Raw genomic sequence first — 115,343 nt, 5'->3', positions numbered from 1 at the left:
CCACCCCTCCGGGAAAGAGGCGAGGACATCCTGCTGCTTTTCAGGAAATTTACCAATGACTTTTCAGAAAGGTACCGCACCAAGCCCGTCCGGCTCGACAATGAGGCCCGTGACCTGCTCATGGAATATACATTTCCCGGCAACATCCGCCAGCTGAAAAACATAGCAGAACAGATTACCATTCTCGAAACGGACAAAGAGCTGCCCATTTCTATGGATACCTTGAACACCTACCTGAACCCGGTACAGCCTGCGGGCCGGAGGGGACTGGTAGCAGTGCGCGGAGGCGATGAGCAGGCAAGCTCCTTTTCCGAGAGAGAATTGCTTTACAAGGTATTGTTCGATATGCGGCGCGATATGACCGAGCTGAAAAAGCTTGTTCGGGATGTACTTGAAAATGAAAAATACGGAGGTGATATCCTGAAAGATCACCAGGAGCTTTTCAGCTCGCTCAACAATGCAGAGCCCGTGATTACCACACCTGCCCTGGAACCCGCTCGCCTCCTCTCTCCCCCGCCGGCTCGAACGGTAGATCTGGACAGGTACTCCGACGAACGCAGTGAAATTGAAGACGTGGTACACGTATCCGCTGAGGAAGAGTCCCTTTCTCTGGAAGACAAGGAAAAAGAAATGATTATCAAGGCACTGCGCAAGAACAACAACAAACGAAAGTATGCCGCCAATGCATTGGGCATTTCCGAGCGGACGTTATACAGGAAAATCAAGCAATACGACATTGAGGAATAGCATTATGAAGAAGTGGGCGTTTACGCTTTTTTTCCTTTGCAGCGGCATGTTTATATCCGGCTGCGGCGTGTACTCTTTTACCGGTACCAACCTCAGTCCCGACATCAAGACGTTTTCGGTCCTGAACTTCACGACAGGAACTGCCGGCGGGCCTGCTGACCTGCCCCAGCGCATTACGGAAGATCTGAAAGAATATTTCCAGCGCAATACAAGTCTGAAAAGCCAGCCGGGTGGTGGCGACCTGGTACTGGAAGGCTCCATCACGGGATATGACGTACTCGCGGCCGCTCCGACTGCCAATGATCAGGCAGGCCTGAACCGTTTGAACGTGACAGTACAGGTGCGTTTTACCAACGCAAAAGACGAGACAAAAAACTTTGACCAGTCATTCACGTATTACGCAGACTTCCCTCAGGATCAGACACTCAACCAGAATGAGGCCCGGCTTCTCCCCACCATCCGCGAGAACCTGGTGCAGCAGATTTTTAACAAATCCGCCGCCGACTGGTAGAAGCAGCATTCTTTTTGCTAATTTCATCGCCCGTTTTGGTTAAATAGAATCGTATGTCTGTGATAGAAAAAGAGTTGTTCAGTAAGTTGGTGAAGCGCCCTTCGGCCATCGGTGCCGAGCTGATCCCGCAGCTGGAAGCCACTATCAAGGCTTTTCCTTACTGCCAGATTTCCTATTCGCTGCTGGCAAAGGCATCGAGTATAGCCGGGACGGAAAAGCTGGAAGAGACAAGGCCGCGCGCAGCGGCGTATGCATTGAGCCGGGTTGCCCTGCAGCAATTGGTAGAAGGTGATACGGACAGGTATGAGGAAAATATCGCATTGCCTCCCGCTGCTGAGATAGCCGACGATGTACCGCAAAGTGGCGAGGATATCCTGATCAGCCTGGTGGATCAGGAGCTGGCCAGTGCGCAGTTGATGAAGTCGGAAGAGCAGCGTTTGCAGCAGCAGATCATCCAGGGATTTATGAAGAAAAATCCCCGTATTATCCGTCAGGACAACAATCTTGAACCTGTAACACTTGACCTGAGCGGACGACTGGCCGGCGAAAGCGAGACAAGCATTGAAACCGAGGCATTTGCAAAAATCCTGGTACGGCAGGGCAAAATCGAAAAAGCCATTGACGTTTACCAAAAGCTTATCTTGAAAAAACCGGAAAAAAGGAATTACTTTGCAAAAAAACTGAGTGAATTGTACAACAACCGGAAGTAAAAATTCCATTCACTCATTCACTCATTCTATCATTCAATTATTATTAAGGCATGTATCTGGGTTTGATTATTTTGGTCGCGATCATCGCAGTATTGTTGATTCTGGTCGTGTTGGTGCAGAACTCCAAAGGTGGCGGCTTGTCCAGTGAGTTCAGCGGTGCGGGTACTACCCAGATGTTTGGCGTAAAGAAAACAACAGATCTTCTTGAACAGATCACCTGGGGCCTGGCGGCAACTGTGATCGTGATCTCGCTGGCTTCCTACATTGTAGTAGGCGGAAATGCGAGTGAAGGCGGCGTGAACAGCGTCAATGTTCAGAAAGCACAAAATACGGTCGTTCCCGGTGGCAATATCGCTCCTTCACAGAACGGATCAGCAACCAACCCGGTTGCTCCTGCTCCTGTAGACAGTACCAAAAAATAAAAGTCTGTTATCAGACAAATAAAAAATCGCTCGCGGCTTCTGCTGCGAGCGATTTTTTATTTGCTAAGCTACCGATATTTCCTGCAGCATCAGCTTTTTGGCTACGGGAAGCAGCGCTTCATGCAGCGGATAAGCATATTTGGATTCTACCACATAAGTAGCAGGATTGGGCAAGGCCTTGTTTTTCTTTGTCAGTTCCAGCTTCACCTGCGAAACGGTCCTGGCAATACCAATGCGCAGGGTTTCAACAAAGCGGGTCTTGAGGTACCGCTCCCGCATTTCATTGTAGAGCGCGAGCTGGTACTCAAACACGCTGACATACGGCTGGAAAGTGTGCAGGAACAGCAGGTAGCCTTCTTCCAGCCGCAGCGGCATGATCCCCACGGGCGAGATACGCACATGCTCCCCTATTTCATGAAAACGCTCATTACCTTTCGCTACAGAGCCGGCAAACTTAGGAATAGCATAGTCCAGAATGTAGTTGACTTCTTCCAGGTACGGATCATCCTGGTGTGTTTCCTCATATTCCAGCTTCTGATGGACAAGATCAATGCCTGTTACATTCCTGGGAAAGGAGGTTTTAATGCTGCTCTTATTGTTGCGTAAACGGATGCAGGAGTCAAAATGCCATTGCAGCTCGGGCAGGCAGGGATGCAGCATGTCACGGGAAAACTGCCCCTCAACATGCTGGAAATAAGCCATAGGCACATATTTCTTATACTCAAAATCAAGAAGCCCATCCGTCAGCCAGTCATTATTCAGTGTTGTCATAGTGATTATCTCCCGGTTTAGTGTCGATATAATTTAAAAAATCAATATCTGATAAGCAAAAGTTATACTTTTACTGTCACACTCGTGCCTGGAAAATCATACTCCTGACGGGTTACGTACAATAATGTCACACCCGCCGGAAAAAATGTCAGACACCGGAACATTGGCACAGATTGTGCTGTCGGGAAGCTAGTCAATCAATTACTGACAACTCAAAAAAACAAACGTTTAATATTTATGTCAACTTTAGCAGAAATTCAAGTGAACGTACAACCTCTGGCTGATCGCGTTCTTGTTGAACCAGCCCCAGCCGAAGAAAAAACTGCATTTGGTATCATTATCCCTGATACTGCAAAGGAAAAACCTCAGCGCGGTACCGTACTGGCTGTTGGTCCGGGTAAAAAGGATGAGCCGCTTACTGTGAAAGTAGGTGATACTGTATTGTATGGCAAGTACTCAGGCACTGAACTGGCATATGAAGGCAAAGACGTCCTGATCATGCGCGAATCAGACATTTACGCCATTATTGGTTAATCTGTCTGACATTTTTCATTATAGTTTCTCTTAAAGTTATCTCAAATTATTAATTGTTATGTCTAAGAAAATATTTTTTGACACAGAAGCACGCGACAAGGTAAAACGCGGTGTGGATACACTGGCTGACGCGGTGAAAGTAACATTGGGACCACGTGGCCGCAATGTTGTTATCGACAAAAAGTTCGGTTCTCCAAGCATCACCAAAGATGGTGTAACTGTTGCCAAAGAAATTGACCTGAAAGACCCTATCGAAAATATGGGTGCTCAGCTGGTAAAAGAAGTAGCTTCCAAAACTGCTGATTCAGCTGGTGATGGTACTACTACTGCAACTGTATTGGCACAGGCGATCTATTCTATCGGTGTGAAAAACGTTGCTGCCGGTGCTAACCCGATGGACCTGAAACGCGGTATCGACAAAGCGGTTTCAGCGATCACAAAAGATCTGGAATCACAGAAAAAAAATATCTCTACTTCAAGAGAAATCGCTCAGGTTGCTACCATCTCCGCTAACCACGACGAAGAAATCGGTAACATGATTGCTGAGGCGATGGAGAAAGTAGGTAAAGAAGGTGTAATCACCGTGGAAGAAGCGCGCGGAACCGAAACAGAAGTAAAAACTGTGGAAGGTATGCAGTTCGACCGTGGTTACCTGTCTCCATACTTTGTAACCAACACTGAGAAAATGGAAGCGGAACTGGAACGTCCGTTCATCCTGATCTCTGAGAAGAAAGTATCTTCCATGAAAGAGCTTCTTCCTGTACTGGAAGCAGTTGCTCAAACCGGCCGTCCGCTGCTTATCCTTGCAGAAGATGTTGACGGAGAAGCACTTGCTACATTGGTAGTGAACAAAATCCGCGGTGCATTGAAAGTGGCAGCTGTAAAAGCTCCGGGCTTCGGTGACCGTCGTAAAGCCATGCTGGAAGATATCGCCAAAGTTACCGGCGGAACTGTCATCAGCGAAGAGCAGGGATACAAACTGGAGAATGCTACTCTGGAATACCTGGGTACTGCTGAAAAAGTGATTATCGACAAGGATAACACAACGATCGTAAATGGCAGCGGATCTCCTGAAGAAATCAGCGGCCGTGTTAACCAGATCAAATCGCAGATTGAAAACACTACTTCTGACTACGACCGTGAAAAACTGCAGGAGCGTCTTGCCAAGCTTTCCGGCGGTGTAGCGATCCTTTATATCGGTGCTGCAACAGAAGTTGAAATGAAAGAGAAAAAAGACCGTGTTGATGATGCATTGCATGCAACCCGTGCAGCGGTTGAAGAAGGTATCGTTGCAGGTGGTGGTGTAGCTTACATCCGTGCAACTGCTGCTCTTGAAGATCTGAAAGGAAGCAACGAAGACGAAACAACCGGTATCAATATCATCCGCATGGCGCTTGAAGCTCCTTTGAGAACAATCGTTTCCAATGCAGGTGGCGAGCCTTCAGTTGTGATCAATAAAGTAAAAGACGGTACAGGTGCTTTCGGTTACAACGCGAAAGACAACACCTACCAGGATCTTCTTGAAGCGGGTATCATTGACCCTAAGAAAGTATCCCGTCTGGCGCTTGAAAATGCAGCATCTATCGCAGGTCTGTTGCTGACAACAGAATGTGTGATTGCTGACGAGCCGGAAGAAGCTCCCGCAGCAGGTGGCCACAATCACGGCGGCGGAATGGGTGGCATGATGTAATCATCCTCCGTTCTTCGGATATATATAAAAGGCCTTCCGGATACTTCCGGAAGGCCTTTATGTTTTAATGTAAAAAGAGAAATCAGGAAAGCATAAGTCCGTCCTGCATGACCAGGCGCCTGTCAGCCATCCCGGCCAGATCTTCGTTGTGGGTTACAATCACGAACGTTTGTCCGGTTTCATTCCGGAGCCTGAAAAACAGCTGATGCAGTTCCACGGCATTTTGGGAATCCAGGTTACCGCTCGGCTCGTCGGCCAGTACAATGGACGGTTTGTTGAGCAAAGCTCTGGCTACGGCTACCCGCTGCTGCTCTCCGCCGGAAAGCTGCGACGGCAGGTGATTCATCCGGTGAGCAAGCCCCAGCAGGTCCAGCAACTCCTTCCCGCGCTTCAGGATTTCACGTTCCGGCATGTTTCCATGGATATACCCGGGCATACAGGCATTTTCAAGCGCAGTAAATTCAGCAAGAAGGTTATGAAACTGAAAGATAAAGCCGATTTTCTCATTGCGGAACCGTGCAAGATCTTTGTCTTTCTGCGTGAAAACATTTGTATTTTCTATAAAAACATGACCTTCCTCAGGTCTGTCGAGGGTTCCGAGAATGTGCAGGAAAGTACTTTTTCCGGCACCGGATGCACCCACAATCGCCACCACCTCGCCTTGCGCAACATCCAGGTCAATGCCCTTTAAAACCTGCAAAGAGCCATATTTTCGCCTGATTCCGCTGGCCTGGAGTAAATGCATGAAGAGAAAAGATAATTGAGCAAAAGATTCGCCCGTTTTTATTAATTCCTTAATTTGCCTCGAAAATACCAATTTACTTTTATACTCATGAATATTCACGAATATCAAGGCAAAAGCGTCCTCAAAAAATACGGTGTGCGTATTCAGGAAGGGATCGTAGCCGACACTCCCGATAAGGCTGTTGAAGTTGCGCGTGAGCTGAGCGAGCAAACCGGCACCAAATGGTATGTTGTAAAATCCCAGATACATGCCGGCGGCCGCGGTAAAGGCAGAATTACAGGGACAGACCAACGCGGTGTGGCACTTGCCAAATCTGTTGAAGACGTACGTACGATTTCAAAAAATATTCTGGGTAAGGTGCTGGTTACCCACCAGACCGGTCCTGAGGGAAAAAGAGTAAATAAGGTTCTGATTGCCGAAGACGTATATTATCCGGGCCCAAGCGAGCCAAAAGAATATTACCTGTCTATCCTGCTCGACCGTGCACGTAACTGCAATGTGATCATGGCAAGTACTGAAGGCGGTATGGACATTGAAGAAGTAGCCGAGCACACGCCGGACAAAATCATGAAGGAGTGGATCGACCCCAAAGTAGGTCTGCAGCCTTTCCAGGCGCGTAAAGTAGCCTTTGCTCTGGGTCTTGAAGGAGATGCATTCAAAGAAATGGTGAAATTCATTTCTTCCCTTTACAAGGCTTATGTGGAAAGTGACTCCTCAATGTTCGAGATCAACCCGGTTTTAAAAACATCCGACAATAAAATACTTGCTGTGGATGCGAAGGTGGACCTGGATGACAACGCATTGTACCGCCACCCTGAACTGGCCGAAATGCGTGACACCAATGAGGAAGATCCATTGGAAGTAGAAGCAGGAGCCAACAACCTGAACTATGTGAAGCTGGACGGTAACGTGGGCTGTATGGTTAACGGCGCAGGTCTTGCCATGGCTACCATGGATTTGATCAAGCTGTCGGGTGGTGAGCCCGCCAACTTCCTGGACGTGGGCGGCGGCGCCAATGCACGTACGGTTGAAGCCGGTTTCCGCATTATCCTGAAAGATCCGAATGTAAAAGCAATCCTGATCAACATTTTCGGGGGTATCGTGCGCTGTGACCGTGTTGCTGCTGGTGTTGTGGAAGCTTACAAAGCCATCGGAGAAATTCCTGTACCGATCATTGTTCGTCTGCAGGGTACCAATGCTGAGGAAGGCGCACGGATCATTAATGAGTCGGGCTTAAAGGTTTATTCAGCGATTGAGTTCAAGGAAGCAGCGGCCAAAGTATCCGAAGTACTCTCGGGACTGGGCGTTTAACCCGGATTAGAAATATATTATAAAGGCGGCCTCCGGCCGCCTTTTGTGTTGTAAAACAGGCTGTTAACAGTAACTTCGGGTTCGTACAAACCCCCCGTTACTTATGAAAATACGCTTCTACGCTATCCAGCTGTTCCTTCTATGCATTACTGCAAACTTCGTTTATTCCCAGTCCGGACAGCTTACTAATCTCCCAACCCTCTACATTACGACAGATGAAGGGACGCCCGTTGACAGCAAGACTACCTGGCGGCCCGGGCACCTCAGCGTAGCAGGTTCTCCGGATATGGAGGGACTGTACGACGGTGCGGTAGAAATCCGTGGCCGTGGCAACTCTACCTGGCAAATGGCCAAAAAACCTTACCGCATCCGGCTGGCCTCCAAATACCAGCTGCTGGGCATGCCTGCCAAAGAAAAGAACTGGGTACTACTCGCCAATTATGCCGACAAAACGCTCCTTCGCAATGCACTTACATTTGAACTGAGCAAGTTCATGGGGCTGCCTTACAGTTGTCCCTATCGCTTTGTAGATGTGTACCTTAACAACACCTACATGGGCAACTACACCCTCACGGATCAGATTGAGCGGGCAGACCAGCGTGTTGCAATTGACAAAGTAAATGCTGATGATACCGAGGAGCCAGCGATTACAGGCGGCTACCTGCTGGAAGCAGACGGCTTTGCAGACCAGGAAGTTTCCAAATTCTACACCAGCCGGGGAATGAAGATTACGATTAAATATCCGGACGACGACGAGATCAATGCGGCACAAAGCCAATACATCTCATCTTACGTGCAGGCAATGGAAGACAGGTTGTTTTCTGACGATTTCAGGGATGCCGAGAAGGGCTATATGCCCTACTTTGACCAGGCGTCACTCGTCAACTGGTACATTGCCTGCGAGATCACCGGCAACCCGGATTCCTTCTGGAGTACTTACATGTTCAAGAAACGCAATGATCCTAAGATCTACTTCGGGCCGCTGTGGGACTTTGACATTGCTTACAATAATGATGAGCGCCTGGGTGACGCAACGTTTAAGCGGATGTCGGAAAACGGGCACTATGAGGCTAACCGGGTTTGGATTAAAAGAATGCTTGAAGACCCCGCATTCAGGGAAGCGGTACGGGTTCGCTGGAAACAGCTGAAAGCAGGCGGGCTCCGCAACTTTCTGGATCAGACAATTACGGGAATGAAGACCACCCTGGCCGAGTCGCAAAAGCGGAATTATGAGGTATGGCCTACCCTTGACACCAAAGTTTATCTTGAAAACAAAACCAGCGGCACCTATGAAGAGCATGTTGATTTTGTAAAAGAATACCTTTCCAAACGACTGACGTGGCTTGAAATGCAACTGACGGGAGAGCTGGGCAGCGAGACCTATTATAAAATTGTAAATAAATATACAGGCAGGGTCCTCGCTCCGGGTAGCGAATCAGCAAGCCTTACGCAGCGACCATTTTCCGAAGGCAACCATAACCAGGAGTGGATCATGAACAATACGCAGGTAAACGGAGAAAGGTTTTACACCTTTACCAACCGCGGTACGGGCAGGCGGATCAGCTCGCCCGACGACCAGGCACTCACGCCGCTCAGCCTCAGCGCTGATCAGCCCAATGCCCGCCAGCAATGGAAATTGAGTGTACTGTCAGACCAGACTTCTTTCGGCATTACCAACAGGATCAATGACCTGGCGATCGACAACAACAATCAGTCTCCGGATGAAAATTCTGCCATCATTCAGTTCAATAACAACATCAATGGAAACGAAAACCAGCAGTGGCAGATCGTGGAGACGGAAGTAAATCAAAGCCCGCTCCCGATCTATACCGCCAACTTTACTGCCCGGGTTGCCGACAACAACATTGTACTATCCTGGCAGGTACTGGAAGAGCACGGAGGTGACTACTTTGAAATTCTGCGGTTCAGTGATCCTGCATGGAAGCCGGAGGCTGTGGGCCAGGTATTTCTGACCGACGAAGGTCGTGGCCGCTACACATTTACAGACCAGCATCCCCTGCCCGGCCTGAACTATTACCAACTCAAACAAGTGGATAAGGATGGATTCGTGACATACAGCAGGATTGTTTCGGCACGTAACCCGGTACTTTCGCTTACGACGCTGTGGCCGGTTCCGGCTTTTTCAAAGATCAATGTGTCGTTTTCGTCTGCTGTACAGGGCAATGCAAGTCTGGAAATCATTACTACTGCGGGCGTAACCGTGGACAAGGTACCCGTACAGGTTTTTCCCGGTCAGAATACCTACACGCTGGACATTCACTACCAGCCGGCCGGACTGTACCTGTTAAGGGTAGTGCATGAAGAAGAAACCTCGGTATTGAAGCTTGTGAAGGCCGAGTAACATTTTTAAACGAGCACGATATAAAGCAGCAGCGTTGCCAGGAAACTGGCAACGCCCTGCAATCCCGTCAGCACAGTATGGGTACGGTATGCATCCCGGGCCGTAATACCGGTAAATTGCGATACCACCCAGAACCACGCATCATTGGTATGGGAAACCACCATGGCACCGCTGCCCACGGCCATCACAACCAGGGTTACTTCCATGGGGGTGACAAATCCAAGCGGGCCTATCAGTGGCGCAAGGATGCTGGTCGTCAGCACCATGGAAGACGTGGTGGAGCCTTGGGCAGTTTTGAAAAAAGCAGCGATCAGAAAAGCAATGCCCAGCAGGTAAATTCCTGAAAGCTCATGCTGAACAAGCCAGCTGCTGACAAGCTCTTTGAGGGAAGTTTCTTTTAAAACAGCACCGAAAGCGCCGCCAGCACCTACCAGTACCAGCGTAGTACCGCAATGTTCAATGCCGCTTTTAAAGCAAGACATCATTTTTTCTGCTGCGTTTTCGGGAAAAAGTGAATAGCTGAAAAAGATAGCGCACAGAAAAGAAACCAGCGGGCTGCCAAAGAAACCTAGCCATTTCACAACCTGCTCCGGCCAATGCATGATATGGGCAAACGAAGCCAGTGTAATCAGGATAATGGGTAGCATAATGGGCATGAAGGCTTTCCAGGCGGCAGGAAGCTGTTGTGCAGGAATGATAGCGGGGTCGGTCGCGGCTTCTTCGATGATGGGAATGCGCGCTGCAAAACGCCCCGCAAACCACGTGGCCAGGAAAAGACTGGGTATGGATACAACCAAACCCAGCAGAATCACCAGGCCGACTGATCCGGAAATACCCAGGTTACCTGCCGCAGACAATGGTCCGGGCGTAGGCGGCACGAGGGTGTGCGTGGCAAATAGCCCTCCGGAAAGCGAAAGAGCGATGGTAGCGAGGGGCCTGCCCGTGCGTTTGGCAACGATCTGATTCAGTTTATGTAAAATGATAAACCCCGAATCGCAGAATACCGGGATACCTACAATGCCGCCAATCACCGCCATGGCAAATGCAGGTCTTTTCTCTCCAAAAAGGTCAAGGATTACATCAGCTACCTTCACGGCTGCGCCCGACTGATCCAGGATAGCCCCGATTACGCAACCTAAAATAACCATCAGCCCGATTTTTGACATCAGCTCTCCAAAGCCTTTGCCGATGGTCTCGGCCAGCTTGTCAACCGGGATTCCGGCGAAAATACCAACACCCAATGCAGCGAGCAGCAAGCCAGTCAGCGGGTGCATTTTCAGCACGGTACTACTGAGAATAATAAACAGAATGGCCGCCAGAACGATGAGGATGATCATTTTGGAGGTCTATTGCAGTACTTTGATCAATGCTTCATTGCCTGACAAGGCATTGGCAGGCAGCGGGTGTGCTGCATTGTAAACGGCAAGATCCTTCTGATCCAGGACTTTAATGGAATTTTCGTCGATATTTCCCTGGGCATCGGAAATTGCTTTCAGGTCCAGACCAAGATTTTTGCTCATAAAAGCATACATAGCCTTGCGTTTGGAAGGACCGAAATCATGCTTTTCGTCAGGCAGATGCACATGTTCAACCCGATCCGGTTTTCCGTACAAGGTGTAGATATTCTTAATAAACGGATACTCCACCTGCGGGGTGTTCCTCGTCCAGTCGTCCCCGTCAGAAACCAGCAGCAATGGCCGGGGCACGGCAAGCGCCGCTATCTCGACGTTATTGGTCTGGTAACTTCCTTTTTTATGAATAGGCAGCCCGCTTTCACACACACAGCCTCCAAAAAAATGAGCTGAAACCATCACAACCGGTGCTGCTACCTTGATGCGGTCATCGAGCGCCGTGAGAATAAAAGATTGGGTACCCCCTCCCGATTCGCCTGTGACAGCGATCCGCTCCGGATCAATGCCGGGAAGCGACAACAGAAAGTCCAGGGACCGGATGCTGTTGATGGTTTGCAGTTTCAGTGCCAGCGGCATTTTATGATCACATTGCCGCGAGTCGCCCTGCCCTACCATATCCCAGACAAATACTACCGCACCCATTTTGGCAAGCGCAGCGCAACGTTTTTGTGTCTGTTCACGGAAACGTCCCTCCGGATTATCGCCATGGCCATGCGGACACAAAATGCCCGCGTAAGACGCTTGTTTCTTCAATGGCCGGTACAGGTTTCCCGTGACGTAAATGCCTGGCAAACTTTCAAATACCACACTTTCAATGGAATAACCATCCATTTCATGTTTGCTATGGATCGTTGGCTTGGAAGTGGGACGGGGCGGGAGCCGGGTAAGACCCATGCCTTCGCGGATCTGCTTTCGGATTTCGGCGGCGCGCGCTTCCCATTGAGGGCGTGAGGTTACCTTGTGTTTTTCAAGAAAATCTTTGCCTTCTGCCTCGGTAAAATAAGCACCCTGGCAGAGCTCCGCCTGCTGGGCGAGGGATTGCAAACAAACGGTAATGAAAAGAAACAATAGAGCCGGTAACTTCATGGAGTGCGCAGGATTGATGTTTTTCCAGTAAAAAGAGAAAAACCAAAGCTGCTTACTCAGTCAGACCAATACAGGTGTCAGGGTACGGCCACTTTCACATAGCCCTTTAAGATTTCGGCTTTCAGGTTTTTCACTGTTCCCTTGTACTCTCCGTCAATCTGAAAGTGAGCTTCCGTATCGAGACATTCAATGTCGGCTTGCTGCACGGAAATGACCTGCATGATTTCGGGGTTGAAATCCGTATTGCCCGTAAGGATTTTGGCCGTTTCGATAAAATCGAGCTTTTTGGCAATGACCAGCTCGAAAAATCCGTCGGACATATTCCCGGTGGGGTTAATGCTCACACCTGTGCCGTATTTCTGTGCATTGGCGATGATGACGATCAATGCTTCGGTTTCGATCACCTCGGTGCTGGTGGTAATGCGCACGCGGAAGTTCTGATGTTCGCTCAGGGTTTTCAGCATTTCCCGCGCATAGCCGAGCTTGCCGCGGGTGTCGCTGTTCTCGTAGTTTTTGACGAGCAATGCATTCAGACCAATATCGCTGAGGTGCAGGCTGATATCACCATTGATGCGCACTGCATCCACACCGATGACATTGGCGCCAAAAGCGGTTTCAAGTGCAAAATCAAGCGAGCCCGATACACCGAAATCCACGGCCAGCCCGTTGGCGGAACCTGCCGGGATGATCCCCAGAATGATATCGGTATTGCATATGGACTGGGCTACCATCGAAATGGTACCATCGCCCCCGGCAACCATCACACGCTCGGGATTGATATTTTTAACCATTTCGCGGATGGTTTCGGGATCATTGTCTCCGGTAGTCTGGTAAATACGCAGGTCGTATCCGCCGGCATCGGCTGCTGCAATAACTTTTTCAAAAATCACATCTTTATCGAGATCGCCCGAGATGGGATTAACAACCAGCAAAACCTTTCGTTCCGGAAACATATTGTATAATTTAGAGACTTAAAGTCCAGGGGATAAAGATAATTATGAAACGCTGTGACATAAAACTGTACCGCGGATATGCCAATAAAAAAGAGCTGGTTGTATTCGGGCACGTCGTGAAAAAATACCCATCCGGCGAGAAAAAATATACCCGTCGGGGCTTTCGGTATGCGCGTACGATCATTGAGCTTTTTTCCATTAAAACGATCCCCTATCTCAAAGTCACGCTCCGGGTCGGCAATATGATTGCGCAGGTAACTGCCGAGGAGGACGGGTACTTCCGTTTTCAGGTGCCGCTGCATGAGCAGCTGCCCAGTGGCTGGCATACCTACGAAGTTTTTATTGATGAAGAAGTAGATGGTAAGAAGTACAGGGCATCCGCAACGGAAGAATTTTTCCTCCCCTATAAAAGCTCTTATGGTATCATCTCCGACATTGATGATACATTCCTGATCTCTTACAGCCGCAGGTCGTTCAAAAAGTTATTTGTGCTTTTATCCAAAAATGTACAGGCCAGAAAGCCTTTTGACGACGTAGTAAAGCATTACCAGCTTTTATCGTTCGCCAGCCGCACCCACCCGCACAAAACCAGTAATGTGTTTTTTTATGTATCCAGCAGCGAATGGAACCTGTATGATATGATCGTTCGCTTTGCGGAGCTCAATGGTTTACCGAAAGCTGTTTTGAAACTGAAGAAAATCAAATCGGGACTGGATGATTTCGTCATGACGGGTGCCGGCTCGCACGATCACAAGCTTCGTAAGATCCATAACATTATTGAGTTTTACCCTGAGCTGCAGTTTATCCTACTGGGCGATGATTCCCAGAAAGACCCGGTCATTTACGAGGATATCTGCCGCAACTTTCCAGGCAGCATCCGGGCTGTGTACATCAGGCAGACTAACAAGCGCAGCAAGCCCGAAACCACGCAGCTCATGAAGAATATTCAGGCGCTCGGCATTGACGCGTGTTATTTTTCGCAAAGCAGCAAAGCAATTATCCATTCGCTGGATCACGGGATTGTTTTTCAGTCACCGTCGGATCTGGAAGGGATTCCGGTGGAAAAAATCCCGGAGGAAGTACTTCCCGTCGTGCAGGCGCTCAAAGAAACCAAGTAGCTAGGGCCTGATGACTTCAAAGCTTGTCAATGCGTCGTCAAATGTGGTGAATACAGCAGGATACCCGGCTGCTATGCTGCCTGTACGGTCATGCAGGTTCAATGCTTTTGCGGGACGGCTGGTGGCCATCTCCACAGCCTCCTGCACGGATATACCCAGTTTCTGCACTGCATTCCGTACCGCATCGCCCAGTGAAATAGTGGCTCCGGCCAGGTTACCGTCCGAATTAATGTATTTTCCCTCCACGATCCGCGCATCAAATTCGCCCCATTTAAATTCCTGCACCTGATGGTTCAGGAACAAGGCGTCAGAGATGAGGAACAACTTGTCTTTCTTGATCTTATAAGCAATACTGGCGGCACCATAGTCACAATGCACGCCATCCACAATAATGGGTGCATAAACATCTGAGTCGAAGGTAGCCCCTACCAGCCCGGGAGCCCGGTGGCCGAAAGCCGACATCGCATTATACAAATGGGTGACGAGGTTAATCCCTTTTGAAAACGCCTGCATTGCTTCACTGTAAGTAGCATTGGAATGTCCGGCCGAGATCGTGATTCCGGAATCCAGCAGCATATCAATCTGCGCTGGCTCAAACATTTCAGGCGCGATCGTCATCAGCCGGATCACATCTTTTCCATAACGGATGATCTCTTCGAGCTCTGCGGTCGTCGGCTTGCGGACATAGTCTGCCACATGTGCGCCGCGTTTTACGGGGTTGAGGTAAGGCCCTTCCAGGTGCATACCCAGCACACCCGAGCCGGGATGGCGGTCCATGTAGCTGCGGGTAGCATCTATACCTTTTAAAATATTGTCGTGGGGAGAAGTAATAAGTGTGGGAAGCACATAGGCAGTGCCGGTACTCAGACTTGCCTGATACACATCATCGATCGCCTCTTCGCTGGCTTCCCTGGTAAAGTAATATTTTTCACCTCCATTGATGTGACTGTCGAAAAACCCGGGGGCAAGATTTGCTACTTCGGTTATGCCGGAAGCCTCAGCAGCTGCCTGTATAGCAATAATTTTACCGTTTTCAAACTGTACCAGCTGATTGTGAAGGAGTTCTTTTCCGGTGTAAAGGTTGCGGGCGAAGAGTTGGCCTGACATGTTGGGCAAGTAAAATGTTGAAGCCATCAAGAAACGAAAAATTCATGATGGCTTCGATATTTCCTGCTAAATATACTGCTGTATTACCGACTTCAGCTGCTCCGCCTGTACCACGCCCGACTGTCGCCAGAGCGCCTTGCCGTGCTTGAAAACAATCAGTGTGGGAACACCCGAAATCTTGTAAGCATTGGCAGCAGCCTGATTTTTGTCGACATCCACCTTGATGATCGTAGCCGAATCACCCAGGTCGGACTTGACCTTTTCAAGAATAGGCTTCATCATCTTACAAGGTCCGCACCACTCTGCTGAGAAGTCGACCAATACAGGTTTATCGCTATTGATAAGTTCCGAGAAAGTTGCCATGATCTTCACGTTTATTTCAATGGTATAACCAAGTCCTGCCGCAAAAGGTTTGCAGCAGGACGTACCGGAATATCATGCCACGGTAGAGCGGGAGATCTTTGCATTCAGCAGCCTTGCAGCGCCTTTTTCGATCCAGAGGTAGGTGAAATGCGAGTAGATGATGGTAAGGATGATGGAAGTCAATAAAGAAATGCCGATCATGGGCTCGCTTACGGGTAACTTCATAAGCCGGAACAAAACCACGTTTACAAAGATCAGAACGATTGCGTGATTGAGGTAAATGGAGTAGGAAATGCGTCCCAGATACTGGAAGGGCCTGCTGGCAAGTACCTGTGTAATTCTACCGGAGGAGCTGGCAAAAACCATGATACCGCCTGCAAAAAGAAAGGGGAAAAACATCTTCCAGAGGTTGAGGCCCCAATGATGTACGACAAACATGCCCAGTACGAGGATGATGACAAACGGCCATTCAAAAGCAGTAAGATCGAAATGCCTTTTGGATAGAACCTTGTTGGTGAACACACCCAGTGAAAAGCAAAATACCCCGCGGACAAAACCGAAGTCATAGGCAAGCAGGTACTCGCCCCGGGACAGTATAAATGCACCTGCCAGCAATGTAATCAGACCAAAAATGATGTATTTGTTTCGGGCAGAAAACAAAACGACCAGCCCGAACACCAGGTAAGCGATCATTTCTGCGGAGATGGACCATGCGGGGTAGTTAATGCTCATCCAGCTGCCGAAAACGGGCGTGGACCCCATAAAGGTAAGTGTGTCGAGCGCCGTGGAAAGATAGTAGGAAATGCCCAGGTCCCCCGCATTTTTGAGCGGACTACCCTCCCCGAGCAGATTGGCAAGGATAAAGACAACCTCTGTATAAAACAGTAAGGGATAAAGGCGGATAAACCTTTTCTTCAAAAATGTAAAAAAGTCCCTGGCAGTATGTATCCGGCCCACGTAGTTGCGGGCAATAACAAACCCGCTGAGCACGAAGAAGAAATCGACAAACAGGCTGGCATTGATGACGAAGAAGTTGTTATAAAACAGCGAGTCCTTGAATGCATTGTGATGATGGGCTATTACGAGCACAGCAAAAATTCCTCTCAGCCCGTCCAGTTGTTCTACTCGCTCTTTCATTGTGTGTAAAGCGCATCCGCGCGGTCCTGTTTGCAGGATTAATCAGGTGGTTACAGGACTTAGTGGTGGTTTGACGGCGGGACTTACCAACCGGTAGCTGTCGAGGTACTTAATGCCCAGGAACCGGATCATGACCGTATAAGGAAACCAGAATGCAATATCGTAGGGCCGGCCGCCGGTGATCAGCAGTACCATCATGGACAGGAAAAAATAGGCAAGGAATGTAGCGAGCGGATTGGTATAGCGCCGTACTTCCCGGATGGCATACAGAAACAGGAAGAAGTTGAAACCTGCAAAGAATATGAATCCAAAAATCCCGTGATTGACCCAGGATTCTAGAATAGGCACATCGAGGTAATCCACTTTATAGCCTCTTCCCAGAAAAACATCCCATGAAAACAGCGTTTCCATAAACTCCCCGAACCCGCTTACCCGTCCCATGGCTGAGTAATCGACATCAGCCGTGTCCGAAAGGCGCACGCCGGTGGATGTGAAGATCACATCCATGATCCGGTTTTCGAAAATGTCCCAGTAGCCAAGCAGCAGGTTAAGGATATCGCCGTACCGATTGAGAAAATAGTTAATCCCGATGATCAGTAAAATGATAAAGATGGCATTCCTCATCTTAAACGCACTCGCGACCCCGGTAAGGATGTTTGAAAATTTGAAACGAAAAATGAAGTAGGCAGTGAGCATGATACCTATGCCCAGGTAGCTCGACTTGGCCAGGGAAAGGACCACTACCCCAAGGCTGAACATGACCGAAAAAAGGAGAAACAACCGGCTGAAAATATCGCGGGTCCCATTGAGCATTACCAATGCCGATACCATGCAGATCACACCATTGCGGGCCGTGATGTGCGGGTTACCGCCGGGCTGTGCGCCATCATTGGCAAAACTTACCGCTGCCCGCATACCAGGGGTCCAGTTGGGATCCGTTACGAGGGAGTATACCAGGGTAACGTTGCAAAACAATGAAAACAAGAAAAGAATGAGGATCAGGGTGTCTTTCACCTCGTTGGGCACATGCATCAGCAGCACCAGAAAGGCAAAGAAAAACGCAAAGTTGCCGATATCCGCGACGGATTTCCCTACATTATTCATAAACATGAAATAGTAGAGCGTCAGCAGCATGAAACCCAGGCCCAGGTTCAGCAGGATGATATTGGGCTTATACAGCTTGCTGAAAAGCTGCGTGGGCGTCATGAGTACCAGTGCAAGACTGAAAAACACGGCTGTAAACACACTGCTGGCCGGCCCGATACCCAATGTATCCCGGAAGAAGAATATCAGCGGAAATCCGTTGAACATCATTGCAATGCCCACGGAACATCTCAGATTGGTAAAGTTGTCCTTGAAATTTAACAGGCTCCAATTCATCGGGACAGCCGGAAGAGGATGTATTTAAAGTCAAACCGCACAGCGAAATAGGCTATTTTTCGGATCCGGCACCAAAGATACCGCATTTTCCTGATAGCCCCGGAACCGTTTTCCGAAATGTACTCCTGCTGCACCCGCGCATGCTCTTCTTTACCAATGTCGGCGATATTGGATGATTTGGCATCGGGGTGAACCCGGAGCGCGCCGCCGAGCCCTTCCACTTTGCGGATGGTCGTATCCTTCCCGGCCGTGTAGCGGGTGATGAATTCGTAGTCAAATGCAAAGCGGAAGCTTTCATCGAAAAGTCCGTACTTTTTAACCAGCTCGCGCTTGAAAAACAAGGATTGGTTATGCACCTGCATGCCTTCGAGCAGCTGGCAATGTATATTGTAAGATGTGGTTTTGAGAAGTTCGGTAACCTCGTCATGCTGGGAAACCATGTACAGGTCGCCATAAAGCATATCGTCTCCATGCTGGGTTGCCGCCTGGCCAAAACGCCGGAAGGTACCCGGGAAATAAACATCGTCTGAATTCTGAAACCCGATGTAATCGCCGGTTGCTCTCCCCAGTGCCTTGTTGATCGCATGTACCTGGCCACGGTCTTTTTCCGAAATCCACCACGAAAGGTAAGGCTCGTACTTCCGGATCACCTCCACGCTGTTGTCCGTAGAGCCCCCGTCCACGATCATGTATTCAAGATTGGGATATTGCTGGTTGAGAACGCTCAGAATGGTTCGTTCCAGGTAAGGCCCCTGGTTATACGAAGGGGTGATGATCGTTAGTTTCGGGTACGAGGTATTGCTGAGACTGCCTTTGGTTTTTAGTCCGGAAACAAACTCTCTCAGTTCGCGTGTGCGTTGTTGCAGGTAATCCATAGAAGGTGCTGGGCATGCGGGCCCTTATAATTCATCGATAAAGTCAGTCACTACTTTCAGCTGGCGTACCAGCTTCCTGCGAGTAAGACGGTTGCCGGCAATATGTACCGCTTTCCCGAAACCGGGCTTTTTGTCTCCCGGGAACAGGTGGCCGAGTGCCCCGACTTCTTTCCGGTAAGCTGCAAATAACGATTTGAAATCCGTATTCCGAAATAAAAGCGGCTTGTAATCAGACCAAAGCGGGTCAAAGAAGTCCAGTCCCGCAAAATCAACGGAGATCAGGCGCTCGCCGTCCACGGTCCATTGTTCTCCGTTTTGAGACAAATTTTTATTCAAAACCGCATGCAGCCCATAATGCCAGCCAGGATGCTCAACCTGTGCGGCATCATGGATCCAAACAGGTACATAGTTGAGCCAGAGCTGATCCGTGGCCATTGCATTGCACAGATCATAACTTGCACGATCGGCAGTACGCTCGGCCCACCATTGCAGGGCTGCCAGCGTATTTTCCTGTGGACGCAACGACCAGCTTCCTGCATGAAACATGCCTGTGTTAAGAATACGCTTGTCGTCCAGCAACTGTCCCTCAGGCAGCGGCTTGCTGATATTGGGGGTCAAAACAAATGCGGCATCCGGATTGATAATACCATGCAGCGGCCCGAAAATCCTGACCGTAGGAGCCAGGAATGTCAGCGAGGTGCATTGTGGATTGTTGTTCAGGATATGAAGTGCAAACCATGGGCGGCAGGCAGGCACCAGTTCAAACGGATAGTAATTCTGTTCCATTTGCGGCCAGGCTGCCATCTGCACGTCGGTTACAGCAAGAATATTGATACCAGGCGAAATGCCGGTAAGAACCAGGCTGTCAACCCATCCCAGCCAAAAAACGCGCTCGGGATGGTACTTTCTGACTGATTCGGCAAGTACCAGTGCATGGGCGAGGCTATGCCTGTTACAAACCGTAAAAATAATGTCCATACTTTACTGGTCAGCTTCCGTCATGGATTTGAAAAACGGAATTTGGTTAAAATTGGCGCGGGTAATGCCGGTCAATGCAAAAGGCAGGCGATCCGGTTTCAGCTCCGCCAGATCCGCCACGTTCCTGGCAAAGTGATCTGTGACAATCCGCGACGGTTTACGCAGCCTCGGCCAGAGACGGTTGGCCTCACACTTCCAGAATACCGCATCCGCCTGATGCAGGCTTGTATCATGGCGGTATTGGTAAGCCGTTTTTTTAAGACCGGCAAGGGTACTCAGCATGCGCTCAATGCGGCAAAGGTATAGTCCGTTGTTTTCAAATCCACTTGCAAATGCTTCCTTCTGCGCCGGACTGTACCCTGTCAGCTGCTGAAAAAAGTTGCCGGGTACATGACCCGCTGCACCTGCTTTCATGAAATCATATCCCTGCTTACACCAGTAATAGAGCTCGTCTTTGATAATCCAGCTGTTCAGCTCATGCACCATCAGAAAGTCGCACCAGTTAAAGCGCAGGTAAAAATCCTCCATGAGCAGAAGTCTGGCAAATGCATCACGGGAGCGGAAAAATTCAGCAGGAAAGTGCACAATGTCAATATCCTCGTGATGCTCGCGTACGATCGACAGGTCAGCGCCCTCGTAGGTAACAAAAATCAATGGATAACCTGAAAGCATCTGCAGGCTGTGATGCAGCAGGCGTTCCTCTACCGGGTTGATATCGGGGTTCAAAACAGGAACTATGACTGTCACCAGCTCTTTCATCAGATCGTATCCAGTTGTTCTTTCAGGTAGTTAAAGGGCATTTTCGCCCACTTTCTTATGCGAAGGTAACGTCTTACCTGAGGTGGTTTGATATATGCACATGGAAAACGACGGTAGTAGCTGTTTCCGTTCCGCAGCAAGCTGGTACGGTACAAGTCAAACAGTCCTGTCAGATCAGGCCGCTTACCCAGCTCGAAGCGGTCCTGGTATTTGGAAAGTACCTCCGGCTTTTCGGGATCATACCCGCTGTAGTGAAAGAAAATCAGTGGAAATACCTCATTTACAAAGTACCCCGTATCTTTTTTTGCAAATACACGCTCATGCAGGTTCCAGTATGCCGCATTGTAGCCGGGCTCCCGCTCAATCCAGGTTTCACGGACAAAAACGGGCAGGAAGTTCATCCAGTTCTGATCTACAAACAATCCGTTACAAAGATCGATCAGGCATTCGTACCGCAGCTTTTCTTCCCACCAGCGGATGAAAGTGCTGATCTCCGGATCGCGCCGGAATGCTACAAAACCAAGGTTGTAAATGCCGGTATTCAGGTGGTGCAGCTCGTTCGGAACCAGGCGGTCGCCAATAGGAGTAGTAATATGAGGTGTCAGTACTGCCTTGTAGCGTGACAAAGAACTTAGTAATCCGGTCAAAGGCTGAAAGACAATAATGTCCGGATCAAAGTAAATGACGTTGGTAGCCTTTGTATAGTTTTTAAAAAAATAGGTAAAGTAAAAAGGCTTTACAGCGGTATTGAGTTCGGTTATATTGTAGCGGGTGGCCATCTCCTGGAATCCCTCGATCCCGATATTGTCGATTTCAACCATGGGATAGTCCGGCAGGAACCCTTCTTCAAACGAAACGCCTTTCAGGGCATCGACAAGGCCGATAAAAAACAGGATTTCGGGATTGGTAGCTTTGAGAGAATCGCCGAGTGTTCTTGCCTGCGCGAGGTAGTTGATCGAACAAATCGTAAAGGCAATGGTCATTGATTGTGCTGTTCCGATATCTGCAAAGGTAGGTACTTTTGGACAATGGCTTCAATCCGGGCCACGCTTTTGTCCGCATTGTGACGTTCCAGCACCTTTTTCCTTGCATTGTTTCCCATCGTTTCACGCATCGACTGATCAAGTACGAGGCGGATAATCGCATCCGTAGCAGCCGGGATATCCATGAAAGGCACTACAAATCCTGCGTCCGATTCCACCAGTTCGGGAGCACCTCCCGCATTGTCAAAACATACAACGGGTATTTCCTGCCAAGCAGCTTCGAGTACCACAAGCGGGTAAGGATCTTCGCGGGAGCTGAGCAGCAGCACGTCGAACCGGTTGATATAATCGAGGGCCTGGGAAGTTGGGGGAACGAGAATAATGCGTTCTGTAAGCCCCATTTGCCTGATATCACTCTCGATCAGGTCGTAAATCTCATGCTGGGGACCGGCACCCACCCATACGAAGTACACGGGCAGCGGGCTGGTTTTCTGGATAACGCTCTTGGCGATCCAGTTGAAAAGATCATTGCCTTTTCGCCACTCGGCATTCCCGCACCCGCCGATCACAATGGCATCTTCCGGGACTCTGTATGTTTTTTCAAGAATATCGTGCTGGATGTACTGCAGTTTATGGTCTATATGATGATGGTCAAACAGCGTGAACGTGCTGACACGCTTTTCGGAATAGCCAAACCGGGCTATGTAGTACCTGGCGACTGCCTGGGATACGGCAATCAGGTGATCCGCCTGCTTCAGTAAAAACTGAAGATGCTTTTCGTGCGTGTAAATCTTGACGGACATCCCCAGCTCATGCGCAAATACGACGAGCGGCAGGTGGTGCAGAAATTTGAGTGACTCGTAGTAAACACCTGCATTGGCGATAGAGTTGATAAAAACCAGCCCTATATGCTGCACATCCAGCTCAGCAGCAATCCTGCCGCTTACGCGCTGTGCAGACCGTTCTTCGTAAAGCTTGTGCAGGTTAACCTTGCGGAGCAGACGGCCGGTGATCGGTGACGGGGTTACCCTTACCGAATGGTAAAGCTTGGTTACCCCGCAAACCTGCTCAAACTCGTGTTCAAGTTCGCCTCCGTTGCATAGTAGCAGGTGCATGGGAACACCCCGTGCTTTCAGCAGCCGCAGCAACTGGAGCAGCAGCAGCTGGCTGCCTGCCCGGTTTGCATCATGACTGACGAATAGTATTTTCTTTTGCTCCATTAACCCACTCGGTTGTGCTCGGTACACTCAGGCTCAGTAAGCCTCAAAACTCTTTTTTCCGGGTACTTTCTTGGCCGGATTGCCAATGTAAATGCTCCATTCTTCGGTTTCCCTGGTTATTGCCGAGGCCATCCCCACCAATGTGCCCTGCGCAATTGTCGTATAATCACGAATGGTACTGTTGACACCGAAGAAAGCATGCGACTCCACTACACAATGCCCGGAAAGGACGACGTGGGAAGTAAAGAAAACGTGGTCTTTGATCTGGCCGTGATGGCCGATATGATTGCCGCTCCACATGACCACATTGTTTCCGATGGTCGTAAAGGGCTGAATGGTATTATCTTCCAGGATAAAGCAATTTTCACCAATTTCATTACCGAACAATGTTGCCCGGGAGCTGACATATGAAATGAATCGGTAACCTTTTGCTTTGGCTTCATTGTAAATCTTTTCGCGGTTCCGGTTCATATTGCGGCCGGTCATGGGAGCGAAAAAGACGTGATCAGCGGGAGAAAAGAGTGTTTCAACATCTTCAAAAGCCACTACGGGGAGGTCTTTGAAAGATGGATTGTCAAGGTACTCGCGGTGTATTGTAAACGCAACTACATCGTGTTCCGAATCATTTGTCAGGTAATAGTGTGCTAATTCTGCGGTATCAAGTACTCCAAAAATGATAACTTTTGCCATACTAAAACAATTGGTAAGCTTTAAGGTGTTCCCCGATTTGTTCCGGCGCATTGAACATCAGTACGTCAATCACCGAAAGCCAGGGTACAAAGGCATTTTTTAATTGCGGGTAAGGACTTTCTGTGCTTTTCAGGAAGCTGAGTTGGATGCTTTCCTCTGCAAACCGTTCCTTGTCATACAGCTCTGTACCACCCGCAGGATTAATGTAATGTGTGGCCTGTTCTTGCCGGCAGATGTCCAGGATACGCTCCTGCCCTTTCAGGTGACTGTTCCCGTATATCGTTGTAGAGGGTGTAATTTCCGTACCAATCTGCATATAAGCACAGGTTTTTTTCAATCCCTGAACCGCCATTTCTGAAATGGTAAGCACATCTAAATTTACTATTTCTTCAATCATATCAAAAACGTTTTGAAAATAAGGCGCTTTCTGATAGGACTGTACGAGGGTTTTCAGGAGTTTCTTCTTCCATCCCGGATCTGTGGCCAGTTCCACCTCCCGGATCAATTTATTCTGGCTGGCATCCTTCAATGGAATGGTAAAAAGGTGGGGCTTGCCGCCCACCAGTATGTTGTTGCGATTGATCCATCCTTTGTTGATAAAGTTCACATCGTCATAAACGATAAACTTGTCGGCAGCCTGGATAAGCTGGTAGTACCCTATGTATGGAAACAAATAGGGCTGCATGATGGCGATGGTCATGATCTGCCTATTTAAGCTTTCTGAGATAGTAATCTTCTCCCCTGACAATCAGGTTTGTCATGGTTGTATCGGAGCCAAGGCGGATATCGCCGGGCAAAGGTTTGATGCGGCTGGTATCATTCACTACGCTTTTGGCGTAAAAAAGATATTCCGCTTCTTTCGGGATAGGTTTGAGGCCCTGCTCAAATGGATTAATGGAAATGAGCTTTCTGGATAATTTTGCCCCATATAAAGGATATTCAAAATCATCATTGATCGTCGCCAGCGCTACCGTGGCATCCGGCGGCACAAGCGAATCGAATCGCTGGTAGGCTCTGGTAATATCAGGACGCGCGAAAGTCTGGGAGGCTATACGATCCATGCCCAGTGCAGATTGATGACCATAGGCAGGCAGCGGCAGGCAGCGCACATTCAGGAAAATCGACATCAATGCAGAAATGCACGCCAGAAATACAACCACCAGCACGTATCCTTTCCAGACATTTCTTCTTGGTTTTATAATCGATAAACGATGGTGTGAAAAAAGAAGCAGGAAAAACAACACTCCGAAAAGCCCGGTCTCTATAAAGTAACGTCCTTTAAAAGGATCGTACACGGCGGAAAATGAGATTGCAATGAAGTGCAGGCAGAAGGCAATCGCCAGAAACAAATGGACCCGCGAACGAAAAACACGGATGAGTACCAGCAGTATCAGCGGCAATGCCAGCGCAAACCCGAACACGCCCCAGTACGGATTAGCATTATAAAAGTCAAACCGGCGCTGAAAAACAAAAGGAACAATCGAATAACGTGTTTCTTCATCCAGGCGCAGGTTCAGCTTGTCTTCAAGCACTACAATCGGCTTTCGGATCACTGAATTGAGGTTGTACCCCCACTGCGCATTGCGGATTCCGTCCAGGTTGCAGAAGTCGTAGATATAACGTGCGATATTTCGGGTACCTTCCTTGATCTGCGTCTTGGGACCTCCAAACCGCTCAACAGACTGGTGCTGCAACGCAGTAGGCGGCCCGATGGGGTGACCAAAGACCTGCATATTACGAATATAGCCGGTAGGAAGTGTGTATATCAGCACAGCCAGCAATATAGCCAGGCCGAGCCGTAGCGTACGATTGAAGAAGACTTTTACATTCGGAGCAAGAAAAATGCCGTACAGCATAATCACAAAAACCGAAGGAAGCAGCAATGCAAACGTGACCTTGTGCCCGAACACAATCCCGAACGTCATTCCGGCAAGGTACAGGTAGCGATTGTCGCGCGTATTGTAGTAGGTAAAAATGAAATAGAGCAGGCAGCTCAGGTAGGCAGTGAGTACAATGTCGGTTTCAGTAGTGACTGCCTGCATCAGGAAGTCCAGGAACATCGCATAGGCCAGCGCACAGAAGAAGCTCGCTGAAAGATTTCGGCCGATACGCTGTGCAATCCCGAAGACAGCAACCAGGGTAATGAAGTACGAAAGGTGATGAATGAACTTGAATGCATTCTCGATCCTGCCGCTAATCAGATAAGTGTAAATCTGGATCGTAGTGGGACTTTTCGGATAAGTATCCATGTTCCAGTTGGTCCCGCCGAAATGCGCCATAGTACCGCGCTGAATGTAGCGGACCGCCCGGTTAAGATGTCCCGTCATGCTGTCCCATTCATTCGGAACGGTAAAAACAACCAGGATAAAGTTGGTTATTGCAATAATCACCAGCGTTCCAAACATCAGCCCGAAAACCGTTTTCAGATAGGGCGACAGCTCGCGTACCCAGGCCCGGAAAGTAGCGCCCCGGTTGGCAGCAATGCTTCTTACGGATACATGCCTGGCCGGCACCAGCAGGCTCCACAATGCATAATGCAGCCCGAGCACAATGAAGTTACCGGTGATCCAGCCAAATTCCTGACCGGTAAGATGGAGTGCGGAAAGGATAAAACCCGTAGGGATAACGGATCCTGTAAAGAGAACAAAACTGACAATGATCCATTCTGTCAGTGACGGCTGAGCAATCCTTTTGGCTACAAAGCCAATACAATACAGAAATACCGCAAAGGAAAGCCAGTAAAGTAGTACCATGCCGTTATGGTAGCAAATTTGCATTAATAATCCCTGCTATGCGCTCCACATCTGCTTGCGGAAGGCCCACATACAGCGGCAGGCTCAATACTCTCAGCGCAATATCTTCCGACACCGGACAGGGAATGTAAGCCGGCATGAAAGAAAGCGTATTCAATGATGGATAAAAGTAGCGGCGCGGTACGACATCCTCTGCTTTGAGGGCATCCATGACGCGAAACATCACCTCCTCCGAGGGGAATACGACCGGGTAATATGCATAGTTGTACTCAATATGCGGGTTTATAACCGGCCTGGAAAGGATTTCCCAGTTGAGCAGACGATCATATCCGTCACAAACCTCGCGGCGCGCAGCGATGATTTCCCCTACATGCGGCAGATTCACCAGCCCCATGGCAGCATGCATCTCTGAATTTTTTCCATTGATTCCTGCATACAGGTAATGCTCATCACCCTGGTGCCCGAAAGCGCGCATCAGGTGGAGCTTACGGTCGAGCTCGGGATGATTGGATATAAGCGCCCCGCCTTCAATGGTATGAAAAACCTTGGTAGCATGGAAGCTGCACGTACTGATATCCCCGAAAGAAAGCAGTGACCGGCCTTTGTAGGTTACCCCGAAAGCATGGGCTGCATCGTAAATAACTTTCAGTTTGTGCTTTGCAGCCACTTCTTCAATGCGCTCCACGTCGCACGGATTTCCGTACACGTGCGTGGCAAGGATAGCCGTCGTAGCCGGCGTGATAGCCTGCTCAATAAGCGACGCGTTAATATTAAACGTGTCAGGATCTATGTCTACGAAAACCGGATTACAGTTTTCCCAAAGGATTGCATTGGAAGTAGCGCAGTATGAAAATGGGGTTGTAATTACATCACCCTTGATTTCCAGCGCTTTGATGGCAATCTGTAAAACGATGGTACCATTGGTACAAAAGTACAGATGATCCACACCCAGGTAGCTTTTCAGTTTTTCTTCAAGCTCCTGAAGCAAAGGTCCGTTATTGGTAACATACCCACGATCCCAGATTTCACGGATGTACTGAATGTACTGCTCCTGGTCGGGCAGGAATGTTTTAGTGACGTTAATCATTCACTACATGTTCAGTTTGGCGAATGGAAAAATTAAGTTGCGGACGAATATAACCCGGCCATTTGCCATACCAGGTAACATTTTCCCGGTAGTCCTCGATATCAAACACCAGCGCCTCCTCCATATTGTAAAGTACTGTGCTGGTATCTTTCACGATCATCATGGATACCACGTAGGAGCCGTCGTTCAGGAAATTGCCCGGCAGCTCGCAGGTAGCACTCACCAGCCCCTTGCTGAACGGTTCCGACTGCGTACCTACATTGAAAATGCATTCTCCCGTAAAAGTATACAGGTGCATGCTCAGGTTTAGGTTGGCACCTTCCACCATATTCCAGAATTCAAACCGGAAATTGATCGGTGTCCTGACATCGATATGGTTGAGGTCGTCCTGGTAATCAGGGAACAGCTTGAAACTCTTTACCCTCACCTGGTCATTGCCCGGTGCCTCGTCCACATTGTCCCAGTGCTTTTCAAGGGTCTTGTGCGAAACCTTGCTGAGATAGTTGGTTACAATATGCGTCGTTTCGCCCTGATCAATGAGGCGACCTTTTTCAAAATAGAATGACTTGTTACAAAGTGCCTGGATAGCGGTCAGGTTGTGACTGACAAACAGGAGCGTACGACCGCTTTCGGATACATCCCTCATTTTACCGAGGCACTTTTTCTGAAACTCGGTGTCCCCCACTGCCAGTACTTCATCCACGATCAGGATCTCAGGATTAAGGTGTGCTGCGATGGCAAATCCCAGCCGGACGTACATGCCCGACGAGTATCTTTTTACAGGGGTATCAAGAAATTTTTCAACTCCTGCAAAATCAACGATTGCATCAAAGGACTGACGGATTTCCCGCTTGGACATGCCAAGAATGGCGCCATTGAGAAAGATGTTTTCCCTGCCGGTGAGCTCGGGGTGAAAACCCGTACCTACTTCCAGGAGGCTGGCAATGCGCCCGTCAATGCGGATCTGCCCCGTGGTAGGCTCGGTAATGCGGCTGAGTATTTTAAGCAGGGTCGATTTTCCGGCCCCGTTATGCCCTACAATTCCTATTCTGTCACCCTGGTCAATGCTGAAATTTACATCCTTCAACGCCCAAAACTCCTCCTTCTCGCCCGTATCCTCCTTTCCTGAAAACAATTTGCCTACTGTGTCGGCGACAATGTCTCTCAGGCTGGTCGGGCCATTTTTACGTTGATGGTCGATGATATATTTCTTGCTGATATTTTCAGCGACAATTACAGGCATGCCCAAATGTAATTATTTCAGATATGATCTACGAAAGTATTTTCTCTTCTGCGGAAATAAACCAGCGACAGTATCATTATCAAACACGAGACAATGGCCGTTGAGTACAGGCTTTGAGGGTGGAAGTAAGCTTTATCACCAAACAGGCACCAGCGGAAACCCTCGATGATCCCAACCAGGGGATTAAGATTATAGTACTTTTCGAATGACGTCCCCCGCGCAAGCGAGCTGCTGTAAGCAACCGGGCACACAAACATCCCTACCTGCACCAGAAAAGGAATCAGCTGACCAATGTCACGGAAACGCACATTAAGAACAGCAAAAAACAGGCCGAAGCCCATGGATGTAATAAAAGTAAGCAAAATGAAGCAGGGCAGAAACACAATCTGCCAGCCTATGGGCTCGCGGAAGTAGAGGTTCAGCACCAGGTAAATGCCGAAAGTGATCAGAAAATCAACGAAACCTACCGCAATGGAGCTCAGCGGCATCAGGAGGCGTGGAAAGTATACCTTCGATACCAGGTTGGAGTTGATCAGGATACTGTTGCTGATCTGGGTAAAAGTATTGGAGAAAAAGCTCCATATTGTAATTCCGCTGAGTACGAGCAGCGGATACGGAATGCCCGGCTCACTTTTTACTTTGGCAAGATAGCTGTACACGAACACCATGACGATCATTGTCATCAGGGGCCGCAGCACGCTCCATGCAACACCCAGGAGCGTTTGTTTATACCGGACCGAAATGTCGCGTTTGGACAGGATCCACAGCAACTGCCGGTTCAGCCAGAGGTCTTTCCAGTAATCCTTTTCCGAACCTCCCGCTTTGATTGTGGTGGTGTGTTGTGCCATTTGTAATTTTTACTTCTTGGGAACAGTCGCAAAAACTGTTCTGAAATACGTTAGGATCAGGGCGACCATCAGCCCTGCCAGTGCCCCGATTTTAGCGCGGCGCTTATCTTCAGACTTCCTGTCAAGCGGTACCTTGATACCCTCGATCTCGGTAAACAGCGGTGCCTCGCGGACAAGTGAAAGACGCATTTTCTCCACATTGGCCATAGCCTCGTAATACAGCTGCTGCAGAAATGAAGATTTACGCTCCATGCTGGTCGCTGAAACGCGCGCTTCCGGCATAATGATCTGCTGGCTGTAATCCAGCTGGCGGGCCAGCTTGTGTTCGGCAATGCCCAGCACCTTCGCCAGGGAATCGGTCCGTTGTTCCAGAAGCCTGAGTGTCTTACGCGTTTTCTGTGTCTGATTTTCGGTATACATCTCTTCTACCGTTTTCAGCAGTGTTGTCACCCACAAACCGGCCAGATGCTCATTTTCCATCACAGCAGAAATCGTGATAAAGGACGACTTCCTGTCCAGGGAGGCAATGTCCGTCGCTTCTCCTGCTTTTTTAACGATATTATTGAACACAATCCGGGAATTCAGGTCAAGCTTTTTGACATCATTGGTATCAAAATGGAAGTTCTGCAAATCGGGCCGCTCTTCCCAGTCGGATGTTTTAATGCCGCTGGAATCAATGAAAAAGTTGGCCAGCAGTGTTTTTTGTCCGTTCACTTCCACCTCCTTCATCAGGTTGCGTTCCAGCACAGGGCGTGATTTTACAAAATAGAAAAAGTTTTCTCCTGTAAAGATGTTAGCATCCGGCGCTGATCCCAGCCCCAGCAAGCCCGCCACATCCCCCAGCCCCGAACTCTGGCTTCCGCCACCCAAGTTAAAAACCACATTGGCTTCAAACTTGTCGGGCGTTTTCAGGTAAGTGTCCATCCCATACCCGATACCGAACCCAATGAGCGGAAAAAGTAAAAGCAGCGGCCAGTTACGTACAAGTGCCGTTTTTATAACAAGTACCTTCTCGATGACCTCTTTCGGGCTCAACTCATCTTCTGGCACTTCGGGATGTCTGGTAAGCGTCGCTGACATATTATCTGATGGATCTGAAAGCCAAAATTGTTACAACTAATCCCATTACCGAACCAAGTAAACCTGTGGCTGTTGCGATGGTCTGCTGGGTGTTCAGCGCCGGAAGGGCACGTACCGGCACAAAAATCTCGGAACCCGGTTCCACTTTCGGATATACGTTGAAAAACAGGAACCGCCGCGTTCTGTCCACATTTCCGTTCGGGTATTTGATGTATGCACTTTTTCTCAGCGACTGAGGCGTAAACCCGCCCGATTGGGAAATGTAGTCACTGAAATTCATGCCTTTTCCGTATTTTACAGTAGTAGGGTAAAGTACCGAGCCGGTTACCTGCACCGTTTCCAGACGTTTCGGAATGCGCAGGATATCTCCTTCCTGTACAATCAAATCCTCAAACGATCCCGGGTTTTTCAGGATGTTTTTGAGCTTGATCCCGATAGACTCTTCCTTTACATTGGGCTGATCACCCACAATAAGGCCACTTTTAATGCTTCTTTCCGACAAGGCAGCCTGATCATAGTCCACAGGCTCTTCCAGGTTCCGGATCAGCGTTCTGCGGAGCAGGGTAGCGCCCTCCGGATAAGCCAGTTCGGTAAGCCCGCCCGCACGCTTGATAATGTCACTGATCTTGTCATTTTTATTAATGATCGTGTAAGGACCGGCAATGAGTACTTCCCCTTCCACAAAAACCGTTTGCTGCTCCACGTAGTTGGGTGATTTGCGCACCGTCACCTGGTCAAACGGCATGAGCTGAAAGTTGGTCACCTTGCTGTTCAGCGACAGGTCCCGGTTTACATCAAACTTAAAAACTTCAGAAATCTGCGCATTTGCTGCGCCGGCTATGCTGTTTCGTTTTCTCCTGATTACCTCTACTTCGGTGGTATACGCCGATTCTTTCAGACCTCCTGCCTGTAAAAGCAGGTCTTCCAGCGTCATATCAGCCGTGTATGGAAACCGGCCTTCATTGGCACTGAACCGGGTATTGTTTACCTCTCCTTCCACACTCACATAAGCAGTTTCAGCCATATCGAACTTGGAAGGTATGATCACCTGGTCCAGGCGTGTGAGGATCAGGTCGGGAACTACATTGTTAATCACATCAGAATAGTTCAGGGAAATATTCTGAATAGTAAGGTCCTGACGCGTACGCAGCACATTGATACGTCCTACAAATGCATCCTCCCGCAGGCCTGCTGCATTTTCGATCAGCTTTTTCAAGGAGGGACTGTTATCCAGTGAATAGTCTCCCGGCCGCATGACCGCTCCTTCAATGGTCACGATATTTTCAAAACGATCGAGTACCGTTTCCACATGTACCGAGTCGCCCGTCATCATCTCGAAGGCATTGTACTCTTCCTCGCCTACATCCAGTATTTTGCGTTCCCGCGAGGTAATACGCTGTATTTTAAGACGGCCACGGTAAGCTTTGTCATTAAATCCGCCCGCGTAGCGCAGCATGTCACCCAGCTTTTCCTGTCCGGCAAGCTCGTAAATTCCGGGACGCTTCACCATGCCGGTTACTTCTGCGCGTTTCTGGTAGTATCCTACAATGATGTTGTCATTGTCCTGCACCCGGATATCGCCATCAATTTTTCCGTTGACGAGATAGTCATAAATGTCAAGGTGGGCTACTACTTTTCCCTGCCTTACCACACGCACATCCCGGAACGAGCCGATTTCATTGGGACCGCCTGCCTGGTACAATGCATTGAAAGCCGAGGAAAGCGATGAAAGTTCATAGGTACCGGGATTGATCACTTCGCCCGTCACAAACACGCGGACGGTCCGCACTTCCCCGAGGGCCACAGTCAGTTTGGTACGAGCCGTTTCGCCTCCTGCACCGATCAGACCGGGCATAAATCTTGAAAACTTGTCGATCAGGATCTTGCGTACTTCCTCAATCGTACGGCCTGAAACATACACGTTCCCTGCCCTCGGGATAGAAATAAATCCATCTTTGGTAACTACAACATTAAAGGTGCTTTCAGCGTAATTATAAACGTAGATTTTCAGCTCGTCACCCGGGCCTACTATATAGTTGGTAGGGGTGGCAATCTGAAAATCAGGGATAGGATCAAGTTGTTTATTGGCAAAAACAGAGTACCCGAATATTTTCCTGCGAAAAGCTTCTCTGGCCTGCTCTTCGGGTGTCAGCTGGACCCGGGCACTGTCCGTATTGGTGGTTCTGGTCGTATCGCGGTTTCTGCCATTCAGCTCGGCATTGAGCCTGGCACGCTCCACGCGGCTGTCTGCGGCTTGCTGGGCGCGCTGCTGAGTTCCCTGCTGCTGCTGGTTGTTGTTCCCCGGCTGGTTTCCGGCGGCATTGTTGGCTGCGCCTGCGCCGCTGGCCTGTCCGCCCTGACCAGCTCCCGTGGAAGCAGGTGAAGCAGTGGTAGGTGCGGTTTGGATTGCCTGGGAAAATGCGGGAAGGGAAATGAGTAAACTGAGAAAATAGGGTAGAATGTATTTATAACTTTTTGCCAATTGAAGTAGGTTCATAAGATAGTGTAATTGTACCATTGTGATGCCGTTCCACTCATTAAAACTGCGCTGAGCACGAGTATTTTTGAATGTTGAAAATGAGCATGTTTAAGATCGTGATGTGTATATCATGGCAAAGTAAATTAGATTTTTCCTATTTTTAAAGAATTTCTGTGATTCGGAGCGTGGCGGCAGAAGCAAAAAAACAGTTACAACTGCGTAACGAACGACATACCCCAATTATTAAAAACACAAACCCAAAATCCTGCCTGCAGGATTCTAAAAGATAATGGAGCAACCCACTGCACAGTACAATGAGGACAGTATTAAGTCGCTGGACTGGAAGGAACATATCCGACTCAGACCAGGGATGTATATCGGTAAGCTTGGCGACGGATCGTCTGTGGATGATGGTATTTACGTACTGGTAAAAGAAATCGTCGACAACTCGATTGACGAGCATATGATGGGCAATGGAAAGACCATCGAAATAAAGATTTCGGAGCACCGCGTGGAAGTCCGTGACTATGGCCGGGGTATTCCGCTGGGAAAAGTAGTCGATTGTGTTTCTAAAATTAACACGGGCGGCAAGTACGACTCTGGTGCATTTCAGAAATCCGTCGGGCTGAACGGCGTGGGTACCAAAGCTGTAAATGCACTTTCCAGCTATTTCAAGGTACAATCTTTCCGCGACGGCAAAACTAAAAGTGCAGAATTTCAGCAAGGTACCCTGCTGGGAGAATCTAAAGAAGGTACCAGCTCACAGCGCAATGGCACCCATATCATTTTTGAGCCCGATAATCATATTTTCAAAAACTTCAGGTACATCCCGCAGTACCTCGAAAACATGATCTGGAACTACTGCTATCTCAATGCAGGACTCACGATCAACTTCAACGGGCAAAAGTTTTTCTCCCAAAACGGTCTCCTCGACCTGCTTCAGAGCAAGTCGGATGCTGAAACGCTCCGCTACTCGATCATCCACCTCAAAGGAGAGGATATTGAGTTTGCAATGACCCACGGAAACCAGTACGGGGAAGAGTACTACTCGTTTGTTAACGGTCAGTATACAACGCAGGGCGGAACACACCTGGCTGCTTTCCGCGAAGCTGTTGTAAAAGCAGTGCGTGAACATTTCGGAAAGGACTACGCTCCGGAGGATATCCGCTCATCCATTATTGCAGCAGTCGCCATACGGGTACAGGAGCCTGTTTTTGAATCACAAACCAAAACCAAGCTGGGCTCCAACACCATCACGCCCGACCCGAATAGTACAACCGTCCGGACGTTTGTCAATGACTTTGTGAAGGAACGGCTCGACAATTACCTGCACATGCACCCGGAATCACGGGATGCATTGAAAAAACGTATAGAGCAGTCGGAACGTGAGCGTAAGGAACTGGCTGGAATTAAAAAGCTTGCCAATGACCGCGCCAAAAAGGCCAACCTGCACAACAAAAAGCTGCGCGACTGCCGACTTCACCTCACCGACCTGAAAAATGACTTCCGGTACGAAACTACCCTGTTCATTACCGAGGGCGACTCGGCGAGCGGGTCTATTACCAAGTCGCGCAATATTCAGACGCAGGCTGTTTTCAGCTTGCGTGGTAAGCCGCTGAACTGTTTCGGACTCACCAAGAAGATTGTTTACGAAAACGAAGAGTTCAACCTTCTGCAGCATGCCCTGGACATTGAAAACGGGGTCGAAAACCTCCGCTTCAACCGCATCATCATTGCAACTGACGCCGATGTGGACGGAATGCACATCAGGTTGCTGCTGATGACCTTTTTCCTGCAATTTTTTCCTGACCTGGTTCGAAATGGTCACCTCTTTGTACTCGAAACCCCTTTGTTCAGGGTGAGAAATAAAAAAGAGACAATCTATTGTTACAGCGAAGAGGAAAAGCAGGCAGCAGTCAACAAACTGGGGAGCAAACCGGAAATTACGCGCTTCAAAGGACTGGGTGAAATTTCACCGGAAGAGTTCGGCAAGTTTATCGGCGAGGACATGCGGATTGAGCCGGTAATCCTGCAAAAAGAAACTTCGATCCAGAAGCTGCTTAGCTACTACATGGGTAAAAACACGCCTGAGCGGCAGCGTTTTATTATTGATAACCTGAAAATTGAGAAAAATGTGGACGAGCTTGCGCTGGCAGTTTAGCGAAGGCTTCCAGGTTCGGATGCATACAGTATGATCGTGAAACGAGGCGCTTTATTGATGGCATCAGGCGACCGGCCACGCAATACTCCATTTACTTTTAAGAATAGTCTTTGTGGAATTAACGGATTTAAGGAACAGAATAGACCAACTCGACGATGAGCTGCTGAACATCCTCAATGAGCGTATGGAGCTGGTGAAGCAGGTAGGTGAATTGAAACGATCCTCGCAGGCAATCATTTACCGGCCTGAAAGAGAAAAGCAGATCCTCGACCGGCTCGAAAAACGCAATACAGGACTGCTCACCCGCCAGGCTATTGACGCCATATTCTTCGAAATTTTTGCCGTTTCCCGTAATCTTGAACTGCCTGAGCGCATATCATACCTGGGGCCGGAGGGAAGCTTTACCCACCAGGCTGCGGAGAGCCGGTTTGGCGGGATGAGCGAGTACCTCGTACTGCCGACCATCCATTCAGTCTTTGAGAGCGTGGAAACCGGCCGCGCCAAATTCGGTGTAGTGCCCATTGAAAATAACCAGGAAGGTATCGTCGTGGAGACAGTGGATTATCTCCGGGACAAAAACCTGTCGATTGTCGCAGAGGTACTTTTACAGGTGCATTTCACATTCGCTTCTCAGTCCGACTCGCTCAGAGATATCCGCCGCATTTATTCAAAAGACATTGCATTCCGTCAATGCGGAAAATTCATAGGCGAGTACCTGGAAGGATTAGGTATTGAACTGATAGCGGTGGAATCTACCTCAAAGGCTGCCAAGCTGGCGTCGGAAGAGCCGGATGCTGCGGCCATCTGCTCATCGATTTCGGCCCGGCTTTACGGAGTACCCATCCTGTTTGACAATATCGAGGACAGCGACCAGAACAAAACCAGGTTCCTGATCCTGGCCAAAGACTTTTCCAATGTGAAAAGTACCGATGACAAAACCACGATCATTGCCAACCTTCCCAATACCAACCGGCCAGGGGTACTTTACGAATTCCTGAAAGACTTCAACGACCGCGGTATCAATCTTACCAAAATTGAGAGCCGGCCCATGCGGGGAGAGTCCACTTTCCGGTACTGGTTCCTGGTCGAGTTCCTGGGACACTACGAAGATCCGGCTGCGCAGGAGATCATGCACAAGTACGGTACTCACCTGAAATGGCTCGGCAGCTACGTACGGGTTTCATAACATTACTTAAGTTTTCCTTTGTATAAAGAAGGCCAGTTACCATACAGCTCGATGGACGTCTCTGTTCCATCGGGCAGTTGTATATTCAGCCTGCGGGTTGCATTCGGTGCCTGAAAGGAGTCCACTGCCAGTACCACGATTTTCTTTCCATTTATTACCGAAGTAACAAAAGGCTCCTTACGGTCGATCGCCAGCAACACCTGTTCCTTGCGCGGCTGTATCCAGCTGCCATTCAGCCGAAAAGGCAGATCTTTCACCTGCCCACCCGTCAGTATATCCTCCGTCTGCTTGGCCATCCAGTTGCCGAGTACGTAATAGGATGTAGGAAAATCCCAGTATGGAGGCGCCATATGCCCCGTATGCTGTCGCCCGATCTCTGACTCAGGAGTTTTTCCATCTGCCGGAAACCATTCATACCCCCAGCCGGGCTGATCCTTGCCAACTTTGTAGGCATTGTTGTCTGCACTGTAAGGACCACTGTCATGCCACAGGTAGTACCCGTCAAAAAGTACCAGTGAAAACAGGGAAAGGCTGAGTGCCTGACTGGCCGGCATCATTTCCAGCTGGTTGCTAACCAGCTCTCCGGCTGGCGCGCTCAGCTGAATGTGCCAGGGTACGATCGGGTCGTGGTACAGGGGCATGTAGCGGTTCCAGCCATAAAAAATGAGCTTGTTGCCTTTCTGATAATCAATCAGGCGATTGATGCGATGCGTGTGAATGGCCGACAACAGGACAAAATTGTTAGGTGTATTACCCTGCTCATCCAGGGCGAACATGGGTTTGGGATATACATCCGCCGGTGTGGCATTGAAAATATTCCGGAAACTGCTTCCGTCGGGCAGCGGGTCAAAGTTCGGGTTATTGGCTTTGGGTGCGGTATAGTCGCCGGCCAGGCTCAATGGACTGGTACCTCCGTTTTTGTTGATATGCGGATTCACATATGCTCCCCCACCCCAGTAGTCCATCAGGTACATCTGCGGATGGTCTTTCCTGATTTTTTCCGAAAACCAGATCAGCCGCTGCCTCACTTCGGGCGGGTACTTCTGGTTCCAGAACTCAAAATCAAAAGCATAGGCACCGAAACCCGGAACATTCGCGTATGACTCCACCTGCTCGCGCGTCAACGAAGCAAACCAGGCTGCATCCTTGTCGGCAAAATAGTTGGGCGTGGCTGTCCAGTGCATCCGGGACTCCGGTATTCCTTTTTCACTTCCATTCAAAAACCGCACACCTCGGCGCAGGTAGCTGTCGGGTGCTACGCCGGCATTCAGCCGGTATTGCATGGTCAGCTTACCCTTTATGGGTTCAAATTCGGGGAAAGAAGTATCAAAATCAACCTGGATATTGTTTGAAAGGCGGAACCAGCCAGGTATTTGAATTTTGGTGAGCGGCCCCTGAGATGGTGCATCGGATGCGCCTTTGATCCAGATATTCTGCTGGCGCACTGTCCGGTTCCGGCGCTCATTCCACCAGTCATTATAAGGTGCGTCAATCCAGCGTGCAGTGACCGAGTACAGGTAACCCGGCCGCACTTCTATCCCATTTTCCAATCCATTGACCGCTATGCCGTCGATCATCACCACCTTGGTACGCCCGTCCTGGTAGGCGGCAAAATCGCGCAGGTACAGCTTGCCGTCCTTTTTGACGGGCCGCACATCAAGGAGGTTGTCTTTACTCCCCTGCCGCACCCAGGTGGAAGTGTCGGGTATCTCGGTTTTGAGGCTGGCATCATACCGGAAAGCAGCTTTGGTTGCGCAGCCTTCCTGTCCCAAACTGATTACCTGCACCTGCGCCTCCCCTTCAAGGAGGTCAACATCCGGAATGGTGAGCCATAAGCCGAGGCGGTGGGGTACTTTGTTAAATTTTAACTGCCGCGCCCCCTGGGTAATTTCAACGTAGTAGGGTGCCAGGCCACCAGCATTGGCAGCCAGCTCAAATTGCATTTCACGGCCGATCTGCCGGTAGCGCCGAACAACCAGGTCGCAGGCAGAAGAAGCGGAATCAAGAGTCTGCGCCAGCGGGAAGCCGGTAGTCAATTCAGGCTGGTTTTGAAAATCAGAAGGGCCAAATCTTTTCCAGGCCCAAAAGCCTGAGATAAGAATTAGCCCTACACTGATACTTAGAAATGCGGTTTTTAACAAAATTCTTCTTTTAAAAAACATTACCACCAGCGGTAGAAAAGGCCGATAGACCCATTCACTGACGAAATCCCCTTCGTAATTTCCTCGAACTTGTAAGCTGTACCACTGTATTTGACACGAACATCTGCGCCGAAGGAACCGTCTTTACGGAACAGGAACCTGGAACCCACACCAATGCCGTACCTTGGTGCAACCTTCTGGTTTTGCGACGATAAGCTGCCGTAGTACACCGTATGGTCCAGGATGCTGATACCGCCGCTCACCTGTACATAAGGCTGCACAGACGATGTTTTGGGAAGTAAGAGATAGTTGGCAAACACTTCCACCGGGTATTGTGACAACGTGCGCGTCTGCACCGCGGAGATGGTTTCGTCACCGTTATCGTAGACCGTACGGGGAAGGCGTTTTTCAAAGTAGTACGAACCGATTTCACCCCCTATGGAAACAGGTGCATTGCGAAACACCCATTCCAGTGAGATAGAGGCATTCTGAAAGGATGTTTTATCAATATAATCTTTGGAAAAAGCACCCAGCGGAACTGCTCCGGTGAATCGCCCGGTTACGACGTAATGCGTGTACCGGTCAAAAGGTGATGCGACTGTATATAGCTTGGGAGCGTCCTGGGCAAAAGCCTGACCACCGCCGAGCATCAAAAGAACTGCTGCAATAATCCTCTTCATTTTATTTGATATTTAAATAACCAGACTGCCCGAAGATCCCGTCGACCATATTGTCAATGTACTGGGCGCTTCCGATGCCTGCGCCGCGTATCTGGGCATTCCAGATCACATTAAATGTTTTGTTGGTTGTATTCGGATTTTTGAAATCCAGCATTGTCACCAGCCAGTAGCTTTCGCTGGTTTCGTAATACTGGTAGTAGCTCGGGTAGCCGTAACCATAGCCGCCCCCGCCCCAGTACCCGCCATAGTACGACGAAAACGGGATCGACGCCACATTCAGGTACGTATTAGTAATCCAGGCAGCATTGATCCCTACGTCCGGGTTTTGTTTGGGACTCACGTATTTGTAACCCAGTTGCTGCATGTTGGTCACCAGCCTTTGCAGCAGCGCACGGTCAATGTCGGTGAGCGCGGTACCGGCGCGGTCGTTTTCAACAACAAGTACCGAATCTACAATGCTGAACGTTTTGTAATTCTTATAATTGGCCGTTTTGTCGTGATTGGTAATATACACCAGGGTTTCTTCCGTAGACAGGTCGCTGATGGGGTCCTTGGAACAGGACATCAGCCCTACGAAGGCAAATAATAAAGCGAACGAAGTTTTCCTCAACATATCCTCTCGTAATTTGAAATATGGTAAATAAACGAAAATTGAAATTGAACATTTTATTTTCCGTAATTGTCAGTCCATTTTTTTAGCTTTAAAAAGGCTGCAAACGACACTTGTCAGACCCGTCCAAACTACAAATGGTTGCAATGCAAGCCAGGCGGCGCACAGTTCATTTTTTGTGCCGGGCGGGTATAGGCAGCACCAGAACGGATCTTTACCAAACAAAATTGGAACAGTTTTTATTTAACACAACCAGCACCCGGACACATCATATATGGAAGCAAAAGAAGAAATACTCAGGATCATCGACTTAGTGAATGATACCTATGAAAGTGAAGAGGCCTGGTATGGCCCGTCGGTCGTGGAGGCACTGCGCGGCGTAACTCCCAAAATGGCAGAAGCCAGGATTAGTACCAATACGCACTCCATCGCCGAGATCGTTTACCACATGACAACCTGGCGGATTTTCACGGTCAGGAAAATACAGGGTGATGCCGAATTCGACATCAAAACGCAGGATAAGGACTGGAAGAAATTTCCGGTCGTGGACGAATTTGAATGGGAGGCGATCCAGATGGAGCTGAGCCTTTCGCAGGAGGAACTTGTGTCAGAACTGGAAAAACTTGAAGACGACGGTTTCCTGGAAGAATTTGTACCCGGCCGCGACTACTCGTACTATACGCTCATCCACGGTATTATTCAGCACGATATATACCATGCCGGACAGATCAGCCTGATCAAGAAAGCCGTGAAGGGAATGCACCTGGAAGAAGACGATTTTGGCGCATTTGATGATCGCTCCGACTTTGATAGCGGCACAGATTACTATTAATACATACATGAAATTTGGCTTAAATATTATCACACCTATTTTCAGTAACATATTTTGCCTATTTTGCATAATAATAGAACGTATTACATGCAAAAATGCAAACGTTCTAATGGTGTGGATATAGACATAAAGGCTGCCCGGCGTTCCGGACAGCCTTTTTTTTACCAGGAATTCTGTGCAACATTTGACACTTTTAACCGCCGAAAAAACGAACTATGAAAATTCTAGTGGTCGAAGATGAGCCGAAGCTGGCCGGATTTCTAAAACGCGGCCTGGAAGAACAATCCTGGGAAGTGGAGCTGGCGTACGACGGACAGGTAGGAAAGAAAATGGCGAGCAACTATCGCTTCGATGTCATTATCCTCGACGTAAACCTGCCCCTGCTCAATGGGTACGATCTTGCGCGGCAGCTCCGGAACGATGGCCTCGCTACACCGATCCTCTTCCTCACTGCGCTGGGAACAATCGACGACAAGCTTGATGGCTTTGAATCGGGTGGAGACGATTACCTTGTAAAACCCTTTGAGTTCAGGGAGCTCATTGCACGCCTGAAAGTACTGGCGCAGCGCAACAGCTCGCGGGAACAGTCGAGCCAGGTGCTGACCATTGCGGATCTCGAACTGAACCTGGACGAAAAGGTAGCCCGCCGCGCAGGCAACCGCATTGACCTGACTGCCAAGGAATTTGCATTGCTCGAATACCTGATGCGCAACCGGGGCCGGGTAGTATCCCGGGTGGACATTGCAGAGCAGGTGTGGGATATCCGGTTTGATACGGGTACCAACGTGATTGATGTGTATATTAATTTTTTACGGAAGAAAGTAGATAAGGACTATCCTGCCAAGCTGATTCACACCGTAGTTGGCATGGGCTATATTTTCAAGGAAGAATGAACATCAAGTCCCGCCTGACACTCTTGTTTACCATGCTGGTGGGTTCCATAATGGCCCTCTTCTGCCTGTCCATTTACTTTTTTTATGACCAATACCGCGAAAACCAGTTTTATTCATTCCTGAATGAGCGGGGGCAAACCATAGCCCAGCTTGTCGAGGGCAGTACCGGGCTCAGTACGGACGATATTGAGAAAATTGAGAAGGAAAACAACACGGTCCTGCAGGAAGAAGACATTACCATTTACGACGGAGCCGACTCCGTGATTTTTTCAAGCGGGAGAAAGCATTTCGGACTTTCAAAAACGCTCCTGTCCGAGGCACGGGCCGGGCATGAGGTACGTACCAAGTACCAGCATAAAGAGGCCATCATTATCAGGCATATTCTTCAGGATCACCGCAAGCCCTGGGTGATCATTGCCATTGCGCAGGACCGGCAGGGCATGAACCAGCTCAACCGCCTGCGGGAAATTCTGGTGATCGGCTGGCTGCTTTCGCTCGTGCTGGTAGGTGTAGCGGGATGGCAGTTTGCCAATGATGCCATCAAGCCGGTGGCAGACATTATTGATCAGGTGAATAAAATATCGGCGGGGAACCTGCACGAGAAAGTGACCGTAGGACGTGAAAAGGATGAGCTTGCATTGCTTGCCGAGACCTTCAATCAAATGCTGAACCGGCTCGAAATTGCATTTGTAGCCCAGAAAAATTTCGTTTCACATGCCTCTCACGAGCTGCGTACTCCCCTGGCACTGATCATGAGCGAGGCCGACCTGGGATTGATGAAGGAACGAAATGCCGCCGAATACCAGGATGCACTCAAGGGGATCTGGGCGGAGGCGCGCGAAATGAACGAGCTCGTGAGCCGCCTTCTCGAACTTGCCCGCACGGATGAGCAGGCGTTCCGGGTTACTTTTTCCAAAATACGGGTAGATGAAGTATTGTGGCAGGCCAAAGCATCTATACAGCAGAAAAATCCGGACTATGAAGTTCACATTCACTACAATAAAATTCCGGACGACGAGGAACAGCTGAAACGATACGGAGACGAAAGTCTGCTACGGACTGCATTCATGAACCTGATGGACAATGCGTGCAAATATTCAGGCGACAATACCGTCAACGTTTTTCTTGAAACACAGAACAACCTGATTAAAATATCCTTCAAAGACAACGGTACCGGCATCGCTGCGGCCGAGCTGCCCTACATTTTCGACACATTTTACCGGAGCGAAAAAACCATCACCAAAGCAGGCTACGGAATCGGGCTTTCGCTTACCAAACGCATTATCAACATGCAGGGAGCCAGCATTGAAGTAGAGTCGGTGCCGGGTACCGGAACGACCTTCATTATAAAGTTTCCACCATTTTAATTCACTTTTAATATAGTGTTAATGCATGTTTAACAACGCATTAGCTCCTTTGTGACGCCCGGCAGCCAGTGGGTTGCCGGTTTCGCCACACTATATCATCCTGAATTAAACAGCTATCCCATAGGGCTCTTGCAAGTCATACAGCCACATATTTTCCGATCTCATCGCATGAGGACGAAATCAGCAACCTGGAAACCTGCCACCGGCTTTGCCGGCTTCCGGCAAAACTGGAAGCGCGACCTGCTTTCAGGATTCCTGGTGTCGCTGATTGCCCTGCCGCTGAGCCTTGGCATCGCAGCCGCCAGCAACTTCCCGCCTATGATGGGCGTGATTACAGCGATTGCGGGTGGGATGATTGTGTCTTTTTTTACAAATTCAGAACTCACGATCAAAGGTCCCGCCGCAGGGCTGATCGTGATTGCATCCGGCGCCGTCAGCGAGCTTGGAAGAGGCAATGTGAATGCAGGCTGGCAGCTGGCTTTGGGAACGATCATGATTGCCGGACTTTTCCAAATCCTGCTGGGACTGATGAAGTTGCCCCGCTTGGCCGATTTCTTTCCGCTATCCGTAGTACAAGGGCTGCTTGCAGCGATCGGGATCATGATTATGGCCAGGCAAATTCACCTTGCAGTGGGTACGATCCCTTCGGAACTGGATGGAAAAGAGCCGCTGGAACTGGTGGCTATGCTGCCAAACAGCCTGTTGCACATGGAGTACCATATTGCCATTGTAGGGCTGGTGAGCCTGATGATCATGTTCGGGTGGCGCTATCTTTCTTTTTCATATTTTAAAAAACTGCCACCGGCACTTGTTGTACTGGTAGTGGCCATTGGTCTCGGGCGTTTCTTTCACCTCTTTGATCACCCCTACCATGACTTTAAGCCTCTGATTAATCCCGGCCGGTTTTCATTGGGCTTTCATGTAAGCCTGGCCGGTTTAACGCCCAGCCTGTTGCCTGTGTTTATCAAGTACGTAATGCTTTTTACCCTTGCCGGCAGCCTTGAATCCATACTGACCGTGAAGGCGATTGACCTGCTGGATCCTTTCAAACGCAGGTCAGACCTGAGCCGTGACGTAGCCGCAGTCGGGGCCGGAAATATACTTGCCGGGGCTCTCGGTGGCTTGCCGATGATCTCCGAGGTAGTGCGCAGCTCTGCCAATGTATATAATGGCGGCAGAACGCGCCAGGCCAACTTTTTTCACGGATTGTTCCTGCTTATTCTGGTACTGCCCCTGGCCGAGGTGGTCAGAATGGTGCCGGTAGCAGCCCTGGCCGCAATGCTGATTTTTGTAGGATTCCGCCTTGCTTCACCCGCAAAGTTTGCCCACATCTACCATATCGGCAGGGAGCAGCTGATCATTTTCCTTGTTACAATTGCAGCTGCGCTTGGCGCGGGGCTGCTGATGGGGCTGGTTTGCGGGATACTTACCAAAATCGGGGTACAGCTCGTGTACGGCGTAAAGCTTTCACACCTTTTTGACCCGGGTACCGAAGTGGATACCGACCATGAAGTTTTTTACGTCAATGTGCCGCATGCGGCTGTTTTTACAAATTACCTGGGCCTGAAATCAACACTGGAAGCAATTCCAAAAGGCAAAATGGTACAGATAGACTTTTCAGGATCACCCTATGTGGATCATACGGTGATGGACAATATAACCAGGTTCAAACATGATTATGAGCAATCCGGAGGGGATATGGAGCTTATAGGTTTTGAACATCACCTGGCACTTTCGGATCATCCGCTGGCTGCCAGAAGGCTTCAAAGACAAACTGTATTGAGTTAAATTGAGTTAGGTGAGTAGTAAGAAAAGACTGGCCTTCGGATTTTCCGGAGGCCAATTTCATTTCTGCCACTCCCGGATCAGGCAGGCTTCGCGGTACATGTTTAGGAAATTGATCTTAAAGATCACATTTCATTGAGCCTGGCCACGATCATGCCCGTATGCTTGGGTACGGATGATACATATTCAGCCAGGGGTACATTGGATATAATCACTTTTTTACCCGTCAGCGATGCATGGATCAGGTAAGCACGGCTGCCGATTTTGGTAATAATCCCCATATGGTTCACGTCCAGCCCTTCTATGGAAGACGTAAATGCCACAATATCACCATCATGCAGCATAGGCTCAGCCTTCTGGATCCCTGACTTGGGAATGTAGGAATGCTCCCGGCTATTGATCTGGGCCTCCTGCTCCCTGATTTTCTCCCAAACCGAACTTTCGCCCATAGCGGGGTACAGGTCGGCATGGTTGGTCATGAAGTTGATCTCCTTTTTATAAGGCACCCCTCCTACCTTCGCGGTAATATCTTCCAGGCGGCCACGCTTTTCATTTTCATACATCCAGTCGAGTATGTAATGCAGGCGCGAAGCATAACCGTCAATCACACCGTCCCGGTACCGAAGCCTGGTGAGCTCGTTTTTATATCCCTCGAATGTAGGATTCTCGTTTTTGGCCACAGCCAGGGCTACGGAGCTCTCTACTAGTGTAGTACAATCCAGACCGTCGAATTTGCAGACCAGCCGCTCCGTAGGATTGCCTTCCAGCGTACCCGCTACATACGGCGTCCCCAGAAACGACTCGCTCATACGCAGCACCTGCATACCGATATCCCGGGTGTCGGGCAAGTCCATTTTTTGTCCGAAAACCTTTTGAATGCTTGATTGTGCAAAAGCTACACTGCAGACCAGGAGGAAAATGAAGGTTGCAAAAATTCTGATCATGGGGAGTGAAAAATGGGTCGTGCCGGTGATGGTTCCAAAAACACGGTGCTTTGTAAAAATAATGATCCGGATGCCCAATTGCAAGGCGCGGGCAGGATGCCCCACAGGGTTGCTAAGCATTTGCCTGAGCATTGGAAACGATCTCAAAAACAACTACTGAAACCGGCGGCAGCTCCACATGTACCCCGGTTGACGTAATCTCGGTGGTTTTCAGGTGGAGCGGTAAAGTAGTTAACGGAAATACAGGTTTGAGGCGGTAGTCTGTTGTTTTGCCCAGTTTCAATGCATTCGTCCAGACATCGGCCGGTACCCGTATGTTGGTTTCGATCGTACGCTCACGGTCAAAGTTACAGATCAGCAAAAGCTGCTGCCGCTCGGTATAACGCAGGTAGCTGTACACCACCGTCTTGTCATAATTGTAGCTTTGCCCATCCACATTCACGTATTGCAGGTCAAAAAATGCACCTGCATAAATGGCTTCATTATTGCGGACAAAGTGGTTCAGGCTCTGATAAAAATCCCGCAGCCGCTTTTGCCCGGCCGCCAGCTTTTCGGTATTGAATTTACCGTCATTCACCCAGAGCTGCACCTCCGGCACGCCCCAGTAATCAAAAATGGTCGTACGCCCGTCTTCTCCCTGAAACCCTTCCGACTCCGTGGGATTGACCCCCAGCTCCTGCCCGAAGTAAATCATCAGCGGGCCGGTATGCAGCGTAGCGCTCAATGTCATGGCCGGGATCGCCAGCCAGGGATCCCCTGCAAAGTACCGCGATGCAATGCGCTGCTCATCATGGTTCTCAAGAAAACGCAGCATGTTCCGGCTGATATCGCCCGACTCCTCCTGCCAGATGCGTGTGATGTCTTCGGCCGTGCCAAATCCTTCCACAAGCCGGCGCAATGCATTATATAGCCCTACCTTATCATAGAGGTAGTCAAACTTTCCTTTTTGGATATAGTTGTGGTACTCCTGCGGATTGTAGATCTCAGCAATGAAAATGACGCCGCTGTTCAGCTTTTTGATCTCCGGGATCACCCAGCCCCAGAATTCGACAGGCACCATTTCGGCCATGTCGCACCGGAACCCGTCCACGCCCTTCCCTACCCAGAAAGCCAGTATATCGTACATCTTCTGCCAGGTATCCGGCAGCGGATTAAAATACGTGGTGCGGGCATTCTGGTAATCCACACCATAGTTCAGCTTGATTGTCTCGTACCAGTCGTACTGGCTGGGTTGCGCCTGAAATACGTCATTCCCGGTTGCCTTGGCGGGCCGCTCGGTATAAGGCATTTCCAGGTCGCGCACCGGCGAATGCCCGGCCGGAACAATGAAGTCCTGATTAGGAATATAGTAAAAGTTGTTGGAAGGCTTGAAAGCGACAGACGTATCATCCTCCTCGCCAAAGTCGCGTACTCCTTCCGCCCGTGCAAGCGACTGGTACTGCCTGGCTACATGATTAGGCACAAAATCAATAATTACCTTCAACCCGGTGGCATGGCTGCGCGATACCAGCTGCTCAAACTCTTCCATGCGCGCGCCTACATCCTCAGCAAGGTCGGGATTGACATCATAATAATCCTTGATCGCATAAGGCGATCCCGCAATGCCTTTTACGATCAGCGGATGGTCGCTCTCCAGACCATACTGCGGGTAAGCCGTGAGGGTTGCATGCCGGAGCACGCCCGTGTACCATACATGCGTCGCCCCAAAATCTTTCAGGGCTTCGAGCGCCACAGTAGTTATATCGTTGAACTTCCCTGAGCCATTTTCCTCAATGCTTCCGCAGTACTTGTTGGTAGTATTAAGGTTGCCAAAAAGTCGCGTGAATATTTGGTAAATGATAAATTTATCCTGGTTGGTATCGGCCATTTAAATCAGCTTGTTAACGTCTGCACACCCTGCGGTCAGACATGAAAAACGTACCATTTCCGGTTGATTGCAGCAAAAAGATGGAATGATAAAGCGTGCAAGATATCAAATTCGGTAATATCACCCCTTTGTGCACCGGAGCCTTTTTCAATCCTTCCCGAAATGCGGCCCGTCATGCGCAGGATTAGACAAAGTTCCTTTGTACTTTATGTAAGTTTATTTAAAAAATCATATTTTTATACTGACGAGCGGAATACTGCACTATTGATTTTACTAAAATAAATGGCAGTACATTCGTACTACTGAGGCGTTCCTGAAATTATGATTTCGAATATCCGCTTGCTTATTTTGTCAGGTCTGGTGCTTTGGTGGGCTTTCACAGCAACCGAAGCCTGTGCCCAGGATTTCAGCGAGTGCCAGCGGATCATCAAAGAGCTTCTTCCCGTCTTTAACCGCGCTTTTGAAGAAAATAATCCCGTATTATTGCGTGAAGAGGCCTACCAGCGCGGCGTGCGTAATCTACAGTCTGCCTATACCTTGTACAATAAGCAGCATTTTGGCGCGGCCGACTCTGTTCAGCGCATGAACAATGAGGCAGTAGTGCTGGCCTTGTCGGGCAACTACCAGAAAGCACTTCACCTGTCGCAGGCACTGGAACCAGGCGAAAAGGAAAATGACATCCGGTACAATCGCGGGCTTTTTGCAATGCTTGCAGGACGTTACCGGGAGGCTGTGCAGGAATTTTCAGTAGTACCCGGCCACGCACAATCCAGCCTGAACACCCTGGTGGCGCTGGGTAAACAAAAGCAGTACGGCGAAGCACTCGACTTTGCTTCCGGTGCCAGTACCAGGAGTTCCGGCGGCAAATGGAACTACAACATCGGCCTCACTTATAAATTTAAAAAAATGCCCGAGGAAGCTGTAAACGAGCTGACCACGGCAATCCGTCAGAAGGATGAAATGGCATACCGCCTGCAGCGCGGGGATATACTGATGCACGCGGGCCAACATAAAAAAGCGGTCAGGGATTTTGAAAAAGTCGCCCGGGCGCATCCCAAAGCACAGATACGCTACGCCAATGCATTGCTCTCGCTCGGCCAGTTCGGGGCTGCACGGGCGATGTTCGAACGCTACCTGGAAGGGGACGACCGGCATTTCAAAGCGGATGCTTACCTGGGAATGGGGCATGCCTGTTACGGACTTCAGCAGATTACCGAGGCACAGCGCTATTATCGGCTCGCATCCACCTTACAGCGTGAAGCACCTCCCCTGCTCTGTGGGATCGGCAACACTTACCTTTCGAGGCACGAATACCAGACTGCCTTCGGCTTTTTTGATAAAGTGATAAAAAAAGACTCCTCATACCTTCCCGCCTACCTGGGCCGGGCCGTATCCTGGTACGGACAGAAAAAGTATGATCTTGCGTTGGCTGATTTCAAAAAAGCGGAGGCTGCGCTAGATGCAGATAACCGGTTTTTCGCAGACCTGTTTGTTACCAAAGGTTTTTCAGAATATTACCTCAAAAAGGCAGGGGCTGCACAGGACGACTTTCAGAAGGCAGTGCGCCTGGACGGTACACGCTACGAGGCGCTGGCGGGTATAAGCAGTATCATGATCGACCAGAAACGCTACTCGGAGGCGGGGCAATATCTTTCCAGAGCATTGCAGTACGAAAAGGGATATGATGTGATGTGGAGCAACTATGGCAACCTGCTGCTGCATTTTGATATGTATAAAAAAAGCTTCGATGTTTTCAGAAAAGCCGTGTCGCTGAACCCTGCCAACATCAATGCACAGAATGGCTGGGGCGTGGTACTGCTGGAAAATGACCAGCTCGATCGCTCCATAGCCCTGTTTGACAGCCTTGTAAACGAGCATCCCGAACTTCCCTTTCTGAACAACAATCATGGGATCGTGCAGGCGTATATTGGCAACAGGCACGATCAGCGGCGGCAAAGTCAGGAAGCAAGCCTGCGTTACGACGGAGCATTTGCAGATTTTAAAAAAGCCATGGAAACTGCTCCTGCGCGTAAGTTCTACCATGTAAACCAGGGTAATGTATACCGGTATATGGAGCGGTTTGATGAAGCAAAGGTCAGCTATCAGAGTTACCAGGATAAAAGTGCGCTCAACAATACGGCCGTAATGTACGCCGGGCAGGAAAGGCTTAACGATGCGCGCTACTACCTGGGCGTCGCCTTGCAGATCGACTCGCTGCACCGGGTCTTCCAGTACAACATGACCATTCTGGCCAAAGGGAAACAAAAAGAAATGATGCGGCTTGTAGCATCTGGGGATGAAAACAGTCCGTTTTCGGATATCGGAATCAAGTACAGCCGGGATGGATTTGTGACCATCTACCTGTATGATTACGAATATGATCCGCTGAGTTTTCCGGGGCGCCACTATATGCCGCTGCCTGCGGCAGAGTACCAAGAGGATTATTTCATTCCCGACTATGACTTCAAGCTGGTGCCGTATTCCAAGAAAAAGCACACTGCTGCGCGGAAAAGGCATGTAAAGTACAAAACCCAGAAAGTTAAACTCCCGGGCTCCAAAGGAAAACGGGGCACCAGGTGCCCCGCTTTGATATAGCATTCAAAGATATTTTCAGCTTTCAGCGGCTTGCGCAAAATTCTCCACGTTCGAAAAAAGCGACCTCCACAAAATTTGCAAAATTTTCCACTGGAAAACCAGCCTGTGGCACTTATATCTGCGTCATTATGGACGCCATTTTACGGATCTCTTCGAAACTGATCGGTTTTTCCATAAAGTAGTCTACACCAATGCGCAGGGCCTGGTCGCGGAGGTTCGTCATAGCACTCATCATGACAATGCGCGAGCGTTTCATCACGCCCATTTTCTTGATCGCAATGATGTTATCAATCCCTTTACCATCGGGCAGATTGTTGTCTATGAAGATCCAATCGGGATCTGACTCTTTGATGCAACGCAACCCCTCAGATAAAGTAGAGGTTAACATTACTGCCGATTCCGACGATTTCAAGTCTAACTGCCTAAGTAAAAAATTGCGCATCAACACCCCCAATTCATTTTCATCTTCTATAATTACAATTTTCATAGGCAATCTAAATCAATAAAATTCCATTCATTTGGCTAATTCGGATAAGTTAGTCATGATCATTGTCAGACAAAAAACATGAATACACCCTAAACTTGGAGTAGTTGTAGGGTTGGAGTTACAATAATCCTGCCATTTAATGACTCTCTAATCCCCCTCTAATGTTTTTGGGTCCCTTTATATTATACAAATTGTGCCTGAATCACCGCTACCTGAGTACCCCTAGTGTAGAATCCCGTCCCTTTTTGAGCCCTAACCGGGACACTTCCCATCTTAGGACTGCACAGGTTCAGTCAGACAATAAATTTTCAAGACGCTAATATTCAATAGTTTATGATAGTCACTAACCGACACACTCAGGATTGGTACAGGTTTTTGCGCAATGAGAGCTGAAATCAATTCGTAACTAAAATAAAAAGCACTATGTCAACGAACAATGCACTTCTAGGAATTATTGCAGCGGCGGTAGCCGGTACAGTAATCGGACTATTGATCGCGCCTGAAGACGGTCAGGAAACAAGAAAGAAAATCAAGAAGAAAACAAATTCACTTGCAAGCGACCTGATTGACGCGCTGGAAAGAAGCAAAGATCAGGCAGCTGAAAAGGTACAGGACCTGAAAGCACAGGGGAAAGCATATAAAGATACTGCGGTAGACAAGGCAGAAGAATACAAAGAAGCTGCGCAGGACGAAATTAACAAATACTGAATATTGTAACTCCCGGTTATACGGGGGTTACCTATCACTTCATCAACAATGGAAACCACACCAGCCAGCAAAGCCAGCAGCGTACCGGCAGATCCCGATGACAAATACTCCATCGGAAATACGGTGACGGAAGTTAAGGAAGCATTTGCTCCGCGGAAATCAGCAGTAGGACGAGGCATTGAGAGTCAGATTGCATCTGTACTTACTCAAACTGTCATGCGCCGGCTTCCGCCTCCTTTGAACTTTGTGGCACCGCTCGTAACTGAAAAGCTGATTATGAAATATGGTGTTGAAGAAGGACGTGAACTCCTGCTGAAAGCATTGTATTGGGTTAAAAAAGCTACGGACGATGAGTCTGCCAAGCTGATCACCAAAACTTCGGCTGTACTCTGATCAGCCAAAGATGCATTTAATGAAGTCTTCCGGATCAGATCCGGAAGGTTGCCTAGCCTTACCTGTTATATAACAGGCAAGGCTTTTTTTAGTTATATATACGTCAGCCTGCAAACCAGACCTGTATGCACGCAGAGCAGGCGCATCAACACACTTCTGAACCGGCCGGGATACGCATACCTGGCTGATCCGGCGGCGAAATATTGAGAAATACTCCAAAGTAACAGGTTGAGGTTCAACAACTACTAACGGTACGTATCTGCCAGACCGGACAAGCTAATTTTCGACACACAACGCACAGACAACAGGACATACGACGGCAGGATTGAAGGCGGGACTGGGTATTCCCTCTACATTCGGCCAGTCCGGCAAAAGAGATGTGGAAATAACTACGCAATCTTGATTGTCCTCCGGTTTTACTGAACAACATTGAACAAAGTGTCGTAAATTTAATGCAAGTATGATGAGGTAGTCACTTTATCCAAAATGATAAAATGCATGCTGGCAATGCCAACAGGCATTGTCAGGCAGGACAACTTTAAATTTCAATTTTTACCCTTACTGCAATATGCAAAGACAGACGCAGACGCAAAGACAGACATTAAAATACTCCCCATTGCAAATTCAGATGCTGAACCTTCTGCATTTGACAACCATGGAGCTTGAACAGAGAATTAAGGAGGAGTTGGAGGAAAATCCGATCCTGGAAGAAGGAAAGGAAGAAAATGCCGCAGAAGAGACTGCTGACGAGTTTGAAGACCCCAATGATACGCTGGGAGCCGGTGAGGATAACAGTGTTCAGGATTATTATGACTGGGATGAGTTCAGGGATGATGATGTTCCCGATTACAAAACGTATGCAAACAACCAGGCTCCGGATAATGAACTATATACACGTCCGGTTGTTGAGGCCATCTCATTCCGCGATGACCTTAAACAGCAGGTGCATTTCCTGCAGCTTGATGAACGCCAGCAGCTGATTGCCGACTTTATACTTGATTCGCTAGACGAGGATGGATTTCTGCGCCGCGAGAGTGATGTGATTGCAGATGACATTTCATTTGCCAATAGTATGTTTATCGAGGGGGATGAGGTGAACATGCTCCTCAAACTGATTCAGCAGCTCGATCCTCCCGGCATTGCAGCGAAAGACCTGCGGGAATGTCTGCTGATCCAGCTCAACCGCCTTGAAAACCGGGATGATACCTGGCACTCGGCCTACCGCATTGTATCCGACGCTTTTGATGAGCTTGGTTCGCGCAATTACGATAAGATCATGCGCATCACGGGTCTGGACGAGGAATGCCTGAAAAAAGCCATCCAGGTTATTACCACGCTTAACCCCAAGCCTGCATCCGGCCTGCGCAATGACTCGATCATCAATGAAAGCATCAAGCCCGACTTTATGCTCTGGTATACCGAGGACGGCGAGATAGAAGTACAGCTTACCTGGGGCAACAGCCCGGCGCTGCGGCTCAACAAGCTTTTCACGCAGATGGCCGAGCAGAAGAACGATAAGGCGACCAACCAGTTCCTGAAAAACAAGATGAACTCGGCTAAGTGGTTTATCGACGCCATCAAACAGCGCGAAAATACCATGCTGAGCACGCTGAAAGCGATTGTGAGGCTGCAATATGACTACTTCCAGTCCGGGGATGTGAAAAAGCTGCGTCCGATGATTCTGAAAGATGTGGCGGAAATTATCAACATGGACATCAGTACCGTGTCCCGGGTTACTACCAACAAATATGTACAGACGCCTTTCGGCATCGTACTCCTCAAAGATCTTTTTACCGAAGGGGTGACCAATGAGGATGGTACCGAAGTATCGAACCGGGAAATTCAGGAAGCAATCCGTGAGATTGTGGCCGCCGAAGACAAGCGTCATCCCTACAACGACCAGCAGATTACCGATATGCTGTCAGAAAAAGGATATTCGGTAGCAAGGCGGACTGTGGCCAAATACCGTGAACAGATGAACATACCCACTGCCCGGTTAAGGGTAACTATATAGTTTTCATAAGATCAAGTTTAAAAAGCGCTACCAACCTGCATGAAAAAAATTGTTGTTGTTGATGATGAGGCAGATATATGCTTCCTGTTGAAAAGATTTTTGTCAAAAAATGATTTTATCGTTGAAACCGCGCAAAACGGAAAGGACGGTCTCGCGCTTATTGACTCAGTTTCGCCTGATCTGGTAATGACAGATTTCCGGCTTGGTGATATTACCGGAACGGATCTTCTCACAACTATTAAAACCAAACGTCCCAACCTGCCTGTACTCATTATTACGGGGTACTCGGATATCAAAGTGGCAGTGAATGTCATGAAGCTGGGTGCGTATGATTATATCACAAAGCCCCTTTTTCCCGACGAGATCCTGGTGACCGTCAAAAAGGCCATTGCCGATGCCGAGTCGCGGAAGGATGAAGAGCATGAGTACCAGGCGGCTGCCACTACCAGCAGCAGCAGTACCACCACCGATGTAGCGAAACCTGCACGGAGGATGAGTGCCCGCAGCAAGGCAGGCTACATTCTTGGTAACAGTGAAATTTCAGAAAACCTTTTCAAGCAGGTGGACCTGGTGGCGCCTACCAATTTCAGCGTGATTATTTACGGCGAAAGCGGCTCCGGAAAAGAGGCGATTGCACAGGAAATTCACAATCGCTCCAAGAGAAAAGACATGCCGTTTGTGGCCATGGACTGCGGTGCGATCTCCAAGGAGCTGGCAGGCAGCGAGTTGTTCGGACACGAAAAAGGATCTTTTACAGGTGCATTGCAAACCAAGATCGGGCATTTTGAGCTGGCTAATGGTGGCACTTTGTTTCTTGATGAAGTATCAAACCTTTCTTACGAAATTCAGGTAGCACTGCTCCGCGTAGTTCAGGAGCGTAAAATGCGCCGGATCGGCGGCAGCAAGGAGATCGATCTTGACGTGCGGATTATCGTGGCAAGTAACGAGCGGCTGCTGGATTCAGCCAAAAGCGGTAAGTTCCGGGAAGACCTTTATTACCGGTTCAACGAATTTACCATTGAGGTACCTGCTCTCCGGAACCGTAAAGATGATCTGATGCTTTTTGCAGGGTCATTCCTGGAAAGTACCAATGCCGAGCTCAGCAAGAATGTGACGGGTTTTTCGGAGGATGTCAAAAACGATTTCCTGAACTACTCATGGCCGGGTAACCTGCGTGAGCTGAAAAACGTCATCAAAAGAGCTACACTCCTTTCGGATGGTGAGCTGATCGAGCAAAAGTCGCTTCCATTTGAAATCGTAAATTACCGCAAGCTCAAAGACCTGGACGATGAGCCCGTAGCTGCGGCAACCAGCATTTCGGGCCTGGCAGAAAGCGCAGAAAATGACGACACAAAGCCCAGTCTGAAATCTGTGGCTAACGAAGCCGAGTACGACATGATCATGCAGGTGTTGCGGGATGTCAATTTTAATAAAAGCAAAGCCGCTCGTTTATTGAACATCGACAGAAAGACGCTTTATAATAAAATGAAGCAATTCGATATCTGAGCCGTAAAGCGGGACACATTATAATGAATAATAAAACCATACGGGTTCTTCTGGTCGATGACGATGAAGACGACTATTTCCTGACCAGGGAGTACTTTAACGACCTGGTCAACTGGAAATTCGATATTACCTGGTGCTCAACCTTCAAACTCGCCCAGGAACATATTCGCCAACACAAATACGATCTTTATCTGTTTGATTACCTGCTCGGTGAAAATACGGGCATCGACCTGATCGAGCTGGCCTGCCAGTTTGAGTGTGAGGAGCCGATTATTTTGCTGACAGGAAAAGGGGATACCAAAATCGCGGTGGAGGCATTGCGCCTTGGTGCTGCCGACTACCTGATCAAAAGTGAGCTGGATGCCGAGAAGCTGGAAAGAAGCATACGCTATGCCCTTGAAAGAACCTCGGTGATGAAAGCCTTGAAGCATAGTGAACGCAGGTACCGCCGTATTTTCGAGGAGTCCAATGATTTCCTGTTCATCTGTGACCTTTCCGGCAGTATTATTGACCTTAATACCTCAGCGAGTGCATTTACAGGGTTTTCTGAAGAAGAACTCAAACGCAAAACCATTCTTGAAGTCATTGAGGATTCACAGTTTGATGTGCTCTGGAGAAACATTGAAGATCAGCCCATTCACGATTACGAGGTAAAAGTACTGACCAAAGACGGAGACCGTAAATACTGCCTGTTTTCTGCATCTGTGGAAATTGACGAAGGCAGCCCGTATATACAGGGCCGGCTTCATGATATGACTGCCCGGAAGCAATCGGAGAAGGAGCGCCTGTTTTCAGAAAAGATGGCAGTGACCAACCGGCTCGTCCGCATGCTTGCACACGAAGTACGCAATCCGCTGACCAACGTGAACCTGTCGGCCGAGCAGCTTGAAATGGAGCTGGTAGATGATGATCAGAAGTTTTACACGCAAATTATCAAGAGGAACTGTAACCGGATCAATGACCTGATTACCCAGTTACTGCAGCCTTCCAATACCCTCGACGTAAACCTGGTCGAAAGTCCGATACATGCAGTACTTGTGGACGCCATTGGTGCAGCGCTGGACCGGGTACAGCTCAAACGCATACAGATTGTTAACGAGTTTGCTGACGACGACCTGATCATACCTTTGGATCCTGTATCATTGCAGATGGCCTTCCTGAACCTGATCACCAATGCGATCGAAGCCATGGAGGAAGACAGGGGCATTTTGCGCATCAGCACCCGGTTCCTGGGTGATGGTATCCAGGTTATTTTTGAAGATAACGGTTCCGGGATTGCAGAAGAACACATTGAGCGCATTTTCGAACCCTATTTTACGGGTAAAGACAATGGCATGGGCATTGGTCTTTCTACGACCATGAGCATTATCCATGCCCACCATGGCAAGATAGACGTACAGTCGAGCCTGGGCACGGGTACTACCTTCACCATCCATTTTCAGCCACCCAAATAGAATCCATTCCAACCTTAATGGTCCTGCAACGGTCCCGGTTTTGACGGCGTAGTGTCGATTAAAGCCGGGACCGTATGTTATGAAGCAAATCTTTACCCTGTTACTTTTCCTGGGCATACTGCCGCTCATGGCACAGGATGCTGATTATTACCGCAAGATTTACACGCGCCCGCTTAGCCCGGGACTTTATCATGCAGCAGCTGTTCCGGGAGGCGATAAAGATGCTAAGGTCCCAAACCGCTGGTATTTCGGAGTGGATGGCTTTCTGATCCGGGATGTGAATACGATCACCAGCAACTTTGATGAGCTGATCGGCACCGAGTCACCGGTATCAGCCTCCTGGGGCGTAAACGTGGGGTGGGTTCACCATGAAAACTGGACCATGGAGGCCACATATACTCGGTCCGCGATTCACAATATACTGATCGTCAACGGGTACAATCCGTTGCGGTACAATATTCAGAATGACAGGAACAACCTGATCCTTCGGGTAAAGCGACGATTGCTTTTTAACAAAAATGAATTGAGGCGCCCGGCATTCTGGATTGGCATAGGCGGGGGCATTGTCCCTAATTCGGGACGGCAGAAAGACTACTATGCATTTGAAGGATACCGGCAGGAAGGCAGGTGGCAACCGGTGGATACCCTGCATATGACCAGCAATTCCTACATCAGCAAGTCGGCAACCCTGCTTGCGGAAGTTTCGGCAGAGTATGTGGTAAAGGTGGCAAAGGTGGTTGACCTGAGTATTTTTGCGCGCAGGCAGTGGGGCTTCGGAACATCTGTTACCACGGACCTGGTGTACAGCATCAACAACCAGGTTGCCGACAGATCCACGATCACCGGCAAGGGTACCGGCCTGAACCTGGGCCTGTCGCTGCGTTACGTTTTCCACCTGGGTTCTGATTTCTCAGCATTGGATTTGAGATAAAACCAGATGCAAAGAGGACGTCCGCAGCATCAGTACGGACGTCCTTTCTCATTCACTATTCCCTGCTACCCGTCATCCTGCCCATTCTCCCGGCACTCCGGAGATTGAAAAATCTGTAAATAATGGGGAAGATCAGTAAGGTCAGCACGGTGGCAGTGATCAACCCGCCGATAACCACAATCGCCAGGGGCTTTTGCGTTTCAGAGCCTATCCCCGTGGAAGTAGCAGCAGGAAACAAGCCTATCGCCGCCATGAGGGCCGTCATCACCACAGGCCTGATCCTGGACTTGACGCCCTCCCGGATGGCATCGTCCAGCGACATCCGTTCAGCCAGGTTCTTGTTGAACACCGAGATCAGTATGACCCCGTTCTGCACACAAAGCCCGAAGAGCGCGATGAATCCCACACCTGCCGAAATTCCGAAGTTCATATGGGTTACATGCAGCGCCAGGATTCCACCGATCAATGCAAAAGGTACATTGACCAGCACCAGCCCTGCATCCTTGGCATTGCTGAACATGATAAAAAGAAGGATAAAAATACCTACAAGGCTGATCGGCACTACCTGACCGAGCCGCTCGGTAGCGCGTACCTGGTTCTCAAATTCACCTACCCACTCCACCGAGTATCCTTTGGGCAAATCGGTCAGCTTGGCTTTTACCCGCTGCTGTGCCTCCGCAATGGTACTGCCCAGGTCGCGGCCGCGCACCGAAAACTTCACGCCAATGAAACGCTTGTTGTTATCACGGTATACAAACGCAGGACCCGTTACCTTACGGATTGTGGAAATTTCTTTGAGCGGGATTTTGCTGCCCGTCATCGTGGGTACCATCAGCTGCTGAAGATCCTGCTCATCGCGGCGGTACTGCTCCTGGTAACGCAGCCGGATGTCGAACTTCCTTTCCCCTTCGTACAAAATGGAGGCTGTTTTCCCGCCGATGGCCATTTCAATCACTGCCTGGGCATCTGCGGTGCTTACGCCGTACTGCGCCATTTTATGATCATGCAACACCACACTGATCTCGGGCTGGCCGATGTTCCGGATGAGACCCAGGTCCTTGATACCATCCACATTCTTCACAGCACCCATTGCGATGGTGGCGTACTTTTCCAGCTCTTCCAGGTCATTCCCAAAAATCTTGATTCCATTGCTGGCCTTGTAACCGGCTACTGCTTCGGCCACGTTATCGACGATCGGCTGCGAATAGTTGTAAAGCACGCCTGGATATACGCTGAGGCGCTTGTTCATTTCGTCTGTGAGCTGCTCCACGCTGATCTTCCGCTTCCACTCGCTCTTGGGAACAAGGTCAACCTGGAACTGGCAGAAGTAAAAACCGTTGGGGTCGGTACCGTCATTGGAGCGTCCCACCTGCGAGAGTACCTGTCTTACTTCCGGGAAAGTCGAGAGGTCTGCACGGATATCGTGCGCCATTTTTACACTTTCGGGCAGGGACATGCTCATCGGCAGCTCGGCGGTCACCCACAATGCACCTTCATTGAGCTGGGGCAAAAACTCGGTACCGAGCAGCGTAGCCGAAAACAGGGATATTCCCATGAAAACCGAGGCGGCTATGATGCTGATCTTTTTTCGTCTGAAACACCATTCAAAACCATTGGTAACGATCCGGTTGAAGAAGTTGACGATAGGGTTGTTCTTTTCTTTTACATTTTTATTTAACAAAAAAGAACAAAGCACCGGCACCAGGGTAAGCGTGTAGAACAATGCACCCAGCAAAGCAAAACCCAGTGTATAGGCCAGCGGACTGAACATTTTACCTTCCACTTTCTGAAAACTGAAAATGGGGATCAAAGCCGTGATGATGATCAGCTTGGAAAAGAATATAGCCTTACCCAGCTCGCCGCCCGTCTTTTTGATCAGGCCGAGCTTGGATAAGGTATTATACCGCGCCATGCCCTTTCGGTGTGCCAGGTGATCAAGCGTCACGAAAATCCCCTCCACCATGACCACAGCCCCGTCAATAATAATCCCGAAGTCGATCGCACCCATGGAAAGCAGGTTGGCAGACATCCCTTTGAGACGCAGGCAGGTGAATGCAAAGAGCAGCGCCAGCGGGATGATGATGGAAACAATCATGGTTGTGCGCCAGTCGGCCATGAACAGGAATACGATCACGGTCACAAACACGATCCCTTCCACGAGGTTGTGCTTCACGGTATTGGCACAAAACTCAATGAGATTATCGCGATCGTAAAAAGTAACCATTTTGACGTCAGGCGGCAGTACTTTGGTGTTCAGCTCATGGATCTTCTCCTTGATCCGTCCCAATACCTCGCTCGGATTCTCTCCTTTTCGCTGTACCACAATGCCTTCCACGACGTCATCACGTGAGCCGAGCCCCACCTGTCCTACCCGCGGCAGGTCCGACTCGCGCACATCGGCCACGTCCTTCACCAGTACAGGGTAATCTTTTACATACTCCACAATGATATTCTGAATATCCTGCACGGATTCGAGCAGGCCGATACCTCGAACAACGTAAGCTTGTGCATTCTTCTCGATCACATCGCCACCCACATTTACGTTGCTCTTGGTAACTGCCTGGTACACTTCAAGAGGAGTTATGTTATACTTGGTAAGCTTGGTAGGGTTCACCTGAACCTCATATATCTTTTCGCGTCCGCCAAATGCAACCACGTCTGCCACACCGGGCACACTCCTCAGCTGACGGTCGATCACCCAGTTCTGAAGTGTGAGCAAATCGCGGCTGTCCCGGTCTTTACTTTCCAGCGAATACCTGAAAATCTCACCCGTAGGTCCGTAGGGAGGCTGTACCTCAGGCTCTACCCCCTCCGGCAACGATACGGTACGAAGCTGGTTGTACACTTGCTGCCGGGCGAAAAAATCCTCCACATCGTCATCAAAAATGATCTTGATGACAGACAATCCGAACATCGTAACACTGCGGACATTGGCCTTGCGCTGCACCGAGTTCATTGCAATTTCGACGGGCTGGGTTACAAAACGCTCAATCTCCTCGGCACTGCGCCCGTGCCACTGCGAGACGATAATGATCTGGGTATTGGTGACATCGGGAAAAGCTTCCAGCGGCGTGCTGCGGTAACTGACAATACCAGCCACGATCATCAACCCGGTCAGGAAAAAAATGAAAAAGCGGTTTTTTAGGGAAAATCCAACGATCCCCCGGATGAATTTATTCATGTGGCAATGATTGAATGACTGAATGACTGAATGATTGAATGGGGGAATTTTGAGTGAGCGAGTGAGTGAGTGACCGAATAGAAAAACATTCAGTCATTCAGTCATTCGGTCATTCAACATTCACCTGCTCACTCATTAATCGCATTATAAACCAGCAACTGATTCCTGGATATCACCCGCTCGCCGTCTTTGAGGCCGGCGCTGATGTAGGCGCGGTTGGTAACGGTGCGGTATACGTCCACGGACCGGGCTTCGATCTTGCTGGGACTTGTGAATACCAGCACCCAGTTTTTACTGCGGTCGAAAATGATGGCCTGGGAGGGTACTGCCTGCATTTTGATATCTTCTGCGAAGTTCAGCGATACGGTTGCATGCATTTCGGGTTTAAGGCGGAAGCCCACGTTTTGCAGCTGAATGCGGATGCGCATGGCGCGGGTCTCGGGGTCGAGGACATTGTAAATCTTGTCCACTTTCCCTTTAAAAACTTCGTCGGGAAAGCTGATGGTACGTACTTCTGCGGGCATACCGAGTTTGATGCGCGGAATGTCGCTTTCATTCACATTGGCCATCACCCACACATCGGCGATCTGGCCTACGGTAAAGAGGCTCTCCGTATTGTCCGAGCGGAGCTGCATGCCCCGGTTTACATTTTTATCAATGATAAATCCATTGATCGGCGACTTTACGACGTAGTTGGTGGATTTGCCTAACCCGTAAATGGAGAAAATCTCCTTCACCCTGCTCACCTCGGCCTGAGCCTTGTCCACCATCTGCCGGGCTGTAATCACATCCCGCTCAGGTACCAGCTGGCTTTCATACAAGTCTTCGGTAGATGTAAGATTTTTCTTGGCAATCAGCAGATCCGACTGCGCCTGGATCATTTCACGCTCAAAGTCAGCGACTTCGCCCGAGCGGATCACTGCCAGCTTCTGGCCTTTTTTTACATTGTCGCCCAGCTCAACGTCCACCTCTTCCACATTACCGCCCACCAGGGGAAATATCTTGATCACCTGGTTCTCGTCGGGTACCACCTTACCTACCAGCGTCAGCTCGTTCCGCACGGGTTCGGTTATCACGGTATCCAGCTTGATCCGGTGCATCATCGTGTCCGACAGCATGAATGCCTTGGAATCTACAGGCGCGTCGGTCTTTTTTTCACAGGAAGTCAGCCAGGTACAGGCGGTAGCAAGGATGACGATATACAGGGAATTTTTCATTGTATGTTAAATAATGACGATGCTGATTGATGTTCCGGGTCAATTGAAAAGCTCTTCCCCAACCACGAAGTTGAGTTCCTCGTATACTTTGATGCGGTCGGCCTGCAGGCGGTTATAGGCCCGCACACTTTCGTTGTAGGTTTCGATAAAGTCTATGAATTCGAGGAGGGTGATATTCCTTTTTTGAAAATTATCGTAAATGCCTTTGCTCAGCAGCTGAAACTGATCTGTAAACTGGCTTTCTACGCTCTGGTAGGCTTTTTCTGCGATGTTCACTTTTTGCACCGTCGCGGCTACCTCATTGCTGACACTGTTGACCTTGGCATTTTCAGCCGTTTTAAAATAGCTGATCGAGCTGCGTGCGGCTTTGATATTACCCTGATTGCGGTTGAAAAACGGCAAGGTCACCGCAGCATTTACGCCTACATAATTGTTGACATAGTTGCTGGCCTGGTCATAGATCACCCCTACCTGGATATCGGGACGTGCAAGTGCTTTCTGAAGCGTGTAATTCAGCTCCGCCTGCTTGGTCGACGACTGGATCACTTTCAGGTCGGCCCTGCTTTGCAATGCCTTATCTCTCAGCGCAGCAAGTGTGAGGTTCTGCATCTGGTACCGGCCGATCTCTGCACTGTCTACCAGGGCTTTTACAGGCTGTTCTACATTGAGCAGCGTGCGCAGATCGCGCTGGTTTTCCTGTAATTCGAGGAGGATTTCGGCCCGGTCATTGCTCAGCTGAAAAAGGAGTGCTTTCAGGCGCACAACCTCTTTGAGCGAAATATTCTTGCGCTCGTACTCCTTCTGAAATGCATTGACCGTGGTGTTGAGCGTAGCAATCTGGTTGTCGTACAGCCCAATGGTTTGTCCAAGAAAATGGGACTCAAAGAAAATCTGGCGTAATTCGAATTTGAGTGTACGGACCAGATCGTAAAACTGGTATTCCGTTTTACGGGTTGACTCCACGTCGAGCGCTACCTGCTTGTTGCGTTTGCCGGCCCGGGTGATCAGCTGATCGATGGTAAATGCTTTTTGACCGCCTTTTCCTACATCCAGAAAGCCGCGCGAAGGATTGTAGGCGCTGATTTCCACACCAAAGGTCGGATTGTTCCAGAGCCTGTCCTGCACCTCCACCGACTTGGCAATGTCGATCTGGTACTTTTCGGCGAGTATTTCAAGGTTATGTTGCAAAAACAGGCTGTCGGCCTGCCTGATATTGATGCTGAGCGTATCCTGTGCGTGTAGGGCAATGGAAAAGAGGATAAAAAGTCCGGTGATGTGAATCCGCATATGTTTGTTTTTAAACACTGCGATATTCCCACCTGCGGATTACAGGGCGCTTAGAATAAAGTTAGAAAAAAATTAGAAACTCAGATGTGGTACAACTGAACGCTGAATTCGCTGCCTTTGCCTACCTCGCTCGTAACCGAAATGGTACCCTGGTGCAGCTCCACAATCCGCTGACAAATGGACAGGCCGATCCCGAAGCCGGGGAGCTCGGCAGCATTGGACGATCTGAAAAATGGATTGAACACATGCGGCAGGTCTTCTTCACTGATCCCGATACCCTCATCCTTTACCTTCACGGTACACGACTTTTCATCAGACGATATCAGGATTTGGGCCTTGTGGTCGGCGGAGTACTTGCATGCATTGTCAAGCAGGTTTGAAAACACCCTTTTCAGCAACTCTTCGTTTCCCTTGATCACCGTCTCGTTCTCGTTCTCGGGTATTTTCTCGTAATCAATGGTAATGCGGTAGCCCGGATGGAGCGAGAGCAATTCTTCCTGCGCCAGGAAAGCGAGGTCTTCAATGTGTACCGGTGCCATTTTCATTTTACCCATATTCTCATACGACCTTGCCAGAAAAAGCAGGTTGTTGGTAATGCTGATCAGCCGCTCGGTATCGGAGGCCAGGTTGGTAAACACCTCTTCCAGCTGCATGTTATCCCGGGCAAACCGCTGGCCGAGCTGGATCTCGGACTTCAATGCCGCAAGCGGTGTGCGCAGCTCATGGGAGGCGTGGGACACAAAGCTTTTCTGCTGCTCAAATGCCTGATTAAGCCGGTACAGCATCATATTGAAATTCATGGCCAGGCGCGCAATCTCATCTTTCCCGTTCCCCTCGTCGAGCTTTTGCGAAAGGTTTTGGGCGGTAATCAGCGATACACCCTGGTTAATGCGGTTGATCGGCCGCAATGCATTGCCGGCAAAGTAAATCCCCAATCCGATGGTTACTGCAATGCCGGCCAGCAGGCCCCAGCCGAGGGTACTTTTCAGGTTTTCGAGCTTGCTGTGACCGAAAGTGTCAAATGCAGAGGCGAGTACCACTAGCGGCTCGTCACCCTCCTCGTACAGCAGGCCGATCACCTCGTTTTCGGCCTGGTGAAATTCCATATAATGTTGCTGGCGGACCTCATCCAGCAGGGCCGACTGGTACGTAAGCAACTTATCGTCAACGCTTGAATAAATCAGGTCGTTTTTGGAATTGAAAATAAGCACCTTCTCGTCCAGCATTTCAGAAAGGGTATTCTGGTCGATGGCTTTCAGAAGGTCCTTATCAATACCCTTCACTTTTACCAGGAGGCGGCAGGTAGTACTGGCCCGGCCACGCAGACGATCATAAAATTCCTCCTGCCGGTAATGCTCAGAAATGCTGTAAATGGCAATGGAAAAAAGCATCAGTACCGCCGCTACCAACAGCGTAAACTGACCCGCAAGACGGTCTTTGATCTTCATGGGGAGGTACTATTCTTCTTTGAGAATATAGCCCATACCGGGACGGGTATGGATCAGTTTGGTGGAAAAATCTTTGTCCACTTTCTTACGCAAATAGTTGATATACACCTCTACTACATTCGTACCCGGATCAAAGTTGAGGTGCCAGACGTGCTCGGCCAGGTCCATTTTAGACACTACCCTGCCGCGGTGAAGCATAAAATATTCAAGCAGTGCAAACTCTTTGGCAGTCAGGTCGATGGCATTGCCGCCCCGCTTCACCTGCTTGGTACCCAGGTTCATTTCCAGGTCGGATATGCGCAGGATTTTATCGGGTGTTTCGGGGTTGATCAGCTCGGCAACACGCAATGCAGCCTGTATGCGCGCCAGCAGTTCACGGAAATCAAACGGTTTCACAATGTAATCATCAGCACCCCGGCTCAGCCCTTCCACTTTGTCTTCAATTTCCCCGAAAGCAGTGAGCATAATAATGGGAAGTGAAGGCTTGTACTGCCTGATCTGCTGACAGACGTCATAGCCCTTCATACCGGGCAGGTTTACATCCAGCAGCACCAGGTCGAACTTCTTTTCGAGTGCGAGCTGCTTGCCCGTAATACCATCGTAAGCGATTTCTGCTTCAAAGCTTTCTACTACCAGTCCCCGGTAAATGTTCTGGGCGATCCTACGGTCGTCTTCAACAATCAGGATTTTTTTCATACACGTGCCATGTGCCCCGCGATGGCTGTTTTGTCCGGGCGCACATTTGTAAATATACCATTATTCCATTGCCTGCAAGTGCAACCCGCCGGTCATAGGATCAGCAAACCACCCTCTTTCAGCTCCTGCCAGGTGCGCGATTGTGTAAAAACATCAAAGTTTCCCAGCCCCTCAGATTCAAATGTACGCTTCAATGCATCGAGCGGATAAGGCTCGGGATTGGACACAAGCAGGTGCGGAAATACATCTGACAGCCAGTCGGCAAAAGGTACGCTGGTTTCGATTGCCCACTCTTTTTTCTTGTTGTAAAAAACCATTTCCGCCACCTTATGCATGTTTTTGCCTCTTTGCTCTTCATACACGGAAACTTCGGGCAGACTGCCGAGCCACACTGCCACTGCATTGGGCCGGGCGGGTGCCTCAGGTTCCCGGACGCTGCGCTCAATGTACCGGGGTGAAACCGAGGGTGGTGGCACCGGAAAGTCGAACCAGCGGGACAATGGAAAATCGAGGCACACGCCGTGCATGTAGTTAAAAAGCGATTTGCGGAGCCCCTCCGCAAAGAGGTCATGATCCGCTCCGAGCGGATCGTCATGGTCGAGATCGTTGTTTGCGAAAGTACCGGTAGCAGGTCCCAGCCGCATGACATCGAAGCCTTCGGGATGCAGCCCTACGGGACTGTGGGCCGTCATCGCAAAGCGGTGCCAGAAACCCGACTGCACGATGCCCAGCTCAAAAAGCTGCCGGACCATTTCGAGTGCATCAATGGTTTCCTGGGCTGTTTGCGTGGGAAAACCGTACATCAGGTAAGCATGCACCATAATGCCGGCCTGGGTAAATGCATCAGCGACGCGGGCTACCTGCGCCACGGTCACGCCTTTTTTCATGCGTTCCAGGAGCCTGTCCGAAGCTACTTCGAGTCCGCCCGAAATAGCAATGCAGCCCGAAGCTTTCAGGAGCAGGCAGAGGTCGTAGGTAAAGTTCTTTTCAAAACGGATGTTCGTCCACCAGACAACCGTCAGCTTTCTTCTCAGGATTTCCAGCGCGAGGTCGCGCAGCAAGGCAGGAGGCGCGGCTTCATCTACAAAGTGAAAGCCATTCTGCTGCGTCTGCTCAATGATTTCTTCGATCCGGTCACACAGCAGCGAGGCCGTCACAGGCTCATACCGGCGAATGTAATCGAGGGATATATCACAAAAGGAGCACTTTCCCCAGTAGCAGCCATGCGCCAGTGTAAGCTTGTTCCAGCGGCCGTCACTCCACAGCCTGTGCATTGGATTTACAATCTCAATGACCGAAAGGTAATCGTGCAGGAGCAGGTCGCTGTAATCCGGCGTGCCGGTATCGCGCTGAGCGATGTCCTTTTCCTTGGCTCCGTTGTGGTACACAACCGTGCCCTCCACCCTTGAATACACTCTTTTGAGCCGGCTCAGCTCCCGGTGGCCATCGAGGTGGTCCAGCAGGGAGAGCAGTGGTGCCTCGCCATCGTCCAGACAAACAAAATCAATATAATTGAACACCCGGGGTTCTTTCAGAGAGCGCAGCTCAGTGTTGGCATACCCTCCGCCCATTACGACCCGGATATCGGGATAATGTTTTTTGATATACTGCCCGCATTTGAAACCTCCGTACAGGTTGCCCGGAAAAGGAACCGAGATACACACAATGCCCGGCTCAAACTTCCTGATCTTCTGGTCGAGCAGGTCCGTCAGTATTGTGGATAGAATGGTATCCTGTGCTTCCAGTGCCTGTTCGATGGCATCAAAGCCCGATGCTGAGCGGCCCAGTCGCTCGGCATACCGGCTGAACCCGAAATGCGGATCGACAGCTTCCTGAATGAGATCACCCAGGTCTTCGAGGTACAAGGTAGCCAGGTGCCTTGCCTTATCGTGAATTCCCATTGTCCCAAAAGCCCAGTCCATATCTGCAAGAGCCGCAAAACGGCTGGCTTCGGGCAGGTAACTACGGTCACAGATGCTATGGGCAAGGGTTGGATTGGTGTTTTTCAAAAACCGGATGACGGGATCAATGGTACTGATGTACTCATCGCGCAAGGCATAAATGCGGAAACTGTTTTCGGTCAGTTCTGCGTCGGAGGCTTCCAGTTCTGCAAAAAGCTTTTTCAAACCTTTGGAAGAAAACAGCGCCAGGATCACCTCAATACCCAGATCAGCCTGGTATGATTCCCTGCCCAGCGTGTTCAGAAAGCCTTTGAGGTAGGCAGTCGCAGGATACGGGGTGTTCAGCTGGGTGAACGGGGGAGTAATCAGCAGTGTCTTTAACAAAATACCTCAGTCAGTTGGAAGTGCAAAGTTACAAGTACCCGGCCACATTTGTGCTAGGAGCGGCGGTTTGGGAAGGTGGTTTGCATTTTCCATACAAAGTAGCTCCGGCCCTCTGTGCAAAACTATTTTACATTACCTTAATCGCCCCGGCAGGTCTGATCCGGCCGGTTTCGTGTATTATTGGGTGAAACTAAACTTTTCATAATGCGCTTAGCTCTTGTCCTGACGGTCTGCCTCTGCTCTTTTGCCGCATCTGCTCAAAATAAAACATACCCTGCCTCGGGTTTCCCCGATCGCATGATCCTGGGGTATAAAGGAGATCCCGCAACCACACAGGCCGTCAACTGGCGGACAGACTCTACGGTAAGCCAGGGTGTGGCGGCTATTCACGAGGCCGATGCATCGCCTGATTTTACTACCAAAGCCAGCCTGGTACAGGCAACCAGCCAACCGGTTACGCCCGACGGCCGCCAGGTGGTGTACCATGAGGTAAACTTTACCGGTCTGAAACCTGCCACGCAGTATGCTTACCGGGTTGGGGATGGTACACGATGGAGCGAGTGGTTCCATTTTACAACCGCCGCAGACAAGCCTGCACCCATATCGTTCCTGTACTTTGGCGATGCGCAGAATGACATCCGCTCACTCTGGTCACGCGCGATCCGCGGGGCATTTGCTACTTTGCCCAAAGCCAACTTCATTATCCATGCAGGTGACCTGATCAACCGGTCGAATACGGATTATGAATGGGGCGAATGGTTTGAAGCGGGCGGGTGGATCAACGGGATGATACCTAACTTACCAGTACCGGGCAATCATGAGTATTTCAGGGACGGCTTAAAGGAAAAAGTATCGAAACACTGGCGGCCACAGTTTGCATTGCCTGAAAATGGTCTGGAAGGACTGCTGGAAACCGTGTATTTTATAGACTACCAGGGTACCCGGTTTGTATTCCTGAATTCGGAAGAAGCTACTTTGGGCAAAAGACATCTGAATGAGCAGGCTGAATGGTTTGAAAATACTGTTAAAAATAATCCGAACCGCTGGACGGTCGTGGTGCACCACCACCCGATATACTCGACTAAAAAGGGGCGCGACAATGACGAGTGGCGCGAGAAGATGGAGCCTTTATACAAAAAATACAAAGTGGATATCGTACTGCAGGGCCATGATCATACCTATGGGCGCGGCATTAACATGCCCGTCGGACAAAGCCGGAAAAAACCGGACGGGCCGATTTATGTGGTATCCGTAAGCGGTCCGAAAATGTACGACATCGGCTTGCAGGACTGGATGGACCGGGCAGCTTCCAATACGCAGCTCTACCAGGTTATCACAATTGACGAAGGCAAGCTGGCCTTCAAGGCATATACCGTAACCGGCGAGCTTTATGATGCTTTTGAGCTGAACAAAGATGCAAACGGAAGCAATACGCTCACAGAACTATCGGACAGCCTGAAAACCGAGGAGCGGCTCAGCCTGCCCGAACGTTATGAAAAGACCTTCAAAGAGGCCGAGCTGAAAGAGTACAACGAGCGGTTTCAGGAGTATAAAAAGCGCAAGGGACTGAAATAGAAAATACCTGTCACTTTACTTTTTTACCGCCCAGAAGATCGCATTTTTAAACATTGTCTTGTACACAACACTCTCAAACAAAACCGGAGAGTGCCCCATGAAGATGTACACATTTTTCGCTTTCATCTTCGGATTGGACCAGATGACGGGATGATCTCCCATTTTGACCTTCGAATCGGGTGAGTAAGTGGATTCGTCCACACTGGCGATCACATGCACATTCGGCCGCGGACTTTTGTCGTAGCTGTACCATTCTTCTTTCTGCACCAAAAAAGAAGCGGGTACCCCCGCCATGACGGGATGTTTGCGATCTTCAACACGTACCGTGGCCGAAGCAAAACCGGGAATGTAATTTTTGTACCGGATACCTCCCATGAAGTCCGCAAACCAGGGCCAGATCTTGTACCCGTCGAACTCGCCCAGCAAGGTAGCATGGTGAAACCCGATCCAGCCACCTTTACCTTCCTGAATGTACTTTTCAAATGCAGCCGCAGCTGCCGGCTTCCAGGCGTAGGGCACATAGTCAAGCTGTATGATCAGCTGGTAGCTGGCGAGGTAGGTGTCATTGATCGGATCAGTATTTGAAATGTAGTCCACAGCAAAGTTGTTTTTGGCTGCCAGGGAATCAAGCCAGACCTTCGCTGCTTTGGAATATTCGATATGATGCCCACCGGGCTCAGCCATCGCGAGCACGCGGTAAGCCTGTGAACATACCGGCACATGAGCGGCCAGGAGAAATGCCAGTAACAGGAACAGCTTGTGCAAACGCATGCCGGATTGATTCTTCATAGGGTAAAGACAGAAAGTTATTTTAAAACAGGCAAAACCACGTGACTACCCTCCGCACCTCCCTGGTGCAGGGTAATTCCGGCACTCTGGAAGTCGGACTCACTGGCTTCAAAAATATTCATGAACTTTTGCGGATTGCGGTCCACCAGCGGAAACCAGCTGCTTTGTACCTGCACCATGATACGGTGTCCTTTCTTGAAAGTATGCGCTGTTTCGTTGAGCTTTACGGTTACTTTTTCGGGCTTGTTCCGGGCAAAAGGCTCTGGATTTGAAAAGCTGTTCCTGAACTTGCCGCGGAGCACTTCGGCCCGCACAAGCTGCTGGTAGCCGTCCATAACGACGGGCTTATCGCCCTCCCGGGCAGGCGGCAAAGTGGCTCCGACAGGCCATACGTCAATCAGTTTTACAATAAAATCAGCATCGGAGCCTGTCATGGACACCAGCAGGTTGGCCACAATTTCACCGGTAATGGTGATGTCTTTCGTAAGTGAATCGGTTGAAAAACTCAGCACATCGGGCCGGGATGATGCAAAGCGTTGATCTTCCGCCATGTACTTGTTGTTGCGGTGACCGCTTGTAACGCTGGTATATGGCACAGGATTGGCCGGCTCACTGGTGTACTCCGATTTGCTTTCGGTTCTGCCGGCAGCCTCGGTCAGCTTTCCGCCGCTATGCAAATACAGCGGCATGGGCTGCATATTTTTGGGTGGCCACACGTCGTAGGTTTTCCATTGATTGGAGCCGGTTTCAAAAACGGTTACCTCAGCCTGGTCGAAAGTACCGGTGCCTTTCAGGTAGTAGTTAAAAAAACGTGTTTCTATTTCTTCCTGGAAAAACTTGTTCACATCCGCGCCAAACTGGTACTCTGCAAAGGATTTCCACGAAGAAGCCGCCCATCCGCCGTGGGTCCACGGGCCCATCACAAGCCTGCTGTTATTGCCGGGCGATTGTTTTTCAATGGCCGAGTAGGTTTTCAGTGCACCGTAAAGATCCTCCGCATCAAACCATCCTCCTACCACCAGCACGGCAGGTTTGATATTATTTAAATGCTTTTTGATGTTGCGCGACTGCCAGAACTCATCATAAACGGGATGCGCCACTACCTGCCGCCAGGTACTGTTCGGATCCGAAAAGTAGGCGCTGGTATTGGCTTTTTTCAGTGGCCCGAAATCAAGAAAATACTTGTAGGCGTCCTGGTAGGATGCATTGAAAAAAGACTTGTAATTCTCCCCGTTTTCACTTTTTGGCCCGTCAAAACCGCTGTAAAAACTGAAATTGTCGAGCAGAAAAAAAGCACCGTTGTGATAGCAATCGTCGCCGATGAACTCGTCGGACATAGGTGCCTGCGGCGACACGGCTACCAGCGCGGGATGGGCATCGGGCAGGGCAGCTGATGAGTAAAACCCCGGAAAAGATATGCCCGACTGACCTACCTTTCCATTGTTCCGGGTATTTTTCAGCAGCCACGTGATGGTATCGTAGGTATCACTTGATTCGTCCACATCCCTGTTACCAGATTTTTTGTCGATAGCAGGCGTCATCTCGCGAAAGTTACCTTCACTTTTGTAACGGCCACGTGCATCCTGGTAAACAAAGATGTACTTTTCGCGCATCAGCATCGGATTGGGTCCAAGGCTGCGACGGTAATTGGCGATCCCATAAGGCGCTACCGAGTAAGGCGTACGCTGCATCAGGATCGGGTATGTCCGGGAGGAGTCACGGGGCGAATAAATGGCGGTAAACAGTCTTACGCCATCACGCATGGTAATGTATTGTTCGGTTTTGTAATAGTTGGCTTTAATCCAACTGGTGTCGGCAGCCGATCGCGGCTGAGCCCTGGCTGAAAATGCAACAATCAGAAGCAAACAACCGAATATACCTGTTTTCATGACAGTCTGTAAGTGAAGATGAGCACTGATCAAAATTAAGGAAGAAAGTGTTAGAAAACTTTTTACCTTCCTGCCCAATTGAGCCTCACAGCTAAACAATGAGACGTATTTTAATAAAATTCATCATGATATTCCTGATTTTTGTGGCAGTGCTGGCAGGGGCAGTGCTTATTTTTATGCAGCAGCCCGAGTTTGGCCGGCTGCCCTCCGGTACGCGGCTCGAACGCATCAAACAATCCCCTAACTTCCGCGACGGCCAGTTCAAGAACCAGAGCATTACTCCGGACCTGACAGAAGGGTCCAACTACCTGAAAGTACTGGTGAAGTTTTTCTTTGGTAAAAGCAAATACAACATTCCCGCTGCCACAATCCCATCCCAAAAAACAGATTTGCTGCATTTGAGACCAGATGAAAATGTGCTGGTATGGTTTGGGCATTCCTCCTATTTCATGCAGATCGACGGCAAGACCTTTCTGGCAGACCCCGTTTTCAGCGGCAGCGCCTCTCCCATTCACTTTACTACACCCAGCTTCAAAGGTACCGACGTATATACGGTTGAGGAGTTTCCCGCGATAGACTATCTGCTGATTTCTCACGACCACTGGGACCACCTGGATTACCGCACGGTGATGAAACTGAAGGCGAAAGTGGGTAAGGTGATTACCGGCCTGGGTACCGGTGAGCATTTTGAAAGATGGGGATACGATATGACCAGGGTGGAAGAAAAAGACTGGAACGAAACTGTAGACCTGGGTAGTGGTTTTAAAGTGAACGTGACACCCGGCCGGCACTTTTCGGGCCGGGGTCTCAGCCGGAACAAGGCTTTGTGGGTTTCATTTGTGCTGCAAACGCCTACCATGAAGGTCTTTATCGGAGGCGACTCGGGATATGACAAGCACTTTAAGCAGATCGGGGAACAATTTGGTCCTTTTGACCTGGCCCTGCTGGAATGCGGCCAATACAATGAAGCCTGGAAATACATTCATATGATGCCCGAAGAAACGGTGACGGCCGCAGGGGAGTTGCGGGCTGCCAGGCTCATGCCGGTTCACTGGTCTAAGTTCTCGCTCGCGCTCCATGACTGGAATGAGCCAATCCAGCGCGCGGTAACCGAAGCACGCAGGCAGCATATGCCGCTCGTCACACCCATGATCGGCCAGAAAGTAGACCTGAAAGGATCGCAGACATTTTCTGAATGGTGGCAGGTACCGGCATTACAGCCGGAGTGACACTAGAATAAATAAAGTTTTAAAAAAGTAACAATTTTGTTACTTTTGATCATTACTACACACTATTCTTTTCATAATGACTTCAAAAGAACTTTTGAAGCTGCTCAGGCAGGATGGCTGGATTGAAAAATGTCAGAAAGGAAGTCACCTTCAAATGGAACATCCATTGAAAAAAGGCAAGGTTACACTACCGATGCACAGCGGAGATCTTAAACCGGGAACATTAAACAGTATTTTGAAGCAAGCAGGATTGAAGTAAATACACCATGATTATGGAAGTTGTACAACAGTTTGAAACAAAAACCCTGATCACGCTGATCGTAGAAAGTGGGGAAGGAATGCTTTGGGGCAGGGTACTTTTTGATGATAACCTTATTGTTGAAGAGGCTGAATCTGTTGATGCGCTTTTGGTAAAAATAAAACAGCTACTATTAGATTTTCATGCCTTGGAGCCTGATTCATATGAAATGAGGATTGAATATGATCTGACCGCTTTCTTTGAACAATTCAACTTTCTGAAGATCACCCGGATTGCGGAAATGACCGGATTGAATGGTAGCCTCCTCAGGCAATATGCAGCGGGTAAGAAACATCCTTCCGCCAGGCAAGCCGAGCGCATTGAAGCTACCATCCGGCAACTTGCCCTGCAACTCTCCGAAGTACATATTTATGCACATTAAAAAAACACTCAGCCCCGGCTTGCGCCGGGGCTGAGTGTTTTAAGCTTTTTACAAAACAAACTAATTTACCTTGGTAAAACGAAGCTTGTTTTCTTCACCTTCGTGGGAGATTTTCAGAAAGTAATTGCCTGCGGGAAAACGCTTTACGTTGATGCGATGGCTGTTTTTACCCTCTGTAATCCTGATCTGCGAAGCTCCTACGGCCACACCCGCATTGTTATAAATATGAACTTCCGACAAGCCTGAAGTACGTGATGAAAACTGTACGTCCACATATTCCTGGGCAGGATTGGGCGCCACAATCGTCTGTGTGAGGAGCATCGGATTTACTGAAATGATCTTGCTCTTCGTGAAAGTACCATCTGCATCAATTTGCTTTAACTGGTAGTAGTTGATGCCCATCAAAGGGTTTTCGTCGGTGAAGTGGTACCAGCCTGTACGCTGGTCAAGCAGCGCTACCTTCCCGATTGTCCGGCCGTTTTTGAGCTGCTCATCATAGCGCAGGATCTCAAATTCTTTGCCGTCCTGCTCCGCCACTACTTCCCAGCTCAGCTCCACACCTTTCTCTGCCACTTTCCCTTCGAAATTAGCAATCGTAATGGGAAGCGGGAGGTTGATCCCGAACCGTGTGGCGCTGGCAGTTGACTTGCAGTTGCCGCCCGTGATCTGCAGGGTATACACACCATTGGGCAAGGTGGCAAATTGTGCAGTCGGATGATTGCTCTGCGGCGCAACCCGGTTCTGACGTACCGGTGTTGTTCCGTCCATGATCTTCCAGTCAATGGCAAAGATGTTTTCACCATCAAACAAAAATTCGACAGCGTTATTGTTGCTGCTGAGTACAGACACCAGGTTAGGGCCGCGCTGGCAGGTCGGACGGGTATCTGTGGCTGATACGCTGAATGCCTGTGTCACGGGAGCAGCCTTGCAATCTACGGGTGTAACTTCCAGCGTGTAATTTCCATTATTAAGGTAGTTAAATACCAGTGCAGCTGAGTTGTTGCTGATGTAATCCGTTTGTCCGCTGGCCACTGCGTATGAATTTTGCAGAATGCGCCATGAGAAAATATGCAGGTTAGATCCACCGTATGCTATGGTTGCGCTGGCAGGTGTAATGTTGCTGATGCCGTTGATGGCGGGACCGTTCTGACAGTTGGGGATGCCTGGCTGCTCAATAGTAAATGCTGTGGAGCTGATGGTAGACGAACAGTTTCCGCCTTCAATTTCGAGGATGTAGGTACCCGGTGATAGTGATAAGTATCCGATGGTAACGCTGGTACTTCCTCCCAGATCAATGGTCGTGCCGGAGCGCACCTCTGTACCATTGGATTTGATCCGCCACTTGATCGTGCTGATGCCACTTCCGGTATAGTTGAATCGCAGACCTGTTTGGCTGATGTTACCCGGACTTCCACTCAGTACAGGACCAGAGGGACAATTGGAATCTGCCAGCGGCGTAGCAGGCTTAGGTGCAACCGGCCAGAAACAACCATTGAGCATGTCAAGTGTAAATTTGCCCTTGTATTTAGCATCCATGGTACTGCCGTGCGCCTCCTGGATGGTTTCGGGCATGAGGCTCATAGTGTAGTTGTCATTACGGGTATCATTAATCCCCTGCTTGATCATGACGCGGAGCAGGCCGTCTACATATTTGATGTACTGAAAAGTCTGTGCTCCGTTATCCACGAACACTCCAAGCCTGTCGCCATTGACCATATCAATGTTGTTACAGGTGATCACATCGCCGCGCCGGCCGAGCAGATTGACCCGCGCCGTGCTGGGATCGACGGGATTGACGCAGGCATTGATCAGCACATCGTTCTGACTGGTAGCAGGAAAAGTGCCTTCTTTCAGGTGAAAAAGAATGAAAATATTACCTGAGACTTCACCGGCCCAGTTCAGATAAATGCGGTTTTCTGTAATGCGGGTATAAACAGGCCGGTCGTCCTGGGTTCTTCCGAGATACTCGCCGTCGGTCCATATACGCCCGCCACAGGAAACCCTGGCAGCCAGTGGCGCAGCTGCTTCGGCGGTTCTTTTGGTTGAAATGGTAAAAGGCGCATCGTCCGGATTAACATAGGGATTTGCAATCGTGTAGGAATTGTTCAGATCCAGAAGTGTAGCCGAACCACCCTTTCCTTCATTTTCATCAACATCATTCACAAGCAGACTGTCAGTACCACCCGATACATTCACCATGCTGTCTATTGGAGCTGCCGCCAACGGACACACAATCCCTCCCGCAATAACAAGTTTGAGTAAAAAATTCATAGCCTGTAAAGATTTGTTCACAATTCGTTACGCAAAAAACATGACTTATTTATTAAATAATTCTATTTTTTAAGTCAAATATACTACAAACTATTACAAATACATTTGCAAGACGCAGGATAATGCAACCTTGCAACCGGGTACAAGATGAAGGCTTGCCGGAAATGCTTGAAAGAGAGGAAAGTGCAGGTGTAGTGTGAAAGCGAATAAAACAAAAAAACCGTCCTGAAACAAGACGGTTTTTGCAATGATTGAAAGTGCTCTCGCACGGTTTTGTGACCCATAGGGGAATCGAACCCCTGTTTCAACCGTGAAAGGGTCGTGTCCTAACCGCTAGACGAATGGGCCGACTGGTCTCCTACTTCGCGCGTTTTTCAAGCACTTTCTTTCACTTTCTCGCTTCCTTTTCCGAAAACGTGGTGCAAAGATGCAGGCTCGGATTTTAAATAACAAGCCGCTGACGCAAATAAAATTCAACTATTTTCTATGACTCTCATTTCCAGTACCTTCAAAACAAAACTTTTTTTAATCAATACCGGCAAGCCCATTAAATAGCTTCAACTTTCTAAATTTGGGCTTCCCGGTATCAAACTGTTTCCCATGCTCAGAGTTATCCGCATTATCCTGTTCCTGACCATTACCCATCAAACCTTTGCCCAGACCTCCTCTCCCGAGCAGTTCCTGGGTTATCCGCTTGGCGCCAAGTTTACTTTTCACAGCCAGATCATTGATTACTTCCGGCTGGTACAATCGCAAAATCCGGGTCAGATGAAGCTGGTACAGTATGGCTCCACGAATGAAGGACGGCCGCTGATGCTTGCTTTTATTTCCTCGGCCGAAAACATCAGTAAACTGGAAACGATACGGACGAATCACCTGAAAAGCATCGGGATGCTCGAAGGAAAGCCCGATGCCAGTGTCCCGCCCATTGTATGGCTGAGCTACAATGTACATGGTAACGAGTCGGTTTCGGCTAATGTGAGTATGCAGGTGATCTTCGAACTGCTGAACAAGCAGAATGCTCTCACCCAGGATTTCCTCAAAAACATGGTGATCCTGATTGATCCGTGCATTAATCCTGATGGCTATGAACGATATACGCAATGGTACAACCGCGTACAAAATGCCATTCCCGATGCCACACCGTTTGGCCTCGAACATGATGAGCCCTGGCCGGGCGGGCGGTTTAATCACTATCTTTTTGACCTGAACCGCGACTGGGCCTGGCAGACACAGAAGGAAACCCGGGAGCGCATTGTGGTTTACAATCAATGGATGCCCCATTTCCATGCAGACTTTCACGAAATGGGTCCGTCGAGAAGCTACTACTTCCCTCCCGCAGCGAAACCTTACCACAAAGATATCACCGCGTGGCAACGCCAGTTCAACAACCTGATCGGCGAGTACTGCCGCAAGTATTTTGATAAAAACAACTGGGCGTACTTTACGCGCTACAACTACGACCTCTTTTACCCAAGCTACGGCGATACCTGGCCTACCATGAACGGGGCGATCGGAGTAACTTACGAGCAGGGCGGCGGCGGCCGGGCCGGGCTGGGTATCGAACGCAAGGATGAAAACGATACACTGACGCTGAAAAACCGCATTGACCACCATTATGCCACCAGCCTGGCTACACTGGAAGCTGTACTTTCTCAAAAAGAAAAAGTAGTTAGTGAGTTTATTAAATTCCATGCCGATGCAGCCACTGCACCTGCGGGCGTTTTCAAATCCTACATCGTAAAAACAAAAGGCAGCGAGGAGCGTGTGCGCTATTTTGCAGAGTGGCTGGGCAGGCAGGGCATTACTTTCGGCGTAGCAGGCAAGTCGATTTCCACGCGCGGCACCGACCTGGTAAACGTTTCCGAGGAAGCCTTGAAAATTGAAAGCAATGATCTGCTGATCAGTGCCTACCAGCCTAAATCAAACCTGCTGCGGGTACTGTTTGAACCAAGACCTGTATTGGAAGACTCGGTGACTTACGATGTAACCAGCTGGGGACTGGGTTACATTTTTGGTCTGAAAGCCTATGGTGTTAAAGAAAAGCTGGTACCAGCGGCCTATCAGCCTGTTAAAGTTGAAAATACACCTTCTGCCGCGCCTGTATATGCCTACCTGGCACGGTGGTCGGAAGTGGAAGATGCCAGGTTTCTGGCCGAGCTGCTCAGGAATCGCCTCCTTGTCAAAACATCCAATGTACCTTTTGAAACTGATAAGATTACGTTTGATGCCGGTACACTGGTAATTACCAAAAAAGGGAACGAACGTCCCGATTTCGACAAAGTTGTTACTGCAATCGCCAACAAGCATCACGTAAAACTGACTCCTGTGGCCACGGGCTTTGTGACTTCCGGAGCCGATTTCGGTGACGACCATGTAGCTTCTATGACGGCACCAAAAGTAGTCGCTGTATCCGGAAACGGAATTTCTCCCACTTCTTTCGGGGCAGTATGGCACTACTTTGAGCAGCAGATTCAGTATCCGCTCACCATCGTGGACGGAAGCCGGCTCGCATCCCTGCCCTGGAATGAAATAGACGTGTTGATCCTCCCCGATGGCCGGTACAGCGACCTGCTTGGCGACAAGCAACTGGATGCACTTCAAAGCTGGATCAGGAACGGCGGCAGGCTGATCGCCATGGAGCGCGCAACCGACGCATTTATCGGAAAGGGCGCTTTTGCATTGTCACGGAAAACTTCTGACAAGAAAAAAGACGAAAATCCACTCAGAAAATATGCAGACCAGGAACGTGAGGAAGCCGGCGAAACCTCACCGGGAAGCATGTTTATGGTCAATATGGACGCTACACACCCGCTGGCATTCGGTTGTTCAAAAGAATACGTCACGCTTGTTCGCGATGCTTATGAGCGCGATTACCTGAAAGATGGCTGGAATGTAGGCTACCTGGCTGAAAACAACTACCGGGCCGGGTTTGTTGGTGCAAAAATGGCAGGCAAGCTAAAAAACACGCTGATCTTCGGCGTACAGGAACTCGGCCGCGGCAAAGTGATCTACATGATGGACGATCCCGTATTCCGGTCCATGCTTTACAACGGGCAAGTTTTGTTTAGCAATGCAGTGTTTAGGTGAGGGGGGAGTTTTGAATAACTGAATGACTGAATGATTGAATAGTTTAGTTGTGAGTGAGTGAGGGAGCGAGTGAGTGAATTTTGAATGACTGAATGAATGAATGACTGAATTTTGAGTGAGTGAATTAGTGAGTGAGTGAGTAGATTTGGAATGGTTGAATGTGAGTGAGTGAATTAGCGAGTGAGTGAGTAGATTTTGAATGGTTGAATGTGAGTGCATGAATGATCGAGTTTTTAGTTAGTGTTTGAAGTTTGAGTGAATAGTGGTTTAGCATTCATCCATTCAAAACTCACTAATTCTTTGATTTACTACCTTCAAATTCACTCATTCAAAATTCAGTCATTCAGAACTCAACGTGCAATCATTCAGTTATTTAGTTACTTAAAATCCAGCCATTCAGTTGTTCAAAATTCACTCACTCACTCGCTAATTCAGTAATTTAAAATTCATTCAGTCATTCAATCATTTACTCGCTCAGAATGCAATCGTTCAAAATTCATTCACTCACTCCCTCACTAATTCACTCACTCAAAATTCAATCATTCAGTCATTCACTCATTCAGTCATTAAAACTCCTAACCGCCATCTCATACCCCCTCATCCCCAGCCCGCAGATCATTCCTTTGCAGCGTGAGGTGAGATAGCTGTGGTGGCGGAAGGGCTCACGGGCGTGGATGTTGGATATGTGTACCTCTATCGCAGGCGTGGTTACGGACGACAATGCATCTGCCAGGGCAACCGAGGTGTGCGTATAACCTCCCGCATTGATGATAATACCGTCAAATGAAAATCCGGTCTCATGAATCTTGTCAATGAGTGCGCCTTCGTGGTTAGACTGAAAGTAATGAAGTTCAACCTCAGGAAACAGATTTTTCAGGGTTTCAAAGTATTCCTCAAATGACTGGTTACCGTAAATGCCGGGCTCTCTTTTCCCAAGCAGATTCAGATTAGGGCCATTCAGGATCAGTATCTTTTTCATTTGTTTGTAACAGTATTGCGTAAATTGTTTCAAAACCGGTATGTGGCAAAGCTACATTAAACATTTCAAAAACTACCTCCGGCTCGAACGGTCACTGTCGGGCAACTCCGTGGAGGCCTATGTACGTGATGTTGAGAAGCTCGAAGAATACCTGAACCTGTCGAAAATAGCGCTTACTCCGGTTCAGATAACGGAAACCCACCTCTCCGGCTACCTGCGCTACCTGGCTGAACTGGGCATGGCAGCGCACTCCCAGGCCAGGATGTTGTCGGGAATCAAGGCATTTTACAAGTATCTTTTACTGGAAAATGAAATCAGCGAAGACCCTACCGAGCTGCTGGAATCGCCACGCCTGCCGCGCAAGCTGCCCGACGTGCTTTCCTACGAAGAGATTGAATCCATGCTGTCGGTGATCGACCATTCCACACCCGAAGGCACCCGCAACCGCGCGATCGTAGAAGTGCTGTACAGCTGCGGCCTGCGTGTGTCGGAGCTGACGGACCTTCAACTGACCAACTGTCATTTCGATATCGGATTTATGCGCATTACGGGTAAAGGTGATAAGATGCGCCTGGTTCCTATTGGCCGGGAAGCTGTGAAATATACCCGCATTTACCTGGATGAGGTGCGCCCCGAGATTGCGCCGGCCAAAGGCAGTGAAGATATCCTGTTCCTGAACCGTCGCGGGAAGCAGCTGACCCGGGTCATGATTTTTCTGATCATCAAAGACCTGGCCGAAAAAGCCGGGATCCACAAAAATGTAAGTCCGCATACTTTCAGGCATTCATTTGCAACGCACCTGATTGAGGGCGGCGCAAGCCTGCGTGCCGTGCAGGAGATGCTCGGCCATGAATCAATCACGACTACGGAAATTTACACGCACCTTGACCGTGATTACCTGCGACAGGTTGTCACCGAGTTTCACCCGCGGGGATAAAGGCTATTTTACCTCTTCAAGCAGGGAATCGAGTTTAAGCGAGTCGGCATCCGGGGTTGCGCCGGGCAGTGCCCTATTGAGTTGTTTGGGCCTGTTCCAGGGCGCGGTGGTGCGGCTGGACATGTCGTACGAGATATACGCAAACAGCGCTACGAACGAGATGAAAACGATAATAAAGATCTTGCGATTCCGGTTTGACTGACCCATGCTACTTTCCCTCTTTCACCTGCTGCGGCGTTTTGTAAAGTACAAGCTTTCCGGTTTTCGCGGATATTTCAATCCATTCCTGCTCTTCAAACTCGATGATCGCGACGGCACCTTTGTCCATGGTACCCAGGTCGGCACCTGAAAGATATTCCGCAAAGTAGGTGATATCCGGATTATGCCCGAACAGGATCACGCTTTCCGCATCCACGTGCGTGGTATTAACCGCCCGCAGGTAAGCTTTAGGGCCTCCGTCGTAGATTTCAGGTACAGAAACAAATGTACTTGGCGCCACATCAAGCAGCTTTGCCATGATCTCTGCTGTTTTGTAAGCCCTGGATGCAGGGCTTGTCACCCAAATCTCAGCCCCGATCTGCCCGGCAGCCATCCACTTGCCCATAGCCTCCGCCTCTGACAGCCCCTTGTTGTTGAGGTTACGGTCAAAGTCCTTCATCCTGAAACTCTGGTCCTCAGCAGTGGCGTGGCGGACCAGAATGAGTGTTTTTTTCATTCCGGTAATTTTTTCCAAACATAAAAAAACTCTATGGGTAATTAAGATGTGCCTCCGGGAAAATTGTACGGCTGCCGCCACTTAGGACCGCTATCAACCTTTTGACATTATTTCTCGTAGCTGACGCGATTATTAATCTATATTTTTGTTGTTTAGGTAAATCAAGAGTAAATCCAGTCCCATACAATATGTTGCAATTTCTCAAGTATGTCCTCGCCACCTTCGTGGGCATTATGCTGTTCCTCGTTCTTTCCTTTGTGATTCTGATTGGCATCGGCAGTTCATTTTCCTCCGAGGAAAAAGTGGTGATTGATGAAAAATCAGTCCTGAAACTTGACCTCAACCAGCCCATTCAGGAAGTAGGTGTTGAAAATCCTTTTGCTGAAATCGGCGGCCCATTTTCCGGCGGTGACAATGTTCTTGGTTTGAAGGACATCCTCGATGCACTCAAAACCGCGCGTACAGATGCCAGTATCAAGGGTATTTACCTGAAAACAGAAGGTCCGGAGGCTGGCTGGGCTACGCTGGAAGAAATCCGCAATGCGCTGCTGGAATTCAAAAAATCGAAAAAATTCATTGTTACGTACGGAGAGACGTATTCTGAAAAAGGATATTACGTTGCCTCGGTAGCGGATAAGATTTACCTGAACCCGGCAGGAGGCATGGAATGGAATGGGCTTTCGGCCGAATACAGCTTTTTTAAAGGCACTTTTGACAAGCTGGGCGTGAAGCCGCTGGTTTTCCGGGTAGGTGAATTCAAAAGCGCAGTAGAGATGTTCTCACGCTCGGATATGAGCGAGGCCAGCAAAAAGCAATCGCTGGAACTGATTACCGCCATTAATAACAACTACCTCAAAAATATATCGGCTTCCCGGGGTGTTCCGGTAGAGCAACTTAAAAGCCTGGCCGATTCACTTGGCCTGGAAAACCCGGCGTCGGCCTTGAAAAACAAACTTGTGACCCACCTGGGCTATGCGGACGAGCTTGAAAGCTACATCAGGAAAGACCTGCGCATTGATGCTAAAAAGAACATTGCATTTGTAGGAATCGACAAGTACCTGCAGGGCGACACTTCGGCAGATGAGGGCGATTTCAACAAGCGTGTCGGCGTACTGGTGGCCGAAGGTGAAATTACCTCGGGCGAAGGCGGAGATGAGTCTATCGGCTCGGAACGTTTTGTGAAAGAACTTAAGAAAATCCGTGAAAACGATCGCGTCAAGGCCGTCGTGATCCGTATCAACTCTCCGGGCGGCAGCGCGCTGGCCTCCGACGTTATGTGGCGGGAAATTCAGCTGACCGCGAAAAGCAAGCCTGTCATCGCCAGCATGTCGGACGTAGCAGCTTCTGGTGGCTACTATATGGCCATGGGATGTGATACAATCGTGGCTCAACCCAATACCATCACGGGTTCTATCGGGATTTTCGGATTGATTTTCAATGTTACCGACTTTATGAACAACAAGCTGGGTATTACCTTCGACGGAGTAGGTACCAGTCCTCACGCCGACTGGCCGACCGCCACCCGCGAAATGACGGAATTTGAAAAGGCAATGGTTCAGAAAAGCGTTAACGAGGGATACGATACATTTACCAAAAAAGCAGCGGCAGGTCGTAAAATGTCCGTTGAAAAACTGCGCAGCCTGGCACAGGGCCGGGTATGGTCCGGTGCAGAAGCAAAAGCCAATGGTTTGGTAGACGTGCTCGGAGGTATTGACGATGCAATTAAAATTGCCGCGAAAGCTGCTAAACTCAGCGAAGGCGAGTACCGCGTAAGGTACTATCCCGAAAAGAAAAGACCTCTGGATGAGCTGCTGACCAAAGTAATGGGCAACAACGAAGAAAAAGCCATGCAGAAGAACCTGGGGTCACTCGCACCTTATGTAAGCATGTACAAGAAACTGCTGAATATGGGCGGAACGCAGGCGCGGATGCCATTTGAGCTGAAAATCCAGTAATATATTTTGTAAAAAGAGAGGGATCCTTCCGGTGAAGGATCCCTCTCTTTTTTATCCGGCCGGTACTCGCCGGGGAGCTTTGCTGTCAACCTCCTGCCTTATTACCAGTACAGCATGCTTGTTGGGAGTTATGCCTGCTCCATCCTGTCTGGCGTATACTTTCGTAAATTCTGCCCCGAAATAGAGGATAATGGAAGAGTAGTAAATCCACGTGAGCAGGATTACAATGGAAGCTGAGGTTCCGTAAGCTGCGCCAAGGTCCGATTTGCCCAGGTAAAAACTGATCACGAATTTACCGATCAGGAAAAGAATCGCTGTAAAGCTTGCACCCACAATACACTCCTTCCAGCGCAGGTCGCCATCGGGCAAAACCTTGAAAATTACCGTGAACAATGCTGTAATGACGGCAAGTACGAGCGCAAGGTTTACCATATAAAAGAGGATTACCGAAGCTTCGGAAAAAACCCGCTCGAGACGATTACTGAGTACATCTACCAGCGCGCTCGCTCCCAGCGATACTACCAGCAAAAAGCCCAGGGTAAGTATGAGTGAAAAAGAGATCAGGCGGTTTTTAAGGTATTGCAGCCAACCTTTTTTTGGTTTCGATTTGATGGACCATATGTAATTGATCGAGTCCTGCATTTCGGCAAATACCCCGGTAGCACCCACGAGGAGGGTGGCGATCCCGATGCCCGCCGCCAGGCCCGACTTGTTGGAGAGCTCTGCATTTTTAAGGATTTCCTGCAATTGGGCAGCCGCACTGGCACCCACCAAGCCTTTTATCTGACCAAACAATTCACCCTGAATGGCATCACGCCCGAAGAAAATGCTGAAAATGGAGATGATTACCAGCAGCATGGGCGCCAGTGAAAAAATCGTATAGTAAGAGAGTGCAGCACTCAGTTTAAGTCCGTTGTCATCCAGAAATTCGCTGCCGCTCTCTTTCAGGATGGAAAAATACTTTTTAATGGTTTTCATGGGCATGTTGTGCTTGTCAATGAAATTGTACGTTTATACCCGACGTATAAACATAAATCATGCCATTTGCAGCCTGTAAACCATTATAAACCAGAAAACCCATTGAAGTACAATGGGTTGACTGTTCAATGCATTTTTATTGCCGGTATTTACAACAGCAATCCCGCCAGTGTTGCGGACATGTATGAAGCCAAAGTTCCGCAGATCAGCGCTTTGAAGCCCAGGCGGGCAAGGTCGGCGCGGCGACTGGGTGCCAGCTCCCCGATCCCTCCTACCTGGATGGCGATGGAGCTGAAATTGGCAAATCCGCATAATGCGAAACTGGTAATAACCAGGGTTTTATCTTCAAGTGTAGGTTTGAGCTTGACAAGATCGAGGTAAGCCACAAATTCATTGATCACCATTTTGGTACCCATCAAAGAGCCAGCTGCCTCCACATCCTTGCCCGGCACGCCCATTGCCCAGGCAAACACGGCAAATACTTTTCCCAGCAAGAAATTAAAACTTAGCTGCGGAAAAGACAACAGTCCGCCTATAAATCCAAGCAGGTAATCCAGCAATGCAACCAGGGCAATAAACCCGATCAGCATGGCCACGACATTGAACCCCACTTTTAAACCCTCCCCCGCACCTGCTGCAATGGCATCAAGCAGGTTGGCGTGGTTTTTCTGAACTTCTATTTTCACGGCACCCTTGGTAGCCGACTGCTCGGTTTCGGGATAAACGATTTTGGAAATGACCAGGGCACCCGGCGCAGCCATCAGGCTGGCAGCGATAAGGTATGGCGCAGGAACTCCGAGCGATATGTAAACAGCCATAACCCCACCCGCGATACATGCAAAACTGCCCGTCATGGACGACATCAGCTCCGACTTGGTCATGTTTTTAAGATATGGCTTAATCATGATCTGCGCTTCCACCTGACCCACGAAAGTACTTGCCACATTAGAAAGTGCCTCTGCCCCGCTCACGCCCATGAGCCAGTATACGGCCCTGGCAATCAGTGAAACCACACGCTGCATAATACCCAGGTGATACAGCATATTGACGAGCACAGCCACGAAAATGATGGTGGGAATAACCTTGAAGAAGAATACAAAATCATTGCCCGGCCCAAATGCACGTTGCATCAGTTCAGGGCGTACGAGTGTCCCAAAAACAAAATCAGCTCCCTTGTCCGAGAACGAAAGGAGCTTCTGAACTTTTGCGCCCAGCCACTGAAACATAGCGCGGCCAACGTCTGTACGTAAAATGAATAATGCCAGCCCGAACTGCAGCCCCAATCCTACCAGAACTGTGCGGTAGTTGATCGCCTTGCGGTTGTTGGACATTGCAAATGCGATCCCGAGAATAAGAATAATACCAAGCAGTCCTGTAAATCTTTCCATGTTCATTAATTGTCCCCTCAACTGAAGCACAAAATAACAAACAAAATTATGGATCGGTGCCAGGCAAAAGAAATATCCGCCACAGTCCGGAACGAGGAAAGAGTACTTGGTTTATTTGCCGGATGGTAAAATATCAGCCTGCTTGTGCACGATTTTCCAGGCATTCATTTCTTTTCTGACCAGTGTAGTGGCCTGGATGGTCACTCCTTTACCATTTGCGGGCAGGTAGCGCTCTTTTTGCAGGATGCATGCCTGGTCTTTGCCTTTGTACGTCGCAATGGTTTCGCTGGTAAACTGGTTATGCTGCGGCAGATCTTTGGCAAACTGCTGCAACGACGTTTCTACTGCCTTCCAACCCTTGGCATCCTTTCTGGCACCGGCGCAAAGAAAAGTAACATCTTCGCGCCCGGACCAGAGTTTTTTCAGCGGCATGGTGTTACCTGCGGCAAGTTGCCTGTTGGCTTCGTCCAGATGTACCATCAAACTATCGAATGCAGCCTTTTCCGCCCAGGCTGCTTTTTCAGCCGCATTGGGCACGGAAACAATACTGGCTTCTCTTGCTTTCGAGCGGTACTTGAAAGATGAAGCAAGCAGAATCAGCAGGATAAATACAGAGATATTCTTTTTCACGGCTAAGAGATAATAAAATTCATGGCTAATAGATTAAACTATAAAAAGTCTTCGATTAATCCATTACAAATATCGACATAGAAAACCTCAGAAAATAGCGTATAAATACCTGATCATGCTACGGCATCCCACCTGATTACGTACAAACCCTCTAAAAAATTATATTGGAATGCACAAAAAAGAGCGGCCTGGGCCGCTCTCTGTAAATATTACAAGAATGGTACTTGTTAATATCCTAAAACAGGTGACAGCCATTTTTCAATTTCCTCCACCGGCATATTCTTACGGGCAGCATAATCCATTACCTGATCCCTGAAAATCTTGCCCACGGGGAAGTACCGGCTGTCGGGATGCGAAAAGTACCAGCCGCTCACGCTGCTGGCCGGGTACATTGCATAGCTTTCGGTCAGGGTAATGCCCAGCTTTTCAGCACCCAAGAGATCAAACAACATGCGTTTTTCGGTATGATCAGGACAGGCAGGGTAACCCGGCGCCGGCCTGATGCCGGCATATTCTTCCTTAATCAGCTCCTCATTTGTGAGGGTCTCGTTTTTATCGTACCCCCAAAGCTCCTTCCGAACTTTCTCATGCATCAGTTCCGTAAATGCTTCCACAAGTCTGTCTGCCAATGCTTTGATCATAATGCTGTTATAATCATCATGGTCGGCCTCATACTTCTCGATCAATGCTTCGATGCCGATTCCTGCAGTTACCGCAAAGGCTCCAAGGTAATCCTGGTGGCCGGTTTCAAGCGGGGCCACAAAGTCGGAAAGGCAATAGTTGGGCAGGTTAGCCGCTTTCTGACTTTGCTGGCGCAGGTGGTGCAGCACCACAGCCGTGTCTGCAACCAGCTCACCGGCATGCAGGTTATCCAGGCCGGGCTTGCTGATCTTGTATTCGATGTGCTCGTGTGAACCGTGCCTTTCACAGGCTACCTGGCGGCTTTCTTCTTCAAAATGATGCAATACAATGTCGTCCTGAATCGCATTTGCCGGCCAGAAGCCTACGATGGCACGAGCCTGAAGACTTTTGTCGCGGATGATCTGACCCAGTAATACGGCTGCATCCTCATACAACTTCATCGCTTCTTTCCCCACGGTTTTATCCTCAAAAATCTTGGGATACTTGCCGTGGAGTTGCCAGGTCTGAAAAAATGGCGTCCAGTCTATATACCGGGCGATTTCTGCGAGGCTATAATTTTCGTATACCCGGGTGCCCAGGAACTGGGGTTTTACTGCCCTGAAGTTAGTCCAATCAATCTTTGCCTTGTTTTCTCTCGCTTTTTCAATGGGGACAAAAGCCTTTTCTGTTCCTTTCCTGGCGTGGTCTTCCCGTAGCTTGGCATATTCCGACTTGATGTCTGCCATCACCTCAGCCTGACTTTTTTCACTCTGGATAAGCTTACCTGCGACCGGCACGGAGCGGGATGCATCCAGCACGTGTATCACAGCTCCGGAGTAATTGGGGTCAATTTTCACTGCAGTATGTATCCTGGAAGTAGTAGCTCCGCCAATCAGCAGCGGCATTTTGAAGTTCCGCCGCTCCATTTCTTTGGCCACACCCACCATTTCATCCAGTGAAGGTGTGATCAGCCCGGAAAGTCCGATGATATCGACATTATGTTCTTCTGCCGCAGCAAGTATTTTGTCCGTCGGCACCATTACACCAAGGTCAATGATCTCGTAGTTGTTGCAGCCCAGTACCACACCCACAATGTTTTTTCCGATATCATGCACGTCACCTTTGACCGTGGCCAGCAGAATTTTGCCCGCCGAGCTTCCCTCCGTTTTTTCTTCCTCAATAAAGGGCTGCAGGTAGGCTACGGCTTTTTTCATGACCCGGGCAGATTTTACAACCTGTGGCAGGAACATTTTACCTTCCCCAAACAAGTCTCCCACAATGCTCATCCCGTCCATCAACGGTCCTTCAATCACTTCCAGCGGACGGGCGAAAAGGTGGCGGCATTCCTCCACGTCGTCATCTACATAATCTGCAATACCTTTCACCAGCGAATGCGCCAGGCGCTCTTTTACCGGCAGCTGCCGCCAGGTAAGGTCAGGTCCGGACTGGGTTTTACCCTTATCCTTAACCGTTTCGGCGTAAGCAACCAGCCGTTCCGTAGAGTCGGCTCTCCGGTTGAGCAGTACATCCTCTACCAGTTCGAGCACGTCTTTCGGAATTTCGTCGTAAATACCGATCTGAGCTGCATTTACAATCCCCATATCCATACCGGCACGAATTGCATGGTACAGGAAAGCAGTATGGATAGCCTCGCGTACGGGCTCATTCCCCCTGAAACTAAACGATACGTTGGATACCCCTCCCGACACCTTTGCATGCGGCAGGTTTTCCTTGATCCATCTTACCGCATTGATAAAGTCGACAGCGTAATTATTATGTTCCTCCATACCCGTCGCTACCGTCAGGATGTTGGGGTCAAAAATGATATCCTCAGGCGGAAATCCGACTTCTTCTACCAAAATCCTGTAAGCGCGGGAGCATATTTCCACCCGTCTTTCAAAATTGTCGGCCTGGCCTCTTTCGTCAAAAGCCATCACCACCGTCGCAGCTCCGTAGCGCAGCACAGTCCGGGCCGACTCCTTGAACTTCTCTTCGCCTTCTTTGAGGGAGATAGAGTTAACAATGGATTTACCCTGCACGCACTTCAATCCCGACTCGATCACCTCCCATTTGGACGAGTCGATCATCAGGGGTACTTTGGAAATGTCAGGTTCAGAGGCAATCAGGTTCACAAATGTTTTCATGGCCTCTACCCCGTCGATCATTCCTTCGTCCAGGTTCACGTCTATGACCTGCGCGCCGCTCTCTACCTGCTCACGCGCGATTGTAAGCGCCTCGTCGTATTTGCTTTCCCGGATAAGCCGCGCAAACTTTTTGGACCCCGTCACATTGCATCGCTCACCTATGTTCACGAAGTTGGTTAATGCATTGATCTTCACGGGTTCAAGCCCCGAAAGCTTCATAACCGTCTCCGTCTGCGGCAGGGTTCTGGGCCGGTGTTTTTGTGCAAGATCGGCGATGACCCTGATGTGATCCGGCGTGGTGCCGCAGCAGCCGCCTATGATGTTGATCAGGTTGTCTTTCAAAAACCCGTCAATCACCTCACCCATTTGTTCAGGGGTTTCATCGTACTCTCCCATTTCATTGGGCAAGCCTGCATTGGGGTGTGCAGAAGTATAAAAAGGCGCTTCATTAGCCAGGATCTGCACATATGGTCGCATCAGGTCCGCACCCAGTGCGCAGTTCAATCCTACTGAAAGCAACGGAAGGTGCGATACTGAGGTCAGGAAAGCCTCGGTGGTTTGCCCGGAAAGTGTCCTTCCGGAAGCATCCGTGATGGTACCTGAGATCATGACCGGCAATGTTTCTCCCGGCTCAATCTTCCATCCAGGCTGCGCTGCTACCTTTCCGTTCTTGGCATCCGTAAAAAACTGGTCTATGGCAAAAAGCGCTGCTTTTGCATTGAGGGTATCAAAAATAGTTTCGACAAGCAGGATGTCGCAGCCGCCATCCGTCAATGCCTTTATCTGCTCATAGTATGCTGTTACCAGCTGATCAAAGCTGATGGCACGATATCCCGGATTGTTCACATCCGGCGAGAGGGAAGCAGTACGGTTGGTAGGACCCATGGAACCTGCCACGAACCTCGGCTTGTCGGGATTTTTCTCAGTATAAACATCGGCTACTTCCCGGGCCAGCCGGGCCGACTCGTAATTCAGCTCGTACACCAGCTCCTCCATGCCGTAGTCAGCCATGGCAATGGTGGTGCCCGAAAACGTGTTGGTTTCTGCTATATCAGCACCGGCATCAAAGTACGCGGCGTGAATTTCCTTGATGATATCAGGCCGGGTCAGCGAGAGGAGGTCATTGTTTCCTTTCACTTCATGGGGCCAGTCCTTAAAGCGCTCTCCACGGTAATCATGATCCTCCAATTTGTACCGCTGGATCATCGTACCCATGGCACCGTCGAGCACCAGAATACGATTTTTGAGGATTTCCCGGATATCTGCCTTTTGTGTAGCTATCATTATTTTTTCATTTCAGGATTTTCGCCTTGATTCACGTTTGCGCGCGGCAAACATCGGCAAAGTTAAGTTAATAGATTTTTTATTCAATAATCTGGAAAGGTTCAGACTAAACATCCAGCTACATGCAAAGTAGTAAACTATTTATCTACCTTAGCGCAGCCATAAAAATGATTTAAGATATTCTATCTATGTATAATCTTGATGAAACGGACGTCAAAATCCTGCACCTGCTGCAACAGGATGCCACGCTGAAAACTAGGGAATTATCTGAAAAGCTGAATCTCTCCTACACGCCGGTTTATGAGCGGGTGAGGCGGCTTGAAAAGGAAGGTGTGATCCGGAAGTACGTTGCTTTGATAGACCGGGAGAAAGTAGGTAAAAAGCTGATGGCGTTCTGCAATATCGCCCTGAAGGAACACTCCAAGACTATGGGTGAAAAGTTTGTGAAAGCGGTACTTGCCATGTCCGAAGTGACCGAATGCTTCAACATTTCAGGCGATTATGATTTTTTGCTGAAAGTAGTGGTGGAAGATATGTCGCAGTACCAGCAGTTTCTGATGCAAAAGCTTGGTTCCCTGGATAATATCGGCAGTACACACAGCCTGTTTGTGATGGGAGAAATCAAGAATTCCTCTGCGCTGGAAATGAGTGTCCAGAAAAAATAAATACGGACCCGGAAAGTCCAGGACCGTATTCCAACTCACCCCTAACAAAAGTTTTTCAATGCTTTTTGCGCCGCTTTGCAGGCTTGTCTAATTCTTTGTTGAAAGTACCGTCTGCATTGAACAGTAATACTTTTTCGGTACCATTCAGCGTCGCAGCCACAAAGTATTCCCCGGCCGCATTGGTAGCCGCAACCCTGATGGAAGCTCCTGCATAGTGGGTTGTAATATAACCGGTGATGGCAGCCGGCAATGCCGCTGAGTCGACCCTGGTGAGCTGCGCCTTGTGCTTGTGGTGGGCGAGCTCCTGACTGAAAAGTCCGTCCGTTCCAAACAGCAGACCTTTCACGGACCCATCGGCCAATGTAATCGCTACGACCGTTTTTCCCGATTGATCCTGGGCAGCAAACGTGATGGAAGCACCGGGATAGGTGCTTGTGATGTACGAAGTAACAGAAGCCGGCAGACTGTCGGGCGCCACTTCCGTAAGCTTACCCCTGCATTTGCCCGCTGTTACAGAATCATTTGCCACCGAATACCTTGCAGCCGAAGCTGCTACCATATCCAGACCCGCAGCTTCTTCCACATTATCGGGTACCGCCTCATTGTTGTTCTGACAGGCCCCAAACCAGATGGCAGCCATTACGATCAGCAAAAGTGAAATTTTCCTCATGGTAAATACGGATTTAAAAAACAACAAAAAACACTTCACAAGGCAGTACGCCACCATGTTACCGGTCGTTGCAAACCGGATAAATTTTATTTACCTGGTCAGAAATCACAAATGCCGGCTGATGCGGCGGAGCTGGCCCGAGCGGAGGGAGGGACAAAAAACTGCCAGCTGATAATCCGCCGGTTGCGGAAGTGCCGATCCGTAATCAACCAGAGCAGAAAACCCTTCTTTGAAATAATTACCTGTTTTCAGCATGTTCATACGCCCGTTTTTGAGCGGACTTGCCGGAAACAGGTAAATGTCAGATGCATTGTACACGACGATATAAACTCCTTTGTGCACATTAGGTACCGCAGGGAATGCATCACTGCTCAGGGAAATGCAGCTGCCCGGTTTTCCATAGCAGTTATCAAGAGGCAGTATGGTCACGCCCGGCAGCGTATCGGCCTGCAACAAGGCAGCCTGTGTAAGCTGCGGAAAAGGCTGTCTGAAGTCAAAAACAGAATCTTTTTTTCGTGAAATACTATCGCTGACGGCAACGCTGGCCGGGGCATAATAGGCCGTATGCCTATATATCAGCCAGTCGTGGTTCTGAATGTAATTGTACAGTCCGGCACGAAGCGTTGTGTGGGACGTAGCCAGGTGTTCATAATTGACAAAATAGCTAAAAACCAGCAGCAAAAATCCGGAAATTCCATACAGCACAGCCACTGGTTTCTTTCTCTGAAAATACATCAGGCACCACAGGTATGCCAGAATAAAGAACACCATGGAATAAATGCGGTACCGGCTTGAAACGGTATTCATGCTTTGCCCGAAAGTCCTGGAATAACTCATTGCAGCGGCGGTAATGCAGACAAAACTTGCCATGCCCAACCAGGCCAATCTGGCTCTTTCCGGGAACATCGTTGCTTTGTGAAAAAGTATGTTTAAGGCACCCCAGGCAATGATACCCAGCAACAATGCCCCCATCAGCAGCGCAGGCACATTATCTATGCGGAAATGCTGGTTGGTATTATCCACGTAGCTGAACATCCCGCCCACAAATACGAGCAGGTTGTAAAGCAGGTACTCCGGGTGCTGAAAATGCACTTCCATCCCTCCGAAGGATTTGGTGGCGCTGTGCATTTCAAGTCCGTAAAAATAGCCAGAGACTGAAAGAAAGGCTACGACGATCCACAAAGCCGCGTGTTTGAACCTTCCCCTGTAAACGAGTACCAGCAACCCCGACAAAAATGCGAACATTCCATTGCCGAAAGAAAGCGTGGCCACGATGGCTGTGAGTATGGCTGCTACAAACCAGCCGCGTCCGGTGCGTGCCAGCAGGAAAGGCACCAGCAATCCGAAAAAGCAAACCGGCATGTACACGGTGGCTGCTCCGGCCCATACATTGGCCTCGTAGGTCACCGGATTAAACAATGCAAAAACAACAGGCAGCAGGTAAACAGGATGTTTGAGACCCAGCATTGCCAGCTGCGTTCTGAACATGAAGGTCAGGGTAAGCAAAAATGCATTTCCGATCAAAGTGATGGTTACAAAGTTGACCTTGCCATGCAGCCAGTACGAAAGCAAGGCCGAGAAGCGCGAGAAAAATATCCGGTGCTCAACCCATTGCTCCGTCAGAAGACGGAACCGCTCTGAAAAAGCAGCCGTATCCTGAAAATCCTGGGTGAAGTTCAGCAGGCAGTAAAGATCGTCGCCTTGCGGAATATTGACGGTACTTACCGTTATAAGCGCAAAGAAGGTGCCTATAACGCAGGCAATGATGCCCCAGAGTAATAGCAGGAAAAACTTCAAAGTGTCTGTACAGTTATGCTTACCAAAGTAGTCTAAAAATATTTATTTTTCTGCAACGAAACTACCCCGAACCAGCGTAATCAGTTTTAAGAATGCAATACCCTGACAATCTGATATCCTAGCTTTTGCTTTTCCGCAGGAAAATATCCTTTGACGAAAACGACTTCGAAACGGTCGTTAGTGCCTGCATTGAAGGCAATGCACAGGCACAACGACATTTGTACAAGCAATTTTTCGGTTATTCCAAAAGCATTTGCCTCCGGTACACCGCCACTACCGAGGAAGCTGAAGAAGTACTGAACGAAGGCTTTCTCAAGGTTTTCAACAACCTCAGCAAGTACGATCCTAATCATCCGTTCAAGGCCTGGCTGCGGACGATTATGGTCAATACGGCGATCAGCTACTACCGGAAGCATAAGAAACATAGCGAAGATATCATTTCCCTGGAAGACGCGCCTTATCCGAGGTTTGAGGAGGATGTGATCAGTCAGATTACAGCTGACGAGATTTTAGACCTCATCCAGCAGATCAAACCAACGTATAAAAATGTATTTTTATTGTATGTAGTTGACGGCTACAATCACCGGGAAATTGCAGATTTACTTCAAATCAATGAGGCGACTGTCCGGTCACATTATGTTCGTGCACGGGCTCGTCTGCAACATCTGATCAAACAATATTACCCACATCTTTTTCCAAATGATTGGGCCGTAAAGTCATTCAAAGGCAATGAAAACTGATAAATTTGAGAAAACTATACGCCAGAAACTAGAAAGTATCGAACCGGACTTTCAGGAAAAGGACTGGGCATCCATGCAGCATTACATGAAGGCCCACACAGCTCCGGGATTCTGGCATCAATACGGATCATGGATCGGCTCCGCAGCCGCGGCATCGGTGATCACTGTCATGGCATTCCTGTATACCAGCCAGCTGTCGAGAAACGAGAGCCTGACTGCGGATGTAAAAACACTGAAAGAACAGGTTGAGCTCCTGCAAAAAACACCTGCCGGCGCCGCAGATACGGTTTATATCGTACAGGAAAGTCCGGCAGGTTATCCGGCACAATCCGGGACTTCGTCCGGAACCCAGGAAAATACAACCCGGCAGGCCGGAAGCCACCGTTTGACATCCCGGGAAACCATTGCATTTGCGGGAGAACAGCACCAGCATGAAGGACGTGGCAGCACCGGTTCAGACCGTCCACAACTTCGCACGGATGTACCTGCTTCGCCCAAAAACGACATAATCCGGGTTTCTCAAGAACATGACGGTGATGCTATCCAGGCCTCCGCGCTCTCTGATAATCAGTTGCGTACAGGCAGTCAGGATGAAAATGTGGGTTTGCTGGCTTACCGGGAACCTACAGACATATTCCGTGAGACCTCGGTGGCAAGAAAAATGAACTACCGCCTGGCAAGCCGGCTTACCATGCGCCAGGTGCAGCGCACTTTGACAGGCAGCCCGGCTCAACTTTCAAAAGCGGCCATGCCTGTGGATCAGGCAGCGCAAACCGCAAAAGCAACGAACGTGATTCCGAAACTGAACCTCAAAGTACCATACCGGTTTGGGGCCAGCTTCGGGGCCGAAACGAACGGGAATACCAAGGCGGTCATGGGTGAAGTCCTTGTGTCCAGGAAGTTTTCGCTGGCGGCCGGCATCAGCTGGCTAAAAGTGAAGCCTATGGAGTTTTTTACAGAAAAGATATTCAGGGATAAAAATCGCAGGGATTTCAAGCGGTCACATCCCGGAGAGGTACCCCTGGCACTGGAAGTGTTTAATATCAATGTAAATCCTACGCTCGTTCAGATACCCCTGACAGTTGCGTTCCGCAATGATCTGAAAAATGATTGGGTGTACTATGCCTCGGCCGGCACCAATATCAACATTTCATCCAGAGAAAAAATATCGTTTGATTGCCGCATGCCCAATAACCAGTACTATAATCAGAGTTTTGAGAAAAAAGCAGAAAACCCTGTTGTCAGCTCGGCAAACCTGTCACTCGGCATTGAAAAAACATTTCACCCGATTGTAGTGCAGGCAGAAGGCTACCTCTATACCTATTTCAAGCCACTTTCCCCTCTCAGTCACAGTACTGGCCCAGGTGTAAAGGTGAAGCTGATGTACCAGATTGGTCGTAAATTGTGATGAAAAGACTTCAATTTTCGCCGGCGGCGCCCGCAGTGTCGGTGAAAATTCTATTTTTGGCTTTATTTACCTGCCATCTACGTTAGCTCTTGAAATTCGCAGCAATCGACATTGGATCCAATGGTGCCCGGATGCAGATCTCTTCTGTACTGCATGATGAGGGCATTTCACGTTTTAAAAAAGTTGAGTACGTCCGTTTTCCATTAAGGCTGGGCCACGACGTTTTTACGCAGGGCCGCATTTCGGCGATGAGTGAAGACCGCATGATGAAGCTCATGCTGGCTTACCAGCTTCTCATGGAACTGCATGAAGTGGACGATTTTATGGCCTGTTCCACATCCGCCATGCGGGAGGCTGAAAATGGTTTTGAAGTACGCGACCACATTGAGCAGCGTACGGGCATCCATATCCAGATCATTGACGGGCAGCGTGAGGCCGAGCTGGTCAACAATGTGGTGGTGAAGTCACTCGGTGAGGGCCAGTATATCCACATCGACGTAGGCGGCGGCAGTACAGAGCTGAATTTGTACAAAGACCGCCAGAAAACCTGCGCCAAATCGTTCAAGCTGGGCTCGGTAAGGCTCCTGGAAGGCAAAGAGTCCAAGAATGCATGGATCAAGATCAAGGAATGGATTAACCAGAATGTGGATTATACCCAGCCTATCCAGGCAGTAGGCACCGGCGGCAACATCAACAAGCTCTTTGACCTTGCCGCAAAACTCTCGGAAAGCTCGGCTCAGCTGGCTGAGATCGAAAAAGTGAAGGATTACATTTCCGGATTTTCCCTCTCCGACCGCATTAACAAATTGCAGCTTAATCCCGACCGGGCTGATGTGATTGTACCAGCCGGTGATATTTATACGTCGGCCATGCGGTGGGCCGGTGCAGAGGTTATTCACGTTCCTGACCTGGGGCTTAAAGACGGTATTTTACAACTGCTGTACGACCGGGCTTGCCGAAGAAAAAAAATCAGTTAAGCATGCTGCCTCACCAGGTTTTTTCAAGATCCCTGGCCGAGTACCTGTGATTTCTGCCCCTGAAGGTAGTACTGCTTTCGCCATGCTTTAAATACAATGGGTCTTTTCCCAGCATTCGGGATAGCAGGGCTATGGGAAGCAGTACTGCAAAGAAAATGGCTGTGAGCAGGATGCTCCCATTGATCCTGCCTAAAATTACAGCCAGTTTAAGCCAGACTTTTACGATTAATGAGCCCGCTGCCGGAATAAAGACGCTCACCAATCCGATTCCGGCAGCGGTCCATAAAAGAAAGGGGTACCTTGATTTTAAAACAAAGTAAATAACCAGCAAGCCGGTGACGATCACCAGCTGCGACTTTGCCTCTTCGGTATGCTCCATGTGCTGGCTAGAACAGGGTGTAAATAAAGGGTGCTATGGCTGAGCCGCCGCCGATAACAATCAGAATGCCAATGAGCAGCAGTACGAAAATGACAGGTACTAGCACCCACTTTTTGCGCTCTTTGATAAATAAAAACAGATCTGATAAAAAGTCCATGTTCCCGGTGTTTTAAGATGATTCTGACAGTTTTTACGATCAATCCAGTGTAAATTCTTCCTTCCAGTTGCCCTTTTCCTCCCAGTGTAACTGCTGCTTTTTATCAAAAACAAAGTTACCTATTACCAGGTAGTCCATCTCCGTGCGCATGAAGCACCTGAACGCATCCTCCGGTGTACATACAATAGGCTCTCCCCGTACATTGAAGCTGGTATTAACAATTACAGCACAGCCGGTAAGCTCCCTGAATGCCTGAATCAGCGAATAATACCTGGGATTCGTGTCACGATGCACCGTCTGGATGCGGGCGGAGTAATCAATATGGGTTACTGAAGGCAGGTTCGAGCGCTGGAAATATAATTTTTCGCGAAGTTCAAGTGCATTGTAGTTAGCCGGAGTCGGATTCCGGATCTCTGATACCACCGAATGTACCAGCAGCATATATGGGGATATACCTTTGTAATCGAAGTATTCACTGCATGCCTCGGCCAGTACTGACGGCGCAAATGGACGAAAAGACTCCCTGAACTTGATTTTCAGGTTAAGCTTTTTCTGCATTTCAGGGTTACGGGAATCGCCAAGGATACTTCTGGCACCCAGTGCCCTGGGCCCAAATTCCATCCGCCCCTGAACCCAGCCAATCACATGACCGTCGGCCAGAAGCCCGGCCACGTGATCGCTTAGTTCACCAAAGTGGTCATAGTGTGTGTAAATAGCTTTGTACCTCCGTGCGGTTTGGATTACATCCAGGTCCGAAAAGGCAGGCCCCAGGAAAGATCCCGACATGGCATCCATCCCTGCAGTCACCTGACGGTCCTGCCCAAAGTAAATGTGTGCAGCTGCCAGTGCCGCTCCGAGTGCCCCGCCGGCGTCGCCAGCCGCAGGCTGAATGAAAATATCCCTGAACAAACCCGTTTTTTGCAGCTTGCCGTTGGAGACACAATTGAGTGCTACTCCACCGGCCATACACAGGTATTCAGCGCCGGTGAGCCTTTGCGCTTCCCTGGCCATCCTGATCACGATTTCCTCTGTAATGTTCTGGATGGCAAGTCCCAGGCTACAATGCCTGGCTTCCAGCGGATCTTCGGGCTTGCGCGCGGGGAATCCGAAAAGAAGCTCCCAGGATTTCTCATTAACCATCCTCAGCCCGGTAGCATAATCAAAATACTGCTGGTTCAGCCATATTGAACCATCTTCTTTCAGGCGGATGAGCTTATTAAGGATTACGTTCATGTACCTGGCAACGTCCGGTGACGACGGGTCGCCATAAGGAGCAAGCCCCATCAGCTTATACTCACCTGAATTAACCCTGAACCCAAGAAAGTAGGTAAATGCAGAATACAGCAGACCGAGCGAATGCGGAAAGTGCATTTCTTTCAGCATGGTAATGTCCTTTCCGTCGCCGAGGCTGATGGATGCTGTTGCCCACTCCCCTACTCCGTCAATGGTTAGTATCGCTGATCTGGTAAACGGAGAAGGATAAAATGCGCTGGCTGCGTGTGAAAGATGGTGTTCCGGAAAAAGCAGCTTTGCCTTGTGCGTCTTTTTATAACCCAGCTTTTCGAGCTCCTGGCGGATTAAGCGCTTCAAGAACATCTTTTCCTTGATCCAGACAGGCATGGCAGTCAGAAACGATCTCAGACCTTTGGGAGCAAATGCATAATAGGTTTCCAGCAAACGCTCAAATTTCAGCAGTGGTTTGTCATAGAATACGACAGCATCGATCTCGTCCCAGGAAAACCCTTCGTGCCTGAGACAAAACCGGATTGCATTGGAAGGAAAACTTTCATCATGCTTCTTCCGGGTAAAACGCTCCTCCTGCGCAGCTGCAACAATTACCCCATTGTCTACCAATGCAGCAGCCGAATCATGATAAAATGCCGATATTCCAAGTATTTTCAAGGTGTACTCGCAGGTTGATAACCGAAATATTGTCTCACGCTTTATTGAAGCACATTATTCGTGATCAGGAAGTCAGCAAGGGTTTTGGCAAAGTATTGAGCCCCTGTTTTGCTGACATGACATACATCACAAAAGAACCTGGGATCGCCGTGCATGGCCCGCTCCATGTCCATATATAGTGTTGGCGTAGAGGATGCAAGTTTTCTGATAACCTGATTGTGGGTCGCGATACCGGCTTTTACGTACTCAGCCTTGCCCCAGATTGAGATGGGTACGGCAAAGCTGCACTTGCAGTAATGTTTCAGATCCGCATCTTCGCCGGTGAGCACAACATTCTCCGGAAAGCAGGATGCATAACTCAAAAGAAGCATTTTGGCTCCCGACTCCTTCGCCTGCCTGATGATAACCCGAAGGTTCTTTTCGAAGGTTGGCTTTGTTTTAACATCGGCTCCATACTTGCGGTACCGTACTTCCGTACCATACTGGGTCATGTAAAACCTGCGGGAAACTTTATCCTTTATGTAGTTGCAGGCAAAATCCAGGGCAAATGGCAATACCGTGATGTCCATTTCTTCGTGCCGCCGTAAAATCTCAATGTCTTTGTACCATTTGATGTGCGTGTAGTCCGCCCTGTAATATGCGGGCGGAATGTTGTTTCCATGCAAATCATTGATGGCCTCATAGTAGATCACCAGATCAAACTTCTGCTTTTTAAGATATTCATACTTGATCGCATTGTCCAGGGAGGTATGCGCAGGTGCTGCAACGTTGTAAACAGCTACTTTCCTTAATTGTTTGTCCTGTTTTTTGAATATCGAATCCAGCCGCAGCTCCAAGTCCATATACCCCGGACTTACTACGGAGCCTCCCAGGATGAGCACATCGATGGTTTCGTCTGTATTACTGATCTGTTTGTGCCGCAGCTCGTGTAAGCTGGGATAAATCTTTACGAAAATGTAGTCGGACGGCTTGAAAAAAGGATAGCCAAGGAACAGTAAGCCTATCCTGAGAAGGATTTCTGTGACGATGTATAAAACGATAAGAAAAATAAAATAGAATAAAGCTTTCCTCATCATCGCGACCTGTTTAGCGGATTTTTGCGGTGACAAGTACCTTATGGTCGGCTTAATACCAAAAAGCGATGACTGAGCGGCAGGGCAGGTTTATTATCCGGCGAAAGCAGACATCCTGCATGGTTGTGAGAGGAAATGCCTATTCTACCGGCCTCCGCATGGTAGAGAGCCGGAAATGGCGTTTGAGTCCATTGAATGGGGCTTCGAAGGCATACCAGGAAATACTCGCAACGATCACCAGCAGCACCAGGCTGGCTATTTTCATTTCTGCTTCGGAAGGATTGAGGCTGATATGCGCAAAACGATTGAGGAACCTGATCAAAAACGGAAGTACGAGCGCAGGTACCAGCATGTGGTAAACATAAAGTCCATAGCTGATCTTGCCAATGTACCGCAGGCTGCCATGGTTCAGTATTTTACCAAAAACTGAACTGAAACCACCTTCATAGCTCGCACGGGCAACAAAATAGAGGCATATAAACGACATGGACGTCCGGAACAGCCACGTTTTCACAACTGTTGCTTCATTAAAACAGATATAGAGAAATAGGATCAGTCCCGCCCATGTCAGGTACCCGGACAATCGCAGGAATTTCTGTGCATTTTTACCAAAAAAGACAACATACGCCCAAAGTGCCCCCAGCCCGAATGCGTCCAGGCAAGTTGGCATGAGTACCCCCTCGGCATAACCAGACCATGCCAGTACACCTCTGGAAAGAATACCGGTTACGATGATGGAAATAATCACATTGCGTAAGTACCGGGGCGCGACCGTGAGGATGATCACAGGCCAGATAATGTAAAACTGCTCCTCCACAGCCAGGGACCAGAAGGGTGAAAGTACATCCGACCAGTCGTGCAGTTTCTCGATCAGGAAGTTGGAAATGTATAAAAGGTAGTACAGCGGGTACTCGTAAAGTTGTGTGGGTACTTTCGGAATAAAAGCAATGTAACGGATGCACCAGAGGATCAGCAGCGTAAGGTAGTACAATGGAAATATCCGGAGTACCCGCCTGATCATGAAGTTTTTGTACGTAGCGGCCAGTCCGTGTGATTGCAGGAAGCTGCGGCTCGACAGGAGAATGCGCGTGATCAGAAAGCCGCTCAGGACAAAAAAGAGGGTGACACCCAGCGGACCATTTGCGATAACATTGATCCCCTGCCCTTCCGGAAACCAGTGAAACAGTACAACCAGCACAATGGCGATTGCCCTGAGTCCGTCCAGCTGTGCAATGTACCCCGATGGCTTTTGTTCCATGATCGGTGCGGTTACGGAGTACTGAGTATCTTCACAGGCCGGTGATCCTCATCGATGGCCACTAAAGTAAAAATCCCGGTGACCGCTTTTTCCCGGGATTCTTCATACATTTTTTCTACATAAATATCCACCCGCACCTTGATGCTCGTGTTTCCGACGGTTTCCACCCGGCCTACCAGCTCAATAATGGAGCCTGCCGGAATCGGGTGGGTGAAATCAATGCGGTCGGTGGAGACGGTGACGAGCCGCAGGCGGCAGAACCTGGTGGCTGCTATAAAGGCAGTTTCGTCCATCATAGACAAGGCGGTTCCGCCGAACAATGTATCGTAATGATTGGTATTGTTCGGAAAAACCGTCTTGAATACCCTTGTCTCTGATGCTTGTATTTTTTCTTCTATCGTCAAAATGCCGGGATTAATGGGGAGCTAGCGCAACCGATTCGCGCAGCAATTTAGCCGCAGAAATCATATTACGCAAAGCAGCTTCTGTTTCCGGCCACTTTCTGGTTTTCAAACCGCAGTCGGGATTTACCCAGAGATTGCGGGCCGGGATCACCTGCAATGCTTTCTGAAGAAGCTCGGTCATTTCATCCACGCCGGGTACCCGGGGCGAATGAATGTCGTACACACCCGGTCCGATCTCGTTGGGGTAGTTGAATTTCGCAAATGCATCCAGAAGCTCCATCTGCGAGCGCGACGTCTCAATCGTGATCACATCCGCATCCATCGCAGCAATGGAATCAATGATATCATTGAACTCGGAGTAGCACATGTGCGTGTGGATCTGCGTACGGTCGGCTACCCCGGCCGCGCTCAGGCGAAATGCATCCACAGCCCACTGCAGGTATGCTTCCCAGGCCGATTGCCGGAGCGGCAAGCCTTCGCGGATTGCAGGTTCGTCGATCTGGATTACTTTGATACCTGCTTTTTCAAGATCAGTTACTTCATCCCGGATGGCGAGCGCGATCTGGAAAGTTGTGTCTTTTCTTGGCTGATCATCGCGCACAAACGACCATTGAAGGATCGTCACGGGACCTGTGAGCATTCCTTTCACCAGGCGGTCGGAGTTGGCCTGCGCAAAAGCCGACCATTTAACCGTCATCGCGTCGGGCCGGGCCACGTCGCCGTAAATTACCGGTGGCTTCACGCAGCGGCTGCCATAGCTTTGCACCCATCCGTTTTCAGTAAATACAAATCCCGACAAGCTCTCGCCGAAGTACTCCACCATATCGTTGCGTTCAAACTCGCCATGCACGAGCACGTCAATATCCAGCGCTTCCTGCCAGCGCAGCGAGCTGACGATCTCTTCCCGGATCTTTTCTTCATATTCTTCCGCGGTCAGCAATCCCTTTTTCAACTGGGCACGCAGCTGGCGGATCTCGTCTGTCTGCGGAAATGAGCCGATGGTGGTGGAGGGAAACAGCGGAAGTTTGAGTTTGTCCAGCTGGATCTGCTGCCGGGCAGGGAATGCACTTTGTCTTTCAAAATCACTTTCGACTATTGCCGCTGCCCGGGCTTTTACGTCAGGCTTGTGGATCAGCGGGGAAGTTTTGCGGCTTTCGATTGCGCGCTGGTTGCCTGTAAACCGCTCATCGTCCTCAAAATCTGTTTGTGCCAGGGCCGTCAGCGCAGCTACTTCGGTCAGTTTTTGTTTGGCAAATGACATCCAGTTCTTGATTTCCGGGGTCAGTACAGCTTCATTGGTTTCCAGGTCGAGGTCGTAGGGGCTGTGCAGCAGCGAGCACGAAGGTGCCACCAGCACGCGGTCAGTTCCGAGCACGTCCGCAGCCTGCCGGATAAAACGGATTGATCCGGCAAAATCATTTTTCCAGATATTACGGCCATCCACCACACCCAGTGACAGCTTTTTATCCGACAAAACAAAAGATTCCTCAGCCAGGATCGCCGGCAACGTTTCGGCGCCTCGGGTCAGGTCGATATGCAGTGCATCGACGGGCAGGTTTATTGCTGTCGGAAGATTGTCTTCCAGCGCCCCGAAATAGGTCGCTACCAGTAATTTCAATTGTGGTACCGTCTCTCTGATCGTGGTATATGCGGTAATTAACGCCTTTTTTTCCTTTTCTGTCAGGTCGGTTACGAGGCACGGCTCATCCAGCTGCACCCATTCCGCACCCATAGAAGCGAGCTCTTTGAGAATGGAAATATATACGGGCAAAAGATTTTCAAGCAGGTCGATCCGCTCAAACCCTGCTTCTTTTTCCTTGCCCGACCACAGGTAAGTCACCGGTCCCACGAGCACGGGCTTGGTAAGAATGCCCGCCTGACGTGCATCTTCAAAATCAAGAATCACCTGATCAGAGTAGCGGTTGAACTGCTGATCCCTGGTAAATTCGGGTACAATATAATGGTAGTTGGTATCAAACCACTTGGTCATTTCCATGGCTTTAATGTCCACACCCTCGCGCTGGATCCCCCGCGCCATGGCGAAGTACAGGTCGAGCTCGCGGTTGGTTTTTCCATCCAGCAACTGCAGGTAGCGGCCGGGAATAGCGCCTACCATCAGGGAAGTATCCAGTACCTGGTCGTAGAGCGAAAAATCGTTGGACGGAATGAGACTGATACCGGCAGCTTTTTGTGTTTCCCAGTTCTGATGACGGAGCTGACGGGCGGTTTTCTGCAACGTATCGCGGTCCGATTTCCCGGCCCAGAATTGTTCGCAGGCTTTTTTGAGTTCGCGGCGGGCACCTACACGCGGGTAGCCCAGGTTGTGAGACAACATAGCATTTGTTGTTAAAGAGTTATCAAAAACCCTTACAATGCTTGACAGGTCCCCATTCGTGAGGGATCAGCCATTGAGGATAGCGGCAAGTCTCCTGGCTTGTACCATTTTCACCGCCCTTCTCGCTTTAAAAAACAATGGGACGCCTGGGTGAAAAACTGCTTTGCAGACAGCAAAACGGGTACTTACAGTAGCACGACTGCCCGTGAATTGCACACGGTTCCTTTTTCATGATCGCTTCCGGCAGAGGGCTCCGGCAGCTTCAACCACTATCCCGATTGACGGGCGTTCGTTATGAACATGACAAAAGTAGGACGGTTGCAGGTACCGCCGGAATGCATGCTTCCATTTAAGTGAACAGGGGTATAAATGGGTTTTCACAAGGGATAAATTATCTTTTAAGCCAATTTTAAATGTAGGTTTGGAGAAAACATTTATCCATAAAAAACTCAGGAAACTCCAAGCCCGAACCTAACTTTACGCCATATAGGCTTAATCATTTTCTTTTTAACACAACGAAATGGAATACCGTATAGAAAAAGACACCATGGGCGAAGTACAGGTCCCTGCCCACGTGTACTGGGGCGCTCAGACACAGCGTTCGATCCAGAACTTCCCAATTGCACAGGACATCAACAAGATGCCGAAAGAGATTATCAAGGCATTTGCCTACCTGAAAAAAGCCGCCGCGATCACCAACTTTGAGGCCGGCGTGCTGCCCAGGGAAAAAAGCGACCTCATCGGGCAGGTGTGCGACGAGATCCTGACCGAGCAGCTGGATGACCAGTTTCCCCTTGTTGTATGGCAAACAGGCTCAGGAACGCAATCCAATATGAATGTGAACGAAGTGGTCGCCTACCGCGGTCACGTATTGCAGGGCGGCGACCTGGCAGACAAAACAAAGTTCCTGCATCCCAATGACGATGTAAACAAGTCGCAGTCGTCCAATGATACTTACCCTACCGCGATGCACATTGCGGCATACAAAATATTGATCGACGTTACCATTCCGGGCATCACCAAACTGCGTGATACGCTGAAAGCAAAATCGGAAGCTTTTCGTGATGTGGTAAAAATCGGCCGTACGCACTTTATGGATGCCACGCCGCTGACGCTCGGGCAGGAGTTTTCGGGCTATGCTTCGCAGCTGGACCATGGGCTTCGTGCCATCTACAACTCGCTGGGACATTTGTCTGAGCTGGCGCTGGGCGGTACCGCCGTAGGAACAGGGATCAACACGCCCGAAGGTTACTCTGAAAATGTAGCACACCACATTGCTGCCCTCACAGGCCTGCCTTTTATTACTGCAGAAAACAAATTTGAAGCCCTGGCAGCCCATGACGCCATCGTAGAAGCACATGGTGCGCTGAAAACCGTAGCAGTAAGCCTGATGAAGATCGGGAATGACATCCGCATGCTTTCGTCAGGACCCCGTGCGGGCATAGGCGAGATCCACATTCCGGATAACGAACCCGGCAGCTCCATCATGCCGGGTAAGGTAAATCCTACCCAATGCGAGGCGATTACGATGGTTGCAGCGCAGGTCATGGGAAATGATGTGGCAATCAGTATCGGCGGGTCCAACGGGCATTTCGAGCTGAATGTTTTCAAACCATTGATGGCCTACAATTTCCTGCATTCGGCCAGGCTGATCGGTGATGTTTGTGTGTCTTTCAATGACAACTGCGCCGTAGGCATTGAGCCGATCCACGAGAATATCCGCAAGCACGTGAACAACTCGCTGATGCTGGTAACCGCACTGAACACCAAAATAGGCTATTACAAAGCGGCCGAAATTGCCCAAACCGCGCACAAAAATGGTTCCACGCTGAAAGAAACTGCCGTGGCACTCGGCTACCTTACACCGGAGGAATTTGACGCATGGGTAAAACCGGAAGAAATGGTGGGTTCGAACCGATAACTTTTGACTAAATACGGCAAAATGCTCCGCTCTGGCGGGGCATTTGCTATTACCGCCGTCCCGGGATGAACATCAGTAAAACGCTGCTCACGCCAGCATACCAGTCAAAAGAAGTAGCCGGGTCAGTTGCGCAGCATGCCTGCTCCTCGCCGGAGGCTTTTGCAGTACTTTTTGAATGCTTTGTTTCGGATGAGTACCGGCTTGCACAGCGGGCTGCGTACAGTCTGAGCATGGCAGCAAGGCAGCGGCCGGACCTGATGGAACCCTATGTGGACAAACTGGTGGCGCAGCTTAGCAGGAAGGATGTCCATGAAGCGGTGATCCGCAACAGTATCCGCATTCTGGAAGAAGTCAGGATTCCTGAGAACCTGCACGCTGAGCTGATCAACATATGCTTTGACTTTGTGCAGAACAGGCGCACCAGCATTGCGGTAAAGGCTTTTTCGTTAACCGTTCTTTTTAATTTATCCCGCATTTATCCCGAGCTCGGTAATGAACTGCGCGTAATTATTGAGGAGAATATAGATTATGAAACACCTGCGTTCCAGTCCCGTGGTAAGAAAATTTTAGCTAAACTTAGAGGCCCGCAAGCTGGCAAAAGGCCTTGATCCGCTCTTTAAACTTATTTTCAAATGTTCATTTACTGTCATTCCCTGCTGGAAGAAGCGCTGAAGAACCGGCTTGGTGAAGCCCTTTCGACCCAGCACCAGATCTTTTTCCGGACAGAAACCACCGGTAACGAGGAAGCAAAAAGCAACTTTCTGAAAGCTGAGTACATCCTCGGGAACCCACCGAAAGAATGGTTTTCCGAAAACCCGCAAAACCTCGTTTTCTGGCAGCTGGATTCGGCCGGTTTCGACCAGTATTCCAGTGTATTGCTGAAAGAGGGCGTGCGCGTGGCCAATATGGGCAACTGGTTTGCCCGGCCCTGTGCAGAAACCATCGTGGGCGGCGTACTGGCGCTGTACCGGGGAATTGACAAGCTTACGCTTCTGAAGCAAAATGCGGAATGGATAGGCTCCCGGATGCGGGCTGAACTCAAAATCATACATGGCCAGAATGTGGTGGTGCTCGGTGCCGGGACGATCGGCCAGGCAGTGCACGCCATTTTGCAGGGGCTTGATTGCAACATCCGGTTAATGGCCCGCACATCGCCCAATGCCACGCTGCATACCCGGGAGGAGCTGCTTGAAGAGTTGCCCAACACGGACCTGGTGATCAACACTCTGCCTGGCACTGCCCATCATTTTGCTGATCAGGCATTTTTTGAAAGCATGAAGCCAGGGAGCGTATACGCCAGTGTGGGCCGGGGCAATACGACCGACGAAAATGCACTGATCGAAATACTCCGTGCCGGAAAGCTGGACGGCGCAGTGCTGGACGTGACCTACAAGGAGCCCCTGGACACGGATAATCCGCTTTGGAAAATGGATAATGTAATTCTTACCCAGCATACCGGAGGCGGTCACAAAGACGAAAATGTGGGAAAAGTAGACCTTTTCCTGAATAATACCTTTGCCCTTGAAAACGGCGGCAATATCGTAGATGAAATAGACCTTCGGAAAGGTTATTAAACAGACCACTCAATACATGACAACGACCAACCCGGTTGCGGAGACCATCAGGAATAAATATTTGCAGGCGTTTGGCAGCGAGGCAAAATACAGGATTTTCAGGTCGCCGGGCCGCATTAACCTCATTGGTGAGCATACCGACTACAACAATGGATTTGTACTGCCGGCAAGTGTGGATAAAGCAGTGTACTTTGTAATTGCGCCCCGCGAGGATGATCGCGTGATCCTGCATGCGGCAGACCTGGACGAGACTTATTCATTTGCCTTGAACGACCTCTCCAAACCCGAGCAGCACTGGCCGCATTACCAGCTGGGCATTATTGAGCAGATTCAGAAAAAAGGACTCATGATCGGCGGTTTCCAGGCTGCATTTGGGGGTGATGTGCCGGTAGGCGCCGGACTTTCGTCTTCTGCTGCATTGGAGTGCTGCCTGCTTTTTGCACTGAATGAACTCTATGGCCTCGGTCTCGATCGTTTTACAATTGTAAAAATGTCGCAGAAAGCCGAAAATGAATATGTAGGTGTGCAATGCGGCATTATGGATCAGTTTGCCTCGGCTTTCGGTAAGGAAGAGGCCGTGATCCGCCTTGATTGCCGCTCCCTCGAATATCAGTATTTTCCATTCCCCATGCACGACTACCTGCTGGTGCTTTGCGACACTTCTGTGAAGCACTCGCTGGCAAGTTCGGAATACAATACAAGGCGGCTCGAATGCGAAAAGGGCGTGTCTGTACTGCAACAGTATCATGCTGACATACAGAGCCTCCGTGATGCGTCGCCCGAGCTGGTAGAGGAGCATAAGGATGAGCTGGGGGATGTGGTTTATCGCCGCTGCAAGTTTATTACAGAGGAAATACGCAGGGTACAGGAAGCATGTGATATGCTTGTGGAAGGTCGCATGGATGATTTTGGCAAAAAAATGTATGCAACCCACGATGGTCTGCAGCACGAATACGAGGTAAGCTGCCCCGAGCTCGACTACCTGGTGGACCTTACCCGCAACAATCCCGACGTGATCGGCGCGCGAATGATGGGCGGCGGTTTCGGCGGCTGTACCATCAATCTTCTCAGAAAAGAAGCGGCGGATGCATTCGAGGAAACGATGAAGTCTGCCTATAAAAGTAAATACGACATTGAGCTGCCTTGTTACCGCGTAAAAATTACAGAGGGTACCGGTGAAGTGTTATAACCTGCATCCACTTTCAATCCCAAACTTTTGACCATAAAAAATGAAAAACCTGTTATCTCCCATGCTGCTGCTGGCCTGCATTGCCCTGTTCAGCTGCTCAAAAAACAAGAAGGACGAAACTATGATCAGTACCATTTCCAAAGAAGTTTTCGGTGAAGCGCCGGACGGTCAGTCTGTGGACCTGTATACACTTACCAATGCAAACGGGATGACCGTTAACATAACCAATTATGGCGGCATCATTACCAAACTTACTGCTCCGGATAAAAATGGCGGCTGGACCGATGTTGTGCTCGGATTTGACTCCCTGGCTCCATATCTGAAAGACAGCCCGTTTTTCGGCGCGCTGGTAGGCCGTTATGGTAACCGTATCGCCAAAGGTAAATTTACCCTGAACGGAAAAGAATATACTTTGCCCGTCAACAACGGTCCCAATTCTCTGCATGGAGGGATCAAGGGTTTTGACAAAGTGGTGTGGAAGGCTACCGAGATCAAAAGTGACTCGGCAGTGGGACTTCAGCTTGATTATGTAAGTAAAGACATGGAGGAAGGTTATCCGGGAACACTCACTGTGAAGGTCACCTATACGCTGGATAATGACAATGCATTGTCGATCAACTATCAGGCGACGACCGACAAGCCAACCGTGGTAAACCTTACCAACCACTCTTACTTCAATCTTTCCGGACTGAAAAGGGATATCCTGGATCATGAAGTAACGATCCTGTCCGACAGCATTGTACCGGTAGACAGTACGCTGATTCCTACCGGCAAGCTCCGCGCGGTGGACGGCACTCCTTTTGATTTCAGAAAACCGACCAAGATCAATGCCGGTATCAACAAAACGGAAGATGAGCAGATCAAAAATGGCGGCGGGTACGACCACTGCTGGGTTATCAAGCGTACCCAGCCGGGCATGATGCATTTTGCCACGGTGAAAGATCCCGAAAGCGGACGTGTGCTGGAAGCATTCACAACTGAGCCTGCGGTGCAGTTTTACAGCGGTAACTTCCTCGATGGAAGTCTGCAGGGCAAAGGTGCTACCTATGCCAAGCGTTTCGGCCTATGCCTTGAAACGGAGCACTATCCCGATTCGCCCAACCATCCCGCATTCCCCAGCACAACCCTGAACCCGGGAGACACGTATAATACAACTACCAAGTACAGGTTTTCAGTGAAGTGACCTGAATTAATTTTCACGTCTAAAGACAGCTAGTGTGCACAGCATGCTGGCTGTCTTTTTTTGTTTTACTGATTTAAGTAAATTTGGATACGCCCACAATCCTTTACATTCAGGGATTTAGGTTTTTCTTTTATCTGAATGAACATGAGCCGACTCACATTCATGTTTCCAGGGGCGATTGCACCGCACGCATTGTGCTTCTATCCATGCTCGACATCACATTCAATAAAGGATTTAAGAAGAAAGAAATCAGAGACATTATTCAAATTTTGACGGATCACCATGAAAAAATCATTGCAGCCTGGCACCTTGCCTTTAAGCGATAGATTGTCCGGTTTTCTCTCCGATGCCGACGACAACGATGTCTTTAAAGCAGCGGACGACCTGGATCAGATCATTGCATTGACTGATCTTGAAATTCAGCATTTCGTTGCTTTTGTGGACCTCGACCTGGCGATTTTTGTCCTGAACAACCGCAAAATCATTCATTGCCGCCTATCTTCGTATCCTGTATTAGCCACCGCATCGGCATCGGAGCTTTCACAATATGAAGTGACTGCCTCAGGCATTCACTGGACGCAGCTTGATGCTGACCTCAGTCTGCGGGGTCTTCTATTGGAAGAAACTGCCAGGATGGCTGCGCATGAAGACTCACAAAGAATTCAACCGAAATGCTTACGAAAACTGTTAAGATCAGCAACGTTACCAACCTCTCCGACGCACGTTATTGTGCCGGCATGGGGGTGGAAATGCTGGGTTTCTCCATTGATGAACACGCTCCTAATTACATTGCACCCAAAAAGTTTGAAGATATATGCTCCTGGCTGGCGGGTGTTACCCTCATTGCCGAGACATCTGAAACAGACCCGCATACAATCCTGAAAGTACTGGAAAGCTATCCCGTACACATGATCCAGGTCGAAACACCCGGCCTGCTCAATTATCTCCGCAGCGAGCTGAACCTGCCACTGATCCTCCGCATTAATGTGGATTACTACGGTCCCGACGAACTTGGCTCGCTGCTGGGCAGGTACGAAGGTGAAGTTGCCTACTTTCTGCTGGAAAGCGATGAAAATACCGGATTAAGCAGTGACTGGCTGCAGACTCTTAAAAACCTCAGCGCAGAATATCCGCTGCTGGTAGGATTCGGTCTGGATGATGAAGCCAGTGTCGGAGAGCTTGTAGAAGCTGTACCAAACGCCGGCATCGCGCTTAGGGGGAGCGAGGAAATCCGCCCCGGGTACAAAGACTTCGGATCCATGATGGACATCCTGGAAGCCCTGGAAGAACAATAGCTGCCAAATACATCCCTCCACCTGAAAGCTAAGTAGCATTTTCATCAAAATAATCCGCTTAACACGTCGTTCTGCCGATAATAATTTTCCATCTATCAGTATCTTGTATTACCTACTACCTTTGATTGCAAATCAATCAGAAGAACAATGGAAAAGAAATTGCACCGCATCCCAGAGCACGCTGTTTTTGGCGGAGTAGCTTCCGGAATTGCCCAATATTTGCAGATCGACGTAGTGATTGTAAGGGTTCTTTTTGTCGTGATGCTGTTACTGCCGATCCCGCCCAGCTTTGGGTGGACAGGATTGATCTACATCATTCTCTGGGCAGTACTGCCGGTTGGTCCCGCGGGACATGTTTACACATCCCATACTACTTTCAACGGCGAGCCTGCCACGGCTTCGGATCCGGTCTGGGATAAAAAGCGTTCTGACCAGACTGTGATGATACTGGGTGGTGTGCTGGTATTTTTTGGAATTGTTATGCTGGTCGACGATTTCCCGATCTGGTACCGGTTTAAGGAATACTTCTGGCCCATTGTACTGATTGCCATCGGGGCTTTTCTCATCCTGCGGCAGAAGGACAGGGATACGGAAAGCAAGATATATCCGACCACGCCCCCGCCTATAGATCCGGTGACGCCGACGCCCGATCCCCAGCCCTACCGGCCATTTACGCCTCCTGTGGCACCTGGCTCGCATTTTCCCGAAGATCCCGAGCTTGACAAACCCGGCGAGGATGATCCGATTATCAAAGTCAACTAGTTTTGTTTAACCTTAAAATGAATATAGCCATGAACTTTCGTCATATTTTCTGGGGTGTTATCCTGATTATCACAGGCTCCCTCTTTCTGGTAGAAGAACTTACCAGCATTGATTTCGGCCGCTTTTTCTGGCCGGTAATCCTGATTACCACAGGCGGACTGCTGCTGCTGCGCAACTTTCTGACTGATTCTCCCAACAGAACAAACATTTAAGCCATGAAAAACTCACGCGGAATTGTCTGGGGAGGTGTGCTGGTTATACTGGGTATGCTGTGGCTGCTCCGGAATCTGGATCTTTTGCATATACAATGGGACGAAGTACTCCCTTACTGGCCTGTCCTGCTGATCGGCGCGGGCGTGCTGCTGCTGGCTGGCGGCCGTGAGCGCGGTGCTACCGGGGGTGTTGCGGGACTGCTGATTATCCTTGCGGTATTCGGCGGGATCGTAAACCGTACCCAGCGTGCATTCAACAACGATCACGACAAATGGAGCTTCAACTGGGATGATGACGACGATGACAATGAAAATCACGCCTGGAATGACGGACATAACGATGATGACGATGAGGATAGTGGGGATGAAAACAAAGACGAGGGCTACCAGCAGGAGCGGCGCGATGGCAACAAGCCTATCAATGGATCCTACAAGTATGAAATGGAGGATTTTATCCGGAAGGCCAGCTTTCACCTCGAAGGAGGCGCAGGATCATTTACGCTTGCGGGAAATACATCCAAGCTCTTCGAAGCCAATACCAAAAGCAGCTTCGTAGGATTTTTGTCCAATACTTCCATCAACAAGCTCGATAATTCTGCCATCGTCAACCTTAAAATGGAGGAAGGCAATGTGAAGATCAAGAAAGGTGAGATTTCAAATCAGGCGAAGATACAGCTCAACGAGCGTCCGGTATGGAATATCGATCTGGGCATCGGAGCCGGAAAAGGTGATTTTGATTTCAGCAAATACAAAGTTGAGAAACTGAAAGTGAGCACGGGCGTAGCCGATATGGACATCCGGCTGGGCGACAGAATTGACAATGCTGATGTAGAGATTGAAGCGGGTGTAGCTTCCATTACATTGGAGGTGCCGCAGTCAGTAGGCTGTGAGCTGCATCTCGACGGTGCGCTGAATGCCAAACAAATGGACGATCTCGACCGCATCAATTCAGGACTGTACCGCTCATCCAACTTCGCATCCGCTGCCAAAAAAGTTGTCATCCACTTTGAAGGCGGACTCACCAGCATTCACATCAAAAGGTACTAGTACCCGACTTTTAGAACAGAATTTCTTCAAATGGATATCTTTGCCGCTGCGCAACGTTATCCATTTTTTTATGTCTACCCACAGCCTTACGCTTCTTTTCTCCTTTACAGTTCTTTTTTGTTTCGGTCAAAAAAAACAAAATGCTGTCCCGGCTGTCGAGCAGCGCATGCTGGACCGTGGCCTGGTGAATATCCAAAGCATTGATCCGGACATTTCAGTCGAGCTTAAATATGCAACCAGTGATAACTTCATGGGAAGAAATGTATACGGTGAACTGAAAAGGGCTTATCTGCAACCGGAAATGGCTAAAAGGCTGGCCAGGGCCAGTGCTCAGCTACGCCGGCTGCACCCCGGATACAAACTGCTGGTGTACGATGCAGCCCGGCCCAATGCTGCGCAGTATGACCTCTGGAATGCGCTGGACGCACTCAAAATACCGGCGGGTAGCAAAACCATGTACGTGGCCGATCCCAAAATCGGCTCCAACCACAACTTCGGCTGTGCCATTGACCTTACCATTACAGACGAAAAAGGCAGGCCGCTGGACATGGGAACCAGGTTCGACTTTTTTGGTCCGCTCGCATATCCCCGCAAAGAGCAGGAAATGCTGCGCACCGGAAAGCTGTCCCGCCAGCAGGTTGCGAGCAGGGAGCTCCTTCGTAAAGTGATGGTGGAGGCCGGATTTCGTGCTAATACTACGGAATGGTGGCACTTTGACGGGATGTCCAAGAGCCAGGCGAAAGCCAGGTACGGCATGATCCCGTGAGCCCGATAAATTTCTTTCCGGGCATAGGGGTATAAGGCAGGTGAATTGTCACAGGAGAAAACAGTTAGCTCCGTGGCAGCAACCGCATACGCATATCCGGAAGTCACAATCGATTCAGATTGTATATTTTTGACCAAAAATCAAAAAGCCAGACCGGTGTATACTTCCGATCCCGATATAGTCAGTGCCATCAGGCGCGGCGATGAACCCGCTTTTGAACAAACCTTCCGCAAGTTCTATCCCAGACTTTGCCACTATGCCTGTACGCTGCTTAAAGATGAAGATGAGTCGGAAGAAGTAGTGCAGCATGTTTTTCTGACCATTTGGGAGAAACGGGAAGACCTGGAAATTACGCTTTCGCTGAAATCCTACCTCTACCGGGCTGTTCATAATCATTGCCTCAACCGCTTCAAACATCACGCGGTACGCGAGGCACACCGCGAGCATACACTC

99 protein-coding genes, 1 tRNA gene, 1 pseudogene and 1 riboswitch (2 of these 102 running past the window's edge) are annotated in these 115,343 nt (G+C 49.4%); of the genes and pseudogenes, 46 read left to right on the top strand and 55 right to left on the bottom strand.

The features are described from left to right. The 4 genes in view from HWI92_RS23995 to secG are tightly spaced (at most 53 nt apart) and all read left to right on the top strand, a layout consistent with a single transcriptional unit that may run on beyond the window. On the top strand, window positions 1-747 hold the 3' portion of the coding sequence (locus tag HWI92_RS23995) for a sigma-54 interaction domain-containing protein (protein ID WP_204659947.1). Its footprint begins 549 nt before the window's first position; 747 of the gene's 1,296 nt are visible here — the last part of the coding sequence; its start codon lies off the left edge, out of view; its stop codon occupies window positions 745-747. Window positions 748-751: 4 nt separating this feature from the next. Beyond that, the gene (gene lptE / locus HWI92_RS23990; protein ID WP_229248543.1) at window positions 752-1,258 is read left to right on the top strand and encodes an LPS assembly lipoprotein LptE; all 507 of its coding nucleotides are present in this window, start codon (window positions 752-754) and stop codon (window positions 1,256-1,258) included. A 53-nt stretch (window positions 1,259-1,311) separates the two neighbouring features. Continuing rightward, window positions 1,312-1,968, top strand: coding sequence for a DUF8458 domain-containing protein (locus HWI92_RS23985; protein ID WP_204659946.1), 657 nt, complete (start codon window positions 1,312-1,314; stop codon window positions 1,966-1,968). Window positions 1,969-2,018: 50 nt separating this feature from the next. Further along, window positions 2,019-2,390: a preprotein translocase subunit SecG gene (secG, locus tag HWI92_RS23980; protein WP_204659945.1), complete on the top strand. Its 372-nt coding sequence runs from the start codon at window positions 2,019-2,021 to the stop codon at window positions 2,388-2,390. A gap of 63 nt (window positions 2,391-2,453) precedes the next feature. Here the strand turns inward: secG and HWI92_RS23975 are convergent, their stop codons facing one another. Beyond that, window positions 2,454-3,161: a hypothetical protein gene (locus tag HWI92_RS23975; RefSeq protein ID WP_204659944.1), complete on the bottom strand. Its 708-nt coding sequence runs from the start codon at window positions 3,159-3,161 to the stop codon at window positions 2,454-2,456. 237 nt (window positions 3,162-3,398) lie between these two features. On the opposite strand from HWI92_RS23975, the gene HWI92_RS23970 reads away from it, so the two are divergent. Continuing rightward, window positions 3,399-3,695 (top strand): co-chaperone GroES, encoded by a 297-nt coding sequence (locus tag HWI92_RS23970; protein ID WP_204659943.1) that lies wholly within the window; start codon window positions 3,399-3,401, stop codon window positions 3,693-3,695. A gap of 58 nt (window positions 3,696-3,753) precedes the next feature. Then, complete coding sequence (groL, locus tag HWI92_RS23965; RefSeq protein WP_204659942.1) at window positions 3,754-5,385, top strand: chaperonin GroEL; 1,632 nt, start codon at window positions 3,754-3,756, stop codon at window positions 5,383-5,385. Between the two features lie 82 nt (window positions 5,386-5,467). On the opposite strand, the gene HWI92_RS23960 is transcribed toward groL, so the two are convergent. After that, entirely contained in the window at window positions 5,468-6,130 is a 663-nt protein-coding gene (locus tag HWI92_RS23960) for an ABC transporter ATP-binding protein (RefSeq protein ID WP_204659941.1), read from the bottom strand. A gap of 87 nt (window positions 6,131-6,217) precedes the next feature. On the opposite strand from HWI92_RS23960, the gene sucC reads away from it, so the two are divergent. Beyond that, window positions 6,218-7,441 carry an ADP-forming succinate--CoA ligase subunit beta gene (gene sucC, locus HWI92_RS23955; protein WP_204659940.1) on the top strand — a complete coding sequence of 408 codons (1,224 nt, stop codon included), beginning with the start codon at window positions 6,218-6,220 and terminating at the stop codon, window positions 7,439-7,441. 103 nt (window positions 7,442-7,544) lie between these two features. Next, window positions 7,545-9,803: a CotH kinase family protein gene (locus HWI92_RS23950; protein ID WP_204659939.1), complete on the top strand. Its 2,259-nt coding sequence runs from the start codon at window positions 7,545-7,547 to the stop codon at window positions 9,801-9,803. Window positions 9,804-9,808: 5 nt separating this feature from the next. Here the strand turns inward: HWI92_RS23950 and HWI92_RS23945 are convergent, their stop codons facing one another. The 3 genes from HWI92_RS23945 to HWI92_RS23935 form a co-directional block, all read right to left on the bottom strand. Continuing rightward, window positions 9,809-11,140: a GntP family permease gene (locus HWI92_RS23945; RefSeq protein ID WP_204659938.1), complete on the bottom strand. Its 1,332-nt coding sequence runs from the start codon at window positions 11,138-11,140 to the stop codon at window positions 9,809-9,811. Window positions 11,141-11,149: 9 nt separating this feature from the next. Continuing rightward, complete coding sequence (locus HWI92_RS23940; protein ID WP_204659937.1) at window positions 11,150-12,301, bottom strand: alpha/beta hydrolase family protein; 1,152 nt, start codon at window positions 12,299-12,301, stop codon at window positions 11,150-11,152. A gap of 77 nt (window positions 12,302-12,378) precedes the next feature. Continuing rightward, complete coding sequence (locus tag HWI92_RS23935) at window positions 12,379-13,254, bottom strand: diacylglycerol/lipid kinase family protein (protein ID WP_204659936.1); 876 nt, start codon at window positions 13,252-13,254, stop codon at window positions 12,379-12,381. A 44-nt stretch (window positions 13,255-13,298) separates the two neighbouring features. Between HWI92_RS23935 and HWI92_RS23930 the strand changes: the two genes are divergently transcribed. After that, window positions 13,299-14,372, top strand: a complete 1,074-nt coding sequence (locus tag HWI92_RS23930; RefSeq protein ID WP_204659935.1) for an App1 family protein phosphatidate phosphatase — start codon at window positions 13,299-13,301, stop codon at window positions 14,370-14,372. Here HWI92_RS23930 and nagA read toward each other — a convergent pair whose 3' ends face one another. From nagA to HWI92_RS23845, 17 genes are all read right to left on the bottom strand, one after another. Then, the gene (gene nagA / locus HWI92_RS23925) at window positions 14,373-15,479 is read right to left on the bottom strand and encodes an N-acetylglucosamine-6-phosphate deacetylase (protein ID WP_204659934.1); all 1,107 of its coding nucleotides are present in this window, start codon (window positions 15,477-15,479) and stop codon (window positions 14,373-14,375) included. A 66-nt stretch (window positions 15,480-15,545) separates the two neighbouring features. Then, window positions 15,546-15,842 carry a thioredoxin gene (gene trxA, locus HWI92_RS23920; protein WP_204659933.1) on the bottom strand — a complete coding sequence of 99 codons (297 nt, stop codon included), beginning with the start codon at window positions 15,840-15,842 and terminating at the stop codon, window positions 15,546-15,548. A gap of 72 nt (window positions 15,843-15,914) precedes the next feature. Continuing rightward, entirely contained in the window at window positions 15,915-16,979 is a 1,065-nt protein-coding gene (locus HWI92_RS23915; protein WP_204659932.1) for an acyltransferase family protein, read from the bottom strand. Window positions 16,980-17,021: 42 nt separating this feature from the next. Next, window positions 17,022-18,359 carry a hypothetical protein gene (locus tag HWI92_RS23910; protein WP_204659931.1) on the bottom strand — a complete coding sequence of 446 codons (1,338 nt, stop codon included), beginning with the start codon at window positions 18,357-18,359 and terminating at the stop codon, window positions 17,022-17,024. After that, window positions 18,356-19,234: a glycosyltransferase family 2 protein gene (locus HWI92_RS23905; protein ID WP_204659930.1), complete on the bottom strand. Its 879-nt coding sequence runs from the start codon at window positions 19,232-19,234 to the stop codon at window positions 18,356-18,358. The genes HWI92_RS23910 and HWI92_RS23905 overlap by 4 nt, the downstream gene beginning before the upstream one ends. Window positions 19,235-19,258: 24 nt before the next feature. Further along, the gene (locus HWI92_RS23900) at window positions 19,259-20,212 is read right to left on the bottom strand and encodes a hypothetical protein (protein WP_204659929.1); all 954 of its coding nucleotides are present in this window, start codon (window positions 20,210-20,212) and stop codon (window positions 19,259-19,261) included. Window positions 20,213-20,215: 3 nt separating this feature from the next. Then, window positions 20,216-20,971 (bottom strand): DUF5672 family protein, encoded by a 756-nt coding sequence (locus HWI92_RS23895; RefSeq protein ID WP_204659928.1) that lies wholly within the window; start codon window positions 20,969-20,971, stop codon window positions 20,216-20,218. After that, window positions 20,971-21,954 carry a glycosyl transferase gene (locus HWI92_RS23890; protein WP_204659927.1) on the bottom strand — a complete coding sequence of 328 codons (984 nt, stop codon included), beginning with the start codon at window positions 21,952-21,954 and terminating at the stop codon, window positions 20,971-20,973. The genes HWI92_RS23895 and HWI92_RS23890 overlap by 1 nt, the downstream gene beginning before the upstream one ends. After that, on the bottom strand, window positions 21,951-23,174 hold the full coding sequence (locus HWI92_RS23885; RefSeq protein ID WP_204659926.1) for a glycosyltransferase family 4 protein: 1,224 nt from the start codon (window positions 23,172-23,174) through the stop codon (window positions 21,951-21,953). The genes HWI92_RS23890 and HWI92_RS23885 overlap by 4 nt, the downstream gene beginning before the upstream one ends. Before the next feature lie 33 nt (window positions 23,175-23,207). Then, window positions 23,208-23,864 carry an acetyltransferase gene (locus HWI92_RS23880; RefSeq protein ID WP_204659925.1) on the bottom strand — a complete coding sequence of 219 codons (657 nt, stop codon included), beginning with the start codon at window positions 23,862-23,864 and terminating at the stop codon, window positions 23,208-23,210. A gap of 1 nt (window position 23,865) precedes the next feature. Then, window positions 23,866-24,564, bottom strand: coding sequence for a WbqC family protein (locus HWI92_RS23875; RefSeq protein WP_204659924.1), 699 nt, complete (start codon window positions 24,562-24,564; stop codon window positions 23,866-23,868). Window positions 24,565-24,571: 7 nt separating this feature from the next. After that, entirely contained in the window at window positions 24,572-26,617 is a 2,046-nt protein-coding gene (locus HWI92_RS23870) for an ArnT family glycosyltransferase (protein ID WP_204659923.1), read from the bottom strand. Between the two features lie 4 nt (window positions 26,618-26,621). After that, window positions 26,622-27,704 (bottom strand): DegT/DnrJ/EryC1/StrS family aminotransferase, encoded by a 1,083-nt coding sequence (locus HWI92_RS23865; RefSeq protein WP_204659922.1) that lies wholly within the window; start codon window positions 27,702-27,704, stop codon window positions 26,622-26,624. Continuing rightward, on the bottom strand, window positions 27,697-28,947 hold the full coding sequence (locus HWI92_RS23860; protein ID WP_204659921.1) for an ABC transporter ATP-binding protein: 1,251 nt from the start codon (window positions 28,945-28,947) through the stop codon (window positions 27,697-27,699). Before HWI92_RS23860 ends, HWI92_RS23865 begins: the two co-directional genes overlap by 8 nt. 17 nt (window positions 28,948-28,964) lie before the next feature. Continuing rightward, the gene (locus HWI92_RS23855) at window positions 28,965-29,795 is read right to left on the bottom strand and encodes an ABC transporter permease (protein WP_204659920.1); all 831 of its coding nucleotides are present in this window, start codon (window positions 29,793-29,795) and stop codon (window positions 28,965-28,967) included. Window positions 29,796-29,804: 9 nt separating this feature from the next. Then, window positions 29,805-30,875 (bottom strand): hypothetical protein, encoded by a 1,071-nt coding sequence (locus HWI92_RS23850; protein ID WP_204659919.1) that lies wholly within the window; start codon window positions 30,873-30,875, stop codon window positions 29,805-29,807. Window position 30,876: 1 nt separating this feature from the next. Further along, complete coding sequence (locus HWI92_RS23845; RefSeq protein WP_204659918.1) at window positions 30,877-33,372, bottom strand: SLBB domain-containing protein; 2,496 nt, start codon at window positions 33,370-33,372, stop codon at window positions 30,877-30,879. Between the two features lie 271 nt (window positions 33,373-33,643). Here HWI92_RS23845 and HWI92_RS23840 point away from each other — a divergent pair, with 271 nt between their 5' ends. Both HWI92_RS23840 and pheA read left to right on the top strand, forming a co-directional pair. Continuing rightward, complete coding sequence (locus tag HWI92_RS23840) at window positions 33,644-35,515, top strand: DNA topoisomerase IV subunit B (RefSeq protein ID WP_204659917.1); 1,872 nt, start codon at window positions 33,644-33,646, stop codon at window positions 35,513-35,515. Between the two features lie 112 nt (window positions 35,516-35,627). Continuing rightward, window positions 35,628-36,701, top strand: coding sequence for a prephenate dehydratase (pheA, locus tag HWI92_RS23835; protein WP_204659916.1), 1,074 nt, complete (start codon window positions 35,628-35,630; stop codon window positions 36,699-36,701). 2 nt (window positions 36,702-36,703) lie between these two features. Here pheA and HWI92_RS23830 read toward each other — a convergent pair whose 3' ends face one another. The 3 genes from HWI92_RS23830 to HWI92_RS23820 all read right to left on the bottom strand — a co-directional run bounded on the left by HWI92_RS23830 (window position 36,704) and on the right by HWI92_RS23820 (window position 40,135). Beyond that, on the bottom strand, window positions 36,704-38,737 hold the full coding sequence (locus tag HWI92_RS23830) for a hypothetical protein (protein WP_229248541.1): 2,034 nt from the start codon (window positions 38,735-38,737) through the stop codon (window positions 36,704-36,706). 125 nt (window positions 38,738-38,862) lie between these two features. Further along, entirely contained in the window at window positions 38,863-39,522 is a 660-nt protein-coding gene (locus HWI92_RS23825) for a hypothetical protein (protein WP_204659914.1), read from the bottom strand. Window position 39,523: 1 nt separating this feature from the next. Next, complete coding sequence (locus tag HWI92_RS23820) at window positions 39,524-40,135, bottom strand: DUF4136 domain-containing protein (RefSeq protein ID WP_229248539.1); 612 nt, start codon at window positions 40,133-40,135, stop codon at window positions 39,524-39,526. A 271-nt stretch (window positions 40,136-40,406) separates the two neighbouring features. On the opposite strand from HWI92_RS23820, the gene HWI92_RS23815 reads away from it, so the two are divergent. The 4 genes from HWI92_RS23815 (at window position 40,407) to HWI92_RS23800 (ending at window position 45,012) form a co-directional block, all read left to right on the top strand. After that, entirely contained in the window at window positions 40,407-40,964 is a 558-nt protein-coding gene (locus tag HWI92_RS23815; protein WP_204659913.1) for a DinB family protein, read from the top strand. Window positions 40,965-41,179: 215 nt separating this feature from the next. After that, a complete protein-coding gene (locus tag HWI92_RS23810; protein ID WP_204659912.1) occupies window positions 41,180-41,857 on the top strand; it encodes a response regulator in 678 nt (225 codons plus the stop codon). Further along, complete coding sequence (locus tag HWI92_RS23805; RefSeq protein ID WP_204659911.1) at window positions 41,854-43,224, top strand: HAMP domain-containing sensor histidine kinase; 1,371 nt, start codon at window positions 41,854-41,856, stop codon at window positions 43,222-43,224. Before HWI92_RS23810 ends, HWI92_RS23805 begins: the two co-directional genes overlap by 4 nt. Before the next feature lie 168 nt (window positions 43,225-43,392). Continuing rightward, window positions 43,393-45,012, top strand: a complete 1,620-nt coding sequence (locus HWI92_RS23800; RefSeq protein ID WP_204659910.1) for a SulP family inorganic anion transporter — start codon at window positions 43,393-43,395, stop codon at window positions 45,010-45,012. Window positions 45,013-45,134: 122 nt separating this feature from the next. On the opposite strand, the gene HWI92_RS23795 is transcribed toward HWI92_RS23800, so the two are convergent. Both HWI92_RS23795 and HWI92_RS23790 read right to left on the bottom strand, forming a co-directional pair. Continuing rightward, window positions 45,135-46,073, bottom strand: a complete 939-nt coding sequence (locus HWI92_RS23795) for an N-acetylmuramoyl-L-alanine amidase-like domain-containing protein (RefSeq protein ID WP_229248537.1) — start codon at window positions 46,071-46,073, stop codon at window positions 45,135-45,137. Beyond that, window positions 46,066-47,820, bottom strand: coding sequence for an alpha-amylase family protein (locus tag HWI92_RS23790; RefSeq protein ID WP_204659909.1), 1,755 nt, complete (start codon window positions 47,818-47,820; stop codon window positions 46,066-46,068). The genes HWI92_RS23795 and HWI92_RS23790 overlap by 8 nt, the downstream gene beginning before the upstream one ends. 321 nt (window positions 47,821-48,141) lie before the next feature. Between HWI92_RS23790 and HWI92_RS23785 the strand changes: the two genes are divergently transcribed. Further along, entirely contained in the window at window positions 48,142-50,415 is a 2,274-nt protein-coding gene (locus HWI92_RS23785) for a tetratricopeptide repeat protein (protein ID WP_204659908.1), read from the top strand. Between the two features lie 112 nt (window positions 50,416-50,527). Here the strand turns inward: HWI92_RS23785 and HWI92_RS23780 are convergent, their stop codons facing one another. Next, on the bottom strand, window positions 50,528-50,902 hold the full coding sequence (locus HWI92_RS23780) for a response regulator (protein WP_204659907.1): 375 nt from the start codon (window positions 50,900-50,902) through the stop codon (window positions 50,528-50,530). 423 nt (window positions 50,903-51,325) lie between these two features. Between HWI92_RS23780 and HWI92_RS23775 the strand changes: the two genes are divergently transcribed. The 6 genes from HWI92_RS23775 to HWI92_RS23750 all read left to right on the top strand — a co-directional run bounded on the left by HWI92_RS23775 (window position 51,326) and on the right by HWI92_RS23750 (window position 57,908). Next, window positions 51,326-51,610 (top strand): YtxH domain-containing protein, encoded by a 285-nt coding sequence (locus tag HWI92_RS23775; protein ID WP_204659906.1) that lies wholly within the window; start codon window positions 51,326-51,328, stop codon window positions 51,608-51,610. Between the two features lie 48 nt (window positions 51,611-51,658). After that, window positions 51,659-52,003, top strand: a complete 345-nt coding sequence (locus HWI92_RS23770; RefSeq protein WP_204659905.1) for a hypothetical protein — start codon at window positions 51,659-51,661, stop codon at window positions 52,001-52,003. A gap of 568 nt (window positions 52,004-52,571) precedes the next feature. Continuing rightward, window positions 52,572-54,017 carry an RNA polymerase factor sigma-54 gene (gene rpoN, locus HWI92_RS23765; protein ID WP_204659904.1) on the top strand — a complete coding sequence of 482 codons (1,446 nt, stop codon included), beginning with the start codon at window positions 52,572-52,574 and terminating at the stop codon, window positions 54,015-54,017. A gap of 39 nt (window positions 54,018-54,056) precedes the next feature. Then, on the top strand, window positions 54,057-55,523 hold the full coding sequence (locus tag HWI92_RS23760) for a sigma-54-dependent transcriptional regulator (RefSeq protein ID WP_204659903.1): 1,467 nt from the start codon (window positions 54,057-54,059) through the stop codon (window positions 55,521-55,523). Between the two features lie 23 nt (window positions 55,524-55,546). After that, complete coding sequence (locus tag HWI92_RS23755) at window positions 55,547-56,977, top strand: hybrid sensor histidine kinase/response regulator (protein WP_204659902.1); 1,431 nt, start codon at window positions 55,547-55,549, stop codon at window positions 56,975-56,977. Between the two features lie 79 nt (window positions 56,978-57,056). After that, entirely contained in the window at window positions 57,057-57,908 is an 852-nt protein-coding gene (locus HWI92_RS23750; RefSeq protein WP_204659901.1) for a hypothetical protein, read from the top strand. A 55-nt stretch (window positions 57,909-57,963) separates the two neighbouring features. Here HWI92_RS23750 and HWI92_RS23745 read toward each other — a convergent pair whose 3' ends face one another. The 6 genes from HWI92_RS23745 to HWI92_RS23720 all read right to left on the bottom strand — a co-directional run bounded on the left by HWI92_RS23745 (window position 57,964) and on the right by HWI92_RS23720 (window position 68,025). Beyond that, entirely contained in the window at window positions 57,964-61,089 is a 3,126-nt protein-coding gene (locus HWI92_RS23745) for an efflux RND transporter permease subunit (RefSeq protein ID WP_204659900.1), read from the bottom strand. Between the two features lie 128 nt (window positions 61,090-61,217). Then, the gene (locus HWI92_RS23740) at window positions 61,218-62,306 is read right to left on the bottom strand and encodes an efflux RND transporter periplasmic adaptor subunit (RefSeq protein ID WP_204659899.1); all 1,089 of its coding nucleotides are present in this window, start codon (window positions 62,304-62,306) and stop codon (window positions 61,218-61,220) included. A 39-nt stretch (window positions 62,307-62,345) separates the two neighbouring features. Then, window positions 62,346-63,593 (bottom strand): TolC family protein, encoded by a 1,248-nt coding sequence (locus HWI92_RS23735; protein ID WP_204659898.1) that lies wholly within the window; start codon window positions 63,591-63,593, stop codon window positions 62,346-62,348. A gap of 80 nt (window positions 63,594-63,673) precedes the next feature. Further along, window positions 63,674-65,041: a sensor histidine kinase gene (locus tag HWI92_RS23730; RefSeq protein ID WP_204659897.1), complete on the bottom strand. Its 1,368-nt coding sequence runs from the start codon at window positions 65,039-65,041 to the stop codon at window positions 63,674-63,676. A 9-nt stretch (window positions 65,042-65,050) separates the two neighbouring features. Beyond that, window positions 65,051-65,737, bottom strand: a complete 687-nt coding sequence (locus HWI92_RS23725) for a response regulator transcription factor (RefSeq protein WP_204659896.1) — start codon at window positions 65,735-65,737, stop codon at window positions 65,051-65,053. 92 nt (window positions 65,738-65,829) lie between these two features. Beyond that, window positions 65,830-68,025: a B12-binding domain-containing radical SAM protein gene (locus HWI92_RS23720; RefSeq protein WP_204664815.1), complete on the bottom strand. Its 2,196-nt coding sequence runs from the start codon at window positions 68,023-68,025 to the stop codon at window positions 65,830-65,832. Between the two features lie 201 nt (window positions 68,026-68,226). On the opposite strand from HWI92_RS23720, the gene HWI92_RS23715 reads away from it, so the two are divergent. Beyond that, window positions 68,227-69,597 carry a purple acid phosphatase family protein gene (locus HWI92_RS23715; RefSeq protein ID WP_204659895.1) on the top strand — a complete coding sequence of 457 codons (1,371 nt, stop codon included), beginning with the start codon at window positions 68,227-68,229 and terminating at the stop codon, window positions 69,595-69,597. 15 nt (window positions 69,598-69,612) lie between these two features. Here the strand turns inward: HWI92_RS23715 and HWI92_RS23710 are convergent, their stop codons facing one another. Together HWI92_RS23710 and HWI92_RS23705 are read right to left on the bottom strand one after the other, a co-directional pair. Then, complete coding sequence (locus HWI92_RS23710) at window positions 69,613-70,386, bottom strand: ThuA domain-containing protein (protein ID WP_229248535.1); 774 nt, start codon at window positions 70,384-70,386, stop codon at window positions 69,613-69,615. Between the two features lie 17 nt (window positions 70,387-70,403). Then, on the bottom strand, window positions 70,404-72,275 hold the full coding sequence (locus HWI92_RS23705) for a CocE/NonD family hydrolase (protein ID WP_204659894.1): 1,872 nt from the start codon (window positions 72,273-72,275) through the stop codon (window positions 70,404-70,406). Between the two features lie 125 nt (window positions 72,276-72,400). On the opposite strand from HWI92_RS23705, the gene HWI92_RS23700 reads away from it, so the two are divergent. The 3 genes from HWI92_RS23700 to HWI92_RS23690 all read left to right on the top strand — a co-directional run bounded on the left by HWI92_RS23700 (window position 72,401) and on the right by HWI92_RS23690 (window position 74,184). Then, entirely contained in the window at window positions 72,401-73,504 is a 1,104-nt protein-coding gene (locus HWI92_RS23700; RefSeq protein ID WP_204659893.1) for an MBL fold metallo-hydrolase, read from the top strand. A gap of 76 nt (window positions 73,505-73,580) precedes the next feature. Further along, entirely contained in the window at window positions 73,581-73,763 is a 183-nt protein-coding gene (locus HWI92_RS23695; RefSeq protein WP_204659892.1) for a type II toxin-antitoxin system HicA family toxin, read from the top strand. Between the two features lie 13 nt (window positions 73,764-73,776). Then, on the top strand, window positions 73,777-74,184 hold the full coding sequence (locus HWI92_RS23690) for a hypothetical protein (protein WP_229248526.1): 408 nt from the start codon (window positions 73,777-73,779) through the stop codon (window positions 74,182-74,184). Window positions 74,185-74,244: 60 nt separating this feature from the next. Here the strand turns inward: HWI92_RS23690 and HWI92_RS23685 are convergent, their stop codons facing one another. Both HWI92_RS23685 and HWI92_RS23680 read right to left on the bottom strand, forming a co-directional pair. Continuing rightward, window positions 74,245-76,455 (bottom strand): T9SS type A sorting domain-containing protein, encoded by a 2,211-nt coding sequence (locus tag HWI92_RS23685; protein WP_204659891.1) that lies wholly within the window; start codon window positions 76,453-76,455, stop codon window positions 74,245-74,247. Window positions 76,456-76,731: 276 nt separating this feature from the next. Continuing rightward, a tRNA-Glu gene (locus tag HWI92_RS23680) sits at window positions 76,732-76,803 on the bottom strand. Window positions 76,804-77,055: 252 nt separating this feature from the next. Here HWI92_RS23680 and HWI92_RS23675 point away from each other — a divergent pair. Beyond that, window positions 77,056-79,545, top strand: a complete 2,490-nt coding sequence (locus tag HWI92_RS23675; protein WP_204659890.1) for a M14 family zinc carboxypeptidase — start codon at window positions 77,056-77,058, stop codon at window positions 79,543-79,545. A 559-nt stretch (window positions 79,546-80,104) separates the two neighbouring features. On the opposite strand, the gene aroQ is transcribed toward HWI92_RS23675, so the two are convergent. Beyond that, window positions 80,105-80,524 (bottom strand): type II 3-dehydroquinate dehydratase, encoded by a 420-nt coding sequence (gene aroQ, locus HWI92_RS23670; RefSeq protein WP_204659889.1) that lies wholly within the window; start codon window positions 80,522-80,524, stop codon window positions 80,105-80,107. A gap of 40 nt (window positions 80,525-80,564) precedes the next feature. On the opposite strand from aroQ, the gene xerD reads away from it, so the two are divergent. Further along, the gene (gene xerD / locus HWI92_RS23665) at window positions 80,565-81,461 is read left to right on the top strand and encodes a site-specific tyrosine recombinase XerD (RefSeq protein ID WP_204659888.1); all 897 of its coding nucleotides are present in this window, start codon (window positions 80,565-80,567) and stop codon (window positions 81,459-81,461) included. Window positions 81,462-81,464: 3 nt separating this feature from the next. Here the strand turns inward: xerD and HWI92_RS23660 are convergent, their stop codons facing one another. Next, window positions 81,465-81,668, bottom strand: coding sequence for a hypothetical protein (locus HWI92_RS23660; RefSeq protein ID WP_204659887.1), 204 nt, complete (start codon window positions 81,666-81,668; stop codon window positions 81,465-81,467). Window position 81,669: 1 nt separating this feature from the next. Beyond that, window positions 81,670-82,176, bottom strand: coding sequence for a SixA phosphatase family protein (locus HWI92_RS23655; protein WP_204659886.1), 507 nt, complete (start codon window positions 82,174-82,176; stop codon window positions 81,670-81,672). Window positions 82,177-82,364: 188 nt separating this feature from the next. Between HWI92_RS23655 and sppA the strand changes: the two genes are divergently transcribed. Continuing rightward, window positions 82,365-84,131, top strand: coding sequence for a signal peptide peptidase SppA (sppA, locus tag HWI92_RS23650; protein WP_204659885.1), 1,767 nt, complete (start codon window positions 82,365-82,367; stop codon window positions 84,129-84,131). 51 nt (window positions 84,132-84,182) lie between these two features. Here sppA and HWI92_RS23645 read toward each other — a convergent pair whose 3' ends face one another. From HWI92_RS23645 to metH, 4 genes are all read right to left on the bottom strand, one after another. After that, window positions 84,183-85,109 (bottom strand): YihY/virulence factor BrkB family protein, encoded by a 927-nt coding sequence (locus HWI92_RS23645; RefSeq protein WP_204659884.1) that lies wholly within the window; start codon window positions 85,107-85,109, stop codon window positions 84,183-84,185. Window positions 85,110-85,258: 149 nt separating this feature from the next. Next, complete coding sequence (locus HWI92_RS23640; RefSeq protein WP_204659883.1) at window positions 85,259-86,497, bottom strand: NupC/NupG family nucleoside CNT transporter; 1,239 nt, start codon at window positions 86,495-86,497, stop codon at window positions 85,259-85,261. 111 nt (window positions 86,498-86,608) lie between these two features. After that, window positions 86,609-87,127: a nuclear transport factor 2 family protein gene (locus HWI92_RS23635; protein ID WP_204659882.1), complete on the bottom strand. Its 519-nt coding sequence runs from the start codon at window positions 87,125-87,127 to the stop codon at window positions 86,609-86,611. Window positions 87,128-87,354: 227 nt separating this feature from the next. Further along, window positions 87,355-91,176, bottom strand: coding sequence for a methionine synthase (metH, locus tag HWI92_RS23630; protein ID WP_204659881.1), 3,822 nt, complete (start codon window positions 91,174-91,176; stop codon window positions 87,355-87,357). 188 nt (window positions 91,177-91,364) lie between these two features. Between metH and HWI92_RS23625 the strand changes: the two genes are divergently transcribed. Beyond that, a complete protein-coding gene (locus tag HWI92_RS23625) occupies window positions 91,365-91,841 on the top strand; it encodes an Lrp/AsnC family transcriptional regulator (protein WP_204659880.1) in 477 nt (158 codons plus the stop codon). Between the two features lie 55 nt (window positions 91,842-91,896). Here the strand turns inward: HWI92_RS23625 and HWI92_RS23620 are convergent, their stop codons facing one another. After that, window positions 91,897-92,511 (bottom strand): hypothetical protein, encoded by a 615-nt coding sequence (locus HWI92_RS23620; protein ID WP_204659879.1) that lies wholly within the window; start codon window positions 92,509-92,511, stop codon window positions 91,897-91,899. 105 nt (window positions 92,512-92,616) lie between these two features. Then, window positions 92,617-94,308, bottom strand: a complete 1,692-nt coding sequence (locus HWI92_RS23615) for a hypothetical protein (RefSeq protein ID WP_204659878.1) — start codon at window positions 94,306-94,308, stop codon at window positions 92,617-92,619. A gap of 125 nt (window positions 94,309-94,433) precedes the next feature. Between HWI92_RS23615 and HWI92_RS23610 the strand changes: the two genes are divergently transcribed. The 3 genes from HWI92_RS23610 to HWI92_RS23600 all read left to right on the top strand — a co-directional run bounded on the left by HWI92_RS23610 (window position 94,434) and on the right by HWI92_RS23600 (window position 97,433). Next, the gene (locus tag HWI92_RS23610) at window positions 94,434-95,048 is read left to right on the top strand and encodes an RNA polymerase sigma factor (protein WP_204659877.1); all 615 of its coding nucleotides are present in this window, start codon (window positions 94,434-94,436) and stop codon (window positions 95,046-95,048) included. After that, window positions 95,038-96,456 carry a hypothetical protein gene (locus tag HWI92_RS23605; RefSeq protein WP_229248524.1) on the top strand — a complete coding sequence of 473 codons (1,419 nt, stop codon included), beginning with the start codon at window positions 95,038-95,040 and terminating at the stop codon, window positions 96,454-96,456. The genes HWI92_RS23610 and HWI92_RS23605 overlap by 11 nt, the downstream gene beginning before the upstream one ends. An 89-nt stretch (window positions 96,457-96,545) precedes the next feature. Beyond that, the gene (locus HWI92_RS23600) at window positions 96,546-97,433 is read left to right on the top strand and encodes a Ppx/GppA phosphatase family protein (RefSeq protein WP_204659876.1); all 888 of its coding nucleotides are present in this window, start codon (window positions 96,546-96,548) and stop codon (window positions 97,431-97,433) included. Between the two features lie 10 nt (window positions 97,434-97,443). Here the strand turns inward: HWI92_RS23600 and HWI92_RS23595 are convergent, their stop codons facing one another. From HWI92_RS23595 to metE, 7 genes are all read right to left on the bottom strand, one after another. Next, window positions 97,444-97,812 carry an SxtJ family membrane protein gene (locus HWI92_RS23595; RefSeq protein WP_204659875.1) on the bottom strand — a complete coding sequence of 123 codons (369 nt, stop codon included), beginning with the start codon at window positions 97,810-97,812 and terminating at the stop codon, window positions 97,444-97,446. A 7-nt stretch (window positions 97,813-97,819) separates the two neighbouring features. Further along, window positions 97,820-97,969 carry a DUF5989 family protein gene (locus HWI92_RS23590; protein ID WP_204659874.1) on the bottom strand — a complete coding sequence of 50 codons (150 nt, stop codon included), beginning with the start codon at window positions 97,967-97,969 and terminating at the stop codon, window positions 97,820-97,822. A 39-nt stretch (window positions 97,970-98,008) separates the two neighbouring features. Then, complete coding sequence (locus tag HWI92_RS23585) at window positions 98,009-99,871, bottom strand: carbamoyltransferase family protein (RefSeq protein ID WP_204659873.1); 1,863 nt, start codon at window positions 99,869-99,871, stop codon at window positions 98,009-98,011. Window positions 99,872-99,912: 41 nt separating this feature from the next. Further along, a complete protein-coding gene (locus HWI92_RS23580; RefSeq protein ID WP_204659872.1) occupies window positions 99,913-100,947 on the bottom strand; it encodes an SGNH/GDSL hydrolase family protein in 1,035 nt (344 codons plus the stop codon). A gap of 136 nt (window positions 100,948-101,083) precedes the next feature. After that, the gene (locus tag HWI92_RS23575; protein WP_204659871.1) at window positions 101,084-102,202 is read right to left on the bottom strand and encodes an acyltransferase family protein; all 1,119 of its coding nucleotides are present in this window, start codon (window positions 102,200-102,202) and stop codon (window positions 101,084-101,086) included. An 11-nt stretch (window positions 102,203-102,213) separates the two neighbouring features. Continuing rightward, window positions 102,214-102,606 carry an acyl-CoA thioesterase gene (locus HWI92_RS23570; protein ID WP_204659870.1) on the bottom strand — a complete coding sequence of 131 codons (393 nt, stop codon included), beginning with the start codon at window positions 102,604-102,606 and terminating at the stop codon, window positions 102,214-102,216. A gap of 10 nt (window positions 102,607-102,616) precedes the next feature. Then, a complete protein-coding gene (gene metE / locus HWI92_RS23565) occupies window positions 102,617-104,941 on the bottom strand; it encodes a 5-methyltetrahydropteroyltriglutamate--homocysteine S-methyltransferase (protein ID WP_204659869.1) in 2,325 nt (774 codons plus the stop codon). A gap of 67 nt (window positions 104,942-105,008) precedes the next feature. Further along, window positions 105,009-105,226: riboswitch (cobalamin riboswitch) on the bottom strand. A gap of 235 nt (window positions 105,227-105,461) precedes the next feature. Between metE and fumC the strand changes: the two genes are divergently transcribed. The 6 genes from fumC (at window position 105,462) to HWI92_RS23535 (ending at window position 111,134) form a co-directional block, all read left to right on the top strand. Beyond that, entirely contained in the window at window positions 105,462-106,862 is a 1,401-nt protein-coding gene (fumC, locus tag HWI92_RS23560; protein WP_204659868.1) for a class II fumarate hydratase, read from the top strand. A 65-nt stretch (window positions 106,863-106,927) separates the two neighbouring features. Further along, window positions 106,928-107,470, top strand: coding sequence for a HEAT-like fold family protein (locus HWI92_RS23555; RefSeq protein ID WP_204659867.1), 543 nt, complete (start codon window positions 106,928-106,930; stop codon window positions 107,468-107,470). Between the two features lie 24 nt (window positions 107,471-107,494). Beyond that, a complete protein-coding gene (locus tag HWI92_RS23550) occupies window positions 107,495-108,436 on the top strand; it encodes a D-2-hydroxyacid dehydrogenase (RefSeq protein ID WP_204659866.1) in 942 nt (313 codons plus the stop codon). Between the two features lie 16 nt (window positions 108,437-108,452). Next, window positions 108,453-109,625 (top strand): galactokinase, encoded by a 1,173-nt coding sequence (gene galK, locus HWI92_RS23545; RefSeq protein WP_204659865.1) that lies wholly within the window; start codon window positions 108,453-108,455, stop codon window positions 109,623-109,625. A gap of 40 nt (window positions 109,626-109,665) precedes the next feature. Continuing rightward, complete coding sequence (locus HWI92_RS23540; RefSeq protein WP_204659864.1) at window positions 109,666-110,808, top strand: aldose epimerase family protein; 1,143 nt, start codon at window positions 109,666-109,668, stop codon at window positions 110,806-110,808. Between the two features lie 83 nt (window positions 110,809-110,891). Then, a complete protein-coding gene (locus HWI92_RS23535; RefSeq protein WP_204659863.1) occupies window positions 110,892-111,134 on the top strand; it encodes a DUF4160 domain-containing protein in 243 nt (80 codons plus the stop codon). On the opposite strand, the gene HWI92_RS25375 is transcribed toward HWI92_RS23535, so the two are convergent. Further along, entirely contained in the window at window positions 111,124-111,297 is a 174-nt protein-coding gene (locus tag HWI92_RS25375; protein WP_229249431.1) for a hypothetical protein, read from the bottom strand. The two genes, HWI92_RS23535 and HWI92_RS25375, sit on opposite strands and share 11 nt — an antisense overlap. On the opposite strand from HWI92_RS25375, the pseudogene HWI92_RS25370 reads away from it, so the two are divergent. From HWI92_RS25370 to HWI92_RS23500, 7 genes and pseudogenes are all read left to right on the top strand, one after another. Continuing rightward, a pseudogene (locus HWI92_RS25370) lies at window positions 111,247-111,369 on the top strand (DUF2442 domain-containing protein); the annotation flags it as partial. The gene HWI92_RS25375 and the pseudogene HWI92_RS25370 overlap by 51 nt on opposite strands. Window positions 111,370-111,479: 110 nt before the next feature. Continuing rightward, a complete protein-coding gene (locus tag HWI92_RS23525; protein WP_204659862.1) occupies window positions 111,480-112,103 on the top strand; it encodes a hypothetical protein in 624 nt (207 codons plus the stop codon). Between the two features lie 147 nt (window positions 112,104-112,250). Then, window positions 112,251-112,865, top strand: coding sequence for a PspC domain-containing protein (locus HWI92_RS23520; RefSeq protein WP_204659861.1), 615 nt, complete (start codon window positions 112,251-112,253; stop codon window positions 112,863-112,865). 29 nt (window positions 112,866-112,894) lie between these two features. Continuing rightward, window positions 112,895-113,077, top strand: coding sequence for a LiaI-LiaF-like domain-containing protein (locus tag HWI92_RS23515; RefSeq protein ID WP_204659860.1), 183 nt, complete (start codon window positions 112,895-112,897; stop codon window positions 113,075-113,077). Window positions 113,078-113,080: 3 nt separating this feature from the next. Next, window positions 113,081-114,124: a toast rack family protein gene (locus HWI92_RS23510; RefSeq protein WP_204659859.1), complete on the top strand. Its 1,044-nt coding sequence runs from the start codon at window positions 113,081-113,083 to the stop codon at window positions 114,122-114,124. A gap of 70 nt (window positions 114,125-114,194) precedes the next feature. After that, complete coding sequence (locus tag HWI92_RS23505; protein WP_229248522.1) at window positions 114,195-114,890, top strand: M15 family metallopeptidase; 696 nt, start codon at window positions 114,195-114,197, stop codon at window positions 114,888-114,890. A 129-nt stretch (window positions 114,891-115,019) separates the two neighbouring features. Then, window positions 115,020-115,343 carry the 5' portion of an RNA polymerase sigma-70 factor gene (locus HWI92_RS23500; RefSeq protein ID WP_204659858.1) on the top strand. Its footprint extends 303 nt past the window's final position, so the window shows 324 of its 627 coding nt (coding positions 1-324); its start codon is at window positions 115,020-115,022; the stop codon falls past the right edge of the window.

Origin of the sequence: Dyadobacter sandarakinus (assembly GCF_016894445.1) — a bacterium.
GTDB lineage: Bacteria > Bacteroidota > Bacteroidia > Cytophagales > Spirosomataceae > Dyadobacter > Dyadobacter sandarakinus.
This window is presented reverse-complemented; position numbering and strand designations above follow the sequence as displayed.

Excerpts from the sequence above, each read along its gene's own strand:
- lptE (WP_229248543.1), top strand. The coding sequence starts at position 752 with ATGAAGAAGTGGGCGTTTACGCTTTTTTTCCTTTGCAGCGGCATGTTT.
- HWI92_RS23985 (WP_204659946.1), top strand. The coding sequence starts at position 1,312 with ATGTCTGTGATAGAAAAAGAGTTGTTCAGTAAGTTGGTGAAGCGCCCT.
- secG (WP_204659945.1), top strand. The coding sequence starts at position 2,019 with ATGTATCTGGGTTTGATTATTTTGGTCGCGATCATCGCAGTATTGTTG.
- HWI92_RS23975 (WP_204659944.1), bottom strand. The coding sequence starts at position 3,161 with ATGACAACACTGAATAATGACTGGCTGACGGATGGGCTTCTTGATTTT.
- HWI92_RS23970 (WP_204659943.1), top strand. The coding sequence starts at position 3,399 with ATGTCAACTTTAGCAGAAATTCAAGTGAACGTACAACCTCTGGCTGAT.
- groL (WP_204659942.1), top strand. The coding sequence starts at position 3,754 with ATGTCTAAGAAAATATTTTTTGACACAGAAGCACGCGACAAGGTAAAA.
- HWI92_RS23960 (WP_204659941.1), bottom strand. The coding sequence starts at position 6,130 with ATGCATTTACTCCAGGCCAGCGGAATCAGGCGAAAATATGGCTCTTTG.
- sucC (WP_204659940.1), top strand. The coding sequence starts at position 6,218 with ATGAATATTCACGAATATCAAGGCAAAAGCGTCCTCAAAAAATACGGT.
- HWI92_RS23950 (WP_204659939.1), top strand. The coding sequence starts at position 7,545 with ATGAAAATACGCTTCTACGCTATCCAGCTGTTCCTTCTATGCATTACT.
- HWI92_RS23945 (WP_204659938.1), bottom strand. The coding sequence starts at position 11,140 with ATGATCATCCTCATCGTTCTGGCGGCCATTCTGTTTATTATTCTCAGT.
- HWI92_RS23940 (WP_204659937.1), bottom strand. The coding sequence starts at position 12,301 with ATGAAGTTACCGGCTCTATTGTTTCTTTTCATTACCGTTTGTTTGCAA.
- HWI92_RS23935 (WP_204659936.1), bottom strand. The coding sequence starts at position 13,254 with ATGTTTCCGGAACGAAAGGTTTTGCTGGTTGTTAATCCCATCTCGGGC.
- HWI92_RS23930 (WP_204659935.1), top strand. The coding sequence starts at position 13,299 with ATGAAACGCTGTGACATAAAACTGTACCGCGGATATGCCAATAAAAAA.
- nagA (WP_204659934.1), bottom strand. The coding sequence starts at position 15,479 with ATGTCAGGCCAACTCTTCGCCCGCAACCTTTACACCGGAAAAGAACTC.
- trxA (WP_204659933.1), bottom strand. The coding sequence starts at position 15,842 with ATGGCAACTTTCTCGGAACTTATCAATAGCGATAAACCTGTATTGGTC.
- HWI92_RS23915 (WP_204659932.1), bottom strand. The coding sequence starts at position 16,979 with ATGAAAGAGCGAGTAGAACAACTGGACGGGCTGAGAGGAATTTTTGCT.
- HWI92_RS23910 (WP_204659931.1), bottom strand. The coding sequence starts at position 18,359 with ATGAATTGGAGCCTGTTAAATTTCAAGGACAACTTTACCAATCTGAGA.
- HWI92_RS23905 (WP_204659930.1), bottom strand. The coding sequence starts at position 19,234 with ATGGATTACCTGCAACAACGCACACGCGAACTGAGAGAGTTTGTTTCC.
- HWI92_RS23900 (WP_204659929.1), bottom strand. The coding sequence starts at position 20,212 with ATGGACATTATTTTTACGGTTTGTAACAGGCATAGCCTCGCCCATGCA.
- HWI92_RS23895 (WP_204659928.1), bottom strand. The coding sequence starts at position 20,971 with ATGAAAGAGCTGGTGACAGTCATAGTTCCTGTTTTGAACCCCGATATC.
- HWI92_RS23890 (WP_204659927.1), bottom strand. The coding sequence starts at position 21,954 with ATGACCATTGCCTTTACGATTTGTTCGATCAACTACCTCGCGCAGGCA.
- HWI92_RS23885 (WP_204659926.1), bottom strand. The coding sequence starts at position 23,174 with ATGGAGCAAAAGAAAATACTATTCGTCAGTCATGATGCAAACCGGGCA.
- HWI92_RS23880 (WP_204659925.1), bottom strand. The coding sequence starts at position 23,864 with ATGGCAAAAGTTATCATTTTTGGAGTACTTGATACCGCAGAATTAGCA.
- HWI92_RS23875 (WP_204659924.1), bottom strand. The coding sequence starts at position 24,564 with ATGACCATCGCCATCATGCAGCCCTATTTGTTTCCATACATAGGGTAC.
- HWI92_RS23870 (WP_204659923.1), bottom strand. The coding sequence starts at position 26,617 with ATGGTACTACTTTACTGGCTTTCCTTTGCGGTATTTCTGTATTGTATT.
- HWI92_RS23865 (WP_204659922.1), bottom strand. The coding sequence starts at position 27,704 with ATGATTAACGTCACTAAAACATTCCTGCCCGACCAGGAGCAGTACATT.
- HWI92_RS23860 (WP_204659921.1), bottom strand. The coding sequence starts at position 28,947 with ATGCCTGTAATTGTCGCTGAAAATATCAGCAAGAAATATATCATCGAC.
- HWI92_RS23855 (WP_204659920.1), bottom strand. The coding sequence starts at position 29,795 with ATGGCACAACACACCACCACAATCAAAGCGGGAGGTTCGGAAAAGGAT.
- HWI92_RS23850 (WP_204659919.1), bottom strand. The coding sequence starts at position 30,875 with ATGTCAGCGACGCTTACCAGACATCCCGAAGTGCCAGAAGATGAGTTG.
- HWI92_RS23845 (WP_204659918.1), bottom strand. The coding sequence starts at position 33,372 with ATGAACCTACTTCAATTGGCAAAAAGTTATAAATACATTCTACCCTAT.
- HWI92_RS23840 (WP_204659917.1), top strand. The coding sequence starts at position 33,644 with ATGGAGCAACCCACTGCACAGTACAATGAGGACAGTATTAAGTCGCTG.
- HWI92_RS23825 (WP_204659914.1), bottom strand. The coding sequence starts at position 39,522 with ATGAAGAGGATTATTGCAGCAGTTCTTTTGATGCTCGGCGGTGGTCAG.
- HWI92_RS23820 (WP_229248539.1), bottom strand. The coding sequence starts at position 40,135 with ATGTTGAGGAAAACTTCGTTCGCTTTATTATTTGCCTTCGTAGGGCTG.
- HWI92_RS23815 (WP_204659913.1), top strand. The coding sequence starts at position 40,407 with ATGGAAGCAAAAGAAGAAATACTCAGGATCATCGACTTAGTGAATGAT.
- HWI92_RS23810 (WP_204659912.1), top strand. The coding sequence starts at position 41,180 with ATGAAAATTCTAGTGGTCGAAGATGAGCCGAAGCTGGCCGGATTTCTA.
- HWI92_RS23805 (WP_204659911.1), top strand. The coding sequence starts at position 41,854 with ATGAACATCAAGTCCCGCCTGACACTCTTGTTTACCATGCTGGTGGGT.
- HWI92_RS23800 (WP_204659910.1), top strand. The coding sequence starts at position 43,393 with ATGAGGACGAAATCAGCAACCTGGAAACCTGCCACCGGCTTTGCCGGC.
- HWI92_RS23795 (WP_229248537.1), bottom strand. The coding sequence starts at position 46,073 with ATGCTTAGCAACCCTGTGGGGCATCCTGCCCGCGCCTTGCAATTGGGC.
- HWI92_RS23790 (WP_204659909.1), bottom strand. The coding sequence starts at position 47,820 with ATGGCCGATACCAACCAGGATAAATTTATCATTTACCAAATATTCACG.
- HWI92_RS23785 (WP_204659908.1), top strand. The coding sequence starts at position 48,142 with ATGATTTCGAATATCCGCTTGCTTATTTTGTCAGGTCTGGTGCTTTGG.
- HWI92_RS23780 (WP_204659907.1), bottom strand. The coding sequence starts at position 50,902 with ATGAAAATTGTAATTATAGAAGATGAAAATGAATTGGGGGTGTTGATG.
- HWI92_RS23775 (WP_204659906.1), top strand. The coding sequence starts at position 51,326 with ATGTCAACGAACAATGCACTTCTAGGAATTATTGCAGCGGCGGTAGCC.
- HWI92_RS23770 (WP_204659905.1), top strand. The coding sequence starts at position 51,659 with ATGGAAACCACACCAGCCAGCAAAGCCAGCAGCGTACCGGCAGATCCC.
- rpoN (WP_204659904.1), top strand. The coding sequence starts at position 52,572 with ATGCAAAGACAGACGCAGACGCAAAGACAGACATTAAAATACTCCCCA.
- HWI92_RS23760 (WP_204659903.1), top strand. The coding sequence starts at position 54,057 with ATGAAAAAAATTGTTGTTGTTGATGATGAGGCAGATATATGCTTCCTG.
- HWI92_RS23755 (WP_204659902.1), top strand. The coding sequence starts at position 55,547 with ATGAATAATAAAACCATACGGGTTCTTCTGGTCGATGACGATGAAGAC.
- HWI92_RS23750 (WP_204659901.1), top strand. The coding sequence starts at position 57,057 with ATGAAGCAAATCTTTACCCTGTTACTTTTCCTGGGCATACTGCCGCTC.
- HWI92_RS23745 (WP_204659900.1), bottom strand. The coding sequence starts at position 61,089 with ATGAATAAATTCATCCGGGGGATCGTTGGATTTTCCCTAAAAAACCGC.
- HWI92_RS23740 (WP_204659899.1), bottom strand. The coding sequence starts at position 62,306 with ATGAAAAATTCCCTGTATATCGTCATCCTTGCTACCGCCTGTACCTGG.
- HWI92_RS23735 (WP_204659898.1), bottom strand. The coding sequence starts at position 63,593 with ATGCGGATTCACATCACCGGACTTTTTATCCTCTTTTCCATTGCCCTA.
- HWI92_RS23730 (WP_204659897.1), bottom strand. The coding sequence starts at position 65,041 with ATGAAGATCAAAGACCGTCTTGCGGGTCAGTTTACGCTGTTGGTAGCG.
- HWI92_RS23725 (WP_204659896.1), bottom strand. The coding sequence starts at position 65,737 with ATGAAAAAAATCCTGATTGTTGAAGACGACCGTAGGATCGCCCAGAAC.
- HWI92_RS23715 (WP_204659895.1), top strand. The coding sequence starts at position 68,227 with ATGCGCTTAGCTCTTGTCCTGACGGTCTGCCTCTGCTCTTTTGCCGCA.
- HWI92_RS23710 (WP_229248535.1), bottom strand. The coding sequence starts at position 70,386 with ATGAAGAATCAATCCGGCATGCGTTTGCACAAGCTGTTCCTGTTACTG.
- HWI92_RS23705 (WP_204659894.1), bottom strand. The coding sequence starts at position 72,275 with ATGAAAACAGGTATATTCGGTTGTTTGCTTCTGATTGTTGCATTTTCA.
- HWI92_RS23700 (WP_204659893.1), top strand. The coding sequence starts at position 72,401 with ATGATATTCCTGATTTTTGTGGCAGTGCTGGCAGGGGCAGTGCTTATT.
- HWI92_RS23695 (WP_204659892.1), top strand. The coding sequence starts at position 73,581 with ATGACTTCAAAAGAACTTTTGAAGCTGCTCAGGCAGGATGGCTGGATT.
- HWI92_RS23690 (WP_229248526.1), top strand. The coding sequence starts at position 73,777 with ATGGAAGTTGTACAACAGTTTGAAACAAAAACCCTGATCACGCTGATC.
- HWI92_RS23685 (WP_204659891.1), bottom strand. The coding sequence starts at position 76,455 with ATGAATTTTTTACTCAAACTTGTTATTGCGGGAGGGATTGTGTGTCCG.
- HWI92_RS23675 (WP_204659890.1), top strand. The coding sequence starts at position 77,056 with ATGCTCAGAGTTATCCGCATTATCCTGTTCCTGACCATTACCCATCAA.
- aroQ (WP_204659889.1), bottom strand. The coding sequence starts at position 80,524 with ATGAAAAAGATACTGATCCTGAATGGCCCTAATCTGAATCTGCTTGGG.
- xerD (WP_204659888.1), top strand. The coding sequence starts at position 80,565 with ATGTGGCAAAGCTACATTAAACATTTCAAAAACTACCTCCGGCTCGAA.
- HWI92_RS23660 (WP_204659887.1), bottom strand. The coding sequence starts at position 81,668 with ATGGGTCAGTCAAACCGGAATCGCAAGATCTTTATTATCGTTTTCATC.
- HWI92_RS23655 (WP_204659886.1), bottom strand. The coding sequence starts at position 82,176 with ATGAAAAAAACACTCATTCTGGTCCGCCACGCCACTGCTGAGGACCAG.
- sppA (WP_204659885.1), top strand. The coding sequence starts at position 82,365 with ATGTTGCAATTTCTCAAGTATGTCCTCGCCACCTTCGTGGGCATTATG.
- HWI92_RS23645 (WP_204659884.1), bottom strand. The coding sequence starts at position 85,109 with ATGAAAACCATTAAAAAGTATTTTTCCATCCTGAAAGAGAGCGGCAGC.
- HWI92_RS23640 (WP_204659883.1), bottom strand. The coding sequence starts at position 86,497 with ATGGAAAGATTTACAGGACTGCTTGGTATTATTCTTATTCTCGGGATC.
- metH (WP_204659881.1), bottom strand. The coding sequence starts at position 91,176 with ATGATAGCTACACAAAAGGCAGATATCCGGGAAATCCTCAAAAATCGT.
- HWI92_RS23625 (WP_204659880.1), top strand. The coding sequence starts at position 91,365 with ATGTATAATCTTGATGAAACGGACGTCAAAATCCTGCACCTGCTGCAA.
- HWI92_RS23620 (WP_204659879.1), bottom strand. The coding sequence starts at position 92,511 with ATGAGGAAAATTTCACTTTTGCTGATCGTAATGGCTGCCATCTGGTTT.
- HWI92_RS23605 (WP_229248524.1), top strand. The coding sequence starts at position 95,038 with ATGAAAACTGATAAATTTGAGAAAACTATACGCCAGAAACTAGAAAGT.
- HWI92_RS23595 (WP_204659875.1), bottom strand. The coding sequence starts at position 97,812 with ATGGAGCATACCGAAGAGGCAAAGTCGCAGCTGGTGATCGTCACCGGC.
- HWI92_RS23590 (WP_204659874.1), bottom strand. The coding sequence starts at position 97,969 with ATGGACTTTTTATCAGATCTGTTTTTATTTATCAAAGAGCGCAAAAAG.
- HWI92_RS23580 (WP_204659872.1), bottom strand. The coding sequence starts at position 100,947 with ATGATGAGGAAAGCTTTATTCTATTTTATTTTTCTTATCGTTTTATAC.
- HWI92_RS23575 (WP_204659871.1), bottom strand. The coding sequence starts at position 102,202 with ATGGAACAAAAGCCATCGGGGTACATTGCACAGCTGGACGGACTCAGG.
- metE (WP_204659869.1), bottom strand. The coding sequence starts at position 104,941 with ATGTTGTCTCACAACCTGGGCTACCCGCGTGTAGGTGCCCGCCGCGAA.
- fumC (WP_204659868.1), top strand. The coding sequence starts at position 105,462 with ATGGAATACCGTATAGAAAAAGACACCATGGGCGAAGTACAGGTCCCT.
- HWI92_RS23555 (WP_204659867.1), top strand. The coding sequence starts at position 106,928 with ATGAACATCAGTAAAACGCTGCTCACGCCAGCATACCAGTCAAAAGAA.
- HWI92_RS23550 (WP_204659866.1), top strand. The coding sequence starts at position 107,495 with ATGTTCATTTACTGTCATTCCCTGCTGGAAGAAGCGCTGAAGAACCGG.
- galK (WP_204659865.1), top strand. The coding sequence starts at position 108,453 with ATGACAACGACCAACCCGGTTGCGGAGACCATCAGGAATAAATATTTG.
- HWI92_RS23540 (WP_204659864.1), top strand. The coding sequence starts at position 109,666 with ATGAAAAACCTGTTATCTCCCATGCTGCTGCTGGCCTGCATTGCCCTG.
- HWI92_RS25375 (WP_229249431.1), bottom strand. The coding sequence starts at position 111,297 with ATGAATGATTTTGCGGTTGTTCAGGACAAAAATCGCCAGGTCGAGGTC.
- HWI92_RS23525 (WP_204659862.1), top strand. The coding sequence starts at position 111,480 with ATGCTTACGAAAACTGTTAAGATCAGCAACGTTACCAACCTCTCCGAC.
- HWI92_RS23520 (WP_204659861.1), top strand. The coding sequence starts at position 112,251 with ATGGAAAAGAAATTGCACCGCATCCCAGAGCACGCTGTTTTTGGCGGA.
- HWI92_RS23515 (WP_204659860.1), top strand. The coding sequence starts at position 112,895 with ATGAACTTTCGTCATATTTTCTGGGGTGTTATCCTGATTATCACAGGC.
- HWI92_RS23510 (WP_204659859.1), top strand. The coding sequence starts at position 113,081 with ATGAAAAACTCACGCGGAATTGTCTGGGGAGGTGTGCTGGTTATACTG.
- HWI92_RS23505 (WP_229248522.1), top strand. The coding sequence starts at position 114,195 with ATGTCTACCCACAGCCTTACGCTTCTTTTCTCCTTTACAGTTCTTTTT.